Annotated in this window: 112 protein-coding genes, 1 rRNA gene, 2 pseudogenes and 1 other annotated feature (1 of these 116 running past the window's edge); of the genes and pseudogenes, 31 read left to right on the top strand and 84 right to left on the bottom strand. The window is 34.7% G+C overall.

The features are described 5' to 3' along the window. Both HS848_RS00570 and HS848_RS00565 read right to left on the bottom strand, forming a co-directional pair. Positions 1 to 1,118 carry the beginning of a DUF4040 family protein gene (locus HS848_RS00570; protein ID WP_198610891.1) on the bottom strand. The gene continues 1,291 nt to the left of window position 1, outside the view, so the window shows 1,118 of its 2,409 coding nt (coding positions 1-1,118); the start codon lies at positions 1,116 to 1,118; its stop codon lies beyond the left edge, outside the window. Between the two features lie 27 nt (positions 1,119 to 1,145). Next, the gene (locus HS848_RS00565; protein ID WP_198610890.1) at positions 1,146 to 1,703 is read right to left on the bottom strand and encodes a tyrosine-type recombinase/integrase; all 558 of its coding nucleotides are present in this window, start codon (positions 1,701 to 1,703) and stop codon (positions 1,146 to 1,148) included. Between the two features lie 142 nt (positions 1,704 to 1,845). Between HS848_RS00565 and sroA the strand changes: the two genes are divergently transcribed. The 5 genes from sroA to sarA all read left to right on the top strand — a co-directional run bounded on the left by sroA (position 1,846) and on the right by sarA (position 5,159). Continuing rightward, the gene (gene sroA, locus HS848_RS00560) at positions 1,846 to 2,052 is read left to right on the top strand and encodes a sigS mRNA-stabilizing protein SroA (RefSeq protein WP_198610889.1); all 207 of its coding nucleotides are present in this window, start codon (positions 1,846 to 1,848) and stop codon (positions 2,050 to 2,052) included. Positions 2,053 to 2,083: 31 nt separating this feature from the next. Further along, positions 2,084 to 2,305 (top strand): DUF2922 domain-containing protein, encoded by a 222-nt coding sequence (locus HS848_RS00555; protein WP_107507167.1) that lies wholly within the window; start codon positions 2,084 to 2,086, stop codon positions 2,303 to 2,305. 146 nt (positions 2,306 to 2,451) lie between these two features. Next, on the top strand, positions 2,452 to 3,378 hold the full coding sequence (locus HS848_RS00550; RefSeq protein WP_198610888.1) for a DMT family transporter: 927 nt from the start codon (positions 2,452 to 2,454) through the stop codon (positions 3,376 to 3,378). Positions 3,379 to 3,523: 145 nt separating this feature from the next. Then, positions 3,524 to 4,462: an efflux RND transporter periplasmic adaptor subunit gene (locus HS848_RS00545; RefSeq protein ID WP_198610887.1), complete on the top strand. Its 939-nt coding sequence runs from the start codon at positions 3,524 to 3,526 to the stop codon at positions 4,460 to 4,462. 322 nt (positions 4,463 to 4,784) lie between these two features. Beyond that, entirely contained in the window at positions 4,785 to 5,159 is a 375-nt protein-coding gene (gene sarA / locus HS848_RS00540; RefSeq protein ID WP_103166123.1) for a global transcriptional regulator SarA, read from the top strand. A 304-nt stretch (positions 5,160 to 5,463) separates the two neighbouring features. On the opposite strand, the gene HS848_RS00535 is transcribed toward sarA, so the two are convergent. The 12 genes from HS848_RS00535 to HS848_RS00480 form a co-directional block, all read right to left on the bottom strand. Next, positions 5,464 to 6,273, bottom strand: coding sequence for an alpha/beta fold hydrolase (locus tag HS848_RS00535; protein ID WP_198610886.1), 810 nt, complete (start codon positions 6,271 to 6,273; stop codon positions 5,464 to 5,466). 527 nt (positions 6,274 to 6,800) lie between these two features. Continuing rightward, the gene (locus HS848_RS00530) at positions 6,801 to 7,517 is read right to left on the bottom strand and encodes a hypothetical protein (RefSeq protein WP_198610885.1); all 717 of its coding nucleotides are present in this window, start codon (positions 7,515 to 7,517) and stop codon (positions 6,801 to 6,803) included. A gap of 189 nt (positions 7,518 to 7,706) precedes the next feature. Then, positions 7,707 to 8,213 (bottom strand): SA0570 family protein, encoded by a 507-nt coding sequence (locus HS848_RS00525; RefSeq protein WP_198610884.1) that lies wholly within the window; start codon positions 8,211 to 8,213, stop codon positions 7,707 to 7,709. Positions 8,214 to 8,364: 151 nt separating this feature from the next. Continuing rightward, positions 8,365 to 9,159, bottom strand: a complete 795-nt coding sequence (locus tag HS848_RS00520; protein ID WP_107507174.1) for an alpha/beta fold hydrolase — start codon at positions 9,157 to 9,159, stop codon at positions 8,365 to 8,367. A 1-nt stretch (position 9,160) separates the two neighbouring features. Next, positions 9,161 to 9,865, bottom strand: coding sequence for an HAD family hydrolase (locus HS848_RS00515; RefSeq protein ID WP_198610883.1), 705 nt, complete (start codon positions 9,863 to 9,865; stop codon positions 9,161 to 9,163). A 50-nt stretch (positions 9,866 to 9,915) separates the two neighbouring features. After that, positions 9,916 to 10,872, bottom strand: coding sequence for a FecCD family ABC transporter permease (locus HS848_RS00510; RefSeq protein ID WP_198610882.1), 957 nt, complete (start codon positions 10,870 to 10,872; stop codon positions 9,916 to 9,918). A gap of 123 nt (positions 10,873 to 10,995) precedes the next feature. Beyond that, positions 10,996 to 11,895 carry an ABC transporter substrate-binding protein gene (locus HS848_RS00505; protein ID WP_198610881.1) on the bottom strand — a complete coding sequence of 300 codons (900 nt, stop codon included), beginning with the start codon at positions 11,893 to 11,895 and terminating at the stop codon, positions 10,996 to 10,998. Between the two features lie 268 nt (positions 11,896 to 12,163). Beyond that, entirely contained in the window at positions 12,164 to 12,670 is a 507-nt protein-coding gene (locus HS848_RS00500; RefSeq protein ID WP_198610880.1) for a DUF805 domain-containing protein, read from the bottom strand. A 76-nt stretch (positions 12,671 to 12,746) separates the two neighbouring features. Continuing rightward, positions 12,747 to 13,511, bottom strand: coding sequence for a MerR family transcriptional regulator (locus tag HS848_RS00495; protein WP_198610879.1), 765 nt, complete (start codon positions 13,509 to 13,511; stop codon positions 12,747 to 12,749). Between the two features lie 100 nt (positions 13,512 to 13,611). After that, the gene (locus HS848_RS00490; RefSeq protein WP_198610878.1) at positions 13,612 to 14,259 is read right to left on the bottom strand and encodes an endonuclease III domain-containing protein; all 648 of its coding nucleotides are present in this window, start codon (positions 14,257 to 14,259) and stop codon (positions 13,612 to 13,614) included. Positions 14,260 to 14,532: 273 nt separating this feature from the next. Continuing rightward, positions 14,533 to 16,194 carry an arginine--tRNA ligase gene (argS, locus tag HS848_RS00485; protein ID WP_198610877.1) on the bottom strand — a complete coding sequence of 554 codons (1,662 nt, stop codon included), beginning with the start codon at positions 16,192 to 16,194 and terminating at the stop codon, positions 14,533 to 14,535. Then, positions 16,194 to 16,607, bottom strand: a complete 414-nt coding sequence (locus HS848_RS00480) for a DUF1934 domain-containing protein (RefSeq protein ID WP_107507182.1) — start codon at positions 16,605 to 16,607, stop codon at positions 16,194 to 16,196. The genes argS and HS848_RS00480 overlap by 1 nt, the downstream gene beginning before the upstream one ends. Before the next feature lie 490 nt (positions 16,608 to 17,097). On the opposite strand from HS848_RS00480, the gene larA reads away from it, so the two are divergent. Genes larA through larC form a run of 4 tightly spaced genes read left to right on the top strand, consistent with a single transcriptional unit; the run spans position 17,098 to position 21,195 of the window. After that, positions 17,098 to 18,366, top strand: coding sequence for a nickel-dependent lactate racemase (larA, locus tag HS848_RS00475; RefSeq protein WP_198610876.1), 1,269 nt, complete (start codon positions 17,098 to 17,100; stop codon positions 18,364 to 18,366). An 18-nt stretch (positions 18,367 to 18,384) separates the two neighbouring features. Next, a complete protein-coding gene (gene larE / locus HS848_RS00470; RefSeq protein WP_198610875.1) occupies positions 18,385 to 19,212 on the top strand; it encodes an ATP-dependent sacrificial sulfur transferase LarE in 828 nt (275 codons plus the stop codon). A gap of 12 nt (positions 19,213 to 19,224) precedes the next feature. After that, complete coding sequence (gene larB, locus HS848_RS00465) at positions 19,225 to 19,983, top strand: nickel pincer cofactor biosynthesis protein LarB (RefSeq protein WP_198610874.1); 759 nt, start codon at positions 19,225 to 19,227, stop codon at positions 19,981 to 19,983. A 15-nt stretch (positions 19,984 to 19,998) separates the two neighbouring features. Further along, positions 19,999 to 21,195 (top strand): nickel pincer cofactor biosynthesis protein LarC, encoded by a 1,197-nt coding sequence (gene larC / locus HS848_RS00460; RefSeq protein ID WP_198610873.1) that lies wholly within the window; start codon positions 19,999 to 20,001, stop codon positions 21,193 to 21,195. Positions 21,196 to 21,337: 142 nt separating this feature from the next. Here larC and HS848_RS00455 read toward each other — a convergent pair whose 3' ends face one another. The 5 genes from HS848_RS00455 to HS848_RS00435 all read right to left on the bottom strand — a co-directional run bounded on the left by HS848_RS00455 (position 21,338) and on the right by HS848_RS00435 (position 25,605). Then, the gene (locus HS848_RS00455) at positions 21,338 to 21,844 is read right to left on the bottom strand and encodes a YwhD family protein (RefSeq protein WP_198610872.1); all 507 of its coding nucleotides are present in this window, start codon (positions 21,842 to 21,844) and stop codon (positions 21,338 to 21,340) included. A gap of 74 nt (positions 21,845 to 21,918) precedes the next feature. Continuing rightward, a complete protein-coding gene (locus HS848_RS00450) occupies positions 21,919 to 23,235 on the bottom strand; it encodes an HD domain-containing protein (RefSeq protein WP_198610871.1) in 1,317 nt (438 codons plus the stop codon). A 17-nt stretch (positions 23,236 to 23,252) separates the two neighbouring features. Further along, entirely contained in the window at positions 23,253 to 23,729 is a 477-nt protein-coding gene (locus tag HS848_RS00445) for a GNAT family N-acetyltransferase (protein WP_107507189.1), read from the bottom strand. A gap of 104 nt (positions 23,730 to 23,833) precedes the next feature. Continuing rightward, entirely contained in the window at positions 23,834 to 24,385 is a 552-nt protein-coding gene (locus HS848_RS00440) for a flavodoxin family protein (protein ID WP_198610870.1), read from the bottom strand. Between the two features lie 284 nt (positions 24,386 to 24,669). Further along, positions 24,670 to 25,605: an aldo/keto reductase gene (locus HS848_RS00435; protein ID WP_198610869.1), complete on the bottom strand. Its 936-nt coding sequence runs from the start codon at positions 25,603 to 25,605 to the stop codon at positions 24,670 to 24,672. Between the two features lie 146 nt (positions 25,606 to 25,751). On the opposite strand from HS848_RS00435, the gene hypR reads away from it, so the two are divergent. The 4 genes from hypR (at position 25,752) to HS848_RS00415 (ending at position 28,532) form a co-directional block, all read left to right on the top strand. After that, on the top strand, positions 25,752 to 26,192 hold the full coding sequence (hypR, locus tag HS848_RS00430; RefSeq protein WP_198610868.1) for a redox-sensitive transcriptional regulator HypR: 441 nt from the start codon (positions 25,752 to 25,754) through the stop codon (positions 26,190 to 26,192). Then, positions 26,179 to 27,501 (top strand): hypothiocyanous acid reductase MerA, encoded by a 1,323-nt coding sequence (merA, locus tag HS848_RS00425; protein ID WP_198610867.1) that lies wholly within the window; start codon positions 26,179 to 26,181, stop codon positions 27,499 to 27,501. The genes hypR and merA overlap by 14 nt, the downstream gene beginning before the upstream one ends. A gap of 289 nt (positions 27,502 to 27,790) precedes the next feature. Then, a complete protein-coding gene (locus HS848_RS00420; RefSeq protein WP_103166101.1) occupies positions 27,791 to 27,994 on the top strand; it encodes a cold-shock protein in 204 nt (67 codons plus the stop codon). A gap of 334 nt (positions 27,995 to 28,328) precedes the next feature. Continuing rightward, positions 28,329 to 28,532 (top strand): cold-shock protein, encoded by a 204-nt coding sequence (locus HS848_RS00415; protein WP_103166100.1) that lies wholly within the window; start codon positions 28,329 to 28,331, stop codon positions 28,530 to 28,532. Between the two features lie 215 nt (positions 28,533 to 28,747). Here HS848_RS00415 and HS848_RS00410 read toward each other — a convergent pair whose 3' ends face one another. The 6 genes from HS848_RS00410 to pta all read right to left on the bottom strand — a co-directional run bounded on the left by HS848_RS00410 (position 28,748) and on the right by pta (position 34,813). Continuing rightward, positions 28,748 to 29,089 (bottom strand): DUF1450 domain-containing protein, encoded by a 342-nt coding sequence (locus tag HS848_RS00410; protein WP_198610866.1) that lies wholly within the window; start codon positions 29,087 to 29,089, stop codon positions 28,748 to 28,750. Positions 29,090 to 29,363: 274 nt separating this feature from the next. After that, the gene (locus HS848_RS00405; RefSeq protein WP_198610865.1) at positions 29,364 to 30,440 is read right to left on the bottom strand and encodes a phosphomevalonate kinase; all 1,077 of its coding nucleotides are present in this window, start codon (positions 30,438 to 30,440) and stop codon (positions 29,364 to 29,366) included. Positions 30,441 to 30,452: 12 nt separating this feature from the next. Continuing rightward, entirely contained in the window at positions 30,453 to 31,436 is a 984-nt protein-coding gene (gene mvaD / locus HS848_RS00400; RefSeq protein ID WP_198610864.1) for a diphosphomevalonate decarboxylase, read from the bottom strand. Positions 31,437 to 31,440: 4 nt separating this feature from the next. Next, on the bottom strand, positions 31,441 to 32,364 hold the full coding sequence (gene mvk, locus HS848_RS00395) for a mevalonate kinase (RefSeq protein WP_107507198.1): 924 nt from the start codon (positions 32,362 to 32,364) through the stop codon (positions 31,441 to 31,443). Positions 32,365 to 32,984: 620 nt separating this feature from the next. Next, a complete protein-coding gene (locus HS848_RS00390; protein ID WP_198610863.1) occupies positions 32,985 to 33,824 on the bottom strand; it encodes a lipoate--protein ligase family protein in 840 nt (279 codons plus the stop codon). Next, entirely contained in the window at positions 33,824 to 34,813 is a 990-nt protein-coding gene (gene pta / locus HS848_RS00385; protein ID WP_107506023.1) for a phosphate acetyltransferase, read from the bottom strand. The genes HS848_RS00390 and pta overlap by 1 nt, the downstream gene beginning before the upstream one ends. Positions 34,814 to 34,986: 173 nt before the next feature. Between pta and hemQ the strand changes: the two genes are divergently transcribed. From hemQ to HS848_RS00370, 3 genes are all read left to right on the top strand, one after another. Continuing rightward, positions 34,987 to 35,736, top strand: coding sequence for a hydrogen peroxide-dependent heme synthase (gene hemQ / locus HS848_RS00380; RefSeq protein ID WP_107507201.1), 750 nt, complete (start codon positions 34,987 to 34,989; stop codon positions 35,734 to 35,736). Between the two features lie 401 nt (positions 35,737 to 36,137). Next, positions 36,138 to 36,905: a threonine/serine exporter family protein gene (locus tag HS848_RS00375; protein ID WP_107507202.1), complete on the top strand. Its 768-nt coding sequence runs from the start codon at positions 36,138 to 36,140 to the stop codon at positions 36,903 to 36,905. A gap of 12 nt (positions 36,906 to 36,917) precedes the next feature. After that, a complete protein-coding gene (locus HS848_RS00370) occupies positions 36,918 to 37,370 on the top strand; it encodes a threonine/serine exporter family protein (protein ID WP_107507203.1) in 453 nt (150 codons plus the stop codon). An 88-nt stretch (positions 37,371 to 37,458) separates the two neighbouring features. On the opposite strand, the gene HS848_RS00365 is transcribed toward HS848_RS00370, so the two are convergent. From HS848_RS00365 to HS848_RS00350, 4 genes are all read right to left on the bottom strand, one after another. Next, positions 37,459 to 38,937, bottom strand: a complete 1,479-nt coding sequence (locus tag HS848_RS00365; protein WP_107507204.1) for an APC family permease — start codon at positions 38,935 to 38,937, stop codon at positions 37,459 to 37,461. Positions 38,938 to 39,028: 91 nt separating this feature from the next. Next, positions 39,029 to 39,397, bottom strand: a complete 369-nt coding sequence (locus HS848_RS00360; protein WP_198611668.1) for a DUF423 domain-containing protein — start codon at positions 39,395 to 39,397, stop codon at positions 39,029 to 39,031. A 27-nt stretch (positions 39,398 to 39,424) separates the two neighbouring features. Further along, a complete protein-coding gene (locus tag HS848_RS00355; protein WP_198610862.1) occupies positions 39,425 to 39,820 on the bottom strand; it encodes a DUF5327 family protein in 396 nt (131 codons plus the stop codon). Next, positions 39,821 to 40,480: a uracil-DNA glycosylase gene (locus HS848_RS00350; protein ID WP_107507207.1), complete on the bottom strand. Its 660-nt coding sequence runs from the start codon at positions 40,478 to 40,480 to the stop codon at positions 39,821 to 39,823. A 139-nt stretch (positions 40,481 to 40,619) separates the two neighbouring features. On the opposite strand from HS848_RS00350, the gene thiD reads away from it, so the two are divergent. From thiD to vraX, 3 genes are all read left to right on the top strand, one after another. Then, positions 40,620 to 41,450: a bifunctional hydroxymethylpyrimidine kinase/phosphomethylpyrimidine kinase gene (gene thiD, locus HS848_RS00345; protein ID WP_198610861.1), complete on the top strand. Its 831-nt coding sequence runs from the start codon at positions 40,620 to 40,622 to the stop codon at positions 41,448 to 41,450. A gap of 218 nt (positions 41,451 to 41,668) precedes the next feature. Continuing rightward, positions 41,669 to 42,820 (top strand): FAD-dependent oxidoreductase, encoded by a 1,152-nt coding sequence (locus tag HS848_RS00340; protein ID WP_198610860.1) that lies wholly within the window; start codon positions 41,669 to 41,671, stop codon positions 42,818 to 42,820. A 132-nt stretch (positions 42,821 to 42,952) separates the two neighbouring features. Then, positions 42,953 to 43,123 (top strand): C1q-binding complement inhibitor VraX, encoded by a 171-nt coding sequence (vraX, locus tag HS848_RS00335; RefSeq protein ID WP_157947854.1) that lies wholly within the window; start codon positions 42,953 to 42,955, stop codon positions 43,121 to 43,123. 433 nt (positions 43,124 to 43,556) lie between these two features. On the opposite strand, the gene HS848_RS00330 is transcribed toward vraX, so the two are convergent. From HS848_RS00330 to hxlA, 7 genes are all read right to left on the bottom strand, one after another. Further along, entirely contained in the window at positions 43,557 to 44,966 is a 1,410-nt protein-coding gene (locus tag HS848_RS00330; RefSeq protein ID WP_198610859.1) for an MFS transporter, read from the bottom strand. Positions 44,967 to 45,156: 190 nt separating this feature from the next. Continuing rightward, positions 45,157 to 45,420 carry a hypothetical protein gene (locus HS848_RS00325; protein ID WP_198610858.1) on the bottom strand — a complete coding sequence of 88 codons (264 nt, stop codon included), beginning with the start codon at positions 45,418 to 45,420 and terminating at the stop codon, positions 45,157 to 45,159. After that, positions 45,410 to 45,790: a protein VraC gene (locus tag HS848_RS00320; protein WP_198610857.1), complete on the bottom strand. Its 381-nt coding sequence runs from the start codon at positions 45,788 to 45,790 to the stop codon at positions 45,410 to 45,412. Before HS848_RS00320 ends, HS848_RS00325 begins: the two co-directional genes overlap by 11 nt. After that, a complete protein-coding gene (locus tag HS848_RS00315; RefSeq protein WP_198610856.1) occupies positions 45,738 to 46,904 on the bottom strand; it encodes a thiolase family protein in 1,167 nt (388 codons plus the stop codon). Before HS848_RS00315 ends, HS848_RS00320 begins: the two co-directional genes overlap by 53 nt. After that, entirely contained in the window at positions 46,901 to 48,286 is a 1,386-nt protein-coding gene (locus tag HS848_RS00310) for an AMP-binding protein (RefSeq protein WP_198610855.1), read from the bottom strand. Before HS848_RS00310 ends, HS848_RS00315 begins: the two co-directional genes overlap by 4 nt. A 322-nt stretch (positions 48,287 to 48,608) precedes the next feature. Continuing rightward, positions 48,609 to 49,157, bottom strand: a complete 549-nt coding sequence (gene hxlB, locus HS848_RS00305) for a 6-phospho-3-hexuloisomerase (protein ID WP_107507222.1) — start codon at positions 49,155 to 49,157, stop codon at positions 48,609 to 48,611. 2 nt (positions 49,158 to 49,159) lie between these two features. Continuing rightward, positions 49,160 to 49,792 (bottom strand): 3-hexulose-6-phosphate synthase, encoded by a 633-nt coding sequence (hxlA, locus tag HS848_RS00300; RefSeq protein WP_107507214.1) that lies wholly within the window; start codon positions 49,790 to 49,792, stop codon positions 49,160 to 49,162. Positions 49,793 to 50,108: 316 nt separating this feature from the next. On the opposite strand from hxlA, the gene HS848_RS00295 reads away from it, so the two are divergent. The 3 genes from HS848_RS00295 to folE2 are packed head-to-tail and all read left to right on the top strand — an operon-like array spanning position 50,109 to position 52,042. Then, a complete protein-coding gene (locus HS848_RS00295; protein WP_198610854.1) occupies positions 50,109 to 50,471 on the top strand; it encodes a YojF family protein in 363 nt (120 codons plus the stop codon). Positions 50,472 to 50,484: 13 nt separating this feature from the next. Further along, positions 50,485 to 51,150 carry a bacillithiol biosynthesis deacetylase BshB2 gene (gene bshB2, locus HS848_RS00290; protein WP_198610853.1) on the top strand — a complete coding sequence of 222 codons (666 nt, stop codon included), beginning with the start codon at positions 50,485 to 50,487 and terminating at the stop codon, positions 51,148 to 51,150. A gap of 13 nt (positions 51,151 to 51,163) precedes the next feature. Beyond that, positions 51,164 to 52,042, top strand: coding sequence for a GTP cyclohydrolase FolE2 (folE2, locus tag HS848_RS00285; protein ID WP_107507217.1), 879 nt, complete (start codon positions 51,164 to 51,166; stop codon positions 52,040 to 52,042). A 141-nt stretch (positions 52,043 to 52,183) separates the two neighbouring features. Here the strand turns inward: folE2 and HS848_RS00280 are convergent, their stop codons facing one another. From HS848_RS00280 to tadA, 7 genes and pseudogenes are all read right to left on the bottom strand, one after another. After that, complete coding sequence (locus HS848_RS00280; protein WP_198610852.1) at positions 52,184 to 53,485, bottom strand: MFS transporter; 1,302 nt, start codon at positions 53,483 to 53,485, stop codon at positions 52,184 to 52,186. 304 nt (positions 53,486 to 53,789) lie between these two features. Then, the gene (locus HS848_RS00275; protein WP_198610851.1) at positions 53,790 to 55,406 is read right to left on the bottom strand and encodes a poly(glycerol-phosphate) alpha-glucosyltransferase; all 1,617 of its coding nucleotides are present in this window, start codon (positions 55,404 to 55,406) and stop codon (positions 53,790 to 53,792) included. Positions 55,407 to 55,533: 127 nt separating this feature from the next. Next, a pseudogene (locus HS848_RS13130) lies at positions 55,534 to 55,650 on the bottom strand (LPXTG cell wall anchor domain-containing protein); the annotation flags it as partial. 240 nt (positions 55,651 to 55,890) lie between these two features. Next, positions 55,891 to 58,398: pseudogene (locus tag HS848_RS00270) on the bottom strand (SdrD B-like domain-containing protein); the annotation flags it as partial. 392 nt (positions 58,399 to 58,790) lie between these two features. Further along, entirely contained in the window at positions 58,791 to 59,357 is a 567-nt protein-coding gene (locus tag HS848_RS00265) for an NADPH-dependent FMN reductase (RefSeq protein WP_107507860.1), read from the bottom strand. Between the two features lie 21 nt (positions 59,358 to 59,378). After that, positions 59,379 to 60,248 (bottom strand): Cof-type HAD-IIB family hydrolase, encoded by an 870-nt coding sequence (locus tag HS848_RS00260; protein WP_198610849.1) that lies wholly within the window; start codon positions 60,246 to 60,248, stop codon positions 59,379 to 59,381. A gap of 142 nt (positions 60,249 to 60,390) precedes the next feature. Beyond that, on the bottom strand, positions 60,391 to 60,864 hold the full coding sequence (gene tadA, locus HS848_RS00255; RefSeq protein ID WP_198610848.1) for a tRNA adenosine(34) deaminase TadA: 474 nt from the start codon (positions 60,862 to 60,864) through the stop codon (positions 60,391 to 60,393). A gap of 63 nt (positions 60,865 to 60,927) precedes the next feature. Between tadA and HS848_RS00250 the strand changes: the two genes are divergently transcribed. Together HS848_RS00250 and HS848_RS00245 are read left to right on the top strand one after the other, a co-directional pair. Next, complete coding sequence (locus tag HS848_RS00250; protein WP_198610847.1) at positions 60,928 to 61,545, top strand: deoxynucleoside kinase; 618 nt, start codon at positions 60,928 to 60,930, stop codon at positions 61,543 to 61,545. Continuing rightward, on the top strand, positions 61,538 to 62,203 hold the full coding sequence (locus HS848_RS00245) for a deoxynucleoside kinase (protein WP_198610846.1): 666 nt from the start codon (positions 61,538 to 61,540) through the stop codon (positions 62,201 to 62,203). The genes HS848_RS00250 and HS848_RS00245 overlap by 8 nt, the downstream gene beginning before the upstream one ends. A gap of 196 nt (positions 62,204 to 62,399) precedes the next feature. Here the strand turns inward: HS848_RS00245 and HS848_RS00240 are convergent, their stop codons facing one another. Further along, positions 62,400 to 63,101 carry an HAD family hydrolase gene (locus tag HS848_RS00240; protein WP_198610845.1) on the bottom strand — a complete coding sequence of 234 codons (702 nt, stop codon included), beginning with the start codon at positions 63,099 to 63,101 and terminating at the stop codon, positions 62,400 to 62,402. Positions 63,102 to 63,279: 178 nt separating this feature from the next. Here HS848_RS00240 and HS848_RS00235 point away from each other — a divergent pair, with 178 nt between their 5' ends. Both HS848_RS00235 and HS848_RS00230 read left to right on the top strand, forming a co-directional pair. Then, the gene (locus HS848_RS00235; RefSeq protein WP_198610844.1) at positions 63,280 to 63,609 is read left to right on the top strand and encodes a winged helix-turn-helix transcriptional regulator; all 330 of its coding nucleotides are present in this window, start codon (positions 63,280 to 63,282) and stop codon (positions 63,607 to 63,609) included. A gap of 108 nt (positions 63,610 to 63,717) precedes the next feature. Beyond that, positions 63,718 to 64,221, top strand: coding sequence for an SRPBCC family protein (locus HS848_RS00230; RefSeq protein WP_198610843.1), 504 nt, complete (start codon positions 63,718 to 63,720; stop codon positions 64,219 to 64,221). Positions 64,222 to 64,519: 298 nt separating this feature from the next. Here HS848_RS00230 and HS848_RS00225 read toward each other — a convergent pair whose 3' ends face one another. The 4 genes from HS848_RS00225 to HS848_RS00210 form a co-directional block, all read right to left on the bottom strand. Next, entirely contained in the window at positions 64,520 to 65,761 is a 1,242-nt protein-coding gene (locus HS848_RS00225) for a Fic family protein (RefSeq protein ID WP_198610842.1), read from the bottom strand. Positions 65,762 to 66,131: 370 nt separating this feature from the next. Then, entirely contained in the window at positions 66,132 to 66,656 is a 525-nt protein-coding gene (locus HS848_RS00220) for a tubby C-terminal domain-like protein (RefSeq protein WP_198610841.1), read from the bottom strand. Positions 66,657 to 67,281: 625 nt separating this feature from the next. Then, the gene (locus tag HS848_RS00215) at positions 67,282 to 68,358 is read right to left on the bottom strand and encodes a branched-chain amino acid aminotransferase (protein WP_198610840.1); all 1,077 of its coding nucleotides are present in this window, start codon (positions 68,356 to 68,358) and stop codon (positions 67,282 to 67,284) included. A gap of 376 nt (positions 68,359 to 68,734) precedes the next feature. Then, positions 68,735 to 69,691, bottom strand: a complete 957-nt coding sequence (locus HS848_RS00210) for an NAD-dependent epimerase/dehydratase family protein (RefSeq protein WP_198610839.1) — start codon at positions 69,689 to 69,691, stop codon at positions 68,735 to 68,737. 286 nt (positions 69,692 to 69,977) lie between these two features. Between HS848_RS00210 and HS848_RS00205 the strand changes: the two genes are divergently transcribed. Both HS848_RS00205 and HS848_RS00200 read left to right on the top strand, forming a co-directional pair. Next, positions 69,978 to 72,377 carry a 5'-nucleotidase C-terminal domain-containing protein gene (locus tag HS848_RS00205; protein WP_198610838.1) on the top strand — a complete coding sequence of 800 codons (2,400 nt, stop codon included), beginning with the start codon at positions 69,978 to 69,980 and terminating at the stop codon, positions 72,375 to 72,377. Beyond that, complete coding sequence (locus tag HS848_RS00200) at positions 72,340 to 72,705, top strand: LPXTG cell wall anchor domain-containing protein (RefSeq protein WP_198610837.1); 366 nt, start codon at positions 72,340 to 72,342, stop codon at positions 72,703 to 72,705. The genes HS848_RS00205 and HS848_RS00200 overlap by 38 nt, the downstream gene beginning before the upstream one ends. 133 nt (positions 72,706 to 72,838) lie before the next feature. On the opposite strand, the gene HS848_RS00195 is transcribed toward HS848_RS00200, so the two are convergent. The 4 genes from HS848_RS00195 to HS848_RS00180 all read right to left on the bottom strand — a co-directional run bounded on the left by HS848_RS00195 (position 72,839) and on the right by HS848_RS00180 (position 76,429). Next, the gene (locus tag HS848_RS00195; RefSeq protein ID WP_198610836.1) at positions 72,839 to 73,798 is read right to left on the bottom strand and encodes an ornithine cyclodeaminase family protein; all 960 of its coding nucleotides are present in this window, start codon (positions 73,796 to 73,798) and stop codon (positions 72,839 to 72,841) included. A gap of 308 nt (positions 73,799 to 74,106) precedes the next feature. Continuing rightward, positions 74,107 to 74,526, bottom strand: a complete 420-nt coding sequence (locus HS848_RS00190; RefSeq protein ID WP_198610835.1) for an NUDIX hydrolase — start codon at positions 74,524 to 74,526, stop codon at positions 74,107 to 74,109. Between the two features lie 11 nt (positions 74,527 to 74,537). Then, the gene (locus HS848_RS00185; RefSeq protein ID WP_198610834.1) at positions 74,538 to 75,044 is read right to left on the bottom strand and encodes a GNAT family N-acetyltransferase; all 507 of its coding nucleotides are present in this window, start codon (positions 75,042 to 75,044) and stop codon (positions 74,538 to 74,540) included. Positions 75,045 to 75,238: 194 nt separating this feature from the next. Next, positions 75,239 to 76,429: a glycine C-acetyltransferase gene (locus tag HS848_RS00180; RefSeq protein ID WP_198610833.1), complete on the bottom strand. Its 1,191-nt coding sequence runs from the start codon at positions 76,427 to 76,429 to the stop codon at positions 75,239 to 75,241. Positions 76,430 to 76,683: 254 nt separating this feature from the next. On the opposite strand from HS848_RS00180, the gene HS848_RS00175 reads away from it, so the two are divergent. Then, positions 76,684 to 77,850, top strand: coding sequence for a M20 family metallopeptidase (locus tag HS848_RS00175; RefSeq protein WP_198610832.1), 1,167 nt, complete (start codon positions 76,684 to 76,686; stop codon positions 77,848 to 77,850). A 188-nt stretch (positions 77,851 to 78,038) separates the two neighbouring features. Here the strand turns inward: HS848_RS00175 and tuf are convergent, their stop codons facing one another. From tuf to HS848_RS00035, 28 genes are all read right to left on the bottom strand, one after another. After that, positions 78,039 to 79,223 (bottom strand): elongation factor Tu, encoded by a 1,185-nt coding sequence (gene tuf, locus HS848_RS00170; protein WP_103166800.1) that lies wholly within the window; start codon positions 79,221 to 79,223, stop codon positions 78,039 to 78,041. A gap of 210 nt (positions 79,224 to 79,433) precedes the next feature. Further along, positions 79,434 to 81,515 carry an elongation factor G gene (fusA, locus tag HS848_RS00165; protein ID WP_198610831.1) on the bottom strand — a complete coding sequence of 694 codons (2,082 nt, stop codon included), beginning with the start codon at positions 81,513 to 81,515 and terminating at the stop codon, positions 79,434 to 79,436. A 121-nt stretch (positions 81,516 to 81,636) separates the two neighbouring features. Further along, the gene (gene rpsG, locus HS848_RS00160) at positions 81,637 to 82,107 is read right to left on the bottom strand and encodes a 30S ribosomal protein S7 (RefSeq protein WP_001137495.1); all 471 of its coding nucleotides are present in this window, start codon (positions 82,105 to 82,107) and stop codon (positions 81,637 to 81,639) included. Positions 82,108 to 82,177: 70 nt separating this feature from the next. After that, positions 82,178 to 82,591: a 30S ribosomal protein S12 gene (rpsL, locus tag HS848_RS00155; RefSeq protein WP_107507842.1), complete on the bottom strand. Its 414-nt coding sequence runs from the start codon at positions 82,589 to 82,591 to the stop codon at positions 82,178 to 82,180. Positions 82,592 to 82,681: 90 nt separating this feature from the next. Further along, on the bottom strand, positions 82,682 to 82,942 hold the full coding sequence (locus HS848_RS00150) for a ribosomal L7Ae/L30e/S12e/Gadd45 family protein (protein ID WP_103166802.1): 261 nt from the start codon (positions 82,940 to 82,942) through the stop codon (positions 82,682 to 82,684). A 331-nt stretch (positions 82,943 to 83,273) separates the two neighbouring features. Next, the gene (rpoC, locus tag HS848_RS00145) at positions 83,274 to 86,867 is read right to left on the bottom strand and encodes a DNA-directed RNA polymerase subunit beta' (protein WP_198611667.1); all 3,594 of its coding nucleotides are present in this window, start codon (positions 86,865 to 86,867) and stop codon (positions 83,274 to 83,276) included. A 227-nt stretch (positions 86,868 to 87,094) separates the two neighbouring features. After that, positions 87,095 to 90,646 carry a DNA-directed RNA polymerase subunit beta gene (rpoB, locus tag HS848_RS00140; protein ID WP_107507839.1) on the bottom strand — a complete coding sequence of 1,184 codons (3,552 nt, stop codon included), beginning with the start codon at positions 90,644 to 90,646 and terminating at the stop codon, positions 87,095 to 87,097. Between the two features lie 212 nt (positions 90,647 to 90,858). Further along, complete coding sequence (locus HS848_RS00135; protein WP_198610830.1) at positions 90,859 to 91,467, bottom strand: class I SAM-dependent methyltransferase; 609 nt, start codon at positions 91,465 to 91,467, stop codon at positions 90,859 to 90,861. Between the two features lie 177 nt (positions 91,468 to 91,644). Beyond that, positions 91,645 to 92,013 carry a 50S ribosomal protein L7/L12 gene (gene rplL, locus HS848_RS00130; protein WP_103166806.1) on the bottom strand — a complete coding sequence of 123 codons (369 nt, stop codon included), beginning with the start codon at positions 92,011 to 92,013 and terminating at the stop codon, positions 91,645 to 91,647. Between the two features lie 39 nt (positions 92,014 to 92,052). Then, complete coding sequence (rplJ, locus tag HS848_RS00125) at positions 92,053 to 92,553, bottom strand: 50S ribosomal protein L10 (protein ID WP_107507837.1); 501 nt, start codon at positions 92,551 to 92,553, stop codon at positions 92,053 to 92,055. Positions 92,554 to 92,590: 37 nt separating this feature from the next. Continuing rightward, positions 92,591 to 92,743, bottom strand: a sequence feature (ribosomal protein L10 leader region). Positions 92,744 to 92,894: 151 nt separating this feature from the next. Beyond that, on the bottom strand, positions 92,895 to 93,590 hold the full coding sequence (rplA, locus tag HS848_RS00120; protein WP_103166434.1) for a 50S ribosomal protein L1: 696 nt from the start codon (positions 93,588 to 93,590) through the stop codon (positions 92,895 to 92,897). 221 nt (positions 93,591 to 93,811) lie between these two features. After that, positions 93,812 to 94,234: a 50S ribosomal protein L11 gene (rplK, locus tag HS848_RS00115; RefSeq protein ID WP_198610829.1), complete on the bottom strand. Its 423-nt coding sequence runs from the start codon at positions 94,232 to 94,234 to the stop codon at positions 93,812 to 93,814. Positions 94,235 to 94,682: 448 nt separating this feature from the next. Then, complete coding sequence (gene nusG, locus HS848_RS00110) at positions 94,683 to 95,231, bottom strand: transcription termination/antitermination protein NusG (RefSeq protein ID WP_103166436.1); 549 nt, start codon at positions 95,229 to 95,231, stop codon at positions 94,683 to 94,685. Between the two features lie 17 nt (positions 95,232 to 95,248). Then, complete coding sequence (secE, locus tag HS848_RS00105) at positions 95,249 to 95,449, bottom strand: preprotein translocase subunit SecE (protein WP_107507836.1); 201 nt, start codon at positions 95,447 to 95,449, stop codon at positions 95,249 to 95,251. Between the two features lie 59 nt (positions 95,450 to 95,508). Beyond that, positions 95,509 to 95,652 carry a 50S ribosomal protein L33 gene (gene rpmG, locus HS848_RS00100; protein WP_107507835.1) on the bottom strand — a complete coding sequence of 48 codons (144 nt, stop codon included), beginning with the start codon at positions 95,650 to 95,652 and terminating at the stop codon, positions 95,509 to 95,511. A gap of 140 nt (positions 95,653 to 95,792) precedes the next feature. Next, positions 95,793 to 96,389 (bottom strand): sigma-70 family RNA polymerase sigma factor, encoded by a 597-nt coding sequence (locus tag HS848_RS00095; protein ID WP_198610828.1) that lies wholly within the window; start codon positions 96,387 to 96,389, stop codon positions 95,793 to 95,795. Between the two features lie 70 nt (positions 96,390 to 96,459). Further along, positions 96,460 to 96,987, bottom strand: coding sequence for an NYN domain-containing protein (locus HS848_RS00090; RefSeq protein WP_198610827.1), 528 nt, complete (start codon positions 96,985 to 96,987; stop codon positions 96,460 to 96,462). Then, positions 96,984 to 97,733 (bottom strand): 23S rRNA (guanosine(2251)-2'-O)-methyltransferase RlmB, encoded by a 750-nt coding sequence (gene rlmB, locus HS848_RS00085; RefSeq protein WP_107507832.1) that lies wholly within the window; start codon positions 97,731 to 97,733, stop codon positions 96,984 to 96,986. The genes HS848_RS00090 and rlmB overlap by 4 nt, the downstream gene beginning before the upstream one ends. A gap of 8 nt (positions 97,734 to 97,741) precedes the next feature. Continuing rightward, positions 97,742 to 98,128, bottom strand: a complete 387-nt coding sequence (locus tag HS848_RS00080) for a Mini-ribonuclease 3 (protein WP_198610826.1) — start codon at positions 98,126 to 98,128, stop codon at positions 97,742 to 97,744. Between the two features lies 1 nt (position 98,129). Beyond that, positions 98,130 to 99,530 carry a cysteine--tRNA ligase gene (gene cysS / locus HS848_RS00075; protein WP_198610825.1) on the bottom strand — a complete coding sequence of 467 codons (1,401 nt, stop codon included), beginning with the start codon at positions 99,528 to 99,530 and terminating at the stop codon, positions 98,130 to 98,132. After that, positions 99,514 to 100,155 carry a serine O-acetyltransferase gene (gene cysE / locus HS848_RS00070; protein WP_107507830.1) on the bottom strand — a complete coding sequence of 214 codons (642 nt, stop codon included), beginning with the start codon at positions 100,153 to 100,155 and terminating at the stop codon, positions 99,514 to 99,516. The genes cysS and cysE overlap by 17 nt, the downstream gene beginning before the upstream one ends. A gap of 410 nt (positions 100,156 to 100,565) precedes the next feature. Then, positions 100,566 to 102,020 (bottom strand): glutamate--tRNA ligase, encoded by a 1,455-nt coding sequence (gene gltX / locus HS848_RS00065; RefSeq protein ID WP_198610824.1) that lies wholly within the window; start codon positions 102,018 to 102,020, stop codon positions 100,566 to 100,568. A gap of 372 nt (positions 102,021 to 102,392) precedes the next feature. Further along, positions 102,393 to 103,460, bottom strand: coding sequence for a PIN/TRAM domain-containing protein (locus tag HS848_RS00060; protein WP_198610823.1), 1,068 nt, complete (start codon positions 103,458 to 103,460; stop codon positions 102,393 to 102,395). 26 nt (positions 103,461 to 103,486) lie between these two features. Continuing rightward, positions 103,487 to 104,851, bottom strand: a complete 1,365-nt coding sequence (gene radA, locus HS848_RS00055; RefSeq protein WP_107507827.1) for a DNA repair protein RadA — start codon at positions 104,849 to 104,851, stop codon at positions 103,487 to 103,489. Positions 104,852 to 105,062: 211 nt separating this feature from the next. Next, positions 105,063 to 107,537: an ATP-dependent Clp protease ATP-binding subunit gene (locus tag HS848_RS00050; protein ID WP_198610822.1), complete on the bottom strand. Its 2,475-nt coding sequence runs from the start codon at positions 107,535 to 107,537 to the stop codon at positions 105,063 to 105,065. A gap of 15 nt (positions 107,538 to 107,552) precedes the next feature. Further along, entirely contained in the window at positions 107,553 to 108,560 is a 1,008-nt protein-coding gene (locus HS848_RS00045) for a protein arginine kinase (protein ID WP_198610821.1), read from the bottom strand. Then, positions 108,553 to 109,116, bottom strand: coding sequence for a UvrB/UvrC motif-containing protein (locus HS848_RS00040; RefSeq protein WP_198610820.1), 564 nt, complete (start codon positions 109,114 to 109,116; stop codon positions 108,553 to 108,555). Before HS848_RS00040 ends, HS848_RS00045 begins: the two co-directional genes overlap by 8 nt. Before the next feature lie 25 nt (positions 109,117 to 109,141). Then, complete coding sequence (locus HS848_RS00035) at positions 109,142 to 109,603, bottom strand: CtsR family transcriptional regulator (protein WP_107507823.1); 462 nt, start codon at positions 109,601 to 109,603, stop codon at positions 109,142 to 109,144. Positions 109,604 to 109,758: 155 nt separating this feature from the next. Here HS848_RS00035 and HS848_RS00030 point away from each other — a divergent pair, with 155 nt between their 5' ends. Further along, a complete protein-coding gene (locus tag HS848_RS00030; RefSeq protein WP_198610819.1) occupies positions 109,759 to 110,973 on the top strand; it encodes a NupC/NupG family nucleoside CNT transporter in 1,215 nt (404 codons plus the stop codon). A 79-nt stretch (positions 110,974 to 111,052) separates the two neighbouring features. Here the strand turns inward: HS848_RS00030 and pdxT are convergent, their stop codons facing one another. Continuing rightward, on the bottom strand, positions 111,053 to 111,607 hold the full coding sequence (gene pdxT / locus HS848_RS00025; protein WP_198610818.1) for a pyridoxal 5'-phosphate synthase glutaminase subunit PdxT: 555 nt from the start codon (positions 111,605 to 111,607) through the stop codon (positions 111,053 to 111,055). A 3-nt stretch (positions 111,608 to 111,610) separates the two neighbouring features. After that, positions 111,611 to 112,498 carry a pyridoxal 5'-phosphate synthase lyase subunit PdxS gene (gene pdxS, locus HS848_RS00020; RefSeq protein ID WP_107507820.1) on the bottom strand — a complete coding sequence of 296 codons (888 nt, stop codon included), beginning with the start codon at positions 112,496 to 112,498 and terminating at the stop codon, positions 111,611 to 111,613. Between the two features lie 97 nt (positions 112,499 to 112,595). Between pdxS and pdxR the strand changes: the two genes are divergently transcribed. Next, complete coding sequence (gene pdxR / locus HS848_RS00015) at positions 112,596 to 113,960, top strand: MocR-like pyridoxine biosynthesis transcription factor PdxR (protein WP_198610817.1); 1,365 nt, start codon at positions 112,596 to 112,598, stop codon at positions 113,958 to 113,960. Between the two features lie 344 nt (positions 113,961 to 114,304). Here pdxR and fosB read toward each other — a convergent pair whose 3' ends face one another. Together fosB and rrf are read right to left on the bottom strand one after the other, a co-directional pair. Beyond that, complete coding sequence (fosB, locus tag HS848_RS00010) at positions 114,305 to 114,724, bottom strand: FosB/FosD family fosfomycin resistance bacillithiol transferase (protein WP_198610816.1); 420 nt, start codon at positions 114,722 to 114,724, stop codon at positions 114,305 to 114,307. Positions 114,725 to 115,133: 409 nt separating this feature from the next. After that, positions 115,134 to 115,248: ribosomal RNA gene (rrf, locus tag HS848_RS00005) — 5S ribosomal RNA — on the bottom strand. Positions 115,249 to 115,343 lie beyond the last annotated feature (95 nt).

Here is a 115,343-nt window from a genome sequence, read left to right as displayed (position 1 = left end):
TCACGTGTACCTGCTTCATGATCAATTATCCCTACTCCCATAAATAAGGCACATTTAAATATGGCGTGGTTCATCACGTGGAATAAACCAGCAAATAAAATAAGTGTATATGTTTCTCCCATGACTCCCGTAGGATGTTGCGCAATACCGCCACCTAGGCCTACCATTGACATAATCATACCTAACTGACTAATCGTAGAATAAGCTAAAATTGCTTTTAAGTCATATTGTCTTAGTGCAGTAATAGCCCCGAAAAGCATAGTAATCAATCCAACAAAAGTCACAATATAAATATAACTGTTACTTAGTCCCAAAATTGGAGTAAATTTGAATAATAAGAAAATTCCCGCTTTAACCATCGTAGCTGAATGTAAATAAGCACTGACCGGCGTAGGTGCTGCCATAGCTTTTGGCAACCAAATATGAAACGGAAATTGTGCTGATTTGGTAAATGCACCAATTAATAACATGATCATCATTGGGATAAATAATGCATGTTCATTAATTTGATGACCTTGTGTTAATAATTCTGAAATTGTATTTGTACCAGTCATGATATAAAGCATGATAAAACCGGTTAGTAAGGCTAAACCGCCTAGTACAGTAATAATGAAAGACTGTATCGCTCCTAATTGACTATTCGCATTACTATACCAATAGGAAATTAATAGAAATGAGGATACGCTTGTTAACTCCCAAAAGACATACATTAAAATCGTATTATTAGAAACTACAATTCCTAACATACTAAACATAAATAATAATAGATAAAAGTAAAATCGAGGTAAATTATCTCCATTAGGGGATAAATATTGAGTGGCATAGAAAAACACTGCTATCCCAATTATCGATATAATTAGCCCAAACATGAGGCCTAAGCCATCTAATCTTAAATCTAAATTCACGTCTATTGCGGGCATCCAAGGTACTTTGAATGCTACAAATTTCTGATGCATAACATTAGGAATTTGGATAAGGAAATATATGGAAGAGATTATCGGCGCTATTAACGCTATATATCCCACATACCGTCTTAAACGATGGAACGGTTTAAACAACGTTACTAAAATGACCCCCATAATAATTATGAGGCCACTTAGTAAATAAACTAAGCTCATCAAAAGCCTCCTTTTTTAAATAATAAGTTATAAATTTAAAGCAATAATGGTATGATGTTCTTCTTTTGGCGATAAACCAATAAATTTAACCGTTTCTTGCGTAGTTTGGTGTCCCAAGTATTTTTGGATGATTGCAATAGAAATACCCGATTTATAGGCATGATATGCAAAAGTTTTACGCAATGTAGTTAAACCAATATGTGATAGCCCTAATTCTTCAGCAGCATGATGAATAATTCGATACGCTTGTTGCCTAGATAATTCTCTATGAGTACGAATAGATTGGAATAACAATTCATCATTTGTCAGTTGATTTCGTTCAATATAGTCATGTATCTCTTTTCTTAAATCATTAGGCAATTTGATTTTTATAGAAGGCGCACACTGTTGTATCCACGAGGATTTAATTTCTCCCTTTTCAACTACTTTAATATCTCTAACTTTCAGATTTAATAAATCCACTAGGCGAATGCCTGTATGTATCGCTAATTTAAAGAAAAGATAATCTCTATCTGATTTATCTTTTAATATGTAATACATTTTTTTAACATCATCTTTGTTTCTAATAGGTTCAACTTGATTCATTTATCCACCTCTAAAAAGTTTCTTATTTAATGATAAAGCATAAATTAGTAACATGAAATGATTTTGCTTAATTTTTTTCAATTTAAGGTGTCTCTTTTTTCTCCAGTCTTCGATATATAGTGTGAAAGGAGGTGAAACACTTATGAATGAAGTTACTCAATTATCAGTTGTTTGTACTCGCATCACTCACGACGCAAATGGTAAAGCGAAAGAAAATAAACGTCGTTTCACTAATTTAAACACTAGTGCTACTGACGCTGAAATCAAATCTTTCGTAGATGTTGTATCGCATTTACTTGGCGAAGACTTTGATAAAGTCGAAGCAATTAAAACGCAAGACTTAGCGTAATATAAGTCACAAAATATAAGGAGGTTATGATATGTCTAAAACATTAGAACTTGTGTTTAAAACGAATTTAAACAAATCAGCTAAATTACAGTTCCCACAAATTGAAGTTCCTATAACTGAAGCGGGTGTTCGTGCTGCTATGGATAATATGATTAAATTAAACATTTTAAAACCTAGTGCAGGCACTCCAGTTAAAGCTGATTCAGCTCAATTAGTAGACGTTACAACTACAGTCATTTTTGCGGAAAAATAATATAAATATTATTGAAGAGAGCGGGACGCATCGTTTCGCTCTCTTTTATGTATATTTGAAGTTATTTAATCTTGTAGTTTTCGACAATAAAATACATAATGAATATGGTTATAATGTTATATATAGAAAGTTGAGGAAGTCGAAACGTGATATTTTTATTTATTCTCGGTATTGTGGCAGGTATGATGGTCCCTATTCAAACTTCCATTAATTCTCGTCTAGGTAGATATACTGAATCATCATTTTATGCGTCTACGATTTCATTTTTTGTAGGCACACTATTTCTGCTTATTTTAAATATTATTTTTAATACTCAAATGTTCTCAAGCTCGTTTTATAACGGTCATTCAATAGATTATCATTGGTGGGTTGGTGGATTACTTGGCGTTTGTTTCTTAACGGGTAACTTGCTTTTATTACCACGTTTAGGCGCTACATTAACTGTTGTAATGACAGTTGCAGGTCAAATTTGTATGGGAGTCGTTATTGATACGTTTGGCTTACTTGGTGCAAGCCAACATCCATTTACGTTTCTTAAAGGTGTAGGTATTGTCGTATTATTTTTAGGTATTCTCTTAATGAATTACATACCTAGAAATAAATTAGAAGAAAAAACGAACCCGACATTTTATCTTTGGCTCTTAGTCGGATTTGTATTTGGGTTTGCGCCACCACTACAAACGACGATTAATAGTGGTTTATCTCAACAAATGCATTCTTCTCTCTTCGCCTCTTTAATTTCATTTACTGTAGGAACAATTGCGTTATTTATTCTTACATTGGTTTTTAATAGAAGCTTGAAAATTAAAGCAACCCAACCTAATATAGGACGAATTAAACCGCTCTACTTTATTGGTGGGATATTAGGTGTTGTATTTGTTACTTCAAATATTATTTTGATGCCATTTTTAGGTGCTGCTTTAACTACCATCATTGCTATGCTTGGTCAAATGCTTATGGGCGTCATTATTGATCACTTTGGTTTAGGTGTACGTAGGAGCCCTATTACTTTCCGTAAATTTAGTGGTTTAGTGGCCATCGCTATCGGAATTATCTTATTACGCTTGTTCTAATTTTCATCTAAAAATTAAATAATATTACTTATAATGTCTTCTTAATGAAAAATTGAGAAGACATTTTATTATCTCCGAAAAATAGCTAGATTGTGAGGTTTCTTGCTGTATAATTAATGTATAAAATTGAATAGAGGTGACCTATTTGAAAAAACATTTAACCCCTTTGACTATATTAGTCCTACTCTTATTCCTTCTAATTTTGTTTTTCAGTTATTATATTTATTTAAAGTTACCTAGCCAACCTAATTTATCTAAAGTCAAAACAATTATTGCCAAACCTCACTATCCCCTCTCATTTACAGGTATGCAAGAAGCCAAAGAAAGTTATACGATATATTACAATCCCTCTCTAGGCGAAATATCAGATATATTAGTTAAAAACGATACTACTGTTAAGGCACACACACCATTATTGGAATATTATAATGATTATACTGGAAAATTAATCGTCACTAAAAAGAAAGCATTAGCCTCCTTACGTGGACATCAACCTACAACTGAACCATTCTCTCTTGCTACAATCAATTTATATGGTCAAATAGCAGAACTTCAAAGTCGACTTCGAACCCAACTTAGCTCCCCCATTCAAGGAAAAGTCACTCTACTTCATCCATTTCCATCAAAAAGTAATACTAAAATAATGCAAATTAATAGCGAAAAACGTATTATTCGTGCTACTATTACTGAATCTCAACTATCTCGCATTAAAGTTAATCAAGCAGTTATGATCACTCCGAAATCTTCTACATTATTCACAGGAAAAGTACTTTCAATATCTTCGATACCTTTCAAAATTGAAAAAAATATATCTATGTATCATATTGATATTTCAACAAAAGCTCAATATCCTATCGGCCATCATTTTAAAATTGAATCAGGTGCTATTGAATTTCAATTGCCAACAAGTGTTATCTACGATAAACATTATATTTTTGTTACACAAAATAACAAAATTATTAAAAGAAAAATAAAATACAACAAAAGTCAAAAAAGTGGGTATATTATAGTATTCAACGGAATAAATATTGGTGATAAAATTATAGTGGGCCCAACTTCATCACTTCTACAAAATAATGAGTAATATTTTCTCTTACTAAATATTCAGATTATTTTTTATTATATGGAGCTACGCAATAATTATTCTTGAATAATTGCTTTTAAAAAATTGCTTTCATTTCCAAACAAAGTATTTATTAATCAAAACATTGTTTTATTAAGTGCTTTTTTGTTTACTTCTTAAAATTATTTAGTTATAATTAACTAAATAATATAGCATTAAATTAATTTAATAAAATTCTTTTAATCTAAATTATTAAAGTAATTTTAACTATTAAAAGACGTTATATATAGAGTTAACGGGCGCAACACAAAATAGAGAGGACACTAGTTGGGGAGGTTTCAAAATGGCTATATCAAAAATTAATGATTGTTTCGAACTATTAGCTATGATTACTTATGCAGACAAATTAAAAAGTATCATTAAGAAGGAATTTTCAATTAGCTTTGAAGAATTCGCAGTACTAACTTACATTAGTCAAAGTAAGGAAGATGAGTACTATTTAAAAGATATTATTAACCACTTAAACTACAAACAACCACAAGTAGTTAAAGCTGTTAAAAATTTATCTCAAGAAGATTACTTCGATAAAAAACGTAATGAACATGATGAAAGAACAGTATTGATTCTTGTAAATGGTACACAACGTAAGAAAATCGATGAATTATTAGCTAGAGTTAACACTCGTATTGAACAAGCTAACAAAGAAACAGAATTATAATTCTTTGTAGCGACTTCAAACTACGATTAGATTTTAGCCTAATTAATTAAAGAGTATTTGGGGTATATCCCAAAATCATAGGAGACGTGAAGATAATGGCCATTATCTTCACGCCTCTTTTTATATTAATCATTCGTACTATTTGAGAACGGGATTGTAGTATTAATTATTCGTACTTTGGAAAATCGATAAATATCGTCCAAAAGTTTAGTATAAATTCAATTCCTACAAAAAAATAAACTATACGCAAGTTACCTTCCACCTTCGGAGGACTAGTATAGTTTATTAATTAAACATTATATATTTAATTATTTTCATTCTTAATATGATCTACATTTTCAAGAAAACTTAAATATAAATCTAAAAACCTATCTGCTTCTTCTACATAAGGCGCATGTCCTGAATCTTCAAATAATACTTTTTCGACATTTTGGAAATGTTCTTCCATTTCGTAATGATCCTTATCTCTAATAATCGGATCGTAACGTCCATTAATAATTAAAGTTGGCACTTCGACATTATGCGTAAATTCCTTATTAGCATTCACTGTTTCTAAGAGTGTACGGCTTGCTACCGCACTGTCTTCCGGACTCTGTTTACTATATAAGCGTTGGTGTTGAAACCATTTCATCGCTTGCTCATACTCTTTATAAATATATGGGAATAGTAAAAGTAATGCTTCTGACTTATTAAATCCAGCAACTTCATCTTGTTGTTCAATCATTAACTTCGTAAAGCCATGAATAATATCTTCAACTTTTGAAGAGATAATCGTCAAAGAGCATACTTTTTTCTCGTGTTTTTCTGTAAATTCCCTCGCGATGATGCCTCCCATATCATGACCTAAAATATGTGCTTGATTAATATTTAATTTATCCATTAAAATATATAAATCTTTCACGTGATCGTCTAAGCTGTATGAATTAGGTCGGCTAGATTTGCCATGCCCTCTAACATCATATGCTATTACTCTATATTGATCTTGTAATTGTTTATTTAATAAATAAAAAGCTGCGGAATTACCGTCTAAGCCATGAATTAATATAATGGGAATGCCTTGTCCTTCATCTTGGTAAGCGATTTTCGTTTGATTTACCGTTTGAATTTTTTTCATAGTGGCACCTCCCTTAGTTTTTACTATACCCCCTTTAATCAGCGCTTACGCTATGAACATCGATACTATTAATTCTATTTTTATTTAATAATTTATTTATAAAAAAGGAGCGGGACTGAAATCTAGGGAGTGGGACAGAAATCTAATGCAATTTCAAAGATTTCGTCGTCCCACCCCGGCAAGGTTGACTAGAAATGAAGAAAGTGAGGTTCGAACGCCTCTTCATTTCAGACAACTACTGCCAAATTTCAAAGATTCCGTAGTCCCGCCCCGGCAAGGTTGACTAGAAATGAAGAAAGTGAGGCTCGAACGCCTCTTCATTTCAGACAACTACTGCCAAATTTCAAAGATTTCGTTGTTCCACTCCGTCAAGTTTGACTAGAGATGAAGAAAGCCCAGGTTGGACGCACCTTCATCTCAGTCGACTACTGCCTAATCACATAGATTAGGAGACAATATTTTTTAATCATCATTCAGTTCTGCTCAAATCCTAAAAACTTTTGTCCCCATTTCTTAATTGTTAGCTATTAAACTTTAGTTCTTGAGGATAATCGAATAGTGTAGAAAATAATTAACACTACAATAAAAATCCAAATAAGAAGAGAGAATATTTGTGCGATTTCAGGATTAGTAATTACAGCGTCAATTGTTTTTTGGCAAAATAATAAACCAATCACTGTATATTCTAATTTTTTAAAGAAAACACCTGCTAAACCTAAAATAATCCCTACAAAGAATACAAATTGGTGACTATACATCGTGATAGGAATAATTCCCCACGTAAAGTTAAACGCACGCATAATAATTAAGACGAGCGCTATAATCGCTATACTATAACCAATAAGAATTTCAGGTCGATTGCTATAGAGATATTTCTTCCGCTCTACCCGAAGATTAATAACTATACTTAGCGGAAAGATAATAATACAATAAAAGATTGAAATTGCCGTCGCTGCTTGGAAAGGCACATATTGTTTATCGTATAAATACGAAATCAATACAAAATTCACTATAAAAAATACAACCGGATTAAGTTGCAAGCCAAATAAATTACGTTGAATCGTCAAAATAATTTGAGCTGGCGATTTCCCTCTATATTCTACATAATCCTGATCTTGCGCTTCAGACTTTTTTAAATCTGTTCGTAGATTCTCTTTTACATCATCAATTAGATTGGGCGCCATTCCCTTATGGCTAAAATAATCATTAATATTTTCAAGTAACACTTTGTCGTTAGTTCTCATGAGTTACTCCTTTATAAATCGAAGGTTAAGACATCATTCTCTTTATAATACCTATCATATCTTATCCCTCTCATTGTTTCATTGTTCAATTAAGCATTTTATCATACATTGATATTAATTTCTTTTGCTATAAAAAAAATAGAGTAGATTAAAATTCAAAAAATGAATTTTAACCTACTCCAAGATTTATTATTTAGTTATATCAATACGATATAATTTTAAGTTTTTATCTTGTGGTCCGTTTGAACCAAATTGGTAACTTGTATTTCCTTTTTGGATATAACCAAAGTTACCACTAACTTTGTTATATTGAACACGTGTCAACGCATTTTGACCTACGCTTTTTTTAACTTGATTATAAGTTGGACCATTCGCTTCGTTATAAGCCATAGATACTCTAGTTACATAACCTTGATTTTTTTTGCCATTCGCAGTTACGACTAACACGCCTTTATTTGTACGATATTCATAATAATTTTCGTGATTATTTGGATTTTTAGAATAGATTGGCGTACCGTATTTGTGTGAAACATTTTTGATTGATTCGCCAAGTGTAACATTTTCCAATGATTTTTGACCTTGAGTTAATTGTTGAACTGTTTGAATTGAATTACCGCTAGCTGCTTCGGCATGATTTACGCCTACTCCTGTCATTACTAGTCCTGAAACTAAAAATGCCGCTACTAATTTTTTCATAAGCACTCTCTCCTTTGTCTCTTTTCTCGTCTTGTGCTTACTCATAGTATACCCTTATTATTACTAAAATAACAGCATTATTACAAAAATGTTACATTTTTATTTTTTAATGTAACAAACTTCAGTCAATCCGCTTCGTTAAGCCAATGTTTTAGCGTTGAGGCATGTATTTTTTTATAAATGGAGTGATGTCCTCAATGAATTTTTCTTTTTCCTCTTCAAACGGATATAAGCTAGATTGAGTATAAACTTCAAATTGCGCTTCTCCGATTAAATCAGCTACTTCTTTTGCTTCGACTGTCGTAATTCTTTCTCCATATTCCCCAACAATAATATATGTTGGTTTTACTACTCGATTAAACCCACTTGCGATATTCGTTTCTTTAAAGACATCTTCAATCGCTTGAGTTTCTTCTTTGGTTGAAATAGCATTGGTATCTTCAACATGCTTTAGGAATTTATTAATTTTACGTGGTTTATAATATCTACGTTTTTCCAAGAACTTATCTTGTTTATTATCTTCCCAGTTACGAATTTTATGAGAGTATTTTCTAAACAAGCGCTCTTCTGGCAATTCTCCTTCAATAGACGTCGGGCTTACCATTGTTAGTGAAGAAACATAATTAGGATAACGCTCGGATAAATCAGCAATAATAGCTGCACCCATTTCATGTCCAATGAATGCTGCTTCATCTATATATAAATAATCGAGTAATTGAATAATATCATCTGCAAATTCATTAAACTTAATTTCTCTTGGCTTATCAGAATAGCCATGACCTCGTAAATCCATTAATACCACTTGAAATGATTTCGCCAATTCTTTTGCTACATTTTGGAAAATTGAAGCATTCTCATAAGCAGTATGAACTAACACTACCGGGTAACCTTCTCCCATCGTGTCGTAATGTAGTGATAAACCATCTTTTCTAGTAAATAAATCCATCTTATTCCTCTCCTTCTTGCTTAATATTAATTGGTAAAATAGATAGTAATTCTTCAATAGTAGAGATAATGTAGTCTACTTCTTCAGCGAGAGGTTCAATTTCAGCATCATCATGTTTAAACCAAATACTTACCATTCCCATTGCCCGAGCAGGTGCTACATCATTGAGCGCATCGTCTCCTACATACATAATTTCTTCTGGTTCAACATCTAATTGATCAATCATATCTTCGAATATTTTAGGATGAGGTTTACGATATCCAACTGTTTCAGATGTAGATAAATAATTAATAACATGCCCTATACCTAATGAGTGCAGTCTAAATTGTTTAATTTTAGATTTCCCATTTGCTATCACGCCTAATGTGTAATCACTTTTAGATAGTTTTTCCAAAGTGTAAAGCGTGTCGTAATATGGAAATACGTAGCGATAGAAATGCATCTCGAAGTCATTAAATAAATCTTTCCAACTCAATCTATCGATATGAAATTGTTTAATAATCGCTTTATATAAATCAGGTTTATCATTGTCTTCATCATCATCCAATTCGATAAATTTGCACTTAAAATCCGCTAATTGAACATGTACAAAGTAATCGTGAAAACGTTCATATTGTTCTTCAATAAATTTATCTCTCGATTTAGTTCTATCTAGTAAGGTACCTTCTAAATCAAACACAACTGCTTTTATATGGCTTAAATCCATGATTATTTCCCTCTTAATTTTATAATTATTCTTTTACTACTTCGCTTTATTTAACTTAGTGCGTCTTTTTGTTTAATCAAAATATAAAACAACGTTGGAATACCAATTAACGCTAAAATAATACTTGCGGGTATTTGTACTGGATGAATAATCGTACTGCCTATCCAATCAGCAAATAGCATTATAGTAGCGCCGATTACTATATTTAGTGCCATTTGCACACCTAACGTATAGTGCCAATAACGTTGTCGTATAAGTTGAGGCACAATCATACCTATAAAACCAATCACTCCGATATACGCTACAGCAATCGCTGTCATAATTGATGCGAGTGTCAATACAATAAACGTCACACGTTGCACGTTTAGCCCTAAAGACCGGCTTTTCAATTCGCCTAATTGTAAAAGCTTTATAGTTGGTATCATACAAAATAAGATAATAACAACCGGAATAGCTATACTTCCAATATACATCGCTTCACGCATTTCCGCAGCCGCAAATCCACCAAAGAAATAATTCGCAATTTGTTTCATAGCATTCGGCTTAATCAATACGAGAATATACAGTAACGCATTAAATAATGATCCGATCATTAAACCAGTAATAATTAATACTCTAATTGGGTAACCTCGCGACATTACCATTGTAATCATAAGAACAATGATTAAAGTAATTAAACTAAACCCGATTGAAAAAATAGGCGTCCAAATAAATGAAAAGCCTAAGAACACCGCAAGACCTGAGCCGAATGTAGCACCACTAGCCAATCCAAGCGTAAAACTATCAGCTAAAGGATTGTTTAATACAGTTTGAAACATTTGACCAGCTAACGTTAAAATTGCGCCAGTCAATAGCGCTTCTAATACTCTTGGTAATCTGACTTTATAAAGAATAGTTTGATTAAAAGTATCATTTAATGTGCCTAAATCCCAAAATAAGCTAGCTATAATAGTGAGGCACAAACAAAATCCCCATATTATAAATGTTAAATAAATTGTCTTCGTCATTTTATCAACTCTTCAACTATCTTTCTATCATTTTCTCCATTATAACCGATACGTCAAAAAGAAAGCGGGACAGAAATCTAATGTAAGTTCAAAGATTTCATTGTCCCGCCTTAACTATATGGGTTATCGTTTATAAATCGCGTCACGTAATTCTTTTAACCCTTCATCGATACGTGGACCTGGACGCGAAATTTCATCACCGTTTACTGTTTCTACGCGTTCATTTTTAACTGCTTTAATTTGTTCAAAGCCTCCACGTTTTTTAATTATTTTATAATAATCTGACTTAGACAAGCCTTCTGTAGAAATTAAAATATCAGGATTTTTCTTGATAATACTTTCTTTATCTACTGCTTTCCAACCTTCGATATTTGAAAAGCTGTTTTTAGCATCAAGTTTATTAAGCATGTCATCAAAGAATGTACCTTGCCCTGCTGTATAAATATCAGGTTTAGAGGATACTTCCATAAAGACACTTTGTGATTGATGATGTTTCGGCACTGATTTAACTACTTTTTCAACATTTTTCTTTGTTTCATTAATTAATTCATCCGCCTGTTTCTCACGACCAGTTACTTCTCCAACTTGTTTAAAGGTATGATATGTTTGTTCAAGTGATTGTGCATCTTTAACGTACACTACTTTAACGCCACTTTTCTCTATACTATCCAGCACTTTTTTAGAAGTTCCTTTTTGAGATTCATGCGCTAAAATCAAATCGGGTTTTGCTTTAAGTAAATCTTCTTTATTTAAATTCATCGCATCAAATTGTTGTTTACCCTTTTTGACGTCTTTAGGATAATCATCAACTGTAGACACACCGACAACATTCTTCCCTAAACCTAACTCATATAAAATCTCTGTATTACTAGGTATAAGTGAGACAATACGTTTATACGTTTGATGATCATTAGATGAAGATTGCTCTGATTCTGATGACTTGTTAGATTGATTGCTTTGACCACAAGCCGCTAACACAAGCATCAATGCTACAAACACTAGCCACATTTTCTTATGTAACATGTTACTACTAAAACCTGCCTTTCTTGATAGAAGTTTATGCCTTTATAATACCAAATTACTTTTATAATTAATTAAATTTTATGCTATTTAAATACGAAATTTTACACTTTAATTATAGTGTTGACTTAGATCTCAAATAGTTCAAACTTTAGCATTCATATTTATGTGTGGCTTTTATTTTTAAAAAGTAAAAAATAAGACACCTCATCTTATTTAACCTAATTAATGAGGTGCCTTAACTATTGAGAGTTATAGATCATACAATTATTTAATAATGATCAACTTCTTTAGGATTGGGGCCATAGGCATTAGAACCCTGTTCACTGTCTTTTACGCAATAAACCAAGGCAATTATTGAGATAATAAGCAATGCAAATGAAATAGCACCTACTACAATCGTAACGATTGTCCCAACAAATCCTGTAAAGAAACTTTCTAAAGATACTTGGAAGTATGTATCAATGAGTATTTCTATTTCACAAAACAACATGCAAACAAGCATGATGACAGGAATCGTCATTGTATGGCCAACATCATGAAATCTACGCACTGACATAGTAAATAATCCTATTAAAAGCACTAAATCTATTATTTCATAGATTATACCGAAAAATATTTCGCCGTCTTTAAACACCGAGGTTAAGATGCCGAATATTAGACTTAACAAAATTAGTACAAGGATGTTACATAACGTAGCTAACCAATAATGACGTCGTCTTGTACGCCCTTCGATATTTAGATAATTTTGCCAAAAAAGCTTATATGCTTCAATCATCGTCGTCTCTCCTTAAATATGAGATTAATGGTGTGTTAATTTCATCATTACATATTTAAAGAATAATTAAAATAGTTTATTGGTTATATGCTCGTATAGCTTGAGCGATGTATTCGTTAAGGTGAGAATTATGCCCCTTATTGATATTTTGCGCAAAACGTTCATCATTCTCATAAGTTAAAGCCATATATTCTAAAAATTGTTCGTCGACATTAGGTACTTGTCGTTGTAGGATTGTCTTTAACTCTGAAATATGACGATATACTTGTGTTTCATTGGCATTATAACCTTCTTCTAATAATACGTTCATCTTTTCAAAAAATTGAGTCAGTTGCTGATTTACATTGTTGTCATGTTGTTGCTTATCTGTGCCTCTTAAATTTTCACGTTGCGCTTTAAACGCTTGGTAATATTTAGTGTCTCCATATTTTAATTCTGCTTCTCGGTCGTATTGATCTTGTACATTATAATCATTAAATTTGTCCATATTAATCTCCTCTTCTCTATTATGTGTAAGATGATAGTCGAGAAAAGTAATCATTTGATTAAGATGATTACGACGTTGAATAATTTGCATATAATTGTTTTCTAAAAGTTGATTTTTCTCGCTAATACTTTTATTAAAATATTGTTGAATGTCATGCAACGATAAATTAAGTTGTCTAAGGAAAATAATGACCTGCAATTTAGCAAGATCTTGAGTAGAATAATAACGATAGCCACTTTCTGCAATATAGCTTGGCACTAATAACTCAATTTCATGATAATAATGAAGCGTCCGTGCACTAATACTTGTAATCTGGTGTACTTCTTTAGGAGTGAAATACTCATTATTTAACATTAAGCGACACTCCTCCTTGTCTTTTCGCAACTTATTTCAACATCACTATCTTTCAACCTATCATCTAATAAGGAGTATGAACTATGACGCAACGTGAAGGTCAATCCTTATCTATAAAATAATTATCTAAAAATGTGTAGCGATGTTCTCCTTTTCCATTAAAATAATTTTTTCCAAAATTATCTAGCAATGCATGGAATTCATTAGCGTCTTGATTTGTAAAATACGATGGCAAAATTATATACTTTTTAAATTTATCGTAACTTTCAGTTTGCGTATAACCTAATTTACGATAAAGACGACGTGTATAACTGTCAGGTATAAATTCAATTCCACCAAAAATATAGACAATTAATACATCTGCTGTTTCGCTACCTACACCTCGAATATTTAATAATTCTTTCCTTAAATTTTGTCCGTGGATACGTGCTATTTCTTCATAATTAAATTGATAATTCTCTAACCACTGAAATAATGCGTGAATTGCTTTACCTTTATTTTTATAGAAACCGCTAGAACGAATCACTTCTTGTAATTCTTCTAAAGGCATTTTTAAAATGTGATAAGGATTAAATTGCGTTTCTTCTTTTAACCGTTGCAAAGCCATATCTGCATTTTTCCAATTCGTATTTTGAACTAAAATGGCACCTAACATAATTTCTTCTGGTGTCTTCCCAGGCCACCAACCTTGAGGACCCATATGTTGATACAATGTCTCGTAAAGTTCTTCTGTTGTTAGCGTTGGCATACTTCCCCTCCATTCATCACATTTTGGTAACTCAACCATGTTTAATTTTCCCTAAATGATCACCTATAATACAAGAGGCTGAGCCATTAATATAAAAAATGGTTCAGCCTTTAGTTATGGCAGTAGTTGTCTGAAATGAAGATACGTTCGAGCCTCACTTTCTTCATTTCTAGTCACCCTTGCCGGGGCGAGACGACGAAATCTTTGAAATTACATTAGATTTCTGTCCCGCTCCCTCTCGTATAAACTATATTTAATTATAAATAATCGAATTTACATTGATTCTGGTGCAGATACACCTACTAATGCTAAAGCATTGTGTAATGTAATTCTAACTGCTTCTACTAATGCTATATGTGCTTTAGTTTTTTCTGCATCGTCTGTTAAAACTTTTTCAGCATTATAGAATTTATGGAATGCTGACGCTAAGTCTTGAATATAGTTAGTTAAACGATGTGGTGCACGACTTGCCGCTACATGTTCAATTGTAGGTTCAAATTCTGCAACTTTTTTCAATAAGTCGATTGCTTTTTCATTAGTAATAGTACTAAAGTCTGCTTCTGTAGTCACTTCAACGCCTTGTTCTTTAGCTTGTTTTAAGATTGAGCAAATACGCGCATGTGCATATTGTGCATAGTAGATAGGGTTATCTTGTGACTTTTCTTTTGCAAGTTCTAAGTCAAAATCAAAGTGTGAATCAGGGCTACGCATTGTTAAGAAGTAACGTGCTGCATCGATACCCACTTCATCCATAATGTCGCGTAATGAAATTGCATTACCTGTACGTTTACTCATTTTAACTTCTTCACCATCTTGCATTAAACGTACCATTTGCATAATTTGAATTTCAAGGCGATCACTATCTACACCAAACGTTTCTAAACTTGCTTTAAGACGATTAATATAGCCGTGGTGATCAGCGCCCATTAAGTCGATTAAGATGTCATTACCACGATTAATTTTATTGTAGTGGTACGCTGTATCTGGTGTGAAATAAGTATAATTACCATCTTTTTTAATTAATACGCGGTCTTTATCATCTTTAAAGTCAGACGTACGTAACCATGTTGCACCATCCGCTTCATATGTGTAACCAAGTTCATGCATTTTAGCTAATGTGTTATCAATGGCACCATTTTCATATAATGATGTTTCACTAAACCAGTTATCAAAATGTACATTGAAATCAGCTAAGTCTTTCTTCAACTTATCCATTTCATAATCTACACCTAATTGTCTAAACGTTTTAAGGCGTTCTTCATCTGAATAATCTTTCATCTCAGGATGTTTATTGGCTAAGTCTTTACCAATTTCAATGATGTCTTTACCATTGTAACCATCTGCTGGCATTTCATGGCTTGTGTCACCTAATGCTTCAAAGTAACGTGCTTCAATTGAACGTGCCAAATTAGTGATTTGGTTACCCGCATCATTAATATAATACTCACGAGTAACCTCATAGCCTGCTGCTGTTAAGACATTCGCTAAAGAATCTCCTACTGCTGCATTTCTGGCGTGACCAATATGTAAATCTCCTGTTGGATTGGCTGAAACATATTCTAATAAAATCTTAGTGTTTTTTGATTCTTCAGCATAACCAAATTTGTCACCTTTATTAATAGCTTCTGGGATGACTTGAGTTAAATAGTGATTATCTAAATAGAAGTTAATAAAACCTGGTCCAGCAATGTCTACTTGTTTAACATTAGCTTTACTAGTATCCAAATTATCTACAATCGCTTGAGCAATTTCACGTGGATTACGTTTCGCAATTTTAGTTAATACCATAGCGATATTTGTAGAGTAGTCTCCGTTTTTAGTATCTTTTGGAATTTCAATTTTAATTTCTGGTACATCTTCTGCAAGGCCAGCCTTTTTTATGCTAGCTTCAATTTCTTCTACTAACGTGGCTTTCACTTGTTCAATAATATTCATTAGCTTATCTCCTTATATTTAATTTCATATTGATATGAGCCCATTTTTTCATCATTTTGATGTAACTCGTATTGAATTTTTAATTTCCCACCATTATCGTCCACAAAATGTAATATACTGCGTGTTTTAACCGTTAACGGAATACGACCAGCTGGAATATCATAGAGTGTTACCGTATCTTGACCTTCAACAAAATGAAGATTCATATTAATATCGCCTTTGCGTATTAATTTTACACCTTGTTCTTCAATCTTTATTGTTACATTAACAACCGCTTCTTCAATCTGTTCTTGATAGCGTATAAAGTCTGCGCTCTTTTTTTGCCATGAGCCTTGAGTAGCAAACTCGAATTTTTGCTTTTCATCATTTTGTTTTAAGACTTGCTTCGTTTGAATGTCTATGTTCTTATCCAACGTTCAACTCACCCTAATTCCTAATTAATACACCACATTATAGCACAAATCCCATAGTGCTTGTAGTCGTCAACTACCCATACATTTAGTCAATTTGCTCTTGTGAAAAATTAGGTAATTGTAACTCTGAATGAATAACTTTAATTACTTAAAATCCTAACTATATACTCACGATTTTTCATATTTTTCATTCTCTTCAAAAGTTTTATAACAAGAGACTGAGATATGCTTAGCTTTAAATTTTAACAGTAATTGACCGAGAGAAAGATGCGTCCAAGCCTCAATTTATTCATCTCTAGCTAACCTTTGCTGGAGTGGAATAACGAAATCTTATAACCTTAATTAGTTATTATTTGCCTGTTCCACTCCCCTTCGACTCTATTCCTTACCATTAAAATAAGATATAAATTATGCTATAATTTAACATGTAATAAACAAATAATTTTATAATTATTACAGTTTGACATCAAGACTTATGGAGGGATAGACAGTGAAAACACATGTCCTATATGACAAGTCTGAAGTAGAAGTCAACGTGCCTGATGATAGTACAGTAATTGAACCACAAACTATCGGCGCATTAGACGACTATACTTCAACAATTCAAAATGTTCTGAGAAATCCAACAGGCTCTAAGCCTTTAAAAGAACTTGTAAAAAGCGATGATACAGTATCAATCGTTATTAGTGATATTACGCGTCCAACGCCTAATCATATATTAGTACCTTTATTAATTGAAGAATTAAACCATGTACCATGTGAAAATTTTGTAATTATTAACGGTACAGGTACACATCGTGACCAAACACGTGATGAACTTATTCAAATGTTAGGCGAAGATATTGTTGATAGCGTTAAAATCGTGCATAACCACTGTAACGAAAAAGAAAGTCTCGTTAAAGTTGGTCACAGTAAATATGGTTGTGACGCTTATTTAAATAAAGAGTATGTGGAGTCTGACTTCAAAATTGTTACAGGCTTTATTGAACCCCACTTCTTCGCTGGCTTTTCAGGTGGACCAAAAGGTATTATGCCTGGTATTGCTGGTATTGAGACAATTCAAACGTTCCATAATGCGAAGATGATTGGTGACCCACGTTCAACTTGGGGAAATTCAGAAGACAACCCAGTGCAAGATATGGCACGTGAAGTTAACACAATGTGTAAACCAGATTTCATGTTAAATGTTGCTTTAAATAAAGATAAAAAAATCACTGCTGCATTCGGTGGCGACGTGTTCGAAGCTCATAAAGAAGGTTGCGCATATGTTAAAGAACATGCAATGTTTAAATGTGATGACCGTTTCGACGTCGTGATTGCCTCTAACTCAGGTTATCCGCTCGATCAAAACTTATATCAAACGGTAAAAGGTATGAGTGCGGCAAGCAAAGTTGTAAAAGAAAACGGAAATATTATTATGGTATCTGAATGTGCTGATGGATTCCCAGATCACGGAAAATTCGCCGAAATATTTAAAATAGCTGATACTCCACAAGGCATTTTAGATTTAATTCATGATCCGAACTTTTCCGAAGTCGATCAATGGCAAGTCCAAAAACAAGCAAGTATTCAAACATTTGCCAATGTATATGTTTATTCAGAATTAACTGACCAACAATTAAAAGATTCAATGTTGAATCCAACGTCAAATATTGAACAAACGATTGCAGAATTAGAAAAACAATATGGTCGTAAATTAAGTATTGGGGTTATGCCACAAGGGCCGCTAACTATTCCATATGTAGAAGACGAAGAATAATCGGAAGGAACGATATACATGTCTGAATTACAAAATAAAGAATTAAAATTAGATTCACTACTTCAAGAAATGAAAAGCGTAGTTATTGCTTTTTCTGGTGGTGTAGATAGTAGTTTTGTACTGAAAAAAGCGATTGATGTTTTAGGTGTGAATAACGTAAAACCAGTCGTTGTAAAATCTGAACTTTTCAGAAATGAAGAATTTAACCAAGCGATTGAATTAGGTAGAGAATTAGGCATCGAAGTAATGGAAACTGAAATGTCTGAATTAAACGATGCTAATATTGTTAAGAATACACCTGAAAGCTGGTATTACAGTAAACGTTTAATGTATAGCAATTTATCTCAAATCAAAGAAGATTTAGGCTTCAATTATGTATTAGACGGTATGATTATGGACGATTTAGAAGACTTCCGTCCTGGTTTAAAAGCGAGAGAAGAATTCGGCGTACGTAGTGTCTTACAAGAAGCTGAACTATACAAATCAGAAATTAGAGAACTAAGTAAACAATATGACTTACCAGTATGGAATAAACCTGCATTATGTAGTCTAGCATCTCGTATTCCTTATGGCGAAGAGCTAAGCTTTACTAAAGTAAACAAAGTGAATGAAGCTGAAAAACACATTTTAAATTTAGGTGTTAATAATGTACGTGTACGTTATCACCACAATATCGCTCGTATTGAAGTAGCACAAGATGACTTAGCAACTGTTATCACAAATAAAGATAACATCACATTACGCTTAAAAGAACTTGGTTTTGACTATGTTACTGTAGATTTAGAAGGTTACAGAACTGGTAGTATGAATGAAGTTATCGATACAACTTCAACTAAATTAGTATAAGGAAGTATACACATGAGTAAAGATCCTAGCTCTATCGAAGACTTGCTCGAACGTGTAAAATCAAATCAAATATCAATTGATGAAGCTAAAGCCCAACTCAGTCACTATGACGAATTGGGCTTTGCTAAAATTGATTTACATAGAGCACAACGTCAAGGTTTCCCTGAAGTCATATTTGGCCAAGGAAAGACGAAAGAACAAATAGTTCAAATTATAACTAGCTTACTTCATCATAATAACGTTATTTTAGTAACTCGAATTGATCAAGATAAAGCGGCATATGTTTTAGAACACCACCCAAATTTAGCACATTACGCTGAGGCTAATATTGTATGTACTCCGTTAGATGAAATTGAAAAGTCAAAACATTATATTTCTGTATTATGTGCTGGCACATCAGATTTACCAGTTGCTGAAGAAGCAGCTATCACTGCCGAAGTAATGGGTATCCAAGTGAAGCGGTTTTATGATGTGGGTGTCTCTGGAATTCATCGTTTATTCGCTCACATCCAAGAGATTCGTCACGGAAAAGTTTCTATTGTTATTGCTGGAATGGAGGGCGCACTTGCCAGTGTCGTAGGTGGTCTAGTAGATTATCCAGTTTACGCAGTACCAACTAGTGTTGGCTATGGGGCTAACTTAGATGGAATAACTACCCTGCTGTCGATGATTAATTCATGCGCTCCAGGAACAAGCGTGCTCAATATTGACAATGGTTTCGGAGCCGGCTATAACGCTGCTATGATTATTAACATGCTAGAAAACACATAGAATGGAGCTAAAACTATGAGTAAAGCCTTATATTTAGATTGCCATACTGGTATAGCAGATGACATGCTACTTTCAGCTTTAGTCGACTTAGGTGCTAATCCTAAAGACATTGAAAATGAACTAAAGCAGTTACCTATCGATGATTTTGCATTACATTTTCAAAAGAAAGTTAAACAAGGCATCATCGCTATGACCTTAAGAATCGACTTTCACGAACACCACCATCATCGCAAAGCTTCAGACATTTTCAAAATGATTGATGAAAGTCACTTAGCAGACCGGGTTAAAGTACGTAGTAAAAAAATCTTTGAAACTATTGGTTATGCTGAGGCGAAAATACATGGCATGACTATCGAAGATGTGCACTTTCACGAAGTCGGCGCTATGGATTCAATAATCGATATTATCGGGGGTTGTATTGCACTTGAACAACTCGGCATCGAAACATTATATTGTTCAGCCATTCCTACAGGCAACGGCAAAATCAATATTGCTCACGGTATTTACCCTATTCCAGCTCCTGCTACAGCTGAAATTTTAAAAGGTGTACCTTTAGCGAATTTCGATGTTCAAAGTGAATTGACTACTCCAACTGGCGCTGCCTTTGCTAAAAGTTTAGTGACTAACTTTGGACCATTCCCCGCCGCTACGATGACCGAAATTGGATATGGCGCAGGAAACAAAGATTTTGAATTCCCAAACATTTTACGTGTTATTCAATTTCAAGATGACCAAGAAAATACAAATGATCAAGTCCAAGTGATAGAATGCCAAATTGATGATATGACACCTGAAATGCTGGGACATTTTATGGATGTAGCGCTACAAGACGGGGCATTAGACGTGTACTATACACCTATCACAATGAAAAAGAATCGACCTGCCATTCAATTAACTATTATTTGTAAAGTCAATGATAAGCACCATATTGAAAATGTAGTACTAAGTCATACCTCATCATTAGGTGTAAGAAGCTATACAGTAAATCGACGCATTTTAAGTCGTGCTTTTCGTAAAATTAATACTCAATATGGTGATATTACAATTAAATTCTCTTTAAAAAATGGTAAAATTTTAAAAATGAAACCTGAGTATGAAGAGATGAAAAAAGTAAGTGTGGAAGAAACGATTCCCTTGCAAAACGTTTATAACGAGGTTATGAAAGCCTTATATGCTAATTATAAAGTGGGCGACGAATTAACCGAGGAATAGACACGACTTTAGAATGAAAATAAAATGTTATATTTTTATAAAACGAGGCATGAAGAAGTTTAATTAGAACTCTCTCTTCATGCCTCTTTATCTTAGTCAATTACTAGCTAAACTAAAAACTAAGATATATTAAATTTCAAATTTATTTTAATGCTTCGAATAATTCTTCACTAGAATTATTCCACATTTCTTCATTGTGTGATTTCAAGAAGTCTTTTAAAACTTTTTTATTATCATCACCAATATGATCAACGATAATTTTATGTTTCATAGATTTATCCATCATATTAACATGTTCGGGCATACTTTTATATCCACGACGAATACTTTTATTAACCAATAGATAGCAAGCTGTAACACCTGCATAGTAAGGGCCATTTTCACCACGTTCAGTAGTCACCCAACATAGCCAGTATTCTTTAGCTTCTTCGCCTTCTACTGTTTCTTTATCAGTGATCCATTTTACGCCCTTTTCAACTTGAGCACGCGCATGCATGCCTCCGATATCAATAAACGCTTCTTTCTCCGCAAAATCTATAAAGACAGGCGCGATATTATCTAAACTGATTGATCCAATATTTGTACCCTTATGGCCATCTAAAGGATCATTCTTAATAATATTAAATTTAAAACCTTTGTTCTCAGACACTGTTACACCTCCAAAAACTTAACTTTTATATTTATTATATTATGAGTTATTAATGAAACTTTCAACGAATCAATTTAATTCATTTCATTTAGTAAATTAATGATAGAACCTTTAATTTGTGGATTTTCAATGTTGAGTATCATTTCTTTTGGATAATATAATTTATAATCTTCCCGATTAATACCTGTAATACTTGAAATTACAAGGGACTGGCTACTTATTTCTCTAATACTACCGTTTCTTCTTAATAAATGAATCGGCTGTCGATTTGAACCTGGACGGTCATAATCATATGGTAAATCCGAGAAAGCTTCGCTAACGAAGTAATAATCAGCGTCTATACCACCTTCAATAAATAGTTCCTGTAATTCAGTAATCGTAATAATCGAACCATCAAATGGTATGTATTTAAATAAATCACGATTAATAAATCTTCGCGCTAAATCACTAAGTATTGCATCGTTTTCATTAACCCACTTTTTCAAATAATACAGTACTACCACTTCATCTAACTCAACATACTGTTCTATAGTAATAGTCTCTTCAAAAAACGGTACAAAATCTTCCGGATACATTTTAAAATGATAGCCTTCTTTATACAATTGCTTTACTCGTTTCAAACAATTGTTCAATAAGACTTCTCCGCCTCTACTAACTGGATGGAAGTAGATTTGCCAATACATTTGATATCGACTCATAATAAAGTTCTCAACAGCGTGCATACCACTTTCTTTAATCAGTACTTCATCTTTAGATGGTCTCATTAAACGTAGTATTCTCTCCATATCGAACGTTCCATAAGATACACCTGTAAAATAAGCATCACGTTGTAAATAATCCATGCGATCGGCATCAATTTGCGACGAAATCATGGAAATTACCAATTTATTTTTATGAGTCTTGTTAATAACATCAGCTACATCTTGTGGAAATGTCTCAGAAACACGACTTAATACTTCATTTACTTCAGTGTGACCAGTGATAATTGCCTGTGTAAAGGCCTCATGGTCAGTGTTAAATATCTTTTCAAAGCTATGGGAAAACGGTCCATGTCCTAAATCATGTAAAAGGGCAGCACATAATGCTAGTGGTCTGTCCTCGTTATTCCACGCCTCACGCCCCACAAAAGTTTCATCAATCATACGGCGCACGATTTCATAAACACCTAGAGAGTGCCCAAAACGACTATGTTCTGCAGTATGAAAGGAAAGATACAATGTACCTAGTTGTTTAATACGACGTAAACGTTGAAATTCTTTAGTTTTAATCAAATCCCAAATAAGCTGATCTTTAACATGAATATATTTATGAATTGGATCTTTAAATACTTTCTCTTCAGCTAATTTCTGGTCAACATAAGATGTTTGCGTCAAACTTATCCTTCCTTTCATATTAGTATATTAATAAATTATAAGTGTTTCTTCATTAATGCTAAATCGAGTTGTTCTCCATACATTTCTGGTTGGTAAGAACGAATGATTTCAAAACCTTGATTTTGATAATATTTGATAGCACCTTTATTCTTATTGTCTACTTCTAAATAAACTGCATCATATTTACCTTTGAAATGGGCTAATCCATTTTCAAGTAAATCTGTACCATAGCCTTTATGCTGACATTCTGGATGAACATAGTGTGCTGATAGATATAAGTCTGTACCATAAATAAAGTTTGCAAATCCTACAATTTCATCTTCGTCTTTAGCTACTAAAAACAATTGTTCTTCTAAACGTTTTTTTAAATGTTGTTCATTATATGAAGCAGCAAGTAACTCATTAATCGTTGATGCGGCATAAATATTTAAATATGTGTTATACCATGCCTTAGTAGCAATATCTCTAATAGCTACTACGTCATTTGCTGTCGCTTCTCTGACTTTATACATACTTGATTCTCCTGACTCTACAATGGAATTAATAATGAAATTATATCACAGACCGCAAACAAGCGCTCAATATAGAAGTTGCGCTAAAAATAATTGGAATTTTATTATATTTCAGTCGCGTTGCCTAAATTTTCTTTCCATTCTTTAGCTCTTTCTAAAGCAAATGCATCTTTGGAGATATCACCTGGTCTTTCAGCCGTGCCAATAATATATCCATTTAATTCTGCACCTATAAAATCTAATGTGTATTTCATTTGAGTAATACAAGGTTTCGCTTTTACTTTAGGACAATCTCCCCCTACTAAGATTAAACGGAAATCTATTTTCGCCATCTTCTCTTTAAAATCACTATAATTAGGATCTATAAGTGTTTCGGACCAGTTATCAATAAATGCTTTTAATGAGGCTGACACACTATACCAATAAACTGGAGAAGCAAAAATAACTACGTCACTTTCTAACACTTTATCTATAACTTTTTTATAGTCATCTTGATATGTAGTAATATCTTCATTCTCATGACGTAAATCTCTGACTGGACTGAATTGATATTCCGTTAAATCTATCCAGTCATATTCTAACCCCTCTAATGCTAACTTTGTTAACTGTGCAGTATTACCTTCCGGACGGCTACCACCAAATAAAACTGTAATCATTCATATTCCTCGCTTTCTATTAATTTCATTCATTTATGTATAAGATATCGTTCATATTTTACTATTATGTTATGACTTTGGGCCTTACGTATACGTCTTACTTACTACTTACACAATGTGTTAGTACCCTTTTCAATACATATTTATGTAAGATTGCTAAATTTTATTCTAGAAAGAATAACGCTTGTTCATGATTTTAGAACTCAAAAATAGTCTCGAATTTTAAAAAAGCTCCTACACATATATAAACGGTGTAGGAGTCTTAGTTACTTTATTTTTTTACATTACTTGATTGGAAATAGGTCATCGATTTTTTTAATCTCATCGTCACTTAACGTTACATTAGCCGCTTCAATATTTTCTACAACTTGTTCAGCACGTTTTGCGCCTGGAATCACTACATCAAGTGCTGGACGTGTAAGATAGAAAGCTAATACAATGTTCGCTATAGAAGTATTGTGCGCTTCCGCAATTGTTCCTAATTCTTTCACACGTCGTACATTGTCTTTAAACACTTCTGGTTGGAAGTCACGGCGTGTTGCACGATGATCATCGAATGTTTGGTCTTCATCATATTTACCTGCCAATATTCCAGAGGCTAATGGGAAATAAGGGACAAAAGTAATATTATTGTCAGCTGCATACTTCATTATTTCTTCATTTTCACGGTGTAATAAATTGTATTCTAATTGAACTACGTCTACATAACCATCTTTATTGGCTTCTTTAAGCTGTTCTAATGAGAAGTTAGAAACACCAATTGCTTTAATTTTACCTTCTTGTTTAAGTTCCTGTAATGCTGCAACGGCTTTATCTTTTGGCGTATTTTCATCAGGAAAATGAATATAGTATAAATCAATATAATCTACTTGAAGACGTTTTAAGCTATTTTCAACTTGTTGTTTTAAATACTCTGGATCGTTATTTTGAACCACTTCATCATTATCTTTAATAACATGTGAACCTTTAGTAGCGATTTGAACTTTTTCACGGGGATACTCTTGAACAACTTGGCCAACTAATTCTTCAGAACGTTCTGGTCCATAAATATATGCAGTATCTAATAATGTAATACCATTGTCGATGGCTTTTCTTACTACCTCTTTACCTTGTTCTTCGTCTAAATTTGGGTATAAGTTATGTCCACCTACTGCGTTTGTACCTAGTGCGATTGGGAATACACGTACATCTGATTTACCTAATTGTACTAATTCTGCCATTGAAGACATCTCCTTTATCATCACTTTAAATTTTATTTATCTCATTTTACAGTTTACCCACTTCTTTTTACAGTCATTCATATTGACTTTTCTTATACTATATATTTTAATGTAACTAATAAAGTTACATTAAAGGTGGTGACATCATGAATTTAGAATTTAATATTTCTGTTCATGTGCTTAGTTTTCTAATGAAGCACCGTGATGAACATTTCAGTAGTCAGGAGCTAGCACAACTCACCTGTCTTAATCCGGTGCAATTACGTCGGGTAACTACCGTTCTAAATAATCATGGATTTATAGACGCCCTACGTGGACAAGGCGGTGGATACCGTGCCAATAACACGACACCTACTATTAAATTATCTACGTTGTATCAACTATTCGTCGTAGATAAAACCAGTTCACAACGCATTTTCACTGGTAATGAACAAAGCCATTGTGCTATTTCCAGAAATATTGCACACACGATGGCAAATTATAAAGAACAAGAAATAGCTTTAATGCTTGATTTTTACAGTAAATTAACGGTTAGTGACGTTATTAAAGAGATTATTAAGGAGGAGACAACACATGTCACATTATAATTTATTAATTATCGGTTTCGGTAAAGCAGGTAAGACGCTTGCTAAATATGCAGCATCACAAGGCCAACATGTTGCCTTAGTTGAACAATCGTCAGAGAGCTACGGCGGCACATGTATAAATCACGGCTGTATTCCTTCTAAGGTACTCGTTCATGACGGGATTGAACGTGTAGATTTTGGTTCTGCCTTTTCAAGAAAAAAAGAAGTCGTCAATGCATTAAATAAAAAGAATTATGGCAATTTAGCCAATGATGACAAGATTGAAGTTCTAGATTATAAAGCGCAATTTAAATCAAATACTGAAGTGAATTTAGTAGACGAGAATGGCGAAGTTGCTCATACCGTGACTGCAGATAAAATTGTTATTAATACAGGTGCGAAGTCTAATATTCCAGATATTAAAGGTATTGATACAGCACAGAATCTTTATGATTCACGTGGTTTATTAAATATTGAGTTTCAACCTAAAGATTTAGTTATTATTGGTGGGGGCTATATTGCCCTAGAATTTGCTTCTATGTTCGCAAACTTCGGATCAACAGTTACTGTAGTCGAACACGGGGCTCAAATTATGCCGAGAGAAGACAAAAAAGTCGTAGAACATGCTGTAGCTGATTTAGAGGCTAAAGGCATTACGTTTGTAACAGACGCGGACATACATGAATTTAAAAATGATGATTCGCGCACAATTGTAGAAACGTCAAAAGGCACTTTTACTGCTGATGCTGTGTTATTAGCTACTGGACGTGTGCCAAATACTGATTTAGCCTTGGAAAATACTGATATTACTCTAGGCGAACGTGGAGAAATTAAAGTGAATAATCATTTACAAACTTCAGTAGAACATATCTATGCAGCTGGAGATGTCAAAGGTGGACTACAATTCACTTACATTTCATTAGATGACTTTAGAATTTTAAAATCTAAACTATTTGGTGATGGTTCACGTACGACAGATAATCGTGGCGCTATTCCTTACACAGTGTTTATCGATCCACCATTATCTCGTGTTGGCTTAACTGCTAAAGAAGCCCAAGCTCAAAATTATAATTATGCAGAAAATAAAATTTTAGTTAACACTATTCCTCGTCACAAAATTAATAACGATGGGCGTGGCATATTTAAAGTTGTTATTAATAAAGACAATAATGAAATTTTAGGCGCTACTTTATATGGTAAAGAATCTGAAGAAATTATTAATCTAATTAAATTAGCGATAGATCAACATATTCCTTATCACGTGTTACGCGATAACATTTACACTCATCCTACTATGGTTGAATCATTTAACGATTTATTCAATCTATAAGAATAGTAGTAGATAAAACGCTGAAAAGCTTTAAATTTTTATTTTTAAACGTGAAGCATAATCAACCCTGGCACATCAGTATTTTAAACACACCTGATATGTATAAAATATTTTTATCATAATTTTTTATATTGAAAAGCTTTACTTATTAATAAATATCCGTTATAGTTGGACTTACGTAATAAAAGCTCGTGTATTTAATTGTAGTGTGTTTATCTAGAAATGCTCTCCTTTTTATAAATGAATTTGTTACAAATATTAAGTGCAAAAGCACGTGGAGGTATTCTATATGAATAACGGTACAGTAAAATGGTTTAACGCAGACAAAGGTTTTGGCTTCATCGAAAGAGAAGACGGTGACGATGTATTCGTACATTTCAGTGGTATCGCTGGTGAAGGTTTCAAAACATTAGAAGAAGGTCAAAAAGTTGACTTCGACATTACTGAAGGCCAACGTGGCGAACAAGCAACTAACGTTGTTGTAATGTCATAGGATTAAACCTATTCTTAACACTAAGAAGAATTCATTTTCTTCTTAGTGTTTTTTTATGTGATCGTTTAATTAGTTTTCAATACATTTCAAACTATAATTTTAGGACTCAATCTCTTGTGATACAAGGGTTCGAGCCTCTTTATTAATATATAAATTAAACTTATCACTATTTTTATTGATAAAAAGCTTTACTTATTAATAAATATGAGTTATAGTTAACCTAACGTAATAAAAGCTCGTGTATTTAATTGTAGTGTGTTTATCTAGAATGCTCTCTTTTTAATAAATGAATTTGTTACAAATATTCGTGCAAAAGCACATGGAGGTATTCTATATGAATAACGGTACAGTAAAATGGTTTAACGCAGAAAAAGGTTTTGGTTTCATCGAAAGAGAAGACGGTAACGATGTATTCGTACATTTCAGCGGTATTGCTGGCGAAGGTTACAAATCTTTAGAAGAAGGCCAAAAAGTTGAATTCGAAATCACTGAAGGCCAACGTGGCGAACAAGCAACTAACGTTGTTGTAATGTCATAGGATTAAACCTTACTTGAGAACTAAGAAGAATTTATTCTTCTTAGTTCTTTTTTTATGAACAAAACTCAAAATTAATACAATCTAACAGATGACATCATCCCGTTTCCCAAACAATACGTCAAAAAGGAGGCTCTTCAAATTTTAGCTTTAACCTAAAATTTCGAAGAGCCCCTTCTTTTCCAACGATATATATTTATTATTTCCAGTGTAACATCTTATTTTACAGCTTTACGTTTAGCCAATTTTTCTTTTAATTTTCTATCTTGTTCTTCTTTACGACGTTTACGTTCTTCATTACGCTTTCTTAACCGTTCCTCTTCTTCAGGATCACGTGGTTTTTTAAGTTGAGTTGTTACTTTCTCCATTAGTTCATCTTCAGTTAGTGCAGCAAGTGGACGGTTATTAACAAACGCAAATGTTTTACGGCGTCCTGGTCCACAATACGATTGACACCCTATTTCAATTTCCGCCTCTGGATCTAATTTTTCAAGTTTGCGCTTTAATGATTTAAGATTAACCGCCTGACATTCATCACATATTAAGAATTTATTCTTCACCTTGCTACCCACCTTTCTCTCTATACTCATAGCCATGGACTAACATTAGGACATTTCTCACTTTCATTGAGGAAAAGCTCCCATAAAAACATTTAAAGTTAACTCAATAAATTATTAATCTGTCCTAATCATTATCGTCTAATTTAACTCTAATAATTTTACTCTTTTTACTGGAAAATTCAAGCACTGTTTCAAAGAATACATATTTCAATAAAAAAAGAGCAAGCTCACAATTCTTGTGTCGAATTCTGACTCACTCGTTCCTCTTAACGCATTACTGTCCGTGATAAATTCTAAATTTTAATGGTTTAATACCATGGGCTTCCCATTCGCTATAAATGCGTTGCTTATCAATTTTATTATCAATAATAGTAATACCACAGTCGCCTCCACCGGCGCCCGACGTTTTCGCAGCGCCACCGAAACGTTCACCAATATCACATAGCAGTTTTAAATTTTCCGTTTCAATATCCACCGTTGCTTCATTATCCATTTGTTGGATAATGCCACGATTTTGGCGAATCATTTTTTGTACGCCTTTAATGTTATTCGTTTTAAACGCATAAATTAAATTCTCTACACAAGAATGTGATTGGTCTAAGAATTTTCCATAAAAAGTAGGATCTGATTTAAGGCGTTTCACTTCACTTACTAAATGAGGTGACGATGCAGGAGAACCCGTCCATCCTATTAACACTTCCATGTTCTCTGGAGCTTGTAGAGGCTCTATATGAAGTCCTGGCCAGTTCTTCTCTAAGACGTCATTGACAGACGTTTCTTCCATCTGTTGTTTAACCCAATCATGGTCAAATGTACTATAAGCGAGCCAACCACTATATACACTTACTGCGATATCACCGCAAGAACTCAAACTTTGCAATCTCATGTTTGCAATAACTGCTAGTTTATAAATGTATAAGTTAGATAATTGCATCTCATAAAATTCATTTAAGACTTTCACAACTGATACTAATACGGCAGCACTTGAACCTAAGCCATATTTTTGACCTGAAGCATCATCTAAATTACTATCGATTGTTAAATGAAAATGTTTTAACTTAACATTACAACTTCTAGCGTATTGTTCGAATACTTCAATGGCTGTTACAACATACTTTAATCGATTAGCTGCATGAGGATCTGAAATTTCAATCTTATCTTCATTGCGATAGAATGTGATTGGTTCATAATGTAATGTTTTAGAATGAATTGTACCCATTACTTCGTTTGAAGCTTCAATGGCAGCTGTAACAAAACGGTCTACCGCGATTAAGACCGATTTATAGCCTGGCTCGGTCACTGCATATTCACCTGCTACATAAAGCTTTCCTGGCGCTTTCACCTGAATCATTGTATCTCTTCCTTACTTAATTATTTCGATTCCTGATTTCGTGATATCACTTGTAATAATTTGTTCTTGGTCAAATGTTTGTAGGAATTTATCTACAATTGCTTGTTGGTTTTTCTTTTCAATAAGAACTTTAACATTAGGGCCTGCATCCATTGTAAAGTAACAAGGAAGTCCTGCTTCTCTACATTCATGGACGATGCGCATTGCCTCATAGCTTTCTGGAACTAAATATGTAAATGGTGGTTGCGCACCTAAATTAGTTGCGTGCATACGTAACCCATTCGCTTCAATCACTTCACCCATACGTTTGAAATCTTTATTAGCTATTGCTTCTTTTGTTTCTTTTAAATCTGCGTCTACATGATCTAGCCAATATTGATAGAAACGTGAAGTTTCACGTGTTAAGGACATACCTGAACGGCTTGAAACCTTTTTCGATTTATTATTAATTACAACGAAGATCATGGCCAAGTCGTCTTCCCAACCATGTGCATCAATGCTGTGCGCAAATGAAGTCGCATCGTCATGACCCTTTTCCCATTCGGCAAAGCCACCGAAGACACTACGTGAAGCTGAACCAGAACCACGGCGTGCTAAGCGAGATAAGTCTTTATCAGATAAACCTAATTGGAGAGCTTCATTACATGCACCAGCTAATGCTGCATATGCGCTAGCGGAAGAAGCTAACCCTGCCGCTGTAGGGACAAAGTTCTCACTTTCAATCAGTGCATGTTCAGTAATGCCCGCTTCCTTACGAATCATTTCCATGTAACGTTTAATCTTGGCACTTTCTTTAGCATTCACTTGTTCGCCATTAAGAACTAACTGGTCTTCAGTTAATGCCTCATCAAATGTTACACGCGTTTCAGTATAGAAACGTTCTAATGTAACTGATAAACTATTATTCATCGGAATAATCAGCGCCTCGTCTGCTTTACCCCAATATTTAATCAGTGCAATATTCGTATGTGCACGTGCTTTACCGCTCTTTTTCAATGGTTTATCCTCCTAACTTCTCAATCCATGTGTGTTGTGCTCCAGCTTTTTCTGCAGCTGCTACGATATTTTTAGCAGTCTTTAATTCTTTCGCTAGAATCAACATACTGCCACCACGACCGCCACCAGTTAATTTACCAGCGACTGAGCCATGTTGTTCGCCTAATTTAAGCAACATCTCAATTTTCTCATGACTTACAGTTAACGTTCTTAAATCATCTTGGCATTGATTGAAAACATCTGCCAATTGATCAAAGCTATGATGTTCGATGGCGTCACTTGCTGAATATACTAAAGAACCAATATGTTTAATAATATCCATATATTTTTCATCGTTATCACATAATTGATGAACGTCTTCAACCGCTTGTTTTGTCGAGCCTTTGACGCCTGTATCAATAACGACCATATATCCATCTAAATCTAATGTTTTGAGGATTTCTACTTCCCCTTTTTGATACCATACAGGTTGGTTTGTGACGATTGTTTTAGTATCGATTCCACTTGGTTTACCGTGCGCGATACGTTCAGCCCAGTCCGCATTTTCTAATAATTCTTTGTCAGTTAATGGTAAACCTAAATAATCATAACTCGCTCTAATAAATGCGACAGCTACTGCCGCACTTGAACCTAATCCTCTTGAAGGAGGTAAGTTGGCTTGAATTCGAACTAATAAAGGCTCTTCTACTTCTTTAATCTCAACGAAATGACCAACCAATGATTTCAAATGTTCTGGTGCATCATACAAAGGTCCGTCATAGACATCACTTTGAATCGCTGAATAACTGCCTTTTTCCAAACTTTCAATCAACACTTTAACTTTTCCTGAAGTAAACGGAATCGCAATTGCCGGTTGTCCAAATGTTACCGCATGCTCACCGATTAATATTATTTTACCGTTAGACTCCCCATAGCCACGTTGTACCATGATATCTCACCTTTAATATTCTTTCTGAAAATTATTTCGAGGCTCGCATACACATTCATTGTGCTATACACCCTCAATTGTTATCCCGCATTGTCTTATAATTATGTAGGTCACTAGGTTACTATAAGCGATTACTCTATACACCCGGTTTATCAACATTAAAAAGTACGGGCATATCCTAGTTTCCATATATCTTCTGTTTATCATTAATTGTTTAATTATCTATTTGTTTATAACAATATGTTTATCTACATCTATCAAATTTAAATTTAATAAAAAATTATGTTATAAAACTCATACCAATAAATAGTATAAAACTCTGTTAAAATTAGTTCAAAACTTAAAAATATTAATACCCTAAATTTCGAATTTAATAACATAATCTACTGCCTTATGACAGTTTTTTAAATTAGTCCACCTAAACTATATTACTATAAAAATTATTAGGAATATAGCAATTTGCGATGATTTTCATAGATTATTCGGTCTTAAATTACTTTTTTTGTGCGAAAATGAAGGCAATAAAATCTTTAAAATTGCATTAAAATTTTATCGCCTTTCAAAAAAAGAGACTTTTCACTACTAATAAAAAGTAATAAAAAGTCTCTAACGTTTATTCACTATTCGGCCATGGAACGATTCATCTTCTCGTTACGCTCAATCATCTTATTAAAATAACCATCGTAACGTTGCCATTCATCGTCTGTAATTGACTCCATGTTTAACTTGCCGCCTAAATCTTTAATCGCATGTAGTAATTGGAACATCACATCTTGCACTTTAATTTCACGTTTGAACAACGTTTCTAATGATGCCATACACTCTGGTTGAATATCTGGATAACTAAATTTAGTTGTCTCGCCTTTAAGTGCACGTTCATAAAAGACACGCATCATCTCTGCACGTTCGGCACCAGAGCCTTCTACGCACAAATAAATTTGTACGGCAATGCCACCACGTACACGTCGTTGTGAAATACCTGCAAACTTTTTGCCATCAATACTTAAATCAAATTTCCCAGGACAATAAGAATGCTCAATTTCTCGAGTATCTATATCTACATCTTCGTCTTCAAACATTTTACAAATTAGTAAATACATAACTGTAAATGCTTCATCGATAGTTGTTTCAGTTTGTCCTTTGAAAATAAGCGAGATATTTAAAATGCCTTGATCAAGTACCACACCGAGTCCACCTGAATTTCTCACAATCGCATTATAACCAATCTCATCGGTTAAATATTGGATGCCGTCTTTAAGATACGGCAAACGAGAATCATGAATACCAAGTATCACGGTATGTTGATGAATCCAAGTTCTTACTACATTGCATGATAAATCTTTTCCTACACTTTCTGAAAACGTGTCATCAAACGCAAATGACTGCATTGGCGCTAAACCAGAAGAATGATCTATATAGCGCCAGTCAATGTCATTAAAATATTTGCTTGCTAAATCCATTATTGTAATGTTTGAGCAGCAGTGATGATTGATAATTTATAAACGTCTTCAGTTGAGCAACCACGTGATAAGTCATTTACAGGTGAATTTAAGCCTTGTAATACTGGGCCAACTGCATCGAATCCACCTAAACGTTGTGCAATTTTATATCCGATGTTACCAGCTTCTAAGCTTGGGAATACGAATACGTTTGCATCACCTTGAAGTTTTGCACCTGGTGCTTTTTTCTCAGCAACAGAAGGTACGATAGCAGCGTCGAATTGGAATTCACCATCGATAACTACGTCATCTAAGCCTTCAGATTTAATTTTTTCTTGTGCTAATTGAACAGCATTTGCAACTTTATCAACATCGTCAGATTTAGCTGAACCTTTAGTTGAGAAACTTAACATTGCTACGCGTGGATCCATGCCAAAGCTTTTAGCTGATTTCGCACTTTCAACAGCGATTTCTGCTAAGTCAGATGATTCTAATGTTGGGTTGATAGCGCAATCGCCAAATACATATTGTTGGTCATCTTTAATCATAAAGAAGATACCAGAAGTTTTAGATACACCTGGTTTAGTTTTAATGATTTGTAATGCAGGACGTACAGTGTCGCCAGTAGAATGTGCAGCACCACTTACTAATCCGTCAGCGTGACCTGCATAAACTAACATTGTACCGAAATAGTTCACATTGTTTAATAATTCGTCCGCTTGTTCTTCAGTTGCTTTACCTTTACGGCGTTCAACGAAAGATTTAACTAATTCTGGTTTTAATTCACTTGTAGATGGATTGATTACTTCGATATTTGAAACATCTAATCCTTTATCTTGAGCTAATAAATTAATTTTGTCATAGTCACCTAATACAACAGGTGTTACATAATCAGTTGCTTGTAATTGTGTAGCAGCTGTTAATACACGTTCGTCTTCACCTTCAGGTAATACGATTCTCACATTTTTTCCTGAAAGTTTTTCTTGTAATACATCTAATAAACTAGACATAAGGCCCTCCTAAATAATTTCATAATTATGTTTGCACCTTAATTATACTTTATTTTATACGAGATTTCCATTTCACTAATTTGTAATCATTTAGGTATGTCTCCCTATATGCTTTATGATAAAATTTAACCTGTATTAAGTGATAAATATCTTAGTTTAAAGGAGCGATATACATGAGCGAAGCAGCCGAAACTTTAGATGGTTGGTATAGCCTTCATTTATTTTACGCTGTAGATTGGGCGACATTTAGATTAGTGCCCGAAGATGAACGTGAAGCGATGATTAATGAGTTTAAAGCGTTTATTAATGATAAAGCTAGCGCTAGAGATAACCAAGCAGGTGATTATGCGCTCTATAATATTACTGGTCAAAAAGCCGATATCTTATTATGGTATTTACGTCCAGAAATGAAAGAATTAAATGAAATTGAAAATGAGTTAAATAAATTACGCATTGCCGATTTCTTTATTCAAACATACTCTTATGTATCAGTAATTGAATTAGGAAATTACTTAGCAGGTAAATCAGATGAAGATCCTTACCAAAATCCACATGTAAGAGCACGCTTGTATCCTGAACTACCAAGATCAGAATATATTTGTTTCTATCCAATGGATAAACGCCGTAATGAAACATATAACTGGTATATGTTACCAATGGAAGATCGTAAAAAATTAATGTATAACCACGGCATGATTGGTCGTAAATACGCAGGTAAAATTAAACAGTTTATTACCGGTTCAGTAGGTTTCGACGATTATGAATGGGGCGTAACATTATTCGCAGATGACGTCTTACAATTCAAGAAAATCGTCTATGAAATGCGTTTTGATGAAACAACTGCTCGCTACGGCGATTTCGGTGGTTTCTATATAGGCCATATCTTAAACACTGAAGATTTCGAAACATTCTTTGCAATTTAATTACAAATGAAATATTGATATATAAAATGAGGGTTCAAGTTGGAACATTACGTTGCCAATTTGAACCCTCTATCTCTAGGGCCTAACCCCTAGCTTCTTCGTGTAGTATGTGTTGGGAGAACTTAATTACTACTCTGAATCATTAACATTCGTAAAAATATTGTCGCTACCCAATATTATTCACAAATTGTTAACTAATTATTATTTAACCAAATTGTAATATTTTGAAACATTATGTGGAAAATTTGTTTATACTTTTTAATTTAAATATATTGCAACATTATACTATTCTGTTTTTATGAAATTTTTTTATCAAATTGCGAACATTTTATTAATAACAAGTAGTATTTTCAATATGCATACACTATAATAATGAGTACATCTTAACAAATGGTGATGAAATGGATAATATAAAAACAAATGAAAATGCAGATGAAAAATTAATCAAAGACGTGGTTATGATGGCCGGTCGTATCTTATTAGAGTCAGGGGCGGAAGGCACCCGAGTCGAAGATACGATGACACGTATTGCTCGCAAATTAGGCTATTCCGAAAGTAATAGTTTCGTTACAAATACAGTCATTCAATTTACATTACATAATGAATCGTATCCACGAATTTTTAGAATTAACTCGCGTGATACCAATCTCATTAAAATCTCTCAAGCAAATGAAATTTCTCGCCTTATCACTAAAGGTGCAATTTCACTCGAAGATGCAAAGAAAGAATTGGAACATATTTACGTGGCTAAGCGAGATAGTAGCTTACTTTTTAAAGGAATTGCTGCAGCTATTATTGCTATTAGCTTCCTCTATCTACAAGGTGGCCTACTTATCGATGTCTTCACTGCCTTATTAGCTGGCGGTTTAGGTTATTTAGTGGTTGAAATATTAGATCGTCGTTTACATGCACAATTTATACCGGAGTTTATAGGTTCCTTAGTCATTGGAGTCATCTCCGTTCTTGGACATTCACTTGCTCCTAGCGGTGATTTAGCCACTATTATCATCGCCTCTGTAATGCCAATTGTACCCGGAGTACTCATTACCAATGCCATTCAAGATTTATTCGGTGGTCATATGTTGATGTTTACAACGAAATCACTAGAAGCCCTCGTAACTGCTTTTGGTATCGGTGCTGGCGTGGGTTCAGTATTAATTTTAGTTTAGGAGTGCACACACATGTTTTGGATATTAAATTTATTATTTAGTTATATGTCTTCATTCTTTTTCTGTGTAATATTCGACGCTCCTAGAAGATTATACTTATCTTGCGGTTTTGTAGGGGCATTTGGTTGGATGGTTTATATTCTGTTTTACCATGGTTTCAGTATTCATACGATTTATTCAAGCTTTCTTGGTAGTCTAGCGTTAGGTCTGATTAGTCATTATATGGCTCGCAGAAAGAAAGAACCCGCTATTATATTTATGGTTCCAGGCATTATCCCTCTCGTACCAGGAGGCCTAGCTTTCGATGCGACAAAGAACCTTGTCTTATTAGAATTTGGACAAGCAATTAACACAATGCTTGAAGTGACACTTATTGCCGGAGGAATTGCTCTAGGATTACTATTCGCAGACCAAATCTCTAAAATTATCATCTCTGGCTTCGATATAAGAAGAAAACGCATTTAACTTCATATTAAATATAAAAGCTTCGAATGGAATTTAAACAATCCATTCGAAGCTTTAACTATATCTACATATTTATATTATTTTTCAGCTATTTATTCGTATCTTCTATCATTTCTTCAACTTCATGTTCAGAACGATTTAATATCAAACGACTTAATTCATCACTGTCAATTTTCTTCAATTTAGGATAACGAATCGCAAAGAAAATCAATCCGATAATTAGCCAACCACCTAACGCTATATAAGATGGCGTTGAAAGTGCTGCTGGTGAACCAGGCACTAATAATAATAGAAGGAAAATGAATGACACGATTGAGCCTAAAATTGCGAATGTTTTATAAATTGGCCCATACGTATTACTTTGTTTATTATAACTAAATAATTTAGCTGCTGATAAACATGTTACAAAGTAGGCAATAGATACACCTGTTGATGACATATCTACAATCCAAGTTAAGGCAGTACGGCCTAACCAAGGCGCAATTAATGTTACTGCTACTAGGAAGATGATTGCCACATAAGGCGTTTTATATTTACTGTGTAATGTGCTAAAAGCTTTTGGCATAATGCCAGAACGTCCCATTGAGAATAGTAGACGACTCGCACTCATTAGGAAACCGTTTAAACCTGTAAATATTCCCATAATAATCGCGATAGCTAATACACCTAAACCTACATAGCCAAATGCAGTTTGTGTCTCAGCGCCAGTCACCCATAAATTACCATTTAAGCTAGCATTGCTTGTGCTTAACCAGCCAGTATATAGAAGCATAACAACATAAGTTAATGAAGCTGCTAATAAACTATACACAATTAATTTAAATGTTTTATCTGGTGAAAAGTTAAATTCTTCAGCAGTTTGTGGAATATTGTCGAAACCAACATAAGCCCACGGTGCCACGGCTACAATCATAATAATTGAAGTAAACCATCCACTCTTAGGATTTGCTAATGGTTGTAAGTTACCAAAATCAAAATTATTACCAAAGAATGAACCGACGAACATTAAAATAACCACAATGACCATCGCCACACAGAAATAATACTGTAATGAACCAGAAACGCTTGCGCCACGAATCGCCACGAACATGAATACAAGTAATAAGATTGTCGCTATAATAATCTCAGTTATGTACACGTCCCAGCCTGCGACGGTGTAAAGTCGCCCATTATTTAATATATTTGGTAATAAGAATTTAACTAACAAACTAAATGCGGTGGCGTTCAATGCTACCACACAGACGTAACCAAACGTTAAAAACCAAGATGAGAAGAAACTAACGTATCTCCCGAAACTTAAATAACTAAATGCAAATGCCCCACCTGAAACAGGGAACTTTTCAACTAGTGCGCCATAACTTACCGCGATTAGAATCATTAGTAATGCACCTATAACAATACCAATCGATGCAGCAATCGGACCCGATTGTTTAATCCAATCGCCAGGTAAGATGAACGCGCCCCAACCTATACATGAGCCATAAGCAATTGCCCATACAAATTTTTCGGAAAGGTTTTTCTTCAAATCCCCTCTATCTATATTCGGATTCTCTTTTTCTTTACCCATAAAATAAACTCACCTCAAGTATATTACATACCCTGAAGGTGAGCTATTTAATCTCAAATCAGTATTCAATATTCAAATAGAATATGATTAATTATCCACCAAATTTAAATGTAGAAATGATAAGCATTAACCAACCTGCAATAAAGAGTACGCCACCAATTGGAGTCACTGCTCCTAATATACGGATTTGCATTAACGCTAAGATATATAATGAACCACTAAAAAACACGACACCTAAGAAAATAAGCCATCCTGCCCAATTCACATTAATTGACGTTGTACCACCAATTACTCCAATGATAAGCAATCCAAGACCATGATACATTTGATAATTTACCGCTTTTTCCCATACAGACATGTACTTGTCTGAGAGTTTATTTTCAAGACCATGTGCACCAAATGCACCTGTACCTACCGACATCATCGTACATAATGCCCCTAGAATGATAAATACTTTCATCATCGTTGCTCAACCTCCTTTTTCAATTTAAAAATCAAATATTGAATCTCCGTTACCAATTTCATCATCTGTCACCATAGTATTCGATGGCAAGCTCTCATTAGTTGATGATTTCATAGAATGAGGTACTTTACCACCCATTGCTTCAATTTCTTGCGCCGTCACTGTAGGTTTATCTTGAGGAGTAGTAGTCGTTTGATGCGCTACGTGATCAGTCGTTTTACGTTTATTTTTTGAAAATGAGTTCGCCGTCACCGTATCTGTAAAATCATGACTTTGCGCATTGCTAGATGACCCTTTAGCGTAAAGTGATGTTAACGTATGAATCGTATACATATGTTTTTCAAATTGGTGTTCATTCACCGCTTCGTCTGCTTGTACTAATTCCTGTTCAATTAATCGAATAATATCGTCTCTATTCATCTAGCTTTCCCCGCTTTCACACCATTGTATTGGCGTTTTACCTTTAGATTCTAAAAACGCATTAGCACGTGAATACGGTTTTGAGCCGAAGAACCCACGATACGCAGACAATGGGCTTGGATGTGGAGATTTAATAATATGATGTTTAGAAGTATCGATTAATTTAATCTTTTGTTGTGCAGGTTTACCCCATAGTATAAACACCACATCTTCACGATGCTCTGAGACCGCTTTAATGACTTCATCCGTGAATGTCTCCCAACCAATATCTTTATGAGAATGTGCTTCACCTTGACGGACAGTCAAGACAGTATTCAATAATAATACACCTTCACGCGCCCAATCTTGTAAATGTGGCGACGTTCTATGACAACCAATATCATCTTCTAATTCTTGATACATGTTTCTTAATGATGGTGGAAACTTCGCATTCGGTTGTACCGAGAACGCTAAACCATGGGCTTGATTTGGACCATGATAAGGATCTTGCCCTAGTATAACTACTTTAATATTTTCAAACGGCGTTAAATCAAATGCTTGATAGATATTCTCTTTATCTGGATAGACCACTTGCGTAGTATATTCTTTTTCTAGAAAATCATGCATTGCTTTAAAGTCGTGTCGTTCTGTAATGTCATGAAATATTTCTGACCATTCCATCGCATTCACCTCATGCCATATTTTAACATAATCGCCCCCTTTTCAGTTACCGATTTCTCCCATAACTTGTAGCTAGCAAGAGTGAAGAAAAACGTGATATGATAGGACGTAGATTAGAAACTATCGGGAGTGAATAGATATGGCTTTAAAAAAAGTATTAACAATTGCAGGATCAGATACTAGCGCGGGAGCTGGAATGCAAGCAGACCTTAAAACATTCCAAGAATTAGACACATATGGCATGGTCGCTTTAACTGCTGTCGTAACAATGGATAAAGAAACATGGTCTCACGATGTCACACCTCTTCCAATGGACTTATTCGAGAAACAACTTGAAACAGCAATTTCTATTGGACCAGATGCTGTAAAAACAGGTATGTTAGGCACTCAAGAGATTATTAAACGTGCTGGCGAAGCATTTGAGCAATCAGGTGCGCAACACTTCGTAGTTGACCCAGTTATGGTATGTAAAGGTGAAGACGAAGTACTTAACCCAGGAAATACTGACGCAATGATTGAATATTTATTACCTAAAGCAACAGTTGTGACGCCTAATTTATTCGAAGCCGGCCAAATTTCTGGCTTAGGAAAATTAACTTCAATCGACGACATGAAAAAAGCAGCTGAGATTATTTACAATCAAGGTGCTCAACACGTTATCATTAAAGGTGGCAAAGCCTTAGATCAAGATAAATCATACGACTTATACTATGATGGTAATCAACACTATCAATTAACTACAGACATGTTCCAACAAAGTTATAACCACGGTGCAGGATGTACATTTGCAGCTGCTACAACAGCTTATCTAGCAAACGGTAAATCTCCTAAAGATGCTGTAGTTAGCGCTAAAGCTTTTGTAGCTTCAGCAATTAAAAATGGATGGAAAATGAACGACTTCGTAGGCCCAGTAGATCATGGTGCCTTTAACCGTGTAGAACATATTGAGGTTGAAGTTACAGAAGTATAAACATTAAAATAACAACAACTTTCTCGTATAAATTTTAACTATTAGCTTTTAATTCTCTTAGCACTCGTCATACAAAGTGTTAAGTAAGAATTAAAAGCTTTTTATTTTAGTCAATTTTTTAAATTTAACTTTATATAAAGCAAAATATGTTTAAATTAATGCTTTATGACGTAAACTGTGAGTGCACTAATACTTTTCAAATTAAAGGAGTTAATATTATGGCTGAATTAAATAAAGACATAGATGTAAAAGAACCTATCACTATTATTGGTGGCGGTATTGGAGGCTTAACGTTAGCTCGTGTATTATACGTCAATGGTATCCCTGCAAAAGTTTACGAAGCTGACCCTTCCCCTGAGGCACGTACACAAGGTGGTCAATTAGATATTCACGAATACAATGGACAAGTAGCGTTAGAAAAAGCAAACCTAATGGATGAATTTCATGCAATTATTCATGAAGGTGCGGATGCAGCACGTATTCTAGATTCACAAGGTGAATTACTACTTGATGTGCCAGCTGATGATAGCAACGGCCGTCCAGAAGTTCTACGTGGTGACTTACGCCAAATTTTATTAGATTCATTACCAGAAGAGACAATTGAATGGAATAAAAAAGTAGACCATATTGAAGAAATTGAAAAAGGACAATATAAAGTAGTATTTAGAGATGATAGTTCTGTTACTACAAGTAAACTTATCGGGGCAGACGGTGCATGGTCTAAAGTCCGTAAATTATTAACGGATGTGACACCTGATTATGTAGGTACTACGTTTATTGAAACTTACTTATATGATGTTGATAAACAACACCCTAAAACAGCTGAAGCAGTTGGTAAAGGTGCAATGTATGCTCTAGCACCTAATAAAGGCTTTGTAGCACACCGTGAAGCGAACGATATTATTCATACTTATATTGAAATGAATTGCGATTTAGAGTGGATTAATAGCATGGATTTTTCAAATAAACAAGAAGTTATCAATACAGTTTTACCTGAATTTGAAGGTTGGGCGCCTGAAATCACAGCCTTATTAACTGATTCAGATTCAGATATTGTAGCACGAAAAATCAACGCTTTACCTGACAAACACCGTTGGGAAGATAAATCAGGCGTTACCTTAATTGGAGATGCAGCACATTTAATGGCGCCATCAGGTGAAGGTGCTAACTTAGCGATGTTAGACGCTGCCGAATTAGCTGAAGGCATTGCTAACAACTATGATAATTTTGATGAAGTTATTAAAGAATATGAAAGTCGTATGTTCCCTAGAAGTGAAGAAGAACAACAAGAATCTCATGAAATATTAGATATCTGCTTAGGTCAAGACAGCCCAGATCGCTTTGTGAAATTATTCAAAGGTGAACTGTAATCTCTAGGTATTTAGTCGTAGTTATTTATCAGTTGTTCGTCGTATTTAAAGTTAGTACTTGGGGCTCATGTTTTTATTAGGAAAATGCCTTACTATATTAAGTGTAGAGAGGCAAAGGAGGAATCACACATCATGATTATCTACAAACAAAATATAGAAAACGGTACCCCAATGTATGAAATCATCACTAAAACTTTCAAGACGATTACGGTAAAATTCGATGAAACGTTTAATAAAAATCAGATTTATAAATTGCTCTCTCTACTTGAAAGTGACCTTGATAATATGAAAGTGTATTATTAAGTCAAGTTAACACCAAGAAGTACAAAAAGTGTTTTCCAGATTGAGAATTCAAACAGATGAATTATTCCTAAAAATTGATTTTTAAGTGCTTATGCCCCCTAACACTAAGTAGCTTGAAAAGTCATTAATCATTCCTAACTCACCTTATAAAAATAGCGTCAATGTTAGCCAAGGATTGTCCCCCTTTGGAAGCTTAGAGAGTAACTTTAAGCCGAACTAACATTGACGCTATACTTTTATGTATTAAGGATTGCTTATTTAACCATCTGCCTTGCATTATTGAAACATAACACCCTTTTTATAATGTCCCACTCTTATATAGATTATAAAATCCCACATATAGTCAAAATACAAAAAATACTTGAAGATGAGTGATTTCTATCCGAAATCTCATCTTCAAGTCTTTAGTATTGCCAATATTTTTTACTAAAGCTTATGCTTTTTTATTCTTCTTGTTTCTAATCCACCATAATGCTTTTTTAGGATGCTTTTCATAGTATTGAAGATCTTGTTTATTATCGACATTAGGGTATGAACCTTTGAGTGATTTTCCAGCAGTACTTACGTGAAGTAATGCGATCACAATAAAGCCAATAATACTAATGGCAGTTAAATAATATGCTGGCGCATAAATATTACCAGTTTCATGTACTAACCAAGAGTTCACTAACGGTGTCGTACCACCAAATAATGATACAGAGACATTAAACGTAACCGCTAATGTACGATATCTAATATGCGTAAAGAACATCGTTGGTAATGAACCAGGCATAGTCGCTTCATACGTTGATAAGAAGAAACCTAAGATAAACACACCTAAAATAATAAATGGTAGTGAATGTGTATTTAATAAACTAAATGCTATAATGCTGAATAATGTTAAACCAGCTGTACCGATTAAGAAGACTTTCTTCTCACCGATTTTATCTGCAAGTTTACCAAAGAATAACGCTAACGGGATCATGACTGCCATAACACATGTAATTAATAAACTTGTTGTTGTTTCATCTACTTTAACTACTTGGCCTAAATAAGTTGGTAAATAAGCAGTTACTGTATAGTTCGTTACGTTAAAGAAGACTACTGCTACGAAACAAACAAGAATGTCTTTGAAATAGTAACGAATAATCGTAAAGAAACCAATATTATCACGTGCTGGTGATTCTACTACATCTTGTTCATAAATTGGAGATTCTTCAAGTTTACGACGTAAGTAAAGACCGAATAATCCAAGGAATAAACCTAAGATAAATGGAATTCTCCAACCCCAAGCTTCCATTTGTGCATCATTTAAGAAGAAACTTAGTAACGCAATCATAATTGAAGCTGCGATGTAACCTGATAATGTACCTATTTCAAGACCACTACCTAGGCTATTACGTTTTTTATCTGGTGATATTTCTGCAATATATGTCATTGCACCTGCATATTCCCCACCAGTTGAGAAACCTTGTAAGACCCTAGCAAGCAATAAGAGCGCCGGCGCCCATAAACCTATCATGTCATAGTTCGGTAAAACCCCGATAGTCAATGTAGATAAGGCCATTAAAATAATTGTGGTTGTTAATACAACTTTACGTCCAAATTTATCGCCAATAATACCAAATACTATGCCCCCTATTGGTCGTAATAGGAAAGCAATCGCTAATGCTGCGAAAGTAAATATTTGTTGGATTTGAGGATTCTGAACTGGTGAAAAGAAATTTGCGCCAATGTAGGCTGTTGTATAAGCGTACACACCAAAGTCGAACCACTCCATGGCGTTACCAATACCCGTGGCAAAGACCGTTTTCTTTGCTGTCTGAGCATCCACCATGTTAATTCTATCTTTTTCAAAGTCCATGATCTGTAACACTCCTTCTATTTATGTTACATAATTATACAGACCTAATGTATCTTGTCAAATTTATTAAATTTAATTTAAATTCAAAAATACAATAATATTCATTTTACAGAATTTAAAGATAATTAGTGAATGCGCTTACATTGTAAGTCTTTTCATTCCAAAATTCATTACTATAATAAAAAATGATTTAGTCTTTTTTTGCAATAGTAATTTTTATTTCATTTCTCTCATTTTTTACTATAATTTTACTTTCCGAAACCATTTCAAATTCCACAAACTCATCAACGATAGTGGTTTGAAGATATTTAATGCTGTATTTTTCCCAATTCACTTTACATATTAAAAAGGCTTTTTCAACGATAAGCTGACCAGGAACAATGTGAGTATGTATTGGATTATGATCATTTACTAACTTTAAATATTGTGTCATTAACTCATTATTAAAAGTCATACGACGATACCTCTTTTATAAAAGTTTGTTCGATAATCATACATGTTTTATCATTATTATTTATTTTTAATTCAAAGATAAATTGGTCAAATTGCTTTACCTTAGTAGAGCGTTTATGCGTTAAATATGCACAATATTGTATGTTACTTTCTAAATTTTCATACTTTTCAACTTTAGTGCGAACTAACATAATTTCTTCACCTAAAAATGATTGAAACATCTCAAATTTTGGCCAAAGTTGTGCGCACATTAAAGTTGGAACCACGCCATTGTAGTCGTACCCTATCATTTCACAATAGTTACGCACGTCTTGGTCCCTAAATCTCACATGTTGTGCTTCCATGTCCCCACTTTTCAAAGAGAACCGCATTACCCATTCCTCCTCCGATACCCATAGTATCAATACCTAATTTCCAATCATGCATATTAAACAGACGCGCGACCAAAGCTGCACCACTTGCACTATACGGATGTCCAGACGCAATTGCGCCACCCCAGCGATTCACTCGATTCATGCATAGATGCAACTCATTTATAGAAGCTAATACTTGTGAACTAAACGCTTCATTTAACTCTACGGCATCGATATCTTCTATCGCTAATCCCTGTTTATGTAATAATTTAGAAACAGCCGGCACCGGTCCAATGCCTAACACTGTAGGATTAACCCCTGTTGTAACTGCATCCTTAAAGACGAGACCCTCAGAAACCCCTAGCGCTTCAGCCATCTCTTTATCCATGATTAAAGCTAGCGCCGCTCCATCATTCTTCATACAACAATTACCAGCCGTCACCGTGCCCTCAGGTAATAAAGGACGCAAGCGATTTAAACGTCTTTCATTTAACGTTGGTTTAATACTTTCATCCCTATTAAACCATTCCCCCTTCACTTTCAACGGCTCAATTTCACGACTAATATCTCCGTTGTCAAAATGTTGAGACGTCAGTTGATGACTCCGTAACGCAAACGCATCTTGGTCTTCACGCGATACATTATAATACTGCGCTACACGTTCCGCCGCTTCAATCATACTCGGATCCTGACCTTCAGGCGCAAATGACGCACGCTCATAAAACTGTGGTAACTGTGTCTCATACACCGATTGTGGACGCTTCATCTTCCACGGTGCACGACTCGTACTCTCCACGCTACCCGCAATATAGATACGCCCAGCCCCACACTGCACCATCCGACACGCATAAATAATACTCTCTAAACCCGAACCACATTGACGATCCACCGTTACACCAGGGATTGCATCACTCAAACCCGCTTCCAACAACGCCTTACGCGCAATATTCCCACCATTACCGACAATATTACCTAACACCACATCATCAATTTGATCCATTATCGTAGGATATTCTTTTTTTATTTTTTGAAAAAGTGGTAAAACTAACGCCTCAGGTTCTAAATGTTTTAACGACCCACCATACTTACCAAACGGTGTCCGCTTAGCCCATACTATGACTGCTTCTCTCACGATTCAAACGCCCCCTTTAAATAAAGTGATCGAACGCTACCACGCGCAACCTTACCACTATTGGTATAAGGCAACGTCTTTACCTTCACAAGCTTAGAAGGCACCTCATACCGTGATAAAGTTTGTTGTAAATAACGTCGTAAAGTTACATAATCAAGTTCGCGATTCCCTATATAGATAAGCACCGCAATCTCACCAAAACGACGATGCGGTTCCCCAATCACTACCGCTTCCTCTATGCCATCTAACTGTTTAACGCGTTGTTCAATCGCATTCGGATAAACATTCTTGCCCCCTATAATTAGGCGCTCACTTTTCCGACCGACTAAATAAAGATGATGATCTTTGATGTAAGCGAAGTCGCCCGTCTCAATCCAACTATTCGGTGACACAACTTTACGGTTAACATAGCCTGAATAAATCATATTACTTTGTACTTTAAGTAACCCAATATTGTTATCATCTTGCTCTTCCAATCGTAATTTAACATTGTTAAAAATATAACCGACTGATTGTGTAGGCGCAGTTTGATTAAAATTGTAGCTAATAAAACTCGCTTCTGACGTGCCAAAGAATTCAATAATATTGGCTTTTGAAAATTGATGCGTCACTTGTTGAAATAATTGTGGCGATAGCTTAGCGCCACTGCTAAATATCGAGGTAAGACAAGCACATTGCATATCTAAATTAACAATTTGATACAACATCGTGGGCACAAGGAAGAGTGCGCAATGTTGAGTTTGTTGTTGTAATTGAAGCATTAGCTTGCGTGCGTTAAAACTACGTTGTCCGACAAACGTTCTGCCCGAATACAATGCAAAGATGCAAGTATATAATGATAACGAATGTGCCAGGGGCCCTGGCGCAATTAGTAGACATTCATTATGGTGTAAGAGTTTTTCATTTTCAGCGTAAGAGGCAAGCCATGAGGGTTCATTACGATAATAGGCCTTTGGTAACCCAGTGGTGCCAGAAGTAAATCCAATATGTAATAGTTGTGTGATTTGAGACTGTTCCTCATCAATGTGTGGGCCGACTTCATGTGAAGATATAGGCACTAATCTTTTATCTGAAGACATAACGTACTCAATATGGTATGTATCAATTAATTTATCAATTGTTGTTTGCGACCATTGTGCATCTAAAAAACAAGGTACACCATGACTCATTAATATAGCAAAGTAATGAATCATATTACTCATAGGTGCATCACTTAATAAACCTACACGTGTGCCTTCTTGTAGATTAGGAAACTGAGATTTAGTATGTATCACTGTTTGGTATAACTCTTTATATGTTAATGTTTCATCATCAAATTGAAGCGCAATACAATTAGGTTGGGATATCGCATAATCTTGAAGTTTACGTAAAATTTCTAACATAGTTTAACCCTCTTAATGTCAACTTTATTTTATAATATGTTAACATTATATAAAATTTTGCGCACATAAAAAAATAGGGAGCGATGACAGAAATTTAGGGAGCGGGACAGAAATCTAATGTAATTTCAAAGATTTCGTCGTCCCGCCCCGGCAAGGTTGACTAGGAATGAAGAAAGTGAGGCTCGAACGTATCTTCATTTCAGACAACTACTGCCAAATTTCAAAAGTCTCATAGACTTAATCCAAGAAGACCAACTAGTAATAAAGAAAGTATAAAAAAACAGTCCAGAACATTACTGTCCTGGACTGCTTACTATATATTTTATTCTAAATTCGCATGATTACTTTGCATAGTTTCTTCGTCGACATTGAACGTTTCCATTAATCCAAGAACGACACTATCTAAAAATAGAAGTGACGCTTGTTCGAATAAACTGCCTAAGGGTTGTTCTGACCCTTCTGCATCATGTTTTGTTCCAGCTGGAAGCTCAATGATAGTTTCTGCTAATTCGCCAATTGGAGAATCAGATTTTGTCGTTAATAGTACCACTTTTGCTCCAACAGATTGCGCTTTATCTGCTAACAAACGTAAGTGTTCTGTTGAACCGGAACCAGATAAAATAATGAACAAATCATGTTCTTTAATAGAAGGTGTAGTAGATTCACCTACTACAAACGCTTCTTTACCTAATTGATTAAGACGCATAGCGAAACTGTTCGCTATAAACCCTGAACGGCCTTTACCAGCCGTAAATATTCTTTGTGCGCCATTAATATCATTGGCAAAACGATCATATTGTTCGTCTTGAACATGAGATAATGTACGATCTAATTCATCAAGAATCAGACGATAATTTGTAAATTGAGACATCATTATTTACCTTCAATCGCTTCACGACATTGTTTAGCTGCTTCTACAGGGTCATCAGCATTGGCAATACCGCCACCGACAATAACTAAGTCTGGGCCTTCTGCCACAATGTCTTTAATAGTGTCTGGTTTAATACCACCAGCTACAGCTACTTTAGAATTTTTAATTACAGATTTTACAGTACGTAAACTATCTAATGGTGATTGACCTTCTGCTTGTAAGTCATAACCAGTATGCACTGCAATATAGTCAGCGCCCATTTCATCTAATTCTTTCGCACGTTGTTCTAAATCTTGAACTGCGATCATATCTACTAATAATTGTTTATCATGTTTATGTGCTTCTTCAACTGCTGCTTTAATTGAAGCATCTTCTGCTACACCTAAAATAGTAACGACATCTGCGCCAAATTTAATTGCTTGGCTAACTTCATAGTCTGCTGCGTCCATAATTTTAAGGTCTGCTAATACTTTTGCATTATTAATATTTTCATTTAAGTGTTGTACTGATGGTAAACCTTCATTAATAACGATAGGTGTACCGATTTCTACGATATCTACATATTCCTCAACTTTTTTAGCTAATTCTGCTGCTTCTTCTTTATTTAATAAATCGATTGCTAATTGTAATTCCAATGCAAACATCCTTTCGATGAGTTGAAAGATTGGCTATTAATTATTTACTCTAGAAAAAATAATTAACGCTACTCAACCTCAACACTCTAGTTTTTTTCTTTCACATTTCATAGTGTACCCATTTGGCCACATTTTAAACGATACCGCTTTTTTAAGTTCATATCGTTTCGTTTTTCTTCATATTATTAAAGCAAATCATCTTATTTTGACTAAAAATACAATTTTTTATAAATAAATTGAGCAGAGATATACAATTCATCCATTCTTTTTAGTAAAATAAATAGATAAACACATTGAATGGTTGCAAGGAGTGAAAGTGTTGGAACTCATTAACGCTGAAGAAGTACAACGATTATTAACATCATTCGAAAATAAACCTGTATTCTTACACGTTGAAACGACTAATGGTGCATATGCTAACCATTTCGATCAACGTGTCTTTAATGCGGGAACATTTTTAAGAAATATACAAGTAACATATGAACATGCGCAACTTAAAGGCGAAGACAAAGATCCCTATCGAGTTGGTCTAAAACTTCGCGATGGCGGTTGGGTCTATGTTCAAGGATTAACTCATTATGAAATAAATGATGATAATGAGTTCTTAATTGCAGGATTTAACTACGAAGGACAATTGGCTGCTACACTCGAAATTAGTGAAAAGCCATTTACAGTATAGAGGAGGCTTATTCATGAAAGATGAAAGACACGTGTTAATGATATTTCCACACCCTGATGATGAGACCTTCTCATCAGCTGGCACGATTGCAAGCTATATCGATAATGGCGTCCCAGTCACTTACGCCTGCTTAACATTAGGTCAAATGGGACGTAATTTGGGAAATCCCCCTTTTGCGACAAGAGAATCGTTACCTGATATTCGCGAACGTGAACTTGAAGAAGCGATGAAGGTAATTGGTATTACTGATTTACGCAAAATGGGATTACGAGATAAAACCGTAGAGTTTGAGCCCCATGATCAAATGGACGCTATGGTGAAGAATTTAATTGAAGAAACAAATCCTTCAGTTATTATTTCTTTCTATCCAAAATTTGCAGTCCATCCAGATCATGAAGCTACAGCCGAAGCAGTAGTTAGAACTGTTGAACGTATGCCAAAAGAACAACGTCCAAGATTACAACTTGTGGCATTTAGTAATGATGCACCTGAAGTATTAGGTGAACCAGATATTTTAAATGATATTAGCCAATATAAAGAACTGAAAATGAAAGCGTTTGAGGCCCATGCATCTCAAACCGGTCCTTTCTTACAACAACTTGCTAGTCCTGAAGTTGGTGGAGAAACACAAAGTTTCTTAGATGTTGAACCTTATTGGACATATCATTTTGAATCTTAAGGGGAGGTAAATGATGACTGAATTTGATTTATCCACACGCGAGGGTCGTTGGAAACATTTTGGCTCAGTTGACCCAGTTAAAGGTACAAAACCTACAACTAAAAGTGAAATGACAGACTTGCAAAGTACTCATAAGAATTTTTTGTTTGAAATAGAAGAAGTTGGTATTAAAAATTTAATTTATCCGGTTAATATCGATCGTTTCCAAACTGCCGGTCGTTTTAGCTTTTCAACAAGTTTAAATAAAGATGAAAAAGGCATTAATATGAGCCGTATCTTAGAAAGTGTTGAAAAGCACTACAATAATGGTTTAGAACTCAATTTCAACACACTTTATCAAGTATTACGTACGCTTCAAACGAATATGAACCAAAATTCTGCCGGCGTTGATGTTTCTGGAAAATGGTTCTTCGACCGTTTTAGCCCTGTGACTAATATTAAAGCTGTGGGCAATGCTGATGTAACGTACGGTTTAGCGATTGAACAAGATAAAATAACACGTAAAGAAATTACAATTGAAGCAAGTGTGACAACATTATGCCCTTGTTCTAAAGAAATTAGTGAATATTCTGCGCATAACCAACGCGGTATCGTGACTGTAAAAGTCTATTTAGACAAAGATAATGATGTAGTTGATGACTATAAAGATAAAATTCTAGACGCCATGGAAGCTAATGCAAGTTCAATCTTGTATCCAATTTTAAAACGTCCAGATGAAAAACGTGTAACTGAACGTGCATATGAAAATCCTCGTTTCGTTGAAGATTTAATTCGTTTAGTTGCTGCTGATCTAGTTGAATTTGATTGGATTGACGGCTTCGACATTGAATGTCGTAACGAAGAATCTATCCACCAACATGACGCATTTGCGAAATTAAAATATAGAAAATAGAGTGTTTTAGGATAATTATTTATTAAGTTTCGTTAATCATTTTCTACATGCGCAACTTATAAATATCCTTATCTATTCTAAATTAAAAAGCAGTCGTCTCGGAGAATACGAGACAACTGCTTTTTATAATGTATAAAATTATTAATGCTTTGCCATCCTTTTCTGTCCAGGTTTAACAAAACTCATCGCTACAATACTGATGATTGAAGCAATCACTGCAGAAATAAACATTGATGAATAACCGAAGCTTGCCACTAAATAACCTGTTAATGTAGGTGCAATTACGGTTGCAGAATTAACGAAGAAGTGAGTAATCCCGCCATATGTACCTGTTTTATTCGGTGCCGTATCAATGATAACAGACCAATAAACACCATTAGGTAAAAAGATAAAGGCATTACCTATCATCATCAATATCATGATAGCAACAATACTATGTGTAAATGGAATAATTAAAAAACAAATCGCTGCACAAATCATGCCACCCATCGCAAAATAGGATCTTGCTATACGCAGGCTACCTGTTTTTTCACGAAGCCAGTCAGAGATATGACCACCGAAATAAATCGTAAAACATGCACCGATCCACGGGACCATTCCTAAATACCATAATGAATGAATTTCAAAATGATACTCATCTTGTAAATATTTAGGTGTCCACGTCAAAATTAAAAAGTTAACATATTGAAAGCCAAAATAACCAAACATATTTCCAACCAATGTTGGACTTTTAAAGAAGTGATACCATTTTTCGTTTTTTACCGTTTCAGTTTCTATTGTCTTTTCATCATTTAAGCTATTAGTAATCGAACGAATTTCATTTAATTCTTCTTTTGAGACACGCTTATTATCTTCTGGGTAATCAGTGAACACAAAGGCCCATATCACAACCCATACTAAACCTAGCGCCCCTAAAATAATAAATAATAATTTCCAACTCGCTATTGTTAAAAATCCAGAAACGATAGGTGCCGTAATTAAAGCACCGAGTGGCACACCAATTAAACCTAGCGCAGATAATAAACCACGCTCTTTTGGTGCCGCCCAGTTTGCATTTGTTTTACTAATAATTGAAAATACTGGCCCTTCAGCTACACCAAACAGAACTCTTAGAATACCGAAACCTAAGATGGCTGAACCACCGAATAATGCCATACCTAGCTCCCCAGCAAATGCCATCGCTATTTCAGTAATAGACCATGCTGTCCCTGCAATAATCCAAACGAATTTAGGACCCCTTTTATCAGCCGTTAACCCGCCTACAAGAGAACCAAACATATATCCATATCCGAAATAACCAAGAATCTTGCCCCAAGCTATAGTGTCAAAACCATATTCGCTTATAATATCCTTTTGTGCATATGAAATTGCGCCTCTGTCTATGTAATTAATCATAGTCATAATAATAATCATGACAATAATAAAGTAACGATACTTTTTCATTTTTATTCCCCCGCCCTTTGTTGAAAAGTTACTTTACCTCATCATTTTACCATATTTTTTGAAAGCGCTACCAAAAGTGTAGATAGTTTTTGACAGAAGTTAAAATACACTTTATGATAACGCGACCAATAGAACTAGAAGGAAATTAAATTAAAAAATATTTACATATTAAAATAGAAGAAATTAGCACATTAAAGCGGAAGAAATCAACATCTTATTATAGAAAAACTAGAGCACCTATTAAGTGCCCTAGTTCATAAAAATATTTGGTTAACTATTAAAGTTATAAGTCCAATATTAACTTTTACTTTTTAAATGCTTTTTGGTATTGAACGTAACCAGAAAGATAGTGTTCAATATCATCAATTCGAACGCGGTAACCATGATGTTTAATAAAGAAACTTCCTAAAATTTTAGCTGGATTTTTAAAATACATCGCAATTTCAGGATAGAAGAACCCTGTCCGTTGATGTTTCGCTCTAGAATGAATCACGTCAATAAAATATTGTTCATCAATTAATTGTTCAACCAATGCTTCGTGGCCTGTAGCTTTCGCTTTTTGAATTAAGTTATACGTTGCCATTAACATTTCTAAAAACGTAGGGAACGTTGTATCACGTTGTTCTATATATTCTAAGTGACTATTTACGTTTTTAATACCGAACTCGAAATACTTGGCTTGAGGGTTAATTTGGACTAACTCATTTGTACAATATCCAAGCCAGTGATCATGATATTGCCAATAGTCTTGATCAATAAATCGGTCCATTAAATGCTCGACAGTCGTTAACCAAGAGGTATTTTGATCTTGTTGATACAAACGTAAAAGCGCTAAAGCTGCCTCCCCATCATAATAGATGATTCTAAATTGTTCTTTTACTGATAAATCTGGATAGTTTAATATATGTGTCGTTTCAAATGTATCTTTATCAATCATCGATAAAATGCCATGTGCGACTTTTTGTGCATATTCTAAATATCTTTGATTAGGATGATGTTTTAAATATTCACATACTGCGAAAATAAATGACGCATTTTGGCCTAATTTAATTTCATTGATATCTTCTGTATCGTCAAAAACATAGGCTTTGCCATCTTGTTCAAAGATATAGTGGTCGATAATATAATCGATTGCTTTTTCCACTGGCTGTATATCTTGACCTAAATAGTCTAATCCTTCAATTAAGGCATACGTCGATGACGAATGTCTTAAAATATTATAGAAATTAATTTCATTATCAAAATGCGGGAAATAGCCATATATATATCGACCATTATCTTGAATCATATTTTGGAGAAAATGACTGCTCTGCTCAATTAAATGATCGATTTCGGTATGTAAATCATTAACCATTCTTAAGCCTTTATCATAGCCTCTACCGTGTAATTCAAATACTTCCCCATCGTCTAACATGAAGCCTTTCGTATAAAACTTGATGACTTCTTTTTCGTTATAAAAATCGATCGTAAACCCTTTATTGTGTGTCGTGTATTTTCTAAGATAATTATTGATATTTTGTTCAGATATATATAACTGCTTCCCATTCTTTTCCGGACGAACAAAAGCGTTCGCATTAATCTCTTCAGATAACACGGCGAAGTTCCATTGATTATCAAACGCAATCCCGTAATCGATATAATTGCGTCGCGTATGAATTAATTCGTCTTTTAAATCTTTAAATAGCACTTTTTCAGTTGATTGAACAAGATCCAACTTAATCCATGTAGGATATGCCCCCGTTTTCTTTTTAAATTTCAATCCTAATTTAGCGATATCTTGTTCAATATAGGTAGTTTTTTTAAATAATTTTACCTGAGCTTTAGCATGAGGTCGGCCAATACTAACAAAAATATAATTATTAATTGAAGTTTTCTCTTTTACCTCAGATAAAAATTTTTTAATTTTATTTTCAAAATCCATAAATTCCTCCGTAATATTTATTACTTTAACTTAATAAGTTATACATATATATCATATTACTTAAAATAAAACCAGGCCTAGTAAGAGGCCTGGTTTTTCACTTTCACATTTATGAAAGTTTAAAAGATTATTTTTCTTCATTATCTTTCTTACGACGTCTACCTGTTAAGAATAACGCACCTACTGCCGCAAATAATGAAGCGAATAATGTACCGTTAGTTTGGTCATTATTACCAGTGTCTGGTAATGATTTATCGTGATTATTATTTACTTTTTCATGACTTCCATTATGACTATGGTGATTGTAATGATCTTTTTCCATATCTGAGTCTGCGTCGGCATCGGCATCGGCGTCAGCATCGGCATCGGCGTCTGCGTCGGCATCGGCATCGGCATCGGCGTCAGCATCTGCATCGGCATCTGCGTCTGCGTCAGCATCTGCGTCAGCATCTGCGTCAGCGTCTGCATCGGCATCGGCATCGGCGTCAGCATCGGCATCAGCGTCTGCGTCTGCGTCTGCGTCGGCATCGCCGTCTGAGTCATCTTTATAGAATCCACTATCCAATGTCATATCATCTTCGCCATTAATAGTTACTGTCACAGAACTTCCATTTGAATCTAATGATTCATCCCCAACATTTACTTTCGTAGGTGTGTAACCAGCTGGAGTTTCAAAAGTAACTGTATATGTTTCTCCGTCGTATAAATTATCAAATTCATAGTATCCATTTGAATCTGTTCTTACTGATTTAGTTGTACCATCTGGATATTTTAAAGTTACTTTTACACCGCTAATTGGTTTTTCATTACTATCTGTACCTTGGATGCCATCTTTATCTACATCTTCCCATACATAATTACCAATTTTATAAAGTTTTTCTGGTGTTTCAGTTCCACTACCGCCACCACTATCATATGTTGATAAAATAGTGTTAGTGTAACCTGCCCATGATGCGTTTCCATTAGAATTTAATGTAGTCATCCTTACACCTTGTTGGATAGATAAATCATCTTCAGCGCCAGGTGTAAAACCACTGACAACTTTAACTACATATGCAGAATCGATATCTCCAAAATCAATATTCGCCATATTTCTAGCATAATTTTTATCTATATTGAATGAATCAGTCACATCTTCATATTGACTGTAATCAAAGATTTTATTACTTTGTGGTAAATCTTGGTCATTTCTAACTTTATAAATTTTAATTTCAGTATTATCATCTATGATCGTACTGCCCTCACCAGTGTAAAGGCCTCCATCATCATATACACCACCACTTTTAATTAATAAAGAAGTACCATTTGCATTTAATTTAAGTGGGTTAACATAAACTGTCTGCTCAATCTTATTATTATCTAAATCTAGATTACTAAAAATTGATTCAACATTAGAAGCATCTTGAACAATTGGATCTTGATAATCGACATCTATTTCTTTATTAACCGTTTTTCCAGCTGTTCCATAGGATAAGTTAATTGTTTTTTCATTTGGTACATCTTTTTTATCGATATATGAATTAGTTTCAAGTCTCGCAGTTACATTTTCATATTTATCTACATAATCTGTAAATGTATAAGTTGATGTTTTATTAGCTTCATCAAATGTACCTGTCGCAATTATTTCGCCTGATGGATCAACAATATCTACTGGGTTATAATCTTTAGTTAAATCTGAAGGAATAGTATTTGGATCATATTGAACCGTCATTGTATCTCCAGATTTCACAGCGTCATCGACTTTAAATGTTGACGTGTAAACAATACTTTCTCCATCATGAGCTTGAATTGTATCATCATTACGTTGACCTTCAGTTATTGTTTGACTAGTTACCGTAATTAAGTTGTCTACGTTAGTACCTGCTTGTTCAGCAGCTAATTTGTTAACTGCTAAACGGTTAACAACTCTTGGTGTGGAGGCCATCGAACGTGGCGTTGCATAATTTGTTTCTGCATCTTTTCTATTTGAATCAGTTTGTACTAAAGCTCCTAATAATTCATTTTCATTTAAATTATTATAATCTAAATTTAATTTATCTACGTTAGCTTTAGCTTCATCTGATGAAACGTCATATGTACTCGCTACATAATTAGTTAATGCGGCTTTTTTATCTTTTTCAGTAGTTGCATTTTCTACATTGCTAACTACTTCATTAATATTTTCAGTAGATACACTTTGTGGCGCTTCTACGTTATTTCTTCTTTCTGTTGAAGGTTGTTCTGTTGTTGCTTCAGTTGTTTTCTCTTCTGTTGAAGGTTGTTCTGTTGTTGCTTCAGTTGTTTTCTCTTCTGTTGAAGGTTGTTCTGTTGTTGCTTCAGTTGTTTTCTCTTCTGTTGAAGGTTGTTCTACTGTTGCTTCAGTTGCTTTTTCTTCTGTTGAAGACTGTTCTGTTGTTTTCTCAGTTGCTTTCTCTTCTGTTGAAGGTTGTTCTACTGTTGCTTCAGTTGTTTTCTCTTCTGTTGAAGGTTGCTCTGTTGTCTCCTCAGTTGCTTTTTCTTCCGTTGAAGGCTGCTCTGTTGTTTCTTTAGTAGCTTTTTCTTCTGTTGAAGGTTGTTCTACTGTTGCTTCAGTTGCTTTTTCTTCTGTTGAAGGTTGCTCTGTTGTTTCCTTAGTGGCTTTTTCTTCTGTTGAAGGTTGTTCTACTGTTGTTTCAGTTGCTTTTTCTTCAGTCGAAGGTTGCTCTGTTGTCTCCTCAGTTGCTTTTTCTTCTGTTGAAGGTTGTTCTACTGTTGCTTCAGTTGCTTTCTCTGATGTTGAAACTTGTTCTGAATTTGCGTTAGTTTCTTGTGAAGCTATATTTTGTGATGCACTCTCTTTTGAAACACCTATATTGTTTTGATTACTTTCGCTCTCTGTTTGGTTAGTTTCAGCGGCTTTTGCTTCATCATGTCCTGCACCAAAAATTAAAGTTGCACCGACTAAAATTGAGGCTGTTCCAACTGTGAATTTTCTTATCGAATATTTATTTTGTTTATTCGGTAGAAAATCCAATCTTTTCTGTTTTCTTTTTTTTAAATCTAACCACTCCTAATTAATAATTAAAATAACTCCACCCTGAAGAAATTACATAAAATATTTAAATAGTTTATGTATTATTTATGTTGTATAAATTCAAACATGAATAATTTAAATGCTATTTAAATACAAATATAATATACCATATATGTAGATTAAAAAAATAAGAAACAATAAAAAATAATGTAAATTATGCTAAATTTATTGATATATCAACTAAAAATATTCCAAAAATAATTGTCTAACCAAATTTTAAATTTAGTATACTAAAACATACTTTTTATAAAAAACAAAAAAAGAGCGGTATTAACCGCTCTTCAGATTAGTTTCTTCTATTATAATTGTGTTTATTAGTATAATTAATTTTTTTATTTTAAATGTTCGTATGGGCTATTATTCACAAATGATACGATTTGATCAACAAATAATTTCGCACGTAACTGGAACTGTTCATCATCTAAATAAAGCGTTCCATCGTCTAATTTATTGTAATCCGAATCATGCGTGGCGATTTGAGTAGGTACAGCGATGCCTAACAAGCTTCTAACAATAACACGTAAATGAGATAATGGTTCTGAACTTACAATGCCACCACTATTACCAATAAGACCGATTGGTTTCATTTTAAAATAATCCATGTTGACGTGGTCCAAAGCATTTTTCAAAATTCCGGAGTAAGACCCATGATAATTTGGCGTACCAAGCACTAAGAAGTCCGCTTCCATTACTTTATCTTGAAAATCTTTTGTATTGGCTTTTACTGTATCAGTAGAATGTGTCGTACCTGAAAAATCTAACTGATTTAATGGTCTTTCTGCTAAATCATAAATATCTACATCTATATCATGGTTATCGAATTGTCCTACTAAGTATTTGGCTAATGCGTTAGTATGTGAACCTACTTTAGCACTACCTACAATAATAAGTCCTTTCATTTTTCTATAACACCTCTTAAATTATTTATTTTCTTCATTTAATAATTTCATAATTGCTTTGCCGACACCGCTATTTTCATTAGTGTCTGTAACCAATTTAGCATTGGCTTTCACTTCTGGCATAGCATTTTCCATAGCAACCGGATAACCAACGCGTTCTAACATCGAAACATCATTTAGATTATCACCTAACGCCATTACATCTTTAAGATCTATATTCAACTTATCCGCAATGGTTTCAAGGGCTGTCCCTTTTTGCGCATCAAAATGTGTAATCTCTAGGTTTCCTCGTGATGATGAAGAAATTGCTAAACTCGGAATAGTAGAAAGTTCATTTCCAATGGCATTAATCTTATCGACATCTGGATTAAAGGCAAGCACTTTCATAATTAATTCGCCCGGAATATCTTCAATATCTTCATAACTATCTACTACTTTTAAAGTGCCATTCTCAATACGCTTTTGAATTCCTGCTTTTATCTTTTCAACATCCGCTTCTTGACCAGCTTGTTTAGCTATATCTAAGTAGATATCTAAATCACGTGTCGGATCTTCTGTATAAATTCCTCTATTTGTATAAATTTGATAGTAAACATCTTCTCTATTTAAAATTCCTTTAATACGTTGTACTAATTCATGATTTAAATTAGACGTACTCATAATGTTAAATGACTCATCACGCACTTCTGCACCATTTAAACATATGTATGGCACACTCAAGTCCGTCTCTGCTACCGGCGTATTAGCTTCATAGAACGCACGCCCCGTAGCAATCACGACAGTAATTCCTTGTGATTGCGCATATTTAATCGCCTCGATATTTTCTTGAGATATCTCATGCGCTGCATTTAATAACGTACCATCCATATCCGTTGCTATTAATTTAATCATCCAGTTACCTCGTTTCATTAACTTTATCTATCACAGTTTTTAATTTTTATTTTTTGAAAATGGGCATTTAAACAACCAACATATGTAGAATTCAAACTTATTTACCGTGTTTATTTTAACAAATTTATATCACTTTGTACGATTAAGTGTTTGATTTAGACTTTCTCGCTCGAAGTTCACGGAAGAATTGACGTAATAAGTCTCCACAATCCTTTTCAAGAATACCAGAAACCACCGTGGCTCTGTGATTAAAGCGAGGTTCTTCTACTAAATTCATTAAACTTCCGCTACAACCACCTTTAGAATCCATTGCGCCAAAAACTACACGAGGAATGCGACTCATTACAATAGCTCCAGCACACATGACACATGGCTCAAGCGTTACGTATAACGTGCACTCTTCTAAACGCCAACTTCCAACTTCTTTAGCTGCGCGTTCTATGGCAATATGTTCTGCGTGTGCAGTAGGTTGTTGGGCAGTTTCTCTTAAATTGTGTGCACGCGCAATTACTTCATCATTTTTTACAATAATCGCCCCTATAGGAACTTCTCCTAGTCGCTGTGCTTTCTTTGCTTCTGCTATAGCTAATTTCATATAATATTCATCATTTGCCATGTGTGTCCTACCTCACTTGTGATACAATACTCATTGTCTATTTTAACATTTGGAGATGTGATTATGAATAAACCATTTATCGCGATCGAAGGTCCTATCGGTGTAGGCAAGTCTTCTTTAGCTCACAAACTAAGCCAAACATTAAACTATTACGAAGAACGAGAAATTATTGATGAAAATCCATTTTTATCAGACTTTTACGATGATATTTCTAAATGGAGTTTTCAAACGGAAATGTTCTTTTTATGCAATCGCTACAAACAAGCCAAAGATATCGCCAAAATGACTCAAGGTGTGGTAAGCGATTACCATATATATAAAAATAAAATTTTTGCGCGAAATACGTTAGATGATACAGAATTTGATAAATTTGATCGCATTTTTAATATTTTAACCGAAGATATCCAAATGCCAAATATGATTATTTTCTTAGATGCTCATCTAGATGTTTTAAAACAACGCATCGCCAAACGAAATCGTAGCTTTGAGCATCAAATTGAAGATGACTATTTATTAACACTAAAACAAGATTACCTAGCTTTTTACAACTCATTAAGACAAAATGGCGAAAATGTGATTTTAATCAATACAAGCGAGATTGATTTTGTAAACAATGAGGCAGATTACGATTACATCTTAGAACAAATTAAACCTATGATAGGAGATATTGGAAATGAATAACTATGGACTACCTCAAAATGCGATTATCACCATTGCAGGTACTGTTGGTGTAGGTAAATCAACGTTAACACAAGCATTAGCTGATAAATTAAATTTTAAGACTTCTTTTGAAAATGTAGATCATAATCCTTATTTAGATAAATTTTATGATGATTTTGAACGTTGGAGTTTTCATTTACAAATTTATTTTTTAGCAGAGCGTTTTAAAGAACAAAAACGTATGTTTGAGTATGGTGGAGGATTTATTCAAGATCGTTCCATTTATGAAGATGTCGATATTTTTGCGAAGATGCATGAGGAGCAAGGAACGATGAGTGAAGATGACTTCAAGACTTATTCCGAACTCTTCAATGCGATGGTTATGACACCCTACTTCCCAAAACCAGATGCTTTAATTTATTTGGAATGTGATTATGACGAGGTTATTGAGCGTATTAAAGCCCGCGGTCGCGATATGGAAATTAATACTGATCCTGAATATTGGAAAAAACTATTTAAACGTTATGACGATTGGATTAATAACTTCAACGCTTGTCCTGTCGTACGCGTAAACATTAATGAATATGACATTCATCAAAATCCAGATTCACTTGATCCTATTATTGATAAAATTGCCCATGTAATTAATACCTATCGCAATGTTGATAATAGAAACTAAAACTATATGAAACCATTATTTTATTCGAAAGCTGAGATATTTATGTAAAAATGTCTCAGCTTTTATTTTTAGCAATAGTTGATTGAGGTGATAAGACGTTAAAACCTCACTTTTATCATTTCTATTCAACTTGATGAGGACAAGGCCGCAAACTCTTTAAAATAACATTAGATTTATGTCGCTGACCCTTGTTATATTATTTATTTTCAAAATGTGTTTTTAAGACTTCCGGTACACTGACGGCAGTTTCAACAATGACATCAGCATCTACAAGTTCTTCTTTTTTCGCAATACCACTTAATACTCCAATGGCTAAACCTAACTTCGCATTGACCTTCGTCTTCATATCATTATTAGTATCACCTACGATGACCACGTCTTCAGCTTTCACATCATAACTATCAAATAGTGGCTTGAGTACAGCCGGATTGGGTTTTTCAGCAGCATGTGCTTCCGTAGAAATAACGAGATCGAAAGCATCTTTTGAATTTGTAGCCTCTAGAAATTGTAGTGCCCCTTTTTTAGAGTCACTAGTCACGATACCAAGGTTGTAGCCTTCATTTTTCAAAGATTTAATCATATCGTAAACGCCATCAATCCAATTATTCTCTGGCACACGCGTATCGACTAAGTGCTGACTCGTGTTACGCGTCCAAGTTGAGACATCTTCGTCAGCAATGTTGTTAAATGCATCGACTATTTGATCCAGAGAGCCAGACCCCATTACTGATTCAGGTAAGATTGCATTATCCACGACACCTAATTGACGATGCGCTTCTTCTTTATTCTCTACAGGGAATTCATCTAAAAAGCTATCTACAAGGCGAAGACCAATCTTCTCCCAACTTTTATCGAATTCGATTAACGTTCCATCTTTATCAAATAATATCCATTTCATTACACATAGCACCCCTGAAATTCATGATTTGTAACTATTCTATTGTAATATACTCTTCTAAATATTTATAGATATTCATATTTATGACAAGCTTTTCTATTTTCAAAAATTATAAAATTATAAGATAATGTCCTTAATATAAAATGATGACTTTATCTACTTAAGTGAGGTATAAATGATGAAATATAAAGAATTTAATTGTCCTGTTGAAGCAATTATTAGTTTAATTGGCGGAAAGCATAAACCTATTATTTTATGGTACTTACTTGAAGAACAAACGTTACGCTACAATGAGCTACAAAAACGTCTTCCCCAAGCAACACCTAAAATGTTGAGCCAACAATTAAAAGAACTTAAAGAAGATGGTTTAATTGAAAAAGTGATTTATCCTGAGGTACCACCAAAAACTGAATATTTCTTAACGGACTATGGTTATACTTTAAAAAATATTTTAACTGAAATGTGTCAATGGGGAGAAGATTATATGGGGGATTATATAAAAAAATAAAGATGTGCAGTTACCAAAAAGAAAGTATCTTACTTTAAAGTGCCTTCTTCTCAATCTTAACTCACGATGATAGGATAAATTCATCAATAAAAAAGGACTGTGATATAAATGATGAATGCAATCCAATGGCCTAAAAAATGGTTACCTGGTTTAACTGATAATTTCGCATCAAACGAATTAATTATAAAAGAGTTAGAGTTTGATACCGTTGTGAAGAATTTAATTGATACTGCTCAATGGGAAAAATATTATGAAAATAGTAGTAACATCAATATTGAAAACACTGAATCTACCGAGTTATTCGATAATGCTAATTTCAAATTTGAAACATTCGGTTTTGGGATTAATGCGAAAGTCGAAGAATTTAATGTTGATTATACAAATCAAATAGCACGAATCGCTTGGCGAGGATGGAATGATGCGACAGGCGATGATTATTTAGAAGTTTATCATGCATGGTTAATAGAAACACTAGATCATAATCGTTTACGTATACTTACTCAAGAATCTCAATTAGGACATCCAGCAGTAGACTTAGCAAACGACCCAATCCACCCAATGATTAATGGCCACCAAGACTGGCTAAAAGGGTTGTATCAATTTTCAAAATAAATCATAAAAATTGCCCGTTAATGAAGTTTATATATTCATCGACGGGCAGTTGCTTTTTCTATTATCGTTAAGTTAATTATTTAGGTTCGCCATGTACTAAGATAGAACTTAAGAAATCGACTACTTTTTTAATGAAACCGAATACGTCTGTCACTTGATTTCACCTCTTTACCTATTAAACTTACAATTTTATTTTAATAAATTGGAAGAGAAATAGAGTCTTTATGCTTAGTTGATTATTGGTCATGCGTACATGTAATTTTTTGTGGCTCACTTCTTGCTTCATTGCCTAATTGTGTTAAGTGTACTGCTTGGGATTAAGTGAAAGCAATTCTTCTATATAACTTTCTTTTATTTCATATACCACAGGATTGCTTTTTAATTTAATCAATTTATCTTCAAACTTCACAATCACTTCATTTACTTTGTTTCTTGAACACTCGATAAGTTCTGTAACCTCTTTAATAGTTATTCTCGAATATTCACTGCCAAACACTTTATCTTGCAAGAGTATAAATAGAACGTTAAATTCATATTTATTTTTCGCAATATACTCTAATGATTGAGCCAATCTTGTAATAATCTCTATATTATTTTTAAAGCTTTCAATGATATTATGTTGCCCTTCAATTAATAATTGCAACATGTCATTAATGAATTGGGTTAGCTCCCCTTTATTGAAATAATCAGATGTTTCTTCAAATGATTTATAATATTTATTTTTATTATTATTTACTACATATGAAAACGTAAGTGCTGTAAAGGGATCCAAATTATCATTTAATAATTTAGCCAAGATATAACGTCCGACTCTCCCATTCCCATCATAAAATGGATGAATGTATTCAAACATATAATGGCTAGCCATTATTTTATAAATAGCCGGTGCATCGTAATGCTTAATAAAACTCAACAATTTCGTTAAATATTCGTAAATTTCTGGTTCTGTAAACTCGTTTCGATGAACCCACTTGCTTTTTGAATTATCATATACGCCTATGGATTGTTTTCTAAACATTTCTCCGTCAGGTAAGTCTTTTTCTTTAATTTCACTCGAAACAATAGAATCGAAAATTTTGCGAATATCACCCACAGAATTTAACTCCACGTTACGATTTTCAATCATAATATACTGGTTAACAAGACCATCGAAACGTTTATTTTCTCCTTTTACTTTATTAAGTGACGCTGCTATTTCTTGCTTAGTAATTTTAATACTCTCTATTTCATTTGTACTTTGTAATTCATTTATCAATAAACATCTGAGATAAAATTTTCTGGCTAATGGAGTTATAATCAAAGAAAATTGTTTTATTCTAGCAGTATTATTAAGGATACTTTCTAAATTTAATATTAATTCTTTATTGAGAGTAAAAAATAATGGATAATTAATATGCCTCATTGGGTTTTCATCTTGTATTGGATGAATAATAAATTCAGTTACAAACGATGAAAAATCTTTTACCCTTCTACTATACTCAACTTCAAATTTTTCCCAGCCAGACATATGAAAGAGTTTCTTGAGTGTTTTATATTCCAAAGATGTTAGTCCTTTCATACATTTTTACTATTTAAAATAAGATAAATATATAGCCGCCCCTACTAAAAATATAGCAATGATGCCATGACCTACTAAATTTATAGTAATCTGCTTTCTATTCATGTTGTCTTTATTATTCATTCTTCTATAATTCAAGTTATAAAATAATGTGCAAATAATTGCATATAGTATTACGAAGATTAAGCCCAATAACAATGCTACATAAACATTCAAGTTAACCATCCTTTATGTAATCTTATTTGCCACAAATATAACATAGTATAGAGAACTCAATTATATAAGTGTAAAAGCGACAAATTTAAACACATGATTTCTTAGTAGATTAAAACACTTTTAATAATTATTAGCTTTAGCCACTAAATAAATAACTGTGAAATATTCCTATAAATAACAACTCATATTCTTTCATTTCCTCATCTAGTAATTCAAAATAAACAGTAACAGGAATAGCAATATCACTTTTACATTTAGCAATCTTTTGTTGTTCTTCATTAATTATATATGCCCAGTCGTTTGAGCTATTATCTAATCTATACTGTTTATTCATTAGATAAAAATTAGCTTCTTTGAACGAATTTAGTTTATTTTCATTTGTTAATTTAAAAGTGAATTTCTTGGTTTTATGTGTGATAAATTCTATATTAAAGTGTTTATATTTAAATGGACTTATTTGATTAGACTTAAATACTAAATTGTTGTTCTTAGTATATACTTTAAAATTATTGAAAAATTTCCCTTCACCTACAAAATCAATAATTCGTGTGAAAATATTAGAATAATCTTTTTGCACATACCCGACTACCTTCTCACTATCTTCATCTATTATTTTTAACGGCCTAGTTGAGAAATTATTATAAATTTTATATTTATACATTTTAAAAAATCCTTTTTATATAATTAGCGTATGAATATTTTTGTACAAATCCACCCTATTAACATAACTATAACAAAAGCCAATAACGGCAAAAACACAAAAAATAATCCCATTATGCTAACTCCTTTTTAACTTTATACTTTTACAATAGCATAATAAATAAACTATTTGGAGATTCTAATTAAGCCACTTTAGTAATCTATTTCTAAATAGTTCTTTTAGATTAAAGGTGATTAAATTTTGATAATTTATATTTAACTATATTATTATAAAATTAAATCTAACTGCGAGGTGTCTATAATGAAATATAGAATAAGTGCTGGCGTTATATTCTTAATTATAATTATTATATTTACCTTTTTTATTCATCCTATGATTGACTTAAATAATCAATTACTAGATCTGGTATATGTAATAACGTTATTTACAATTGGCTCAATATTAGGTTATATTGGCCGTCGTTTAGATAATAAATAGTTCACATAAGCACTTTAATTTTATAGGCATCAAATTTAATTTTGTTGTTAGCCTTTACGTCTTCAAAACGTAGTCATTTACAAAATTCATCACAACTAAAAAACTAGAATCCTCAACATTTCAAGGATTCTAGCTTAATAAGTGTTTATTATTTATATTCTGGAACGACTACTCGCCAACCGTGTTTATCTTCTAATTTACCGCTTTGGATACCTGTATACGTATCGTATAATTTTTTAGTAATTTCGCCTGGTTGGTCGTTATTAATTACGATTTCTCTATCTTCATATTTTAAAGTACCTACTGGTGAGATAACTGCTGCTGTACCTGAACCAAATACTTCAGTTAATTCACCTTTGTCGTATGCTTCGAATAATTCATCGATTGAAACTTTACGTTCTTCCACTTCATAACCAAGTTCTTTAGCTAACTCGATGATTGATTTACGAGTGATACCTGGTAAGATACTACCATTTAAAGCCGGTGTTACAAGTTTGCCATTTTCAACGAAGAAAATATTCATGCTTCCCACTTCTTCAACGTACTTACGTTCTACACCATCTAACCATAATACTTGATCATAACCTAATTTATTCGCATTTGTTTGAGCTAATAAACTTGCCGCATAGTTACCTGCTACTTTAGCAAAACCTACGCCGCCACGTACAGCACGTACATATTCATCTTCTACATAGATTTTAGTTGTTTTTAATGTGTCTCCGCCGTAGTAAGCACCTGATGGAGATAAGATGATTAATAATTTATATTGATGAGATGCACGTACACCTAAAATACCTTCAGTCGCGAAAACGAATGGACGGATGTATAATGATTGACCTTCGCCTTCAGGTACCCAATCACGTTCAACATCTACTAACTGTTTTAGTCCTTCTAATAATAGCTCTTCATCGATTTCAGGCATTTCCAGACGATCTAAAGAATTATTAATACGCTTGAAGTTTTGATCTGGACGGAATAACACTACTTCGCCCTCATGTTTATAAGCTTTTAAACCTTCAAATACGGCTTGACCATAATGAAGACCTTGCGCTGCTGGCGACACTTCAAATGGCGCATAAGGAACGATTTTTAAATCATGCCAACCTTTTTCGATATCATAGTCGAAACTTAACATATAATCTGTAAAATACTGTCCAAACCCTAAATTTCCTTCTGGTTTATCTTTAAGTGTTTCGCGTTTTTCAAATTTAACTTTTTCTGTCATGATGAAAGCCTCCTAAATATTTCCTAGATAATAGTTAACTTAAATTATAGCAACCTCATATTTTCTATTCAATAAGTTTTCTAAAAATTCAAACTAAATCCTCATTATGTACCTCTTCTTACTAAAATAACATACTTTATAAGCGATTAAAGGGTTTTCACATTTCGAATTCTTATTTTTAATTTTGAAAATGGGCATCCGACCAGTGAGCAACCATATCTTTATTACAAAGATACCATATATTTTCGAAAAGCTTAGCACTATTCGATAGTCATCATTACAACCATTCGTTACTATTACTTCATTTTGTACCAATAAAATCAAAAATACCAACAAAGTCATTTACTTTGTTGGCATATACTTTATCGACACGTATTTATTTATTGCGTTCTTTTTCTTCAATTGCGTGTAACATTAACTCAGTCATTTTAGCTAAATCGTATTTAGGATCAAAGCCCCACTCTTTACGAGAATAACTAGTATCAATATTGTCTGGCCAGCTATCAGCAATCGCTTGACGTGCAGGATCCACTTCATAATCTAATGCGAAATCAGGATAATGTTTTTGAATTTCCGCTTTAATCATTTCCGGTTCAAAACTCATTGCACTTAAATTATAACCATTACGTGTCACAAGTTGATCACTATCCGCTTCCATCAATTTAATAATCGCATCAATCGCATCATCCATATACATCATATCCATATACGTATCTTTCGCGATATAGCTTGTATAACGACCTTGTCTTACCGCTTCAAAGTAAATTTCAACCGCATAATCCGTCGTACCGCCACCTGGTTCTTTAACATGTGAAATCAATCCAGGGAATCTCACACTACGCGTATCCACGCCAAATTTCTTGAAGTAATATTGGCATAATAACTCACCAGCAACTTTATTCACACCATACATTGTAGTTGGCTGTTGAATAGTATTTTGTGGCGTATCTTTCTTCGGCGTTGAATCCCCAAACGCACCGATAGAACTTGGCGTAAAGAAATGTAACTCATACGTTCTCGCAGTTTCCAACGCATTCATTAAACCGCCCATATTTAAATCCCACGCTAATAAAGGATTCTTCTCAGCCGTCGCAGATAATAACGCGGCCATATGCATCAACGTATCCGCTTTGAAATTCTCAACAATCGCCATCATAGCTTCACGATTCGTTACGTCCAACACTTTAAACGGACCATTATTCACCGGTGACCCCTCTTCCGGCTCTCTAATATCCGTCGCTAACACATTATCATTCCCATAAATCTCTCTACATTTTAAAACCAACTCAGTCCCAATTTGGCCAAGCGCTCCAGTAATTACGATTCTCTCCATCATAAAATCTCCCTTTGTGTGTGTATAATATAACATTGTCCTTCTGAGGTATACATACCCCTTCTTTACACGCTCATTATAATATAAAAGCGCTTTCTTGTATACATACAAAATACATACATTTTACTTTTCTTTATTTTTGAAAAGTCAGAGATACTTATCCTACAAAACGTTTTATTTATTAAAAATTTTTAAATTTCTCGTAAATAATCCATCGAGCAAGCTTTATATAGAAAGAGTTATGCTAAGATAAAATTGTAAATTTTCATAAATAAAGGAGGCCAATATGAAGCAATATTGTATTTCATTTCTATTTATCATTCTAATCACATTGGGTATCGCATCCGGCACAACGTATGCGGCTGAGTTGAACTCAAACGAGTCACATGATACTGCCACATTAGCGACGAGCCCGACGACTTCATCTACATCTAAAGCAACGACAACATCAGAAAGTGTATCAGATGAACCCTCTACACAGGCAACTTCTGAAATACCATCTCAATCCAATGATGCAGATAAGTCATCAGAGACAGTACGCCAAGAGGCCAAACCTACACATGCAACTCCAACATCAACAGAAAAAGCAACAACTCAAGCTACATCGAATCAAAATAACGTAGCTATTCAAGAAGCGCCGACACATGAAAAAACCACTTCCAATTCTACAGAACCTAATAAGCAACTCGGTACGGAAGATACGCTAAGTGCCACATCTACAGATAATGTACAAGCAGCACATCATACCACGAAGGCCGACGTTACTTCTCAAAATAAAGGTACGGTACAAACGTCACAAGCATCAACGCAACAACCAAAAGAACATGATTCTACTCAATCAACACATCAAACACTTTCTGCACCACAAGAAAGTAACAACACTAATCATACAACTCAAAGCATCGCACCACCTAAGAAATCAGAAAAGACTTCATCAAATACAACAACGACACATACAATTTTACATACAAATGATATTCATGGCCGTTTTGTAGAAGACGAAGGCAGAGTAATCGGTATGGCCAAACTTAAAGGACTGAAAGATAAATATCACCCAGAATTAATGGTCGATTCTGGCGATGCCTTCCAAGGTTTACCGGTATCTAATAATTCCAAAGGCGAAGAAATGGCAAAAGCGATGAATAGTGTCGGTTATGATGCAATGACTATCGGCAATCATGAATTCGACTTTGGTTATAATCAATTACTTAAATTACAGAAACAACTTAATTTCCCTATGATATCATCTAATATTTATAAAAATGGGAAACGTGTTTTTGACCCTTCAACGATTATTACTAAGAATAACGTGCGCTACGGTATCGTTGGCGTGACTACGCCCGAAACAAAAACCAAGACATCTCCTACTTCAGTAGAAGGCGTAGAATTTAAAGACCCATTGCCTAGCGTGTCACAAGCAATGAACATGATTAAAGATAATGTCGATGTATTCGTCATCTTATCGCATTTAGGTATTGATAAGTCTACAAAAGAACAGTGGCGTGGAGATTATTTAATCGATCAATTAACGAAGAATGGCTCATTCAAACAACCTATCTTTGTTTTAGACGGTCACTCACATACTGTTATCGAACATGGTAAACATTATGGTGCCAACAATATACTTGCCCAAACTGGAACTGCACTTGAAAATGTAGGCCGTGTGGATTTTAATTTTCAAAATGAACCAACAGCATCACTCATCAATGTAGCTGATACTAAAGATGTGGTGGCCGATTCGCATATCGCAGCTCAAACTAAGAAAGCAAATGACGCATTCCTTAAAGAAACCTCCACTGTCGTTATTCCTAATAATACAGTGACCTTAAATGGAGAACGTGAACTAGCACGTACCCAAGAAACAAATTTAGGAAATTTAATTACTGACGCTATGGAAGCCTATGCAACTAAGAATTTCTCACATGCCCCCGACTTCGCAATTACGAATGGTGGCGGAATTAGAGCTTCTATCAACAAAGGGAAAGTTACAGAAAATGACATTATTACCGTATTACCTTTCGGCAACTTAATTTCTCAAATTAAAGTGAAAGGTTCAGATGTTGAAAAAGCTTTTGAACTCAGTTTAGGGTCACGCACTGACACACAAGACGGTAAGACAGTATTAGCTGCGAATGGCGGCTTCTTACAAGTATCTGACTCAATTCGCGTTTACTTTGATATTAATAAAGAAGCTGGCCATCGTGTGAATGCCATTAAAGTTTTAAACAAAGATACGGGTGCTTATGAAGATTTAGACCCTAATCGCACATACTACGTCACTACCAATGACTTTACGGCTAATCAAGGGGATGGCTACGAAATGTTTGGTGGCGAACGTGAAGAAGGCATTTCATTAGATGCGGTTGTCGTTCAGTACATGAACAGTGCTGATTTAAGCAAGTATGACACTACTGAACCTGTACGTATCATTAATGGCGAACCTGAAGCAAATACTCAACCTAGCACACACGCCGAAGATACTAACCATCAACCAACTACTGATAATGGAGATGGTAAAGTTATTCAATTCCCTACTCCACATAAGGAACAAGATCATCCAGCAGTAGAAGTCATTGCGCATACTTCCGCTTCTTCTGAAAACGGAACATCTAAAGGGTATGATTCTCATAAAGCTAATGTCCCTAACCATGGCACAAAATATTATCCAGTTTCCAAGTCAACGTAAAGATGGTGCTATCTCAAGTTATCCTCAATGTGCTTTAGCAAACCATACTACGATGCCTAAAATGCCAAATAAACAAGTTACTGAAGTTATGGATGATTGCGCAACTATAAACACAGATTCAAATCTATTAGTATCACAAGCGTCTTATTCTAATATCGCTAAAAATACTACAAATATGCTAAATAAGGATTATTATGGCTCTAAGCATCACAATATATCACAATTACCTAACACTGGTAAAAACAATACGGAACATGACATTGCGATATTACTTGTAGTTATAGGAGCCGGCTTAGTCTATTCTCGTAAACGTAAAAAGTCCGCATAAGTCATAAAGTCTAAGAAATTAATATCTCATACTAAAGAAAAGAGCCTACGCGCTAAATATCTTTGAATGAATATAAAAGCCCATAAACGAACGTTAGGATGTTCGTTTATGGGCTTTACTTTATTATTTACATTTATTGGTTATTCTTTTCTAATGCTTTTTTATAGAAATAGTTAGCCACTACAATATCTACAATTGCTAGTCCTACTGATTTAAATAACGTTACTTCTTTATCATCTTCACGTCCTGAGATTTTACCTGCTACGATATTACCTAATTCGCCGTGTAATGAGTTTTCAGTAAGTATACCCTCTTCTTGTGGTACTTTTAAATCTCCCGTTTCTTCCATCGCGGCTTCAGTAGATTCAACGACAATTTTATTTGCAACTAACATAGATTCGGATGGGAGTTCCTGCATTTCAGGTTTGAATGAACCTACTGCATTGAGATGAACGCCTGGTTGTAGTGAACGAGAATACACAGGTTTTGAAGAATTTGTAGCTGTTACAACAACATCCGCATCTTCCATAGCATCGTCCGCTTCATCAAATACTTTCGTTTGCACGTTATATTCTTCAGCTACGTTACTAGCTAACTTCTCAGCGTTCTCTTTAGTCCGGCTTGAGAAATGTACAGTATCAATATTTCTCACTGCCATAACGGCTGCAATAAGCCCTTCAGCTTGGTCGCCAGCACCAATGACACATAATGTTTTAGCATCTTCCCGCGCTAAATACTTAGTAGCTACACCAGAGATAGCACCAGTACGTATTTTAGTTAGGTAACTACCGTCTAACACTGCTAATGTTTCTCCCGTTTCATAATCACTTAATAATACAGAACCTGTAATAGTTTTCTTACCTTTTTTTGGATTATCTGGCGCAAAAGTGACCGTTTTAATTCCTACAATTTTGAGTTCATCTGAGAGTGCTGGCATTACTAAATATCGATTCTCTTCGTTAAATGGTAAGACGTAACGAAGTGGTGTTTCTGTTTTACCTTCTGAATATGCTTTTAATGATTGTGCTACTTCATCTATCACTTCTTCCATATTCAATAACTGTTGTTGATCTTGTTCATTTAACACTAGCATGTAAGTTCCTCCGTTTATATATTTAGGTTTATTACTTATTTATCCTAGACTATTCTTAATAAATTAGAATTTAAATATAACATTTTAAACGTGAAAATATTAAGTTAATGTATTTAATATGTTAATTCAGTATTGTACTAAAGTGAAAATGATGCTATCTTTATTTTATAAATAAAAAGCTTTCAATTATTGAAAAGCCTTGCGATTTCATAACCTTATGAAACTATTTATAAACTTTTGACGCTATGAGGTTAGGATAGAAATCTGAGATATTATCGAAGATTTCGTAGTCCTAATCTCATTTTTTGTTAATCTACATACCCTTCATCATAGTAAGTCGCTTTATTTTCCAAGAAAGTATTTAAACTATGATGATAATAGATTAATTTCTCATCTGCTTCTTCTACGGTTACCCAACGTAGCTCTGAAACTTCATCTTTCATCTGTATCTCTGTTATATAATCTTCCACTGTAGCCTTAAACATAATAAAAAGTGTGTGGACGCCCATTTGATGTGACTTACCTTCATTAATACTGATGATATCTCCAATAGTTGCCGTTAAGCCAGTTTCTTCCATAATTTCACGTTTAATCGCTTCGATTAATGTTTCACCTTGTTCAACCTTGCCTCCCGGTAAAGACCATCCGCCGCCATCGGTATTATGAACAAGTAGCACTTTACCTTCGTTATTTTGAATTAACGCATATACAACTTTCAATTCTTTCATTATCTTACCCTTCATTCATTTGGAATTACAAAACGCGATACTAGATGACCATTCTTCTTTGTATAAGATTCAATCGGATAGCCTCCACAACTTGTAATCACTGCTTTAGAAGCTTCATTTTTAGGGTTACATGTCATTAGAATCTTATCCACTTTCAACTCTTTTAGGATATGCATCGCCTCTTTTAACATAAATGTCGCAATCCCTTGTCCTCTATTTGACTTAACTACACCATAACCTACATGACCGCCTATATTAGTTAAACGTCGATTTAATTTATTACGTATATTAACTGCACCAACAATTTGCTTATCTTTGAAATAAAACAATGTCGTGCTAGGCACCCATCCTTCCTCTACTTCTGTCTTATTTAATTCATCTACCATATTTTCAAAAGACGCGTATTGAGCTAAATCCGTATTCGAAGGTACCACTGTTTCTTGATGGTTATACCATTCTTGGATATATCGTCTAAAAGCCGATTGATCACTATACTTCAATTGTCTTAATTCCGTCATAAGCATCATCTCTTTCGCTTAAAATTAGTACACTCTTTTTCTCAGTTTAGCATTTAAGGGGGTAAATTTAAAAAGTTGAAATAGATATCACCTAAAATTTATAACTATTTAAATCAACAACACACATCGCATCATTAACTCAAAAAAACCAGTCTGAAACATTGACTATGTTCCAAACTGGCTAACTTCTTGTATTATTTGATTGTTCCTAGTTCTTTACCTACTTTTTCATAAGCTGCGATAGCTTTATCTAACATTTCTTTCGTATGTGCTGCAGTAGGCATATTTCTTACACGACCAGTACCACGTGGAACTGTTGGGAAGACGATAGATTTAACATAGATACCTTCATCTTTAAGACGTTTACTAAACGCTTGAGTTTCTTTTTCATCGCCAATAATGACTGGTGTAATTGGTGTTTCTGAATGACCAGTGTCGAAACCAAGTTTTTCTAAACCATCTTTTAAGTATTGTGCATTATCCCATAATTTATCATGTAATTCAGTAGAAGCCATAAGCATTTTCACAGCTTCAGTAATAGCTCTTGTATCGCCAGGCGCAAGTGATGTAGAGAATAAGAATGGTCTAGATTGTGCTTTCAACCAATCAATTAATTCTTTCGTACCCGCTACATAACCGCCTACAACACCAATTGCTTTTGATAACGTACCAATTTGGAAGTCAATTTTATCTTGTAAACCAAAGTGTTTTACTGTACCTGCACCTTTACCCATTACGCCAGAACCGTGGGCATCATCAACGTAAGTGATTAAACCAAATTCTTCAGCAATCTCAACAATTTCAGGTAATTTAGCAACGTCGCCGTCCATACTGAATACACCGTCAGTAATGTACATTACTTTATTGTATTGACCTGATTCAACTGCTTCTTTAGCTTTAGTTCTTAAGTCTTCCATATCAGAGTGGTTAACGCGAATAATTTTAGCTTTAGATAAACGACATCCATCGATAATAGACGCATGGTTTAATTCATCTGAAAGAATTGCATCGTTTTTATTCATTACTGCTGAAATTGCAGCCATATTACAGTTAAAACCAGATTGATAAGCGATAGCTGCTTCCGTACCTTTAAATTTCGCTAATGTTTCTTCAAGCTCATCATGTAAGTCTAATGTTCCGTTGATTGAACGTACGGCTCCTGCTCCCACACCATGCGAATCAATTGCTGATTTAGCAACTTTTTTTAATTCTTCGTTTGTAGCTAATCCTAGATAGTTATTAGATGATAAGTTGATGTATTGTTTCCCATTAATTTTAATTTCTGGGCCATTACCACCTTGAATTGAATCGATTTCGTTATATAACCCATTATCTTTTAAATATTGAATATTTTCTTCTAAAAAATTGTGTAGTGATTGAACCATAATCATATCCCCTTTGTATTTTTATATCACCATAATAATAACCGATTTTTATCTAACATGAAAGCCTTATCATTATTGTAATATCAATATATTTAATATTCTTTATGTAATGTACAAGTGTATTTCCAATGTGTATTTTTAGCCTATTTGCAAAGTTTTTGGGACTTCATTTTCAAAAATAAAAAAAGACGCTATTGAGTTAATTAAGAATTTGTTATACTAAACATCATAATAAACAGGAAGAAGTGGTTGAGGTGTTGGATTGGTTTCAATTAGCCAGTAAAAAAGAAAATAGAATGATTCAGATGCGTCGGGATATGCATCAACATCCTGAGCCGTCCTTTGAAGAATCGTGGACGCACAACTATATTCTTAACCAACTACGCCAACTGGATTGTGAGATTGAAGCGCCTGTGGGCCGTAATGGGATTAAAGCTACATTTAAGGGAGCAGAACAAGGCCCAGTCATTGCATTTCGAGCTGATTTTGATGCGTTGCCAGTGCAAGAATTAAATGATGTTCCTTATAAATCTAAAAATGAAGGCTTTATGCATGCATGTGGCCATGACGGTCATACGGCGATTCTATTAGGTGTGGCGGAGATTATTCATGAACATCGCCATTTATTAAAAGGCAATGTCGTTTTGATTTTTCAATATGGCGAAGAAATTATGCCTGGTGGTTCACAAGAGATGATTGACGATGGTTGTTTAAGAGACGTAGATAAGATTTATGGAACACATTTATGGAGCGGCTATCCTACAGGTACCATTTACTCAAGACCAGGAGCAATCATGGCCTCCCCTGACGAATTTTCAGTTACTATTTATGGAAAAGGTGGTCATGGCGCGAAGCCACACGAAACAATTGATCCTATCGTGATTATGGCTGAATTTATACTTAGCGCTCAAAAGATTATTTCTAGAACAATCGACCCTGTTAAAGAGGCCGTCCTTACGTTTGGTATGATTCAAGCTGGTTCTTCAGATAGTGTCATTCCAGACTCCGCCTTTTGTAAGGGAACTGTGCGTACATTTGATACTGAATTACAGACGCATATTCAAACTAAAATGGATAAGTTACTACAGGGTCTAGCATTAGCGAATGACATTACTTATGACATGAATTATATACGTGGCTACTTACCTGTGCATAATCACACAGATGCATATGAAGTGGTAAAACAAGCAGCAAATGAGATGCACTTACGCTTTAATGAATCAGAATTGATGATGATTGGAGAAGATTTCTCTCATTATTTAAAAGTACGTCCAGGTGCCTTCTTCTTAACAGGCTGTGGAAACAAAGATAAAGGTATTATTGCGCCCCATCATAACCCACACTTCGATATTGATGAGCGTGCTTTCAAATATGCGGCGAGTGAGTTCCTGAAAATTTTAGAAATTGAACAAGTGTTATAAAAATAGAATTGAGATACTTGAGTAAGCTATGATAATGAGTCCGTCTTCTTTTTAGATAACAATAAACCCCTTAAATGTACTTTTGATAAAAGCGCATTTAAGGGGTTTTTATGGGTTCTATAGGATTGGCGAATAACACAAAAAAAGACTCCCCAAAGGGAGTCTTTTGAAATAATGAATAATAAATATTATTCGAAGATTTCAGTTACAACGCCTGATCCTACAGTACGTCCACCTTCACGGATTGAGAAACGAGTACCGTCTTCAATCGCGATAGGAGCGATTAATTCTACTGTCATTTCAACGTTGTCGCCAGGCATAACCATTTCAGTACCTTCTGGTAAGTTAACAACACCAGTTACGTCAGTAGTACGGAAATAGAATTGTGGACGATAGTTTGAGAAGAATGGAGTGTGACGTCCACCTTCGTCTTTAGATAAAACGTATACGTCAGCTTTGAATTTTGTGTGAGGAGTGATTGAACCTGGAGCAGCTAATACTTGTCCACGTTGTACGTCTTCACGAGCAACACCACGTAATAATGCACCGATGTTGTCACCAGCTTCAGCATAGTCTAATAATTTACGGAACATTTCTACACCAGTAACAGTTGTTTTAGAAGTGTCGTGTAAACCGATGATTTCAACTTCTTCACCAACTTTGATTTGACCACGTTCAACACGGCCTGTAGCAACAGTACCACGACCAGTGATTGAGAATACGTCCTCAACTGGCATCATGAATGGTTTGTCAGAATCACGTTCTGGAGTTGGAATGTAATCATCAACTGCTTGCATTAATTCTAAGATTTTTTCTTCGTATTGAGCATCGCCTTCTAAAGCTTTTAATGCTGAACCAGCGATTACAGGTACATCGTCACCTGGGAAGTCGTATTCAGATAATAAGTCACGTACTTCCATTTCAACTAATTCTAATAATTCTTCGTCGTCAACCATGTCAACTTTGTTTAAGAATACTACTAATGCTGGTACACCAACGTTACGTGATAATAAGATGTGTTCACGAGTTTGTGGCATTGGACCGTCAGCAGCAGATACTACTAAGATACCGCCGTCCATTTGAGCAGCACCAGTGATCATGTTTTTAACATAGTCAGCGTGTCCTGGGCAGTCAACGTGAGCATAGTGACGTTTGTCAGTTTGGTATTCGATGTGTGCAGTATTGATTGTAATACCACGTTCTTTTTCTTCTGGAGCGTTGTCAATCATGTCATATGATTGTGCTACAGTGTCACCATTTTTAGCTAATACAGTTGCGATAGCAGCTGTTAAAGTTGTTTTACCATGGTCAACGTGACCGATAGTACCAATATTGGCATGTTCTTTTGAGCGATCAAATTTTTCTTTTGCCATTATTAAATCTCTCCTATTCAAGTAAAAGTTATTTCAATATTATCTCTCATGATAGTTTCTCACCATCATGAGACATAATTATTGTTATTGAAAGAATTCATAATTCCTTTATAATGCATTTTTCCTAAAAAATCAATTCATAAACGTGATTGCTTAAATAATAAGCTCAAGCTGTATTTTACCTAGAATTACTAGTTAAAACAAGTTTAATTATTCACCTTTATTTTTTTTGATAATCTCTTCAGAGATTGATTTTGGAACTTCTGCATAGTGGTCAAAGTACATAGTGTAAGTACCGCGACCTTGAGTGTTAGAACGTAATGAAGTTGCATAACCGAACATTTCTGAAAGTGGTACATAAGCGTTAACAACTTGTGCATTACCACGAGGTTCCATACCATCAACACGTCCACGACGAGCTGTTACGTCACCCATGATATCGCCCATGTATTCTTCAGGCATTTCGATTGTAACTTTCATCATTGGTTCTAAGATAACTGGATCACATTTTTTAGCAGCTTCTTTAAGTGCTAATGATGCAGCAATTTTGAAGGCCATTTCTGATGAATCGACATCATGGTATGAACCATCATATAATTTAGCTTTAACATCAATTAAAGGATATCCAGCTAAGACACCATTTTCCATAGCATCTTTAAGACCAGCTTCTACTGATGGAATGTATTCACGAGGAACTACACCACCAACGATAGCGTTTTCGAATTCGAAACCTGCGCCAGTTTCGTTTGGTGTGAATTCAATGTGAACATCACCGTATTGACCACGACCACCAGATTGACGAGAGAATTTACCTTGAACTTGTGCAGATTGCTTGAATGTTTCACGATATGAAACCATTGGCGCACCTACATTACATTCAACGTTGAATTCTTTCTTCATACGGTCTACTAAGATGTCTAAGTGTAACTCACCCATACCGCCGATGATAACTTGTCCAGTTTCTTCATCAGTGTGAGCATGGAAAGTAGGGTCTTCTTCTTGTAATTTAACTAAAGCGTTAGTCATTTTATCTTGGTCAGCTTTAGATTTAGGTTCTACTGATAAGTGGATAACTGGTTCTGGGAATTCCATTGATTCTAAAAGAATGTCATTCTTTTCACCACATAATGTGTCACCAGTTCCTGTATCTTTAAGACCAACTGCAGCAGCGATATCGCCTGAGTAAACAGTGTCGATTTCTTGACGTGAGTTAGCGTGCATTTGTAATAAACGACCTACACGTTCACGTTTGTCTTTAGTTGAGTTCTTAATGTAAGAACCTGAAGTTAACGTACCTGAATATACACGGAAGAAAGTTAATTTACCAACATAAGGGTCAGTCATAACTTTGAATGCTAATGCAGCGAATTCAGCTGAATCGTCTGGTTTAGCGATTACTTCTTCGTCAGGATTTTCAGTACGGTGTCCTACGATTGGTCTAACATCTAAAGGAGATGGTAGGTAGTCAATTACTGCGTTAAGCATTAATTGTACACCTTTGTTTTTGAATGCTGTACCGCAAAGTACTGGGTAGAATTCTACGTCAGTAGTAGCTTGACGGATAGCATCTTTTAATTCAGCAACTGAAATTTCTTCGTCACCAAGATATTTTTCCATTAATTCGTCGCTAGTTTCAGCAACTGCTTCGATTAATGTAGCACGAGCTTCTTCAGCTCTTTCTTTGTGATCTTCAGGAATTTCAATTTCATCGATTTCTGTACCTAAGTCGTTTGTATATTTGAAACATTTCATTTCAACTAAGTCGATGATAGCTTCAAATTCGTCTTCGGCACCAATTGGTAATTGGATAGGTGCAGCATTAGCTTGTAAGCGGTCATGAATTGTGCTTACAGAGTATTCAAAGTTAGCACCTAATTTGTCCATTTTGTTTACGAATACGATACGAGGTACACCATAAGTTGTAGCTTGACGCCAAACTGTTTCAGTTTGAGGTTCTACACCTGATTGAGCATCAAGTACAGTAACCGCACCATCAAGTACACGTAATGAACGTTCAACTTCTACTGTGAAGTCTACGTGTCCTGGTGTATCGATAATGTTTACACGGTGGCCTGCCCATTGAGCTGTTGTAGCAGCTGATGTGATTGTGATACCACGGTCTTGTTCTTGTTCCATCCAGTCCATTTGTGAAGCACCTTCATGTGTTTCACCAATTTTGTGGATACGACCTGTATAATAAAGAATACGTTCAGTCGTAGTTGTTTTACCAGCATCAATGTGAGCCATGATACCGATATTACGAGTGTTTTTCAAAGAAAAGTCTCTAGCCATTGTTTTTCTCCTTCCAGTTATTACTGAATAACTACTATAGAATATGGCGATGCCCTAAGCATGAACCATCATTCTTGGTAAACCAATTTGTTGGAACACACTCAGGGTTAAAGCTTTTATCTTACCAACGATAGTGAGCAAATGCTTTGTTTGCTTCAGCCATTTTGTGAGTGTCCTCACGTTTCTTAACGGCACCACCTGTATTATTAGCTGCATCTAAGATTTCGTTAGCTAAACGATCTTCCATAGTTTTTTCACCACGAAGACGTGCATAGTTAACTAACCAACGTAATCCTAGAGTAGTACGACGTTCTGGGCGTACCTCAACTGGTACTTGATAGTTTGAACCACCCACACGACGAGCTTTTACTTCTAATACTGGCATAATATTGTTAATTGCTTCTTCGAATACTTCTAAAGCATCGCGACCACTGCGTTGTTCTACAAGGTCAAATGCTGAATAAAGAATTCTTTGTGCTGTTCCACGTTTACCGTCTAACATAATTTTGTTAATTAATTTAGTAACTAACTTAGAGTTATGAATTGGATCTGGTAATACGTCTCTTTTAGGTACTGATCCTTTACGAGGCATAATGAAAATCCTCCCTTCCTATTATAGTATATTCTTAAAAATTGAAATTAAAATTTACACAATCTTAAACTTAATTTTTAGGTTTTTTAGTTCCGTATAATGAACGGCCTTGTCTACGTCCGTCAACACCTGAAGTATCAAGTGCACCACGTACAATGTGATAACGCACACCAGGTAAGTCTTTTACACGTCCACCACGTACAAGTACAACACTGTGTTCTTGTAAGTTATGGCCGATACCAGGAATGTATGCGTTGATTTCAATATTGTTTGATAAACGCACACGTGCATATTTACGTAACGCTGAGTTAGGTTTTTTAGGTGTCATAGTACCTACACGAGTACAAACACCACGTTTTTGAGGTGAATTTAAATCAGTAAATTGTTTCTTTTTACTATTGAAACCTCTGTTTAAAGCTGGTGAATCTGATTTCTTAGATTTGCTTTGTCTTGGTTTACGTACTAATTGGTTAATAGTTGGCATTGAAATGTCCTCCTCTCTTCACTTTTTAATCCCACACATCCAGGTGGTTCATTTTTAGGTTAAATAAAATTTAGTAAGTAATGTTACTTACTAATTCTCATTCAATAACGCAACAATTGTCGCATTAACATTGATACCTACATATTTGCCTAAAGCTTGTTTGCTTTGAAAATATGAAACCGGTATGTTTTTATGATTGATTTGACTAAATACGCGAGCCATTAAGTAGACTTCAACGTCTTGAGCAATAATCAATGATGCAACTTGATCTTTTTTTAACGCTTTGAGCGTTTGTTTAAGACCAACTACAAAGTGTTGTTTGTTAAAGCGTGCAACTTTTTCATTAGACATTAAAATATCCTCCAAAGTTCTGCTTGCATCAACCTTTACAATAATAACACTTAAAGTAGTAATAAGTCAACAAAATTTGAAGACTTTTCACTCTTTTAAATAAGAAAAATGAAGAGATCAGATTAAATACATTTAAGAGTTAAGCAAGGCTAAGTGTTTCATCGTTTCTACTTTAAAAATCGATGAATAGCCTATCAAACTTACTCAAAAAATATAATCTTTTCCGGTCTCTAAAATTTTGAAGGGTAGAAAGCTAGAATTAAAGTTGTACTAACTAGTAGTCATCTTTAATTCTAGTTATGTTACTGAACTATGATAGCTTTCGCTTATCTTATTCAGTAATTTCTACTTCTTCAGTTTCAGTAACTGGCGTTTCAGCTTTGTCATACTTAACATCGCTATAACGTCTCATACCAGTACCAGCTGGAATTAGCTTACCGATAATAACGTTCTCTTTAAGTCCAAGTAAGTCATCACGTTTACCTTTGATGGCTGCATCTGTAAGTACACGTGTTGTTTCTTGGAATGAAGCTGCAGATAAGAAGCTTTCAGTTTCAAGAGAAGCTTTAGTAATACCAAGTAATACTGGTTTAGCAGTAGCTGGGCGTTTACGTTCTTTAAATGCGTCTCTGTTAGCATCAGTAAAGCTATGAATATCTACTAATGAGCCTGGTAATAGTTTAGTGTCACCAGCTTCGATAATTCTAACTTTACGTAACATTTGTCTAACCATTACTTCTACGTGTTTATCGTCGATTTCTACACCTTGCATACGATAAACTTTTTGAACTTCTTTAAGTAAGTAGCTTTCAGTCGCATTTAAACCAGCAACAGCTAAGAAGTTTTTAGGCTCGATTGAACCTTCTGTTAATACTTCACCGCGTTCTACTGATTGACCTACTTCTACTTTCAATCTTGAAGTACCAGAAGCTAGGTAAGATCTTGTTTCATTAGCGCCTTTAATAACAATTTCTTGTTGGCGATCTTTTGCTAATTTAATATCTTCTACGACACCTTCGATTTCAGTAATCACGGCTTGACCTTTTGGATTACGTGCTTCGAAGATTTCTTGGATACGTGGAAGACCTTGCGTGATATCGCTTCCGGCTACCCCACCTGTATGGAATGTACGCATTGTAAGTTGGGTACCTGGTTCACCGATTGATTGAGCGGCAATTGTACCAACTGCTTCACCCACTTCAACTTTTTCACCTGTTGCAAGGTTTTTACCGTAACATTTTTCACAAACACCGTGACGAGTGTTACAAGTAAATGCTGAGCGGATGTACATTTGCTCAATGCCAGCATCAGTGATTTGTTTAGCGATTTCAGCTGTGATTAATTCGTCAGGACGGATGATAATTTCATCAGTTTCAGGGTGACGAATTGTTTCTTTAGAATAACGACCTTCGATACGTTCAATGAATGGTTCAATCATTTCTGTACCTTCTCTAATGTCAGAAACTAATAAACCACGGTCTGTACCACAGTCTTCTTCACGTACGATAACGTCTTGTGCAACGTCAACAAGACGACGAGTAAGGTAACCTGAGTCAGCTGTTTTAAGGGCTGTATCGGCAAGACCTTTACGCGCACCGTGTGTAGAGATGAAGTATTCTAATACTGTTAAACCTTCACGGAATGATGAAGTGATTGGTAACTCAATAATTTTACCAGATGGAGCGGCCATTAAACCACGCATACCAGCTAATTGAGTAAAGTTAGATGCGTTACCACGGGCACCAGAGTCACTCATCATGAAGATTGGGTTTGTTTTCTCAAGAGATTGCATTAATTCGCCTTGAATTTGGTCTTTAGCGTCAGTCCAAATTTCAACAACAGCGTTATAACGTTCATCTTCAGTGATTAAACCACGATTGAATTGTTTAGAAACACGTTCGACTAATTTTTCATGTTCATCTAAAATATCTTGTTTATCTGGAAGTACCACGATGTCAGAGACACCTACAGTAATACCAGCTTTAGATGAGAACTTAAATCCTAAGTCTTTCATACGGTCAAGCATCATAGAAGTATCTGTAATGCTAAATCTATTGAAGACTTCAGCGATAATGTTTCCTAAGAATTTTTTATTGAATGGTTCAATAAGTTCTTTATCTTCAAAGTACTCTTTAAGTCCACCTTCACCTAATTGAGTTGGATCAATAAAGTATTTGTCTGGTGTTTTACCTTCAAGGTTACCTTGAGTTGGTTCGTTGATATATGCAAATGAATCAGGAATGATTTCATTGAATATAACTTTACCTACTGAAGTAGCTAAAATTTTATTATTTTGAGCTTCTGTAAATGTAGGATTGTTAAATGATTGTGCATGTACACCGATACGAGTGTGTAAGTGTACATAGCCATTTGCATATGCTTTAAGTACTTCGTTAGTATCATTAAAGATTGTTCCAGTATTCACTGCATCTTTACGTTCTAAAGTAAGGTAATAGTTACCTAATACCATATCTTGTGATGGTGTAACAACTGGTTTACCATCTTTAGGGTTCAAGATGTTTTGAGCAGCTAGCATTAACATACGCGCTTCCGCTTGTGCTTCTTTAGATAAAGGTACGTGAACAGCCATTTGGTCACCGTCAAAGTCCGCATTGTAAGCTGTTGTTACAAGTGGGTGAAGACGGATTGCACGACCTTCTACTAATGTAGGTTCAAAGGCTTGGATACCTAATCTGTGAAGTGTAGGGGCACGGTTAAGTAATACTGGATGTTCTCTAATAACATCTTCTAATACGTCCCATACTTCATCGTCCATGCGTTCAATTTTACTTTTAGCATTTTTGATGTTTGTAGCAATTTCACGTTGAACTAATTCTTTCATTACGAAAGGTTTAAATAATTCAAGTGCCATTTCTTTAGGTAGACCACATTGATACATTTTCAAGCTAGGTCCTACAGCGATAACTGAACGGCCTGAGTAGTCAACACGTTTACCAAGTAAGTTTTGACGGAAACGACCTTGTTTACCTTTTAACATATGTGAAAGTGATTTCAACGGTCTGTTACCTGGACCAGTAACTGGACGACCACGACGACCATTATCGATTAAAGCATCTACTGCTTCTTGTAACATACGTTTTTCGTTTTGAACGATGATGCCAGGAGCACCTAAGTCTAATAAACGTTTTAAACGGTTGTTACGGTTGATAACACGACGGTATAAGTCGTTTAAGTCACTTGTTGCAAAACGTCCACCGTCTAATTGAACCATTGGACGAATTTCTGGTGGGATGATTGGAAGTACATCTAAAATCATCCATGCTGGATTGTTACCAGAATGTCTGAATGATTCAACGACTTCTAAACGTTTAATGGCACGAGTTAATCTTTGACCAGTCGCAGATTCTAACTCGTCACGTAACGTTTTTAATTCTTCATCTAAGTTAATTTCTTCTAATAGATTTTTAATACCTTCAGCACCCATTTTAGCTACAAATTGGCCTGGGTATTTATCATAGTAATCTCTAAATTCTGCTTCAGATAATAGAGATTTCTTCTCTAAGCCAGTTGGGCCTGGATCTACAACTACATATGATGCGAAGTAGATAACTTCTTCTAAAGCTCTTGGAGACATGTCTAATAGAAGTCCCATACGACTTGGAATTCCTTTGAAGTACCAGATGTGAGATACAGGTGCTGCTAATTCAATATGCCCCATTCTTTCACGACGCACTTTAGATTTAGTTACTTCTACACCACATCTATCACATACCATGCCTTTGTAGCGTACACGTTTGTACTTACCACAACTACATTCCCAGTCTTTTGTAGGTCCGAATATTCTTTCACAGAAAAGACCATCTTTTTCTGGTTTCAAAGTACGATAGTTAATTGTTTCAGGCTTTTTAACTTCACCGTATGACCAAGAACGGATTTTTTCAGGTGAGGCTAAACCGATTTTCATATAATGGAAATTATTTACATCAATCAAGGAGCCTACCTCCTTCAATTTAGATTAGCTGTGCTATTTGATTGATTTACATTTATTGAAACTAAAATATTAGAAAGAAGTGAAATCAGTGAGGTAAGGGTGAGACACTCATATGAGTGCTCTAGGAAACCGACAAACGGTCTCCTACCCTCCTCTGCTGAATTTCTACCTTCTTACAGTATTTTTAACTTAATAGCGAATTAGTCAGTAGTTTCTTTTTGTGTTTCTGGAACATCTTTTTGTTGTAAATCTACTTTGCGTTCAGTTGCATCTTCGTCATCAACGTCCGCCATTTCGATTTCATTATCTTGTTCGTCCATCACTTTGACATCTAAACCTAAACTTTGTAATTCTTTCATCAATACGCGGAATGATTCAGGAACACTTGGTCTAGAGATGTTTTCACCTTTAACGATAGATTCGTAAGTTTTAACACGACCTACAGTATCGTCAGATTTATAAGTTAGGATTTCTTGTAATGTGTATGCAGCACCGTATGCTTCAAGTGCCCATACCTCCATTTCACCGAAACGTTGTCCACCGAATTGTGCTTTACCACCAAGTGGTTGTTGTGTAACAAGTGAGTATGGACCAGTTGAACGAGCATGTAATTTGTCATCAACCATGTGGGCAAGTTTAAGCATGTACATTACACCAACAGAAATACGGTTATCAAATGGTTCACCAGTACGTCCGTCGTATAAGACAGTTTTACCGTCACGTGCCATGCCTGCTTCTTCGATTGTTGACCATACATCTTCGTCGCTCGCACCATCGAATACTGGAGATGCAACGTGGATGCCTAAGTTCTTAGCAGCCATACCTAAGTGTAATTCTAATACTTGTCCGATGTTCATACGAGATGGTACACCAAGTGGGTTTAACATGATATCAATTGGACGTCCATCTGGTAAGTAAGGCATATCTTCTTCAGGAACGATTTTAGAGATAACCCCTTTATTACCGTGACGACCACACATTTTATCCCCAACGTGGATTTTACGTTTTTGAACGATGTAAACACGTACAAGTTGGTTTACACCTGGAGATAACGTATCATCGCCTTCTTCACGATTGAAGACTTTTACGTCTAGAACGATACCGCCTGCACCGTGTGGTACACGTAATGAAGTATCGCGCACTTCACGTGCTTTTTCACCGAAGATTGCGTGTAATAATCTTTCTTCAGCTGTTAATTCAGTTACACCTTTAGGCGTTACTTTACCTACTAAGATGTCACCGTCTTTAACTTCAGCACCAACGTATACAATACCGCGTTCGTCTAAGTTTTTCAGTGCATTTTCAGAAACGTTAGGAATATCACGTGTAATTTCTTCAGGTCCTAGTTTAGTATCACGAGCTTCTGATTCATATTCTTCGATATGAATTGAAGTATAAACGTCATCTTTAACTAAACGTTCACTCATGATTACAGCATCCTCATAGTTGTAACCGTCCCAAGTCATGAAACCAACAACTACGTTACGACCTAAGGCCATTTCACCTAATTCCATTGAAGGACCGTCAGCTAAAATTTCATTATATTCAACTACATCGCCAATTGAAACAATTGGACGTTGGTTATAACAAGTACCTGTATTTGAACGTTTAAATTTAGCTAATGGATAACGATCTAATTCACCTTCGTGTTCAGTACCATTTTCTTCTACTAAACGACGGACTAAAATTTCTTTAGATTCAACGTGTTCTACGCGTCCTCTGTGTTTTGCTGTGATTGCAGCACCAGAGTCACGAGCAGCTACGTGTTCCATACCTGTACCAACAAATGGTGCTTCAGTATTCATCAATGGTACCGCTTGACGTTGCATGTTGGCACCCATTAATGCACGGTTAGAGTCATCGTTTTCTAAGAATGGGATACATGCTGTCGCAGCTGAAACAACTTGTTTAGGAGATACGTCCATGTAGTCCATTTTTTCTTTAGCCATAACTGTGTTATTACCACGGAAACGACAAACAACTTCGTCATCTAAGAAACGACCATTTTCATCTAGACGAGAGTTCGCTTGGGCAACAACATAGCTGTCTTCTTCGTCTGCAGTTAAGTAGTCAATTTGTTCTGTAATTGAGTTAGTGTCTAAATCTACTTTACGATATGGTGTTTCGATAAAGCCAAACTCGTTTACACGTGCATAACTAGATAATGAGTTGATTAATCCGATGTTTGGTCCCTCTGGAGTCTCGATTGGACACATACGGCCATAGTGAGAATAGTGAACGTCACGTACTTCCATTTGAGCACGTTCACGTGTTAAACCACCAGGTCCTAATGCAGAAAGACGACGTTTATGTGTCAACTCAGCTAATGGGTTAGCTTGGTCCATGAATTGTGATAATTGAGAGCTACCAAAGAACTCTTTAATTGATGCAATTACAGGACGAATATTAATTAATTGTTGTGGAGTGATTGAGTCAGTGTCTTGAATAGACATTCTTTCACGTACAACACGTTCCATTCTAGATAAACCAATACGGAATTGGTTTTGTAAAAGTTCGCCAACTGAACGTAAACGACGATTACCTAAATGGTCAATATCATCTGTATAGCCAATACCATTTAATAAGTTAAAGAAATAACTCATTGATGCAATGATGTCAGCAGGCGTAATACATTTAACTTCTGAATCTGGTAACGCGTTACCGATTACAGTAGTTGTACGTGCTTCTTCATCATTAGGCACATAGACTTTGATTGATTGAATTTCTACAGGTTCGTCAATTACGCTACCTTCTAATTCAAACACTTCACTATTCGCATTCGTTTCTAAAACTTCCATAATTTCGTCTAATTTACGACGGTCTAAAACTGTGCCTTCTTCAGCAACAATTTCGCCAGTTTCGCTATTAACGATTGGTTCAGCTAATTTTTGATTAAATAAACGATGTTTTAAGTGTAATTTTTTATTGGCTTTGTAACGACCAACACTAGCTAAATCATAACGTTTTGGGTCGAAAAAGCGTGAGTATAATAAACTTTTAGCGTTTTCCACTGTTGGTGGTTCACCAGGACGTAAACGTTCATAAATTTCTAGTAGTGCTTGTTCTGTATTTTCAGTGCTATCTTTTTCAAGTGTATTACGTAAGTATTCACTATCACCAAGTAAATCAATAATTTCTTGATCATTAGAGAAACCTAAAGCACGTAATAATACTGTTAATGGTAATTTACGTGTTCTATCAATACGTACGTAGACTACATCTTTAGCATCTGTTTCATATTCTAACCACGCACCACGGTTAGGAATAATTGTTGCATCGTAGTTTTCACGACCGTTTTTATCTATTTTTTCATTGAAGTATACTGATGGTGAACGAACTAATTGTGAGACGATAACACGTTCCGCACCATTAATTACGAACGTACCTGTATCAGTCATTAATGGGAAATCACCCATAAATACTTCTTGTTCTTTAACTTCGCCAGTTTCTTTGATAATTAGACGCACTTTAACACGAAGAGGTGCAGCATAAGTAGCGTCACGGTTTTTCGATTCTTCTAAATCGTATTTTGGTTCACCTAATCGATAATCTACAAATTCTAAAGAAAGGTTACCAGTGAAATCTTCAATTGGAGAAATATCACGGAACATTTCTAATAAACCTTCTTTTAGGAACCAGTCGTAAGATTTAGTTTGAATTTCTATTAAGTTCGGTAATTCTAACACTTCTGAAATTCTCGCATAGTTTCTACGTTTACGATGTCTTCCATATTGGACAACTTGACCTGCCAAACAGATTCACCCCTCAAAAATTGTGTGATTAACCTAAACACGAAAGAAAATTCGTATAACAAGACAAAAAGAAAACGGCAACACAATTATTGATGACACCATTTTCGATTCTTTAATTATTCTTGTTTTACGTACTCATTTCGCGTAAAAGTACACACTTATTGAACATAAATTTTTACATTTTATAACTATATCAGAATACTAATTTGAAATCAACCTTTTAGGCTTTTCAGAATATAGTATCCCTTATTTTTATTTACAACTTCGACATGATTAAATATTTCTTCCATTTTCTTTTTAGCAGAAGGCATACCTTGTTTCTTTTGAATTACAACGTATAATTCACCATTTAACTTAAGCTTTTGGTAAGCTTCCTCGAAAATGCGATGAACAACATCTTTACCTGCTCTAATAGGCGGATTCGTTAGTACAAAATCATAATAATTATCTTCTAGTTGAGATAATCCATCGCTTTCTCTAATAGATACATTCTCAATTCGATTCGCCTTTTTATTCTTTTCAGCCAAAGATAAGGCTCGTTGATTAACATCGATCATAGTAATTTGATGATGCGGTGAAACTTTGGCAATCATTAAACCGATTGGACCATAGCCACAACCAACATCGACAATATTTTTACTAGGACCTGGCGGATGTTCATTTAAAAAGGTTTGAACGAGTGTATCAGAGCCAAAATCGACTTTACCTTTAGAGAACACACCAGCATCAGTCGTCAACTTTAATTCATTTTGATGATAGCGATACTGTATGATTTTTTCATCACTTTGCACTTCAGGGTTTTCATCATAATAATGCCCCATATTTCCACCTCTTCGTCATTGTTCATCGTTCATTTCTTCTAGAAAATGAAGTAAAAACCCCGTTATCGTGATAACGGGGTTTTAATTTCTCAAAGAATGTAGGTTACATTCACATGAAATTCTATGACTAGTAATTCATGCAATGTATAACCTATATATTAAGTTAAGATACGAGAATTATTTTAATTCTACTGTAGCTCCAACTTCTTCTAATTGTTCTTTAAGTTTTTCAGCTTCGTCTTTAGCAAGCGCTTCTTTGATTACTTTAGGAGCGTTGTCTACTAAGTCTTTAGCATCTTTTAATCCTAAGCCAGTTGCTTCTTTAACAGCTTTAACAACTTTGATTTTTGAAGATCCAGCTGAAGTTAATTCAACGTCAAATTCAGTTTTTTCAGCTGCTGCGTCTCCGCCACCAGCTGCACCAGCTGCTGCTACAGGAGCTGCTGCTGTTACACCAAATTCTTCTTCAATTGCTTTTACTAAGTCGTTTAATTCTAATACTGACATTTCTTTAATTGCTTCAATGATTTGTTCTTGATTAGCCATTTTATATTTCCTCCATTTATTTTAAAATTTTATGCGCGATTACTCAGCGCTTTCTTCTTTTTGTTCTCCAACAGCTTTAACCGCATAAGCGAAGTTGCGTACTGGAGCTTGTAATACTGATAAAAGCATAGATACAAGACCATCGTGTGAAGGTAATGAACCAACAGTTTTAACTTCTTCTGCTGAGATTACGCTACCTTCCATAACGCCTGTTTTGATTTCTAAAGCTTCGTGTTCTTTAGCAAATCCTGCGATAACTTTCGCTGGCGCTACTACATCTTCAGTTGAAGTTGCAACAGCTGTAGGACCTGTTAAGAATTCATCTAAGCCTTCGATACCTGCTTGTTCAGCTGCACGACGAACCATTGTGTTTTTGTATACTTTATACTCAACACCAGCTTCACGTAATTGTGAACGAAGTTCAGTTACTTCAGAAACAGTTAAGCCACGGTAGTCAACGATAACAGTTGAAACTGAATTTTTAAGTTGTTCAGCAATAACGTCAACTTGTTGTTTTTTAGCTTCAATAATAGCAGACATTCAGACACCTCCATTTTTATTTTTGGTGCTTTTTTTAATATTAATAAAAAAAGCACTTTCTACCCCCGGCAAAAAGTGCTTGAAAGATCATTTGAATGATCATCACGTTCAAGTCAATTTTAGCCTCGGTAGGATAATTTTTAAGTTATCAAATAACTCCTACTGTCTTAGGTAAAATAATCACAATAAATAATATAACCTTATTACTACTATATGTCAAACCTTTTTTCAAAAATAATTTCTTATCTTGAAAGTTAGTTTGTTTGTTTGATAGTAGTTAATTTTCAAAAAAACTGGTGGTGCATGCACACTACCAGTTTTATCTATATCATTAATTTAAATTATAATTTGAATGATGAAGTATCAATTTTAACTCCAGGACCCATTGTTGTAGTTACAGCAACAGATTTGAAGTAAGTACCTTTAGCTGAAGATGGTTTAGCTTTTGCTAAAACGTCTTGTAAAGCTTTGAAGTTTTCAACTAATTTTTCATCGCTAAATGAAACTTTACCGATTGAAGCATGTACGATACCAGCTTTTTCAGCACGGTATTCAACTTTACCAGCTTTGATTTCTTCTACAGCTTTTTTAACGTCCATAGTTACTGTGCCAGTTTTAGGGTTAGGCATTAATCCTTTAGGTCCTAATACACGACCTAATTTACCAACTTCGCCCATCATATCTGGAGTAGCTACTACTACGTCAAAGTCGAACCAACCTTGTTGGATTTTTTGTACATAGTCAGATTCACCTACGTAATCTGCTCCTGCTTCTTCTGCTTCAGTGATTTTGTCACCTTTAGCAAATACTAATACACGTTGTGATTTACCAGTACCGTTTGGTAGTACTACTGCACCACGGATTTGTTGGTCATTTTTACGTGTATCAATTCCTAAACGGAAAGCTACTTCAACTGATGCATCAAAGTTAGCAATGCTTGTTTCTTTAGCTAAGCTAATTGCTTCTTCAACACTGTAGTGTTGAGTACGATCAACTTTATTAGCTGCTTCTTGATACTTTTTACCTTTTTTAGCCATTTATTGTTCCTCCTTTAGTGGTTTTAGCGGAATTTCCTCCCACGCTTACTTGTGTGTCACACAAGTTAAGAGCAGATAACAGATGAATGCCTTAACTTTTTGTAAACTAATAAAAGTTTACTCATTTCTCAGACTAATCATAGACAATATGATTCGTTGTCATTTCTGTTACCTGCTATCGTCTATCAGTTATTTCAAAGTTAAACTTTTGTATTCGATAATTATTGTACAGTGATACCCATACTACGAGCAGTACCTTCGATAATACGCATAGCTGCTTCTTCGTCTGCAGCGTTTAAGTCTTGCATTTTGCTTTGAGCAATTTCACGTACTTGATTTTTAGTTACTGTAGCAACTTTAGTTTTGTTAGGTTCACCAGAACCTTTTTCAATACCAGCTGCTTTTTTAAGTAGTACTGGAGCCGGTGGAGTTTTAGTAATGAATGTAAATGAACGGTCTTCATATACACTGATTTCTACCGGAATGATTAAACCTGCTTGTTCTTGCGTACGTGCATTGAATTCTTTACAGAATCCCATAATATTCACACCTGCTTGACCTAATGCTGGACCAACTGGTGGTGCTGGGTTTGCTTTACCTGCAGGAATTTGTAATTTAACTACTTTTTCTACTTTTTTAGCCACGATGTGCACCTCCTTGATATCGTGATGTGGTCACAGGGCTCAGTTTTGCCCTCCCACTCATAAACATTTCGTGACGAAATGAGCGTTATAAAAACGCGACCACATTATTTTAACACTGAATATACGTAAAAAGCAATAGTAAAATTTCATCTTTATTTGTATTTCAGTGAGAGCGACGACAGAAATCTAGGGAGTGGAACAGAAATCTAATGTAATTTCAAAGATTTCGTCGTCCCACCCCGGCAAGTTTGACTAGGAATGAAGAAAGTGAGGCTCGAGCGCCTCTTCATTTCAGACAACTACTGCCAAATTCCAAAGACTTCGTCGTCTCGCCATGGCAAGGTTGACTAGAGATGAAGAAAGTACGGTTTCAACGTACCTTCTTCACAGTCAACAATACCAAAACTAAAGCTGAGCCATTTTTATATTAATGCCTCAACTCTATCTTTTATAGCTTTTCGATTTGATCAAATTCAACTTCTACTGGTGTTTCTCTACCAAACATATCTACTAGTACAGTTAATTTGAATTTATCTGGTTCGATTTCTTGAACTTCACCGACTTGGTTAGCAAATGGACCTGATTTAATTCGAACTTGTTCACCCACGTCTAATTCAACGTCGATTGTTTTTTCTTTAAGTCCCATTTGTTTTAAGATAAATCTCATTTCTTCAGGTAGTAATGGGTTTGGTTTAGATCCAGCTCCAGCTGAACCTACGAAACCTGTAACACCTGGTGTATTACGTACTACGTACCATGACTCATCTGTCATTACTAATTCTACTAATACGTAACCAGGAAATGTTTTTTTAACTTGTTTCTTAGCTTTACCATCTTTAACTTGGGTTTCTTCTTCTTCTGGTATGACAACTCTAAAAATCTGTTCTGTCATATTCATTGATTCTACTCTTTTTTCTAAATTCTTTTTAACCTTGTTCTCATATCCAGAATATGTATGCACAGCATACCAACGCTTTGCGCCAACCTCTTCAGACATGTTGTCACTCCTTACTCTTATCTAAATAATTCTATTAAATTACCAATACCTAAGTCTAATACCCAGAAAAAGATCATGAAGAAAATTACTGTAGATACTACAATTACAGTATATTTAAAAAGTTCTTCTTTTGTAGGCCAACTTGTTTTTTCCATTTCACTTTTTACGCCTTGGAAGAAACTTTCTTTTTCTTTACCTGTGCCTTTATCTTTAGCCATCAAAATTACCTCCACACTCACGCTTAATTAGCCATTCGCTATAATAACATTGTTCGCTATTACTTTGACTCTTTATGAATCGTATGTGCATTACATCTTGAACAATACTTTTTTAACTCTAATCTTATTGCAGATTTTTCGTTTTTCGGAACGGTATAATTTCTATTACCGCAAACTTCACAAATTAAAGGTACTTTTTTCACTACTATTCACCTTTGCTCATTTTAATACCAGTATACTATACATAAATCTAACATTAAATGTCAAACAGCTATAGTTTGAAACCCCGATACATTCTACTTAAAATAAGAACGTTTCACTTAATCATCAACCATCAGCAAGACTACTGCATTGAATCATAATATTTTGTTAAATAATCTTTCATTTTCATTTTACAACGTTGAATAGTATTGTAAACTACTTTATCTTTCACACCTAATGCCTCGGCTATTTCTATTGGCGAATAATCCAACAACATTAGCTTAGCTACACGGCTTTCCAACTTGCTCAAACGACCCAAACTACGTTCTAATTGTTCTCTTTGTTCTTGTCTTAGATATGCTTCTTCCGTTTTCTTTGCAAAATGATTCGATTGATAAGTCACGATGTATTCATTAATAAATGTATCTTGCTTATGAAGTTCAGTATATTTTTTTCTCCAAAAATCTTTCTTCATCGAGTAAACTATACAATTCAAATAATGTTCAAACGGTATCCCCATATTAAAATCAAATGTTGGTAAAGCCAAATAAATTCTAATCATTATTTCTTGCATCAAATCTTTAAGATCTTCTTCAACAGTACCTAAACTTCTAAACTTTATAAAAAGAATAGGTTGTAAATGACGAACGATTTGAGTAAATACTTGCTCGCGCTCATAAGCATTATGACTACATTGAAATTGTTTAAATAGCTCTTCTAGTTGTAATTGTTGCACCATAAACTATACCTTTCGCGTTAAATTAGCCATAGTTTATATGAAACAATCTTTAACTTACAAGAGCGCTATTTTAGTCCTTTTTATGGTTGCCACGTCTAATTTTCTCAAATTCTACAAGTACATCATTAGATAACGAAATTCGAGTTCTTGGTTTACTTTCAATTATGTTGTCTAACGATTTACTTACCGTAATTTCGTTTTCTTTTAAATCACGCCACATTTCTCTAGAAGATACTCGGTATGCCCCGGCTCCGAAAATAGCATGTTGTTCACTCATATCACTCGTTACCACTGTAATATGCGTTGTATGTTTATTATATAGGTTATAAACATAGCGTTCTATATAGCTATCTGCTGTTTCCTTTTCCTTAGTGAAGACCGTCTTAACACCATGATAAATGTATTCTCTTTCAATACCAGATTGTTCATATGCATCGAACACACATACAATTTCATCTGCTACTACGGCGTTATAATTGGCGATAGCATCTAAGAGTTGTTCTCGTGCCTCTTGCAAATTGTCTCGAGCAATCCTACTAAGCTCAGGTGATTGGCCTATCATGTTATAGCCATCAATGATTAAGTATCTATCCTTCATGCTTGTTCTCCGACTTGATGTCTTTTACGATACACTTCATACATCATTAAACTTGCTGCTACAGAGGCATTCAGACTATTTACATGACCTACCATTGGAATCTTTATATAAAAGTCACATTTATCTTTAACGAGTCTACTCATACCTTGGCCTTCACTACCAATAACAATTGCTAATGGCATATCCGCCGCCATGTCTCTATAATCAGTTGCGTTATCCGCTTCGGCTCCGGCCACCCAGTAACCATTGTCTTTTAACTCATCAATCGTTTTCGATAAGTTAGTGACACGCATAACGGGAACATGTTGAATCGCTCCAGTTGAAGCTTTAGCCACAGTTTGTGTTAGTGCTACTGAGCGTCTTTTAGGAATGATAACACCATCAACCCCGCTTGCATCCGCTGTTCTTAAAATTGAACCTAAATTATGAGGATCTTCTAAACCGTCTAAAATGACAACAGTTGATAGACCTTCTTTTTCTTTTTGAGTTTTAATAAACTGATCAAAATCTGCATATTCGTATGGTGCAATTAATGCTGCTACCCCTTGATGAGGTGCATCTGCTAAATTATCTATTTTAGATTTTGGTACTGTTTGAACAATCAATTTTTGCTCTTTTGCATTTTGTAAAATGTCATTGATTTGTTGCTTTCTAATACCTTCTTGAATCCAAATTTTATTTATTGTATGGCCAGAAACAATTGCTTCTTTTACAGCATGTCTACCGACAATTACGATATCTTCCATTGTTCTCACTACCTTTCATTCACTGTTTGAACAATCGTATCAAGTAAATTCTTCAATCTATCTTCTTGATGTTCTAAATATAAAAAGCCTATCACTGCTTCTAAGCCTGAACTTTTACGATATGTTTGTATATCTGTATTTTTAGCTTTCGTATGACTTTTAGCATTGCGTCCTCGTTTCACAATGTCTAATTCTTCATCTGTAAACCAACCTGTTTCAATAAGCGTTTCAAGCGTTTGTGCCTGACTCTTAGCAGACACATAGCTTTTTGAAACGTGATGTAAACGATTGGGCTTACTTTGTAACTTAAGCACAATATATTCTCTTACATGTTGATCTAACACGGCGTCGCCCATATAAGCCAAAGTTAAAGGATTTAATAATTTAATATTCATCTTAACCACGTTTGAAACGCACACCTTGTGGCGTATCTTCTAAAATAATATTTTGTTCTTTTAACATATCTCTAATTTCATCTGCACGCGCAAAATCTTTGTTCTTACGTGCTTCATTACGTTCTTCGATTAATTTTTCGATATCTTCATCAAGTAACATGTCAGATTCTTTCCCTTTAAGTGGAACGCCAAGCACATCACTAAAGATTTGATAAACGTCTTTAAATCGTTGAATCACTTTAGTAGACGTTGTGTTTTCTAACACATATTTATTTGCTAATTTAGTTAAGTCGTACCAAGCTGTAACTGCATTGGCAGTGTTAAAGTCATCATCCATAACCGTTTCGAATTGTTCTAAAATGTGATCTACTTGTTCAACGTAATCAGCTTGGTCTGCAATATCTGTAGCTATTGTTTCTCGTTCCTCAATCAATTTATAGCTATTGCGAATACGTTCTAAACCACTCTTAGCCGCATTAACAAGTTCTAAATTATAGTTAATAGGACTTCTATAATGGACACTAATCATAAAGAAACGTAAGACGTCTGGGTCAACTTCTTTGATTATATCGTGTACTAAAATAAAGTTGCCTAGTGATTTACTCATTTTTTCATTATCAATATTAATGAATCCATTGTGCATCCAATAGTTCGCAAATGGCGCATGGTTATGTGCTTCTGATTGAGCGATTTCATTTTCATGGTGTGGGAATTGTAAATCTGATCCCCCAGCATGGATATCAATCGTCTTACCTAATTCGTGATACGCCATAACTGAACATTCAATATGCCAGCCTGGACGACCTTCGCCAAATGGACTTTCCCAACTTATTTCACCTGGTTTCGCTTTTTTCCATAGTGTGAAGTCTAGGGCGTCTTCTTTTTGTTCACCTGCTTCAATACGTGCGCCTACTTTTAAATCGTCGATAGATTGATGACTTAATTTACCATAGCCCTCAAACTCACGAGTTCTAAAGTAAACGTCACCGTCACTTTCATAAGCATAGCCTTCATCAACTAATTTTTTAATAAATGCAATAATTTCATCCATATGATTCATTACACGTGGATTAGAAGACGCTTTTTTTACATTTAAAGCACCTACATCTTCATAAAACGCTTTAATATATTTATCAGCAATTTCAGGTACGCTTTCGTTCAATTCTTTAGAACGTTTAATCAATTTATCGTCAACGTCTGTGAAGTTTGAAACATAAGTTACTTCATAGCCTTTGTACTCGAAATAACGACGTACGACGTCATAGTTAATTGCTGGTCGCGCGTTACCAATGTGGATATAGTTATATACTGTTGGACCACATACATACATTTTTACCTTACCTGGTTCGATAGGTTTAAACGTCTCTTTCTGACGAGTTAATGTATTATATAATGTAATCATCTTTAATCTCTCCGTTCTTAGCTTTTTCAAGTTGTTTCTCTAGTTGCTTAATTTGTTCATATAATGGGTCAGGTAAATTACGGTGATCGAATGTTTTACCAATGCGTTTACCTTGTTGCTTAACAATATGACCTGGAATACCGACAACAGTTGTATAGCTTGGAACTGATTGTAAAACAACTGAATTTGCGCCGATATTAACATTTGAATCGATTTGAATATTGCCTAAAATTTTTGATCCTGCTGCTATTAATACATTGTCGCCAATATCTGGGTGTCGTTTGCCTTTTTCTTTACCCGTACCACCTAATGTTACGCCTTGATAAATCGTCACATTATCTCCAATAGTACATGTTTCTCCAATAACTACCCCCATGCCGTGGTCAATGAATAAACGTTTGCCAATTCTAGCACCTGGATGAATTTCAATCCCTGTGAAAAATCGTGAAATTTGAGATATGATTCTAGCTAATACATACCGCTTTTTATTATACAATTTATGCGCAATTAAGTGACTCCACACCGCATGTAAACCCGCATATGTTGTAATCACTTCAAATGTTGTACGTGCTGCTGGATCTTGTTCAAACACCATTTTCACATCGTCTCTAATTCTTTTTATCAAGACTGTCGCCCCCTCAGTTTTTTTAAAAGTAATAAATCCAACTCTTTCAACTACTAAAACTTCAAATAGATTAGTAAAATAGCGCCCCTAACACTGTAATAGATGCTAGAGGCGCTATCGCACGGTTCCACTCTGTATTTTAGACAAGACATACTCAACAATAATCAACTTTCAAGTCGATTACCTAGCAAGTCTTTATCATACTCATTTCTTTATTAACTTAAATTATACAAAGGTGCATTCAATATCGACTATGATGTGCTCACAGCAACCGCACACTCTCTGAATTCATGGTCATATATTTACTAATCCTTTGAAACACTTTCAACCTAATCATATGAGCTTTAGGATAATTTTTCAAGTCTAATTATACTTAATTTTCACCTTTAAAAAATTATATCCACTCATTTTTAAACGTATTGTTTTAAACGTGATAAAACTTTATCTCTACCTAATACTTCAATTGTATTTGGTAATTCAGGTCCATGCATTTGGCCAGTTACCGCTACACGGATAGGCATAAATAATTGTTTACCTTTGATACCTGTTTCTTTTTGAACTTCTTTTATTGTTTTCTTAATTTCAGCAGCTTCGAAAGGTTCTAAAGCTTCTAATTTGCCATATAAATGACTCATTAATTCTGGAACTTGGTCTCCATTAATCACTTCTTGTTCTTCTTCGCCTAATTCAGGCATTTCTTTAAAGAACATCTCAGATAATGGCACAATTTCTCCAGCATAACTCATTTCTTTTTGATAAAGTGCTACAAGTTTGCGACCCCAATCTTGATCCTCTTCGCTAGGATCTTCAGGAATTAAGTTTGCTTTAATTAAATGAGGTAATGCAAGTTGGAATACTGTTTCAGTATCTTTAGTCTTCATATATTGGTTGTTAACCCAAGCAAGTTTTTGTCTATCAAACATTGCTGGTGATTTAGAAAGACGTTTTTCATCAAAGATTTTAATAAATTCTTCTTTAGAATAAATTTCATCTTCGCCTTCAGGTGACCAACCTAATAATGTAATAAAGTTAAATAATGCTTCTGGTAAGTATCCTAAATCACGGTATTGCTCGATGAATTGTAAGATTTGACCATCACGTTTACTTAATTTTTTACGTTCTTCATTAACAATTAATGACATATGACCAAAACGAGGTGGTTCCCAACCAAATGCTTCATAAATCATTAATTGTTTAGGTGTATTAGACACGTGGTCATCTCCACGGATAACATCTGTAATTTCCATATAATGATCGTCGATTGCTACTGCAAAGTTATAAGTTGGAATACCATCTTTCTTCACAATAACCCAGTCGCCCATATTGTTAGAGTCAAATGAGATTTCACCTTTAACCATGTCATTGAACGTATACGTTTGATCTTGAGGTACACGGAATCTAATTGCCGGTTTACGACCTTCCGCTTCAAATTGTTGGCGTTCTTCTTCAGTTAAATGAGCGTGTTTACCACCATAACGAGGCATTTCACCACGCGCTAATTGTTCTTCACGTTCTTTTTCTAACTCATCTTCAGTCATATAACATTTATAAGCTTTGTCTTCATCTAATAATTGTTGAATTAATGGATTGTAAATATCTCCACGTTCAGACTGACGATAAGGACCATAACCTTTATCTTTGTCGATAGATTCGTCCCAGTCTAGTCCTAACCATCTTAAATTATCAAATTGTGAAGATTCACCATCTTCAAGGTTACGTTTACTATCTGTATCTTCTATACGTACGACGAAATCACCATCGTAGTGTTTAGCAAATAAATAGTTAAATAATGCTGTTCTCGCATTACCAATGTGTAAGTATCCAGTTGGACTTGGCGCATATCTCACTCTTACGCGTTCACTCATTATATTCACTCCTATAATATTGATTTATTCTTAAATAACGAATTCGTTCATTTTATCTAATATTGACGGATATTAAACGTCTTACCTTCGTATTTATAACTCGTTAAGAAACATCTTCTTTCCATTAGAAAAAAGCTATCCCAAACCATCATTAATGACTCGTTTTCGAATAACTTTCCTCTCCATTCTCATGTTAGATAAAACTTCGCATTTCTACATTATTGTAGCACTAAATATGTACTTTGATAAGTCACATGTTCTTGCTCAACTTCCGTTCATCACTACTTCTTTAAGTCGACATAATCCCGGACTTTATTTTTGAAAAGTGTCGCACTAAAGCCGACGTTTCACATGAAACGCTATGTGCCATACCTACACTATGTCGTCTATCTTTTTAGCAAATATAATACGTCCTGAAGAAGTTTGTAATAAACTAATCACTTCTAAATCGACATGTTTACCTACAAGTTGCTTAGCATTATCGACAACAACCATTGTGCCGTCATCAAGATAACCTACGCCTTGACCAGGCTCTTTGCCCATTTTAGTAAGTAAAATATTAATGTGGTCGCCTTGGTGTAAATTCGGTTTAATCGCCTCAGATAAATCATTAACGTTCAACGCTTTAATCCTTTGTACATGACATACTTTATTCAAGTTAAAATCAGTTGTAATAACATGGGCATGATATGTCTGAGCTAACTTAATTAATAATTCGTCTATGTCACTATGCGATGTTTGTGGATGAATTACATGTGTCGGATAATCTAAGTCATGTAATTGATTTAAGATATCTAAACCGCGTTGTCCTTTTTCACGTTTAACACTATCATTAGCATCAGCCACTACTTGTAATTCATTAATCACGCCTTGTGGAATGAGAATTTCACCGTCAATAAACCCACACCGTATAATATCTAAAATACGGCCATCAATAATTGCACTTGTGTCTAATAATTTAGGCACTGCGCTGACATTACTTTTAGACATAGAGCGCGCCATATTCTCAGGCAAAAACGACAGCATCTCATCGCGCTTTTTCAAACCAAATTGGAACCCCAAATAACACAATAAGAGTGTGATAATGAGCGGTATCAGATGATTTAAGATAGAGTTGCCAATAATTTCTAAAATAAAGGACGCCATTACTGAAATAAATAGTCCGATGATTAGGCCTAGTGTCGCAAATAAAATTTCTACTGCACTACGTCGCATAATCCAATGTTCCGCCGTTTTAAGCGTACGTGTGACTTTATTAATAAACAATCCAAATATTAGGAAGAAAAGAAGTATACCAATTAAACCATCAACGTAATAATTGGTTAAAATAGGATAGTTATTAATATTTAAGTCACGCACTATTTCTGGTATCAACAAAATACCGAGAGCAGCTCCAAGAATAATGTAGATAATGACTACTATTCCTTTTAAAACTTTCATAAATTTCACCTCTTTTGCTATCCTATTTAAGATTTAAACGCATATTTAAGCGCTTCATGAACGGTAGACACACCTACTACGCGAATACCTTCAGGAAACGTCCATCCTCCGATATTTGTTTGTGGAATAACCACTCTTTCAAATCCTAACTTAGCGGCCTCTTGCACACGTTGTTCGATGCGAGATACACGTCTCACTTCTCCCGTTAAGCCGACTTCACCAATATAACAATCTAAGCCATCTACTGCTTTGTCTTTAAAGCTAGAAGCTGTTGCTACGATGATACTTAAATCTACTGCCGGTTCAGTTAAACGGACGCCACCAGCCACTTTGATATAGGCATCTTGTTGTTGAAGTAAATAATTCTCCTTCTTCTCTAGAACTGCCATTAATAAACTCAATCGATTATGGTCAATACCTGTGGCCATACGTCGTGGATTGTTAAAGGTAGTTGGTGTTACTAAAGACTGTACTTCAATAAGTAACGGTCGTGTGCCTTCCATAGTTGCTACAATTGTCGAACCAGGTACATTGGTCGAACGTTCTTCTAAAAACATTTCAGATGGGTTTTGAACACCTTTTAAACCACTTTGTTTCATTTCGAAAATGCCCATTTCATTAGTTGAACCAAAGCGGTTTTTAACTGCTCTCAAAATTCGGTAGGCATGGTGTTCATCACCTTCAAAATACAATACCGTATCTACCATATGTTCTAATAAACGTGGCCCAGCAATTTGACCTTCTTTCGTTACATGTCCAACAATAAAAGTCGCAATATTCATTTGTTTAGCAATATTCATCAAGCTCTGTGTACTTTCTCGAACTTGTGATACTGAACCAGGTGCCGAACTAATCTCAGGGTGATAAATAGTTTGAATTGAATCCACGACTAATATATCGGGTTGTTCTTGTTGAACGGTCTGGTGAATAACTTCTAAATCTGTTTCAGCTAAAACATTTAAATTACTCGAATCTTCTTCTAAACGCTCAGCACGTAATTTAGTTTGATTGAGTGATTCTTCACCTGTTATGTATAAAACATTCAACTTTTGTGATAATGATGCGCAAATTTGTAGTAATAACGTGGACTTCCCAATACCTGGGTCCCCGCCGATTAATACTAAAGATCCACTAACAATTCCTCCGCCTAATACACGGTTAAATTCTGTCGATGCTGTTTGTACTCTTGGAGTTGCTTCATGCTTAATACTGTTTAATTTTTGTACTTTTGCGCTCGACTCTTTCGCCTTCACGCCATGTTTAGGATTTGAAGCTTTCTCTACAATTTCCTCCATTTGGTTCCATGCGCCACAATTCGGACATTTACCCATCCATTTTGGAGATTGATAGCCACAAGCCATACATTCGAAAATTACTTTCTTTTTGGCCAAAATTGCACCCCCGATTTTTCTTTGAACAAATCTATTTTATATGTATAGGGTAATAATGACAAATGTAAAGACAGATAAGAGACTAAAGACCTTTATGTAATTACGTTCGTTTTTTAATTGAGCCTTTATTTTCAATATTAATATAAAAAAAGTGAGAACAGAAATCTTAATTATAAAGATTTCTGTCTCACTCTTCTACTACGGCATTGTTCTATGCTTCAGTTTCAGATGTTTCTTTTTCATCTTTTGAAGATGCAGCGTCTCTATCATGGATGTCATATTTAAATTCTTTATCATCATGATCGATGATAACTTCTTTACCTTCAATTTTATTGCCGTCTAAAATTAATTCACTAAGGTTATCTTCTACTGTTTTTTGGATAGCTCTGATTAATGGACGCGCACCATATTCAGGGTCATAACCTTCTTCGGCGATTTTTTCTTTCGCTTTATCAGTAACTTTGATATTAATGTCTTGTTCTGAAAGACGTTTAGTTAATTTATTAACCATCATTGTTACAATTTCTTTTAATTCATCTTTAGACAGTTTGTGGAAGACGATAATATCATCTACACGGTTTAAGAATTCTGGACGGAATGCATTTTTAAGTTCTTTCATCATTGTTTTACGAATTGTTTCGTAGTCATGACCTTCTGAACCGCCACCGAATCCTGCAAAGCGTTGGTCTTGTAACTCTTGTGCTCCAACGTTTGATGTCATAATAATCACAGTGTTACGGAAGTCTACTTGACGACCTTTTGTATCTGTTAAATGACCATCATCTAATACTTGTAAAAGAATGTTGAATACATCTGGATGTGCTTTTTCAATTTCATCGAATAGAATAACTGAATAAGGTTTACGTCTTACTTTTTCAGTTAATTGGCCACCATCATCATGACCTACATAGCCTGGAGGCGCTCCGACTAAACGGCTCACTGCATGTTTCTCCATAAATTCACTCATGTCGACACGAATCATTGCATCTTCTTCACCGAACATTGATTCAGCTAAAGCACGTGCTAATTCAGTTTTACCTACGCCTGTTGGTCCTAAGAAGATAAAGCTACCAATTGGACGTTTAGGATCTTTTAAGCCTGCACGTGCACGACGTACCGCTTTACTGATAGATGTTACAGCATCGTTTTGGCCGATAACACGACTATGCAGTGTATCTTCTAGATTTAATAAGCGATCTGATTCAGTTTCATTAATTTTAGTTAATGGGATACCAGTCCATCCTGCAATAACCTCTGCAATATCTTCTTGAGATAGTGATGTAGACTGACCACCTTGTGAAGTTTGCCATTCGTTTTTAGCATCTTCATATTGTTTTTCTAATTTAGTTTGTTTATCTCTTAAATTAGCTGCATTTTCAAATTCTTGTGCATGTACAGCTGCATCTTTTTCATTTTTAACTTTTTCGATTTCTTGTTCAATTTCTTTTAAGTTATTAGGTGTTGTATGACTTTTTAGTCGTACTTTTGAACTAGCTTCGTCTATTAAGTCAATCGCTTTGTCTGGTAAGAAGCGATCTGAAATATAACGGTTACTTAATTTTGCAGCCGCTTCAACTGCTTCATCAGAAATATTGATGCGGTGATGTGCTTCGTAACGGTCACGTAAGCCTTTTAAGATAGCAATAGTATCTTCTACAGTAGGTTCACCTACTTGAATAGGTTGGAAACGACGTTCTAACGCAGCATCTTTTTCGATGTTTTTACGATATTCATCTAAAGTCGTTGCACCGATACATTGTAATTCACCACGTGCTAACGCTGGTTTTAAAATATTTGAAGCGTCGATAGCACCTTCAGCACCACCGGCACCTACTAACGTATGCAATTCATCAATGAATAAAATAACATTACCTGCTTGGTGAATTTCTTCCATTACTTTTTTCAAACGTTCTTCAAATTCACCACGATATTTAGTACCAGCTACAACTGTACCCATATCTAATGACATTACACGTTTACTTTTAAGTGACTCTGGTACTTCACTATTCACAATTGCTTGCGCTAAGCCTTCTGCAATGGCTGTTTTACCTACCCCAGGTTCACCAATGAGTACAGGGTTGTTTTTAGTACGACGGCTTAACACTTCAATGACACGTGTAATTTCTTTATCTCTGCCGACTACTGGATCTAACGTACCATCTTTAGCTATTACTGTTAAATCGCGTGCTAAGCTATCTAATGTTGGCGTATTGTTTGATTTGTTAGCTGTTGCATTTTTATTAGTCATTTCTGGACTACCTAAAGCTTTAACAACTTGAGCACGTGCTTTAGTAATGTTTAAATCTAGATTAGCGAATACGCGAGCTGCTACGCCTTCATTTTCACGGATTAGACCTAATAAAATATGCTCAGTACCTACAAAGTTATGGTGTAACTTTCTCGCTTCATCCATTGAAAGTTCAATTACTTTCTTCGCTCTTGGTGTATAGTGCAATGTACCTGTTTGTTCTTGGCCGTGACCAATTAGTTTCTCTACTTCTTCGATGACTTTATCTTCAGTGATATTGAAACTTTCTAATACTTTAGCTGCAATACCTTCTGGTTCTTTCATCAATCCAAGTAATAAGTGTTCTGTACCGATATTAGAATGGTTCAAGCGAATTGCTTCTTCTTGTGCATGTGCTAAAACACGTTGCGCACGTTCAGTTAATCTACCAAATAGCATATATCTTTGTACCTCCTATTTTATATGTTCCCTTAATATATCCGCTCTTTTTTCATTTACTGATATAGTTTCATCTTCATCGTTATATAGGAATGCCGATTGAATACTTACCATTAATTTATTAAACTTAAAATCTTCTAAAGTAAGGTATCCTAAATCAATTCCTAATTTCACTTCACTTAATCGATAAGATGCTTCTTCCATTGAAATCATTCGACAATTTTGCAAAATACCGAGTGAGCGGTAGATGCGGTCTAATGTTTCAAGTTCATTATATTGAGTTAAACGTTCACGAATTTGTATTTCTTCATTAATTATCTGTTGAACAACTTCAGTTAAATTATCAATAATCTCTTCTTCTGTTTTACCAAGTGTGAGTTGATTTGAAACTTGGTAAATATGGCCATAAACTTGTGAGCCTTCTCCATATATACCTCGAATCGTAAAACCGAAACGATTTATCGTTTGGGCGATACGGTTCATACGCTTCATTATAGACAAGCCAGGTAAGTGGAGCATTACACTTGCTCGCATACCCGTACCGATATTTGTTGGACACGTGGTTAAATATCCTAACTGCTCGTCATAGCTAATCTCTAAAAATTCATCGAGTGTATTATCAATCTCAGAAGCTTTGTCATATAGCTCATGAAGCGTTAAGTCATTACCCATTGCTTGAATACGAATATGGTCTTCTTCATTGATCATAATACTTATCGACTCATCTTCGTTTAATAATACTGCTGAAGCTGGCTGTTTGATTAACTCTGGGCTAATAAGATGTTTAGCTACCAACTTCATTTTATTCTGTTGATCCATCATATCGAGACGCATAAGCGATAAATCTGGTAATGCATCTTGAACTTCGTTGATGACCCTAAAGCCGGCTTGCTCAGATGGAAACATTAACGGGTGAACATGGTTCTCTAAGTTTCTGGCTAATCGAATACGCGATGACATCACAATCGGTGACTCGGCAGTTTCTTTCATCCATTCACTTATAGGCGTATTAATATCACTCATTAGGTTCCACCCCACTCTCCTCTTTCAAAGCCTTAATTTCGTCTCTAATTACCGCTGCCTCTTCAAAGTTTTGTTCTTCAATTAAGGTATTTAAATACTTCGTTTTTTCTTCAATTTGTTTCTTGATTGCAAGTTTCTTATGTGAAGAACGAGGTGTTTTACCTACGTGTTCAATTTGTCCTCCTTGCACACGTCTCACAATGTTTACAATGTCATCTTTAAACATCGCATAACAATTGGCACATCCAAATTTCCCTACATGCGCAATATCTTTTAACGTCATGTTACATGTAGGACATCGTTTTTCTTCTTGAAAAGCTACTTCATGAAAATTAATTCCATGTTTAGCCGCCAAATGTTGCAATATCTGTTTTACGACAAATGCTTCTTCAATGTCATCCTGGAACTGTGAATATGAGGAAGTAGAGTCATTCTGTTGCCAAGGGTTATCACCCTCTGCACATATTGAACATACCCATTTTTCAGAAGTTCCTTCTTTACTTTTAACTGTGAGTTTAACCTCTGCTTCATTTAAATGACAATTTTCGCAAAGCACACATAGACACCTCGCTTTTTCTCTATTAATAGTAATTAATAATTGGTAATAATCGTTTCAAGATGTTCGCTCTAATGATATCTCGTGCCACCACGTCCATTTTTAATGTTTCGCGATCGACAATGACGTGAATCATTCGAGCTTCTCTTTCACTAATTAAGCCTTTATCCAATAGACCATCTATAATGTAATATGCCTGTTGTTGTGAGATTGATGGGCCTATTAAACGCATTAAATGATTAATATATCCTGTTGCATCTTTATTTTCAATTTTAGTGATTCGGATGTAACCTCCGCCACCACGTTTACTTTCTATTTCATAGCCATGTTCATTTGTAAATCTTGTTTTAATAACATAATTTAATTGAGAAGGTACACAGTCGAAACGTTGAGCAATATTTGCCCGTTGAATTTCTACCACGTCTTCATTAGTTTCTTCAAATAATTTTTTAATGTACTGTTCTATGATGTCAGACATGTTGTGCATGATTTACCACCTCTTTTGACCTTCTTTGACTATATTATAGGAGCATCTTTGACCTTTTTCAACCAATTTGTTTTTTAATTATTAAAAAATTAGGATGTTACATTTACTAATTTAATGTATTATATTAGGTAAATAAAAGATAAAGGAGTAGAGTTATGCATATTCTCATTGGGATTATTGGGATTATTTTCTTTTTAGCGCTTGCATTCTTATTTAGCTCTGACAGAAAAAATATTCGTTGGCAATATGTGGGTATATTGCTTGTTATCCAACTTGTTTTTGCGTTCATTTTATTAAAAACAACAGCAGGTATTACAGTTATCGGTGGCATTTCAGAGGGATTTAACTACTTATTACAGAAAGCAGCAGAAGGGGTTAACTTTGTATTTGGCGGATTTAAATATGTCGATCCAAAAAATCCACCATTCTTCTTTAACGTACTGTTACCAATCGTCTTTATCTCAGCATTAATCGGTATTTTACAATATACTCGAATTTTGCCATGGATTATTAATGTTTTAGGATTCTTAATCTCTAAAATCAACGGTATGGGACGTTTAGAATCATACAATGCAGTTGCAGCAGCAATCTTAGGACAATCAGAAGTTTTCATTTCTTTAAAAAAACAATTACCTTACATACCTAAACACCGTTTATATACTTTAACGGCTTCGGCAATGTCTACTGTTTCAGCGTCAATCATTGGTGCTTACTTCAGTCTAATTGAACCTAAATATGTCGTTACTGCCGTAGTATTAAACTTATTCGGTGGTTTCATCATCGCATCTATCATTAACCCTTATAAAGTTAATGAAGAAGAAGATAAACTATTAGTTGATGAAAGCGAAACTAGAAATCAATCGTTCTTCGAAATGTTAGGGGAATACATTTTAGACGGTTTCAAAGTTGCCGTTATCGTAGGCGCAATGTTAATCGGTTATATCGCTATTATCGCATTATTAAATGGTATTGTAGGCGGTATATTCAGCCTAATCTCTGGCGGTGCTATTAATTGGGACTTCCAAACATTAATTGGTTTCGTCTTTGCTCCATTAGCCTTCTTAGCTGGTGTACCTTGGCAAGATGCAGTACAGTCTGGGTCAGTTATGGCGACTAAATTATTATCTAACGAATTCGTTGCGATGCAATCACTAGGTGACCTTAAAGGCATCTCTGAGCATGCGAAAGGTGTTACATCAGTATTCTTAGTATCATTCGCTAACTTTAGCTCAATTGGTATTATTTCTGGTGCCATCAAATCACTTAACTCTGAAAAAGGTGACGTCGTAGCTCGCTTTGGTCTTAAGTTATTATTTGGTGCGACATTAGTATCATTTATTTCAGCAACAATCGCAGGTTTCTTTATTTAATAAGATACATTATCACAAAAGCTTTATTCTTAAAAAGGAGGCTACTCGAAATTGAGTAGCCTCCTTTTGTCATACTATTTTACTTTACCATATGGTCTATAAAATATTGTGTCACTCTATAATCATCCGTTAGTTCAGGATGGAAAGAAACACCTAAATATTTATCTTGTTTAACGGCAACAATCTTATCTCCAACTGAACTCAATACTTCTACCCCATTTTCCACACTAGAAATATGAGGGGCTCTAATAAATACGCCGTCAATATCTTCAGCAATACCTTTAATATCGAGTTCAGCTTCAAAACTATCAACTTGTCTACCGAATGAGTTACGCTCTACTGTAATATCTAATTTCTTTAAATAACCCGTTTCGCCTTCCACGTCTTTAGCAAGCACGATGAGCCCTGCGCAAGTTCCAAACATTGGTAAGTCAGATTGTTGTAACTTTTCTTTAAAACCATATAAATCCATTAATCGTCTTAAAGTAGTAGATTCTCCACCAGGAATAATTAATCCATCGATATCGTCTAACTGTTCAACTCTTTTTACAGCAATGCCTTCGTGACCACTAAGTTCAATGTGACGAATGTGTTCACGTACCGCACCTTGTAACGCTAATACACCTATTTTCATATATTACCAACCACGCTCTTGCATACGTTCTTCTAATGAAATTTGGTTAATATCTAAACCTTTCATTGCAGTACCTAGCTCAGCAGCTAATTTTCCAATAAGTTCGTAATCTTGATAGTGTGTAGTGGCTTGTACGATTGCTTTAGCAAATTTTTCAGGATCATCTGATTTGAAAATTCCTGAACCTACAAACACACCGTCAGCGCCTAATTCCATCATTAACGCTGCATCTTGAGGTGTCGCCACGCCACCTGCTGCAAAGTTAACGACTGGTAAACGACCGTTATCTTTAATTTGTTTTAATACTTCGTAAGGCGCACCTAAGTCTTTCGCATATGTCATGATTTCATCATCATTCATTACTACTAAGCGACTCACTTCAGAGTTAACCTTTCTCATGTGTCTAACAGCTTCTACAATATTACCAGTACCTGGTTCCCCTTTAGTACGTAACATTGCTGCACCTTCTCCAATACGACGAGCAGCTTCACCTAAATTACGGCAACCACAAACAAATGGAACTGTAAATTGGTCTTTTCTTAAATGATATTCTTCGTCAGCAGGTGTTAAAACTTCAGACTCATCAATATAGTCTACTCCCATAGCTTCTAATACACGTGCTTCAGTAATATGACCAATACGTGCTTTAGCCATAACAGGGATAGACACTGCATTCATTACTTCTTCTACAATTTTAGGATTAGCGCTACGTGCTACTCCACCAGCTGCTCTAATATCAGATGGTACACGTTCTAAAGCCATTACTGCTACAGCGCCTGCTTCTTCAGCAATTTTAGCTTGTTCTGCATTAACAACGTCCATAATAACGCCGCCTTTTTGCATTTCAGCCATTCCTCGTTTAACTCGTTCAGATCCTACAATTTTAGACATACAATAAACCCCTTTTCCAATTGATTAAACCCATTTTATGATATAAACTGATATTTAAAAAGGTGCAATTTATTTATAAATATAGGGGCCAGTTTATATGTCTAAAAAACAAAAGTTATATTTATCATTGTATAAAAAATTAAAAAATCAAATTATAGAAGGACAATATCAGTCAGATGATAAGTTTCCTTCTAAACGCCAACTTAGTGAACATTTATCATTAAGTCATACCACTATTGAACATGCTTACCAATTACTACTAGATGAAGGCTTTATTTATTCAAAACCACGTTCAGGTTATTATGTTTCAGATATTCAGTCTCTACCTATTATTAATGTACGCGATACTCATACGATTGAAGATACTCCTAATACCGCTGATACCGACTATCAATATTATTTTAATTTAGCAGAAATTGACGCAGAATATTTTCCACTTCATTTATTTAGAAAATATGCAAAAGAAGTCTTCGAGGACGATCAATTAGAACTTTTAGAAAAAGGAGATTTACAGGGGGAGATTGCGTTACGTCAACAAATAGCACATTACTTGTTTAACAGTAGAGGCGTATCATGTCATCCTAATCAAATCATTATTGGTTCCTCTACCGAACAGTTATTAAATATGGTAATAGAACTTCTTAATGATTCATCATTTATTATAGAAAAACCAAGTTATCCACCAATTAAGCATGTATTAGATAAGCAACAACGACCTTATATACAAGCTACTGTCGAAGAAGATGGAATTAACACTAGCGAAGTACTTAATTCAAAAAATGATATTTTATATATCACACCTTCACATCAATTTCCTACCGGATATGTAATGAATTTAAAAAAGCGCACTCAGCTCATAAAATGGTCACACCAAAAAGCCAGTCGCTATATTATTGAAGATGACTATGATTCAGAATTCAGATATTACGGCAAACCTATTTCAGCACTACAAAATTTAGATAAAAAAGACAAAGTAATTTATATAAGTACATTTTCTAAATCACTGTATCCTAGTTGTCGTATTGCTTACATAGTCTTACCTAATACATTGTTAAGTGAATATCATGCTATGGGGCATAAAGAAAGTAATACTGTACCTGTTCATATCCAACAAATCATTGCTAATTTTATGTCTTCTGGTAGCTTCGAAAGACATTTAAATAAAATGCGTAAAATTTATAGGGAAAAACTAAGTTATATTTTAGATAAACTCACGCCTTATCATCATCAACTTCAAATCGAAGGCGCTTTTACAGGTATGCATTTTACTCTTACGGTTAAAAATGGATTGACCTTAGAAGAATGTATAGAACGAGCACAACAACTAAAATTAAAATTGAATGTTTATAACTATGACAATCAACCCCAATATGAACCGAAATTTATACTAGGTTTTGGTGGCATTCCTAACGATCAACTTGAATCCCATACCGATACTTTAATTAAAGCATTAACGATATGAGAGAAGTAAAGTAAGTGAGTGGAGTAGAAGTGATAAGAGACATATCCTTTAAACAAAAAAAGAGATTAAGCAACATGTATTGCTTAATCTGGTTCTATACTAAATCGAACTGATGAAAAAAATCAGTTCGATTTTTTGTGTCTTTAAGAATATAAAAATGGCGCAAATATCTCTATAATTGTAAGTGCCTTAAACCAACAATAAGGAGAGATATTGCGCCTATATCTGATTGTATATCAAAAATACTTGGAATTAAAGATAAAAATAATCAATTAAAATAATACATCAGAAGTTAAGTAATTAATTTATGGTAGAGATTTATTTAAACAATTAAACTTTTTGCCTTATTCATAAAATTTCATATGTCTTTTTTCTTCTTTATAATATTCTAACCTATCTTGCAATGTGCCAGTGTGTAGTTCTAATTTATGACCATCTGGATCCGTAAAATAAATTGATTTTTTATCTCTTTTATTTCTCTCACGACCTTCCAATATATAGACCCCATTCGCTTTTAACCATTTGTACCAATCCTCAAATTCAATTTCTTCGATAGTAAAAGCTATATGTGTATACGAACTGTGTATTTCATTTCTAGGTATATTAGTTTCTTCATTCAAAGCAATCCATATACCACCGATTGTAAAATATGCAGTATGATCACCTTCTACTAAAATTTTACCTTTTAAAATATCTCTATAAAATTTTATAGATGCTTTGATATCTGATACTGAAAAAGTAATGTGATTTATAGATTGAATCATAATATCCCCCCGGGTGTATTTAATTCAATCATATTATAAAAATAGGCATAAAAAAAGAAACCTTTAGGTCCCAATATCGGCTCATCCTCTAGCGGAACGTAATCTGCTACCATCGGCGCTATGGAGCTTCCTTTGCTTTGAGGCAAGCGTTCGCATCTTTCTTCATTTTCGTCTCTCGTTGGCTCATTTAGCCCAACTAAACTCGCTGCTCTCTTTTTCTCAATTCATCAGCTTCAATCGCTTTCTCTTCGCAAAGCTAAATAGACGCTAACGTGTTCACTCCGAAGTTTGTGCCGTTTATTCTTTTAGTTTACTTTCTTTTTGCCTACGGCTTTGATGCTAAATTTAGGCATAAAAAAAGAGACCCTTCGGTCTCAATATCGGCTCATCGCATCCATACGATTTAATTGCCTGGCAACGTCCTACTCTAGCGGAACGTAAATCCCACTACCATCGGCGCTAAGGAGCTTAACTTCTGTGTTCGGCATGGGGACAGGTGTGACCTCCTTGCCATTGTCACCAGACAAGTGAATGAGTATACATTCAAAACTAGATAGTAAGTAAACGATTTTGCGTCGCAAAACGTTGAAATAATAATTGATTAAGTCTTCGATCGATT

This window comes from Staphylococcus caledonicus, assembly GCF_016238465.1.
GTDB classification, from domain to species: Bacteria; Bacillota; Bacilli; order Staphylococcales; family Staphylococcaceae; genus Staphylococcus; species Staphylococcus caledonicus.
The sequence above is the reverse complement of the archived record's forward strand: the minus strand, read 5'-3'. Positions and strand labels throughout refer to the sequence as shown.

Coding starts and splice junctions, on each gene's coding strand:
- HS848_RS00565 (WP_198610890.1), bottom strand. CDS start 1,703: ATGAATCAAGTTGAACCTATTAGAAACAAAGATGATGTTAAAAAAATG.
- sroA (WP_198610889.1), top strand. CDS start 1,846: ATGAATGAAGTTACTCAATTATCAGTTGTTTGTACTCGCATCACTCAC.
- HS848_RS00555 (WP_107507167.1), top strand. CDS start 2,084: ATGTCTAAAACATTAGAACTTGTGTTTAAAACGAATTTAAACAAATCA.
- sarA (WP_103166123.1), top strand. CDS start 4,785: ATGGCTATATCAAAAATTAATGATTGTTTCGAACTATTAGCTATGATT.
- HS848_RS00535 (WP_198610886.1), bottom strand. CDS start 6,273: ATGAAAAAAATTCAAACGGTAAATCAAACGAAAATCGCTTACCAAGAT.
- HS848_RS00530 (WP_198610885.1), bottom strand. CDS start 7,517: ATGAGAACTAACGACAAAGTGTTACTTGAAAATATTAATGATTATTTT.
- HS848_RS00525 (WP_198610884.1), bottom strand. CDS start 8,213: ATGAAAAAATTAGTAGCGGCATTTTTAGTTTCAGGACTAGTAATGACA.
- HS848_RS00520 (WP_107507174.1), bottom strand. CDS start 9,159: ATGGATTTATTTACTAGAAAAGATGGTTTATCACTACATTACGACACG.
- HS848_RS00515 (WP_198610883.1), bottom strand. CDS start 9,865: ATGGATTTAAGCCATATAAAAGCAGTTGTGTTTGATTTAGAAGGTACC.
- HS848_RS00510 (WP_198610882.1), bottom strand. CDS start 10,872: ATGACGAAGACAATTTATTTAACATTTATAATATGGGGATTTTGTTTG.
- HS848_RS00505 (WP_198610881.1), bottom strand. CDS start 11,895: ATGTTACATAAGAAAATGTGGCTAGTGTTTGTAGCATTGATGCTTGTG.
- HS848_RS00500 (WP_198610880.1), bottom strand. CDS start 12,670: ATGATTGAAGCATATAAGCTTTTTTGGCAAAATTATCTAAATATCGAA.
- HS848_RS00495 (WP_198610879.1), bottom strand. CDS start 13,511: ATGTTAAATAATGAGTATTTCACTCCTAAAGAAGTACACCAGATTACA.
- HS848_RS00490 (WP_198610878.1), bottom strand. CDS start 14,259: ATGCCAACGCTAACAACAGAAGAACTTTACGAGACATTGTATCAACAT.
- argS (WP_198610877.1), bottom strand. CDS start 16,194: ATGAATATTATTGAACAAGTGAAAGCCACGTTAGTAGAAGAAATTGAA.
- larE (WP_198610875.1), top strand. CDS start 18,385: ATGTCTGAATTACAAAATAAAGAATTAAAATTAGATTCACTACTTCAA.
- larB (WP_198610874.1), top strand. CDS start 19,225: ATGAGTAAAGATCCTAGCTCTATCGAAGACTTGCTCGAACGTGTAAAA.
- larC (WP_198610873.1), top strand. CDS start 19,999: ATGAGTAAAGCCTTATATTTAGATTGCCATACTGGTATAGCAGATGAC.
- HS848_RS00450 (WP_198610871.1), bottom strand. CDS start 23,235: ATGAAAGGAAGGATAAGTTTGACGCAAACATCTTATGTTGACCAGAAA.
- HS848_RS00445 (WP_107507189.1), bottom strand. CDS start 23,729: ATGTATAAAGTCAGAGAAGCGACAGCAAATGACGTAGTAGCTATTAGA.
- HS848_RS00440 (WP_198610870.1), bottom strand. CDS start 24,385: ATGATTACAGTTTTATTTGGTGGTAGCCGTCCGGAAGGTAATACTGCA.
- HS848_RS00435 (WP_198610869.1), bottom strand. CDS start 25,605: ATGGCAGAATTAGTACAATTAGGTAAATCAGATGTACGTGTATTCCCA.
- hypR (WP_198610868.1), top strand. CDS start 25,752: ATGAATTTAGAATTTAATATTTCTGTTCATGTGCTTAGTTTTCTAATG.
- merA (WP_198610867.1), top strand. CDS start 26,179: ATGTCACATTATAATTTATTAATTATCGGTTTCGGTAAAGCAGGTAAG.
- HS848_RS00420 (WP_103166101.1), top strand. CDS start 27,791: ATGAATAACGGTACAGTAAAATGGTTTAACGCAGACAAAGGTTTTGGC.
- HS848_RS00415 (WP_103166100.1), top strand. CDS start 28,329: ATGAATAACGGTACAGTAAAATGGTTTAACGCAGAAAAAGGTTTTGGT.
- HS848_RS00405 (WP_198610865.1), bottom strand. CDS start 30,440: ATGATTCAGGTGAAAGCGCCAGGAAAGCTTTATGTAGCAGGTGAATAT.
- mvk (WP_107507198.1), bottom strand. CDS start 32,364: ATGGTACAACGTGGCTATGGGGAGTCTAACGGTAAAATAATATTAATC.
- HS848_RS00390 (WP_198610863.1), bottom strand. CDS start 33,824: ATGGATTTAGCAAGCAAATATTTTAATGACATTGACTGGCGCTATATA.
- pta (WP_107506023.1), bottom strand. CDS start 34,813: ATGTCTAGTTTATTAGATGTATTACAAGAAAAACTTTCAGGAAAAAAT.
- hemQ (WP_107507201.1), top strand. CDS start 34,987: ATGAGCGAAGCAGCCGAAACTTTAGATGGTTGGTATAGCCTTCATTTA.
- HS848_RS00375 (WP_107507202.1), top strand. CDS start 36,138: ATGGATAATATAAAAACAAATGAAAATGCAGATGAAAAATTAATCAAA.
- HS848_RS00370 (WP_107507203.1), top strand. CDS start 36,918: ATGTTTTGGATATTAAATTTATTATTTAGTTATATGTCTTCATTCTTT.
- HS848_RS00365 (WP_107507204.1), bottom strand. CDS start 38,937: ATGGGTAAAGAAAAAGAGAATCCGAATATAGATAGAGGGGATTTGAAG.
- HS848_RS00360 (WP_198611668.1), bottom strand. CDS start 39,397: ATGAAAGTATTTATCATTCTAGGGGCATTATGTACGATGATGTCGGTA.
- HS848_RS00355 (WP_198610862.1), bottom strand. CDS start 39,820: ATGAATAGAGACGATATTATTCGATTAATTGAACAGGAATTAGTACAA.
- HS848_RS00350 (WP_107507207.1), bottom strand. CDS start 40,480: ATGGAATGGTCAGAAATATTTCATGACATTACAGAACGACACGACTTT.
- thiD (WP_198610861.1), top strand. CDS start 40,620: ATGGCTTTAAAAAAAGTATTAACAATTGCAGGATCAGATACTAGCGCG.
- HS848_RS00340 (WP_198610860.1), top strand. CDS start 41,669: ATGGCTGAATTAAATAAAGACATAGATGTAAAAGAACCTATCACTATT.
- vraX (WP_157947854.1), top strand. CDS start 42,953: ATGATTATCTACAAACAAAATATAGAAAACGGTACCCCAATGTATGAA.
- HS848_RS00330 (WP_198610859.1), bottom strand. CDS start 44,966: ATGGACTTTGAAAAAGATAGAATTAACATGGTGGATGCTCAGACAGCA.
- HS848_RS00325 (WP_198610858.1), bottom strand. CDS start 45,420: ATGACTTTTAATAATGAGTTAATGACACAATATTTAAAGTTAGTAAAT.
- HS848_RS00320 (WP_198610857.1), bottom strand. CDS start 45,790: ATGCGGTTCTCTTTGAAAAGTGGGGACATGGAAGCACAACATGTGAGA.
- HS848_RS00310 (WP_198610855.1), bottom strand. CDS start 48,286: ATGTTAGAAATTTTACGTAAACTTCAAGATTATGCGATATCCCAACCT.
- hxlB (WP_107507222.1), bottom strand. CDS start 49,157: ATGTCTCAATTTACAAATTATCGTCTGATTCTTGATGAATTAGATCGT.
- bshB2 (WP_198610853.1), top strand. CDS start 50,485: ATGAAAGATGAAAGACACGTGTTAATGATATTTCCACACCCTGATGAT.
- folE2 (WP_107507217.1), top strand. CDS start 51,164: ATGACTGAATTTGATTTATCCACACGCGAGGGTCGTTGGAAACATTTT.
- HS848_RS00280 (WP_198610852.1), bottom strand. CDS start 53,485: ATGAAAAAGTATCGTTACTTTATTATTGTCATGATTATTATTATGACT.
- HS848_RS00275 (WP_198610851.1), bottom strand. CDS start 55,406: ATGGATTTTGAAAATAAAATTAAAAAATTTTTATCTGAGGTAAAAGAG.
- HS848_RS00265 (WP_107507860.1), bottom strand. CDS start 59,357: ATGAAAGGACTTATTATTGTAGGTAGTGCTAAAGTAGGTTCACATACT.
- HS848_RS00260 (WP_198610849.1), bottom strand. CDS start 60,248: ATGATTAAATTAATAGCAACGGATATGGATGGTACGTTATTAAATGCA.
- tadA (WP_198610848.1), bottom strand. CDS start 60,864: ATGGCAAATGATGAATATTATATGAAATTAGCTATAGCAGAAGCAAAG.
- HS848_RS00250 (WP_198610847.1), top strand. CDS start 60,928: ATGAATAAACCATTTATCGCGATCGAAGGTCCTATCGGTGTAGGCAAG.
- HS848_RS00245 (WP_198610846.1), top strand. CDS start 61,538: ATGAATAACTATGGACTACCTCAAAATGCGATTATCACCATTGCAGGT.
- HS848_RS00240 (WP_198610845.1), bottom strand. CDS start 63,101: ATGAAATGGATATTATTTGATAAAGATGGAACGTTAATCGAATTCGAT.
- HS848_RS00235 (WP_198610844.1), top strand. CDS start 63,280: ATGAAATATAAAGAATTTAATTGTCCTGTTGAAGCAATTATTAGTTTA.
- HS848_RS00230 (WP_198610843.1), top strand. CDS start 63,718: ATGATGAATGCAATCCAATGGCCTAAAAAATGGTTACCTGGTTTAACT.
- HS848_RS00220 (WP_198610841.1), bottom strand. CDS start 66,656: ATGTATAAATATAAAATTTATAATAATTTCTCAACTAGGCCGTTAAAA.
- HS848_RS00215 (WP_198610840.1), bottom strand. CDS start 68,358: ATGACAGAAAAAGTTAAATTTGAAAAACGCGAAACACTTAAAGATAAA.
- HS848_RS00210 (WP_198610839.1), bottom strand. CDS start 69,691: ATGGAGAGAATCGTAATTACTGGAGCGCTTGGCCAAATTGGGACTGAG.
- HS848_RS00205 (WP_198610838.1), top strand. CDS start 69,978: ATGAAGCAATATTGTATTTCATTTCTATTTATCATTCTAATCACATTG.
- HS848_RS00200 (WP_198610837.1), top strand. CDS start 72,340: ATGGCACAAAATATTATCCAGTTTCCAAGTCAACGTAAAGATGGTGCT.
- HS848_RS00195 (WP_198610836.1), bottom strand. CDS start 73,798: ATGCTAGTGTTAAATGAACAAGATCAACAACAGTTATTGAATATGGAA.
- HS848_RS00190 (WP_198610835.1), bottom strand. CDS start 74,526: ATGAAAGAATTGAAAGTTGTATATGCGTTAATTCAAAATAACGAAGGT.
- HS848_RS00185 (WP_198610834.1), bottom strand. CDS start 75,044: ATGACGGAATTAAGACAATTGAAGTATAGTGATCAATCGGCTTTTAGA.
- HS848_RS00180 (WP_198610833.1), bottom strand. CDS start 76,429: ATGGTTCAATCACTACACAATTTTTTAGAAGAAAATATTCAATATTTA.
- tuf (WP_103166800.1), bottom strand. CDS start 79,223: ATGGCAAAAGAAAAATTTGATCGCTCAAAAGAACATGCCAATATTGGT.
- fusA (WP_198610831.1), bottom strand. CDS start 81,515: ATGGCTAGAGACTTTTCTTTGAAAAACACTCGTAATATCGGTATCATG.
- rpsG (WP_001137495.1), bottom strand. CDS start 82,107: ATGCCTCGTAAAGGATCAGTACCTAAAAGAGACGTATTACCAGATCCA.
- rpsL (WP_107507842.1), bottom strand. CDS start 82,591: ATGCCAACTATTAACCAATTAGTACGTAAACCAAGACAAAGCAAATCT.
- HS848_RS00150 (WP_103166802.1), bottom strand. CDS start 82,942: ATGTCTAATGAAAAAGTTGCACGCTTTAACAAACAACACTTTGTAGTT.
- rpoC (WP_198611667.1), bottom strand. CDS start 86,867: ATGAAAATCGGTTTAGCCTCACCTGAAAAAATCCGTTCTTGGTCATAC.
- HS848_RS00135 (WP_198610830.1), bottom strand. CDS start 91,467: ATGGGGCATTATTATGATGAAAACCCTGAAGTGCAAAGTGATGAAAAA.
- rplL (WP_103166806.1), bottom strand. CDS start 92,013: ATGGCTAATCAAGAACAAATCATTGAAGCAATTAAAGAAATGTCAGTA.
- rplJ (WP_107507837.1), bottom strand. CDS start 92,553: ATGTCTGCTATTATTGAAGCTAAAAAACAACAAGTTGACGTTATTGCT.
- rplA (WP_103166434.1), bottom strand. CDS start 93,590: ATGGCTAAAAAAGGTAAAAAGTATCAAGAAGCAGCTAATAAAGTTGAT.
- nusG (WP_103166436.1), bottom strand. CDS start 95,231: ATGTCTGAAGAGGTTGGCGCAAAGCGTTGGTATGCTGTGCATACATAT.
- secE (WP_107507836.1), bottom strand. CDS start 95,449: ATGGCTAAAGATAAAGGCACAGGTAAAGAAAAAGAAAGTTTCTTCCAA.
- HS848_RS00095 (WP_198610828.1), bottom strand. CDS start 96,389: ATGGTGCAACAATTACAACTAGAAGAGCTATTTAAACAATTTCAATGT.
- HS848_RS00090 (WP_198610827.1), bottom strand. CDS start 96,987: ATGAAGGATAGATACTTAATCATTGATGGCTATAACATGATAGGCCAA.
- rlmB (WP_107507832.1), bottom strand. CDS start 97,733: ATGGAAGATATCGTAATTGTCGGTAGACATGCTGTAAAAGAAGCAATT.
- HS848_RS00080 (WP_198610826.1), bottom strand. CDS start 98,128: ATGAATATTAAATTATTAAATCCTTTAACTTTGGCTTATATGGGCGAC.
- cysS (WP_198610825.1), bottom strand. CDS start 99,530: ATGATTACATTATATAATACATTAACTCGTCAGAAAGAGACGTTTAAA.
- gltX (WP_198610824.1), bottom strand. CDS start 102,020: ATGAGTGAACGCGTAAGAGTGAGATATGCGCCAAGTCCAACTGGATAC.
- HS848_RS00060 (WP_198610823.1), bottom strand. CDS start 103,460: ATGAAAGTTTTAAAAGGAATAGTAGTCATTATCTACATTATTCTTGGA.
- HS848_RS00050 (WP_198610822.1), bottom strand. CDS start 107,537: ATGCTATTTGGTAGATTAACTGAACGTGCGCAACGTGTTTTAGCACAT.
- HS848_RS00045 (WP_198610821.1), bottom strand. CDS start 108,560: ATGAGTGATATTAATACGCCTATAAGTGAATGGATGAAAGAAACTGCC.
- HS848_RS00035 (WP_107507823.1), bottom strand. CDS start 109,603: ATGCACAACATGTCTGACATCATAGAACAGTACATTAAAAAATTATTT.
- HS848_RS00030 (WP_198610819.1), top strand. CDS start 109,759: ATGCATATTCTCATTGGGATTATTGGGATTATTTTCTTTTTAGCGCTT.
- pdxT (WP_198610818.1), bottom strand. CDS start 111,607: ATGAAAATAGGTGTATTAGCGTTACAAGGTGCGGTACGTGAACACATT.
- pdxS (WP_107507820.1), bottom strand. CDS start 112,498: ATGTCTAAAATTGTAGGATCTGAACGAGTTAAACGAGGAATGGCTGAA.
- pdxR (WP_198610817.1), top strand. CDS start 112,596: ATGTCTAAAAAACAAAAGTTATATTTATCATTGTATAAAAAATTAAAA.
- fosB (WP_198610816.1), bottom strand. CDS start 114,724: ATGATTCAATCTATAAATCACATTACTTTTTCAGTATCAGATATCAAA.